Genomic DNA, 115,343 nt, shown 5'->3' on the forward strand with positions numbered 1-115,343 from the left:
CTGCTGCTGCTGGATAAAGCCGTGTTGCAGCCTTTTTTCAGAAAAAGATTTAACCGGGTTGTGAAATAAGCTTATTAACCCATTTTAAAACACATGCCACTGGATAAAAACTTTTTTACTGATGTATACGAGGTGGTACGGCTGGTACCCAAGGGCCGGGTTACCACCTATGGAGCCATTGCTGAATATTTAGGCACAAAAAGTTCTGCCCGCATGGTAGGCTGGGCCATGAATAGTGCCCATAGTACTTCGGATGTACCAGCCCACCGGGTGGTAAACCGGCAAGGCTTGCTTACCGGCAAACACCACTTTGCCACTCCCCAGGCCATGCAGCAATTATTGGAAGCAGAAGGCATTGTTGTAGAAAACGACCAGATTCAGAATTTCGATAAACTTGCCTGGTATCCGGCCAAAGAGTTGCTTTGAAGTTGTTTTACACAGAAATATTTCGCTTGTTTGTTCTTCTGTAACCCATATGTATTCAAGACAATAAATATTGATTGCTAAGTGGTTACATCACTTGGTATAACTACATAAAAAAAGCTTTCAGCCTTTATATGTAGTTATACAGTTCAATGAGAATTCTATACATCCTCTTTTTTCTATTCGTGTTCAGTAGTAGTCCTTTGCAGGCACAAACAAAGCCTGTTGGCAGAGATTCAAGCTCAGTAAATAAAGGCAAACTGCTACCCATTATTGCTACAGAAAGTGCACTGTATCTGGGCAGTATGTCTTATCTGCAATTTATCTGGTACAAAGATAGTGAACGGGTTCCCTTCCAATTCTATAACGATAATGCAGGCTATCTGCAAATAGATAAGTTCGGCCATATGTTCGGCTCGTATCTGGAAAGTTATACAGGCTACCACTTGTTGCGGGGTGCCGGAGTAAAGAAAAAACATGCCTTACTTTATGGAGCCACGCTGGGTATTGTATTGCAAACACCTATCGAAGTATTTGATGGCATGTACGAAGGCTGGGGATTTTCCTGGGGAGATATGATTGCTAATACAGCCGGATCTGCCTTAGTCATTGGGCAAGAACTGCTGTTTGATGAGCAGATAGCTAAAATGAAGTTCAGTTTCTGGCAGTCTCCGTATGCGAAGCAGGCCAATGGCTACTTAGGGAATACGTTCTTACAAAGTTTATTTTACGATTACAATGGACATACTTACTGGCTGAGTGTACCCATGAATAAGTTTATGCTGAAAAATAAATTACCTGACTGGGCCAGTATTTCCCTGGGGTATAGTGCGAATGGGATGTTTGGCGAGTTTGAAAATAAAACCTATTACCGGGGAGTAGACATTCCGCAAACAGCCCGCGAAAGGCAATTTATCCTCTCGCTGGATGTAGACTGGACAAAGATCAAAACCAATAGCCGGGTATTGAATAAAGTATTGAAAGGCATGTTTTTTATCAAGCTACCTTTTCCTGCATTAGAAATCACCTCCGGAGGAAAATTAAAAGGACATTTGCTGTATTTTTAACAAGAATTCGGCTACTTACTCGCCGGGTATTACTTCCGGTTCGGCTACCCGTTTCTTGGATAATAGCAGCAAACCCAGGAAAGTTAAAAATCCATTGAGAATCAGGATTTCGAAGCCAAAGCGGTATCCGTTTAGCCAGGCTTCAGAGTTTTTGTTGATGATGTAGCAAAGAATCGGTGAAATAACACATATCAAGGGAACAAAGCGGTCTCTCACCGGCAACCTGGTAAGCATACCAAACGCAAACAAGCCAAGCAGCGGCCCGTAAGTATAACCAGCAGCAGTAAACACAGCCGTTACTACACTTTCATCATTTAACGCCTCAAAAATCAGGATAATCAGGTAAAGTAAGACCGAAAAACCCACATGCACCCGGAATTTTATTTTCTTACGATCCTCTTCTGTACGCTTGTCAAAGTTCAGGAAATCTATACAAAAAGCCGTGGTGAGAGCAGCCAGGGCCGAGTCGGCGCTGGCATAGGATGAAGCCGTAATACCCAGCAAAAAAAACACAGCCGCCAGCAAACCAAATGATTTTAAGGCCAGCGTAGGATACAGGTAGTCGGTGCGCCCGGGTATGGCTATTCCGCGGCTTTCGGCAAATAAGTAAAGTAAGGCACCTAACGTAAGAAACAACAGGTTTACCACCACAAACACCGTACAGAAGGACAGCATATTTTTCTGGGCATCCTGCAGGTTTTTACACGTAAGGTTCTTCTGCATCAGATCCTGGTCCAGGCCAGTCATGGCTATGGCAATAAAGGCTCCGGCTATAAATTGCTTCCAGAAATATTTGCTGCTCTTGGGGTCCCAATGAAATATTTGCCCGTATTCACTTTCTCTCACCGTAGCCACCATTTGCCCCAGAGACAGGCCCAGTTCTTTAGAAATCAGGTACACACTAATAGCGACTGCCGAAACTAAAAAGAAGGTCTGAAAGGTATCCGTCCATACAATAGTTTTAATTCCCCCCTGAAAGGTATAGATCCAGATGAGGAAAATGGTAATCAGCACATTCACCGAAAAAGGAATTCCCCACTGTTGAAATACACCTATCTGCAACACCGCTGCCACCAGAAATAAGCGGAAAGCGGCCCCGATGGTGCGGGAAAGCAAAAAGAAAAAAGAACCTGTTTTGTATGACCAGAAACCAAAGCGCTGCTCCAGATAGGTATAAATGGAAACCAGATTCAAGCGGTAGTACAAAGGCATTAAAACAGTAGCGATCACCAGGTAGCCCACCAGGTTGCCTAATACAAACTGAAAGTAAGCAAACTGGGTATTGCCTACATTGCCAGGCACCGAAATAAACGTAACGCCAGACAGCGACGTGCCAATCATCCCGAAGGCAACCAGATACCAGGGCGATTTTTTATTTGCTGTAAAAAAAGTCTGCGTATCCGCATTGCGGCTGGTGAAGTAAGCAATAACCATCAACACGCCAAAATAGGCTACTAATATACTTACTATAACATAAGGATTGATTACCGTTGGATTCATAAACAAAAGTAACAAAATATTGCTTTCATACAGTAAGTATGCAAAAACTGCCGGTCTTGGTTGGGTTATCTGTAATGCAGAAACTAATTGTGGCTTTTCAATTACTAACAAACCACTCTTTTCTTACATTTATCTGGAAGCAATCAGGTTTTCGTGTAACATTACCGGCAAAGATTCAGTAAATTTTAGTAATTTTACAGGCTTCAAACCCAAAACGTTTATGCAAACAATTCAGGAAGAGGATGTAGAAATTCTGGAAGATGTTGTCACTACTGACCTGCATGACCTTGTTGTGTTTAATGATGAGGTCAACACCTTTGACCACGTAATTAATACCTTAATCAAAATCTGCAAACACACCCCAGAGCAAGCAGAACAATGTACATTTATTATCCACTTTAAAGGCAAATGTACAGTAAAAATAGGCTCCTTTGAGGAACTAGCCCCTATGCGCAATGCTATTTGCCAGAGAGGTATTTCAGCGGAAGTAATTTAATCCACGGCCTATCCTGTGTTGGCCGGTGAGGGCAACTTAGTTTAGCTGAACCTGATGCGTAAGGCAGCTCTTTTTGCTTATCAGGCATTGGCAAATTATTCAGCGTTTCATACAGGAGAAACTTGCTTTGTATGGATTTATATGCTGTTTATTTTTGTTGTATATTTCAGAACAGAATGCAGATTTTTGCCTTCTGAAGCCTGATAAATTAATTTAACAAAGTCCATAAACCCGGAGTAAGTTGACCATTAGCCTTACTCTTGTACCCAATGGACCGTGGACTATCGACTATATACACCTATATGAATTTTCCTTCTAAGCTGATAGAAAATGCAGTGAGCGAAATGGCCAAACTGCCCGGTATTGGTAAAAAAACGGCCTTGCGGCTAGTGTTGCACTTACTCAAAAAAGACGAAGAACATACCGTATCTCTGGCAGAAGCCATTACCAACATGCGGTTGCATGTTCAGTATTGCCGGCATTGCCACAATATTGCTGATACGGATACCTGTGCCATCTGCGCCAGTAGCTCCAGAGACAAATCTATTATCTGTGTGGTAGAAGATACCCGCGATGTACTGGCCATAGAAAATACCGCACAATACAAAGGCCTGTATCATGTGCTGGGTGGCATTATTTCTCCTATCGAAGGAGTGGGCCCGTCTGATCTGAATATAGAGTCACTAGTAAAACGTATTCCGGAGTCGGAAGTAAAAGAGATTATCCTGGCGCTGAGCCCTACCATGGAAGGCGATACCACGGCTTTTTACCTGACTAAAAAATTCAAACCTTATAACATCCGCATCAGCACTATTGCCCGCGGCATACCCGTTGGGGGCGAACTGGAATATGCCGACGAAATCACCCTTGGCCGCAGCATTGTCCGCCGTACAGCGTATGAGTTGTAGGTAGCTTCACATATTTCATCCTTGCAGATACAAGAAACGGCTTCTTAGAGGAATCTCTAGTGAGGCCGTTTCTTTTTACTTTCTTTCTGCCTGAAAGCTCGTAGAACTAATTATTCCCACTGTTCAACTATTTTATCAAAATAACTTGGCATGTTCCTGGGCAAATCCGTACTTTTGGAAGTTTAACTACCAAATCCATGTCCCTAACAAAAGACCTAACATTGTTGTCTGACAGAATTAACGCTTTGTCAGAGTCACAAACCCTGGCCATGTCCAAAAAAAGCCGTGAGCTAGCCGCCCAAGGACACCAGGTGATCAACCTCAGCATCGGCGAGCCTGACTTCCAAACTCCTCAGCATATAAAAGACGCCGCTAAGAAAGCCATTGACGAAGGATTTTCTTTTTATACACCAGTTTCTGGTATTGCTGAACTTCGCCAGGCTATTGCTGAGAAGCTGCGTAAGGAAAACAACATAGATTGGAAAGCAGAAAACATTGTAGTGTCTACCGGAGCCAAGCAATCCCTGGCCAATGCATTAATGTGCCTGGTAAACCCTGGGGATGAAGTAATTATATTTTCTCCGTACTGGGTGAGCTATAGCGAAATGGTAAAGCTGGCAGAAGGCGAAACAGTATTGCTGGAAGGTCCATTCGAGAATGATTTCAAAGTAACGGCCGATCAGCTGGAAAAAGCTATTACGCCGCGTACAAAGGTAATTATGTACTCTTCGCCCAGCAACCCAACCGGCTCTGTATTTACAGAACAAGAACTACGGGAAATAGCAGAAGTAGTAGCCAAGCACGATAATATCTTTGTAATAGCAGACGAGATTTACGAATACATCAATTATGAGCCAGATTATTTCAGCATAGGTTCTATTCCGGCTATTAAAGACCGGGTTATTACCATCAATGGCGTGTCTAAAGGATTTGCCATGACTGGCTGGCGTATTGGGTATATGGCGGCTGCCAAATGGATTGCCGACGCCTGCGACAAATTGCAAGGCCAGATAACTTCTGGTACCTGCTCTATTGCGCAGAAAGCCGCTGTAGCTGCTATCAAAGGTGATATGGCGCCTACCCGCGAAATGGCTCAGGCCTATTTGCGCCGCAGAGATCTGGTTTTGAGTCTGCTGAAAGAAATTCCGGGTATAAAAACCTTCACTCCGAAAGGCGCCTTTTATGTGTTTCCAGACGTGAGCGACTATTTTGGCAAAACCGATGGAAAAACCACCATCCAGACTGCCGATGATCTGTGTATGTATATTCTAAACAAAGTATATGTATCCTTAGTAACTGGCGATGCCTTTGGAGCCCCTAACTGTATCCGTATTTCGTATGCCGCGTCAGACGAAAGCCTGACAGAAGCTCTGCGCCGGGTAAAAGAGGCATTAGCCCAACTTAACTAATGTGCTGATAGGCTACCGGGTTAATGAGTAGGGTTGTTGCTGACTCATGGGCCCGGTAGCCTATTATATAATCAGCCAATTATATTCATGCAATTCCACTCTCTAGAAGACATATTTGAGGCCTTTAACCAGCTGAAAGTATTGATTATCGGCGATGTAATGGTAGACTCTTACCTTTGGGGAAAAGTAGACCGTATTTCTCCGGAAGCACCAGTTCCCATCGTACACGTTCAGCAACGTGAAAAAAGACTGGGTGGTGCATCCAACGTAGCGGTAAACGTGCAGGCAATGGGTGCCACTCCCCTGCTGTGCTCGGTTATTGGTACAGATGCTGATGGACAAGATCTATTGAATTTGCTTCAAAAAAACAATCTTTCTGCTGAGGGAATCATTCAAAGTAAAAGCCGCACCACCACCACCAAACACCGGATTATTTCCGGTTCGCAACACCTGCTCAGAATAGATTCTGAAGTAGATTATCCTATTCACGCAGACGAGCGGAAGGAACTAATCAATAGAATTAAACTCTTGGCGTTAGAATGCCAGGTTATTATTTTTGAAGATTATGACAAAGGGGTAATTAGCAAAGAACTGATAGAAGAAATAGTAACCTTTGCCAACAAGCACCACATCCCCACAGTAGTAGATCCTAAAAAACGTAATTTTCTCAATTACGCTGGTGTTACACTATTTAAACCTAACTTAAAAGAGTTACGAGAAGGGCTGAAAATAGATTTTGACAGTGCACATCCGGAAGAATTGCAACAAGCCGTACGCGTACTGAAAGAAAAACTACAATTAACGTCTGTCCTGGTTACCCTTTCAGAAAAAGGCGTGTATATCGATTTTGCTGAACAAAAACACTTGATTCCGGCGCACATTCGTCAAATTGCCGATGTGTCCGGAGCAGGCGATACCGTGGTGAGTATAGCCGCTATTTGTCTGGCGCTGCAACTTTCTCCTCTATTTATAGCCGGGCTTGCTAACCTAGGCGGAGGCTTGGTTTGTGAATACTTAGGAGCTGTACCTATTAACAAGCAAAGCCTGCTGGAAGAGGCGCTGGGCAATAATTTATTTGCAAAGTATGCAGCAACTAACTACTGAAAGGCTCAACCGGCTACTGTACAGTAGCAAAGACCGGGTCTATTTCCTGCTCAAGATAGTAACGTATATTAACTCTACGTTAGCTGCCTGCTTGCTGGTGTATGGCTACGGCTTCAACCTATCAACGGAGGAAACTTCCCGCATTTTTAAACTAATAGACCTAGTTTACCTGGTTTTTGTAATTATTTATGCCATAAGGCTGCTGTATTCGTTCCAACGGCGGGCATTCATTCAACGAACAAGCACAGAGGCCGTTATTATGTTTCTGCTGGTAATCAATGGCATTATTACAAATGTATTTGCTTTCAGTATTTTATATCAAACTTCTTTGTGGCTGGGCATAAAAAACTACAATGCTTTCCATGAAATTGTTTCCACCATTTTTCTCCTGACCCTTATTGGTCTGGAAGTGAGCAAAGCCAGTATCCGCTTACCCCTGAACCGGCTTAAACCCTCTACCTTGTTTATTGGTAGTTTTATTTTATTAATAGTAACCGGGGCAGGGTTGCTGATGCTGCCTGCCATGACCAATACTCCCAGTGGTATGCCTTTACTGGATGCGTTATTTACCGCTACAAGTGCAGCCTGCGTTACCGGATTAATTGTAGTAGATACGGCTACCTACTTTACAAACAAAGGACAGCTGATTATTCTTACCCTAATCCAGATTGGCGGGCTGGGTATGCTCACCTTCACTACTTTTTTTGCAACCATACTCAAACAAGGAGTAGGCATTAAACACCAGTCGGCGATACAGGATTTTTTGAGCAGCGAATCTTTGTTTTCTTCCAGAGGTCTGCTTCAGCAAATTATCTTGCTTACGTTGTTTATAGAAGGTATGGGCGCTTTAGCGGTTTTTGTCACCTGGGGGCCGGAAGTTCCATTCGAAAACCTGGGCGACAAGATTTTTTACTCAATATTTCATTCCATCTCTGCTTTTTGTAATGCCGGCTTTAGTTTATATACCAATGGCTTATACGAAGCTCCCGTCCGCCAGTCGTATATATTACATATTGTCATTGCAGGTGTTATCATTTTTGGCGGCTTAGGTTTTTCACCCATCATGGATGTTTTTTCTATCCGGGCCTTGCGTGAAAGGCTGGCTATGCCCTGGAAAGACTGGCGGTTAAACACCAAACTGGCCATTTATACGGCTATTGTGCTGAATATATTTGGCATGGTGCTCTATTTTTTCCTTGAGAAGGATAATACCCTGGCAGGCATGAACATCCTGGAATCCCTGATCACTTCTTTTTTCCAGTCAGTAACTACCCGTACAGCCGGATTTAACACCGTAGACTTCACCAAGCTGGAAAACCCTACCATGATCATGATGATGTTTCTGATGTTTATTGGTGCATCGCCTGGGTCTACCGGAGGTGGTATAAAAACAATTACCTTCTTGCTGATTGCAGTATCTGTACTATCCACCATTAAAGGGAAAAAAGTAATATCCATTGATAAGCGCACCATTCCCATGGAGACTTTATTTAAGGCCTATTCAGTAATTACGTTTGCTGCAGCCTACATTTTTCTGGGTGTGTTTATTCTCTCTATTACAGAGCCAGAGCAAGAAAGTATTGATCTGTTGTTTGAGCAAGTTTCTGCCTTTGCTACCGTGGGCTTAAGTACCGGAGTTACCCCACAGCTCTCTACTGTTGGCCGCATTGTTATTATTGCTACCATGTTTATTGGCCGGGTAGGTACAATTACCTTAGCTCTGGCATTGAGCCGCCCGGTTATCAGCAATGCTTACCGCTATCCGGACGCTCACCTGATGGTAGGATAATTCAGTTGCTGAGCTTATTCTACATGCAGCACCAGTCCCTTTAAGTATTCGCCTTCCGGATGAAAGATGTTTACCGGATGATCTACTGGCTGAGTCAGCTGATGCAGAATCCGTACGTTACGCCCGGCATCTGCCGCCGCTGAGAATACAATTTTTCTGAACAAGTCTTTGTCTATATTCTGAGAACAGGAAAAAGTAAAGAGTATTCCACCAGGCCGTATCTTTTTGAATGCCGTCATATTCAGGTCTTTGTAGCCACGGGCAGCATTGGGCACCGCTTTCGCATTTTTTGCAAAGGCCGGCGGATCTAACACCATTACATCATAGGCTTCGGTAGTATGGCGCAAATAATCAAAACAATCGGCTGTTATGGACTGGTGTGCAGCTGCAGGGCCGAAATTTAATGCTACGTTTGCATCGCAAATGCTGGTGGCATCTTTGGAAATATCTACCGAATGCACCAGAGTAGCTCTCCCGGCCAGGGCATATACACTAAACCCACCTGTGTAGCTGAAAGCATTTAATACCCTTTTTCCGGCAGTATACTTTCTCAGCAGGTCGCGGTTATCGCGTTGGTCTATAAAAAAACCTGTTTTCTGGCCCTTTTCAATGTCAATCGAAAATTGTAAGCCATTTTCCTGTATCACTACATGCAAGCCGGCCTCTTCACCTGTCAGAAATCCATTAGGGGTAACTACTTCTTCCCGGAAACCCGGACTGTGCTTATTTTTCAGGTAAATATGTTTAATTCCTAACGCTTGCAAGCCACTCATCAAATGGAGTAAAACTTTTTCTGTACCTTTTATTAATAACTGAACCACAGCTATATCCGTATATATATCAGCAATGATACCTGGCAGAAAATCACCTTCGGCATGTAAAAGACGGTAAGCATTGGTATGCGGGCCGGTAACCAGTGACTTTCTCAACTGATAAGCTTTTTCAATCTTTTGATGCCAGTACGGAGCGGCGCTAAAATCCATTTCCTGACTGGTAAACTCAAACATCCGGCAGGTGATCTGGCTTTGAGGCGAAAAGTAGCCGTAGCCTAGCAAGGTTTGCTGATTATCCCGTACGGCAACAATATCGCCATTTTCCGCGGAAGGCATTGTTTTGATAGCTCCCGAAAATACCCAGGGGTGGCGATTAAGAATAGAGCGGTCGCGGCCAGATTTTAGGATCAGGTTTTTGTACATAGCTTGCAAAGGTATCTAAAAAACTGAAACCCCGGAAAGCTTCCTACGTCTAGGAAAGATTACCAGGCAATCTAAGCTTAAAGTACGCCAGGATGAAAAATATAACCGGCCTCAGGCGAGAAAGGTAGCCCTTACGCTACTTCGGACAATATTAAATTTGCTTTATTCATGTTTACTCTTTACACTGTCACCAGTAATTATTAAATTTGATGGTATGCGCCAGACTCACTATCCAGATATATGGCTACGGATTATAGCAATACCTCTTACAGCCTTGTTTGTAAGGGATTTTGCTCTCTATAAACCTATTTCCGAATTGGTTGCCAGTAGCAATTTTTACCTGGAACTTAGCTGGAGTGTATTGATGGTACTGGTTTTATGGGAAACTAACCGGGCTATTATTCAACTGTTGGACCGTCGCTACTCCTGGGTTAAACAAGCAGGTTTGCGGCTGGTAATGCAACTGAGCCTGGTTACTGGTGTTTCAGTTATTTTGCTGCTGGCTATTACCTATGTGCATCACATACTTTCGTATGGGTACTCAGAAAATTTTCACCTCACGTCTTTACACACCCTCAATGTTCCCATTCTGGCAGGTTTTGTAGTGCTGCTAAATCTGGTGTATACAGGTATGTATCTGGCAAAATACCACCGGGCCTTGGTACACAGCTTAAAAATGCAACTGGAAGAGACCATCCGCGTAGCTGAAAAATTAAAACTGGATAAGTTATATAACGAGCACAGTGAGCTTTCTGCCACCTATTACCAGAAACACCTGATCGTCAATTTTGAAAATACCTCTGTGCCAGTTTTAGCAGAAGATGTGGCCTATATCTTTTTTCTGGAAGGTCAAAGCCATGTCATTCTCTTTGACGGAACCGCTTTTCATTCCCGATCATCTTTGGAAAATCTGGAATTATTTCTAGACCCAGCCTTATTTTTCCGCATCAACCAGCAAATACTGGCAAATATTCAGGCAATTAAACAATGCCGCCAGGATTTAAACGGAAAGCTCCGGGTTGAACTTTCCCCTGCCTTCCAGCACGATGTATTTGTAAACAAGCGGAAAGCGCACGAATTTAAAGAATGGCTAGGAAAAAAAATCTAATACCTGAATCTTTCAGCGCCCGGTGGAGGCGTTTATACCTGCTTTTTGATTAGCTATATCCATAAAAATTACCTCTCGTGCAGCTGGTATGTTTTCTCATGCCCTTCCAGTTGTACAACGTATAGCCGTGTAACCACTAAATTTATTTTTCCCGTTAACAGCATTACCTAAAGCTTAGTTATATTTAAGGTTTTTAGAAAAAATTCTATCCATTTAGAATATACTATGTATGTATTTCCTGATAGTTATCCCTTGCCACAAGTAAAGGCATATGCCCAGTTTCTGCTGGACCATTACTTGCCCCAGCTGGCAGATGAAAATCTGAGATTGGCAAAAAGAGATAAACTACCTTTATTAAATCTGTTCGGGCATCTGCCTGAAGCAGAACTATACAACCTTACGCTGGCAGGCCTGCAACAATTTCTGAAGGGAATAACAGAAGAACAGGCCTTGCAGCAAGCCTTTGAAGCTATACAACAGTGGCAGAAAAATGAATTGCCCGATGTGAGTAGAGAGCAGGTAAAAGGCGCTGACCTGGTTATTTCCTATAGTATTCAGAAAAAACTCCTCTATAGTTTCTTACCCCGCTACACCCGGGATGCCGATCAGATAATACTCATTACACTGGAACTGGAAGAATTTTACAGCCTGGTGCAGCAGGCAGCTTTCACTACCTTTATAGATATTCAGCAGAATGAACTGCTGGTGGCCAACGAAGAATTAAAAGCCCATCAGGAAGAATTGCAGACCTTGAACGAAGATCTGAAAGAAAGCCAGGAAGAATACGAAGCCGTTAATGAAGAACTGATTGAACAAATTTACCTGCGCAGAGATATAGAAGATGCCCTCAGGCAAAGTGAAGCAAAATTCCGGTTGATGGCCGAAAATGCCTCCGATGTTATCTCTACCCATTCGCCGGATGGTTGTTATGTGTACATTTCCCCTTCCTGCGAATCCGTGATGGGTTACCCCCCCAGAGAGATAATAGGTAAACATCCGTCTGATTTTATACATCCGGAAGACGTTGCTATAGTTGAGCAGAGTTTTGCAGCCTTACTGCAGCAATCAGGCGAACCCTACCTGACCATCGTATACCGGACGGGTACGAAACAAAAAACCTATAAGTGGATAGAATCTGTTTGCCATGCCGTGCGCGATGTAGCCGGCAAGCACATTACAGAGTTTCAGGTGGCCTCACGAGACATCAGCAAACGGAAAGAGATAGAAGCAAGCCTGGAAAGAGAACGGGAGTATTTTCAGGCCGTGCTTGAGAATATTTCGGATGGCATAGTTGCTTGTGACGAAAAAGGCATTCTTTCTTTTTTTAACAAAGCCACCAGATTATTTCATGGATTACCTGAGCAACCTATTCCCCCAGACCAGTGGGCCACGTATTACAGTTTGTATTATCCCGACGGCCTCACGCCTCTCAAACAAGAAGATATTCCCTTGTATAGAGCCTTGCAAGGAGAATCTGTTTCTAACCTGGAGATGAAAATAGTGCCTGCCGAAGGCAAACCAAAAATGGTGCTGTGCGATGGCACCAGAATTATTACTAGCAGCGGAAAAATACTGGGAGCCGTAGCCGTTATGCATGATATTACTGACCGCAAGGAAGCGCAGGCAAAGCTTATCAGAAGTGAAGCCATGTTGGTAGAATCGCAGGCCATTGCCCATGTAGGCAGCTGGGAGTGGGATATTGAAGCAGACCGGATAATATGGTCGACTGAACTGAAACGGATTTATGGCTATCCACTGGATATAGAAGGATTAACCTACGATGAATTTCTGGCTCATGTACATCCCGAAGACAGAGATTTTACCCATCAAACCATTAGCCGGACTTTTGAAACACACCAGCCATTTATTTTTCAACACCGGATAATTAGCAAAACCGGAAAAACACACTGGCTTCAGGCCAGAGGGAAAGCCATTGTTTCCCCGCAGGGAAAGCTGATAAAAATGACTGGTACGGGGCAGGACATTACGGAATTAAAAAAAACAGAAGAAGCTCTGCACGACAAAAACCTGAAACTCAGCCAGGCCCTGGAAGAACTGAAAGTAGCCGAGGAAACGCTGGTTAAAATAAATAGCCAGCTGGAAGCAAAGGTAAAAGAACGCACCTTGGAATTGCAGGTAAGCGAAGAAGAACTTCGCCATGCGCTGGAACAATCCATAGAACTTAACAAAAAACTGGCAGAAAGCGAGATTTTCTTATCTAGTATAATAGACCAGAGCCCTATTTCCACCTGGATATCCGATGCACAGGGAACGCAGATACGTGTAAATGAAGCATGTATGAAGCTTTTTGGTATTACAGATGCTACTTTGGGCATTGGTAAATACAATATTCTGAAAGATGATGTGCTCCAGAGCCAGCCTTTTTTCGAAGATATAGCGGCTGTTTTCACAGAAGGAAAAATGGCCAGGTTCAGTGGCAAATACAATATAAGCCAGGTTTCACATGTCAATATTCCTAACGGCAGGTCTATCCATCTGGTAGTGACTATCTTCCCAATCAAAAACTCCAAAGGAGAAGTAACCCATGCCGTTATACAACACGAAGATGTTACCCAGCAAATAGCCGCCCAGGAAGCCCTGCAGGTAAGCGAAGAACGCTACCGGTTTATGGCCGATTCCATTCCGCATATTGTATGGACAGCCACACCCGATGGATCGGTAGATTACTTCAACAAACAATGGACAGACTTTACCGGACTCCATTTTGACGCAGGCAAACCCAACGAATGGGCAACAGTTATACATCCGGAAGATCTGCCGCTGGTAGCCAACTCATGGGCCAAAACTGTGCGCATGGGTACTGAGTTTTTACTCAAATTCCGCATGCTGCGCAATACCGATGAGTACCGCTGGGTATTTATGAATGCTATTCCTTACAAAAATGAGCAAAATGAAATAATAAAATGGTTTGGTACCACCACAGATATTCATGAGCAACAACTTACCCTGGAAGCCTTAACCGAAGCCCGCCGGCAATTCCAGTTCCTGGCAGAGTTTATTCCACAGATTGTCTGGCGAACAGAAGCCAATGGTAACCACGATTATTTTAACCAGCGCTGGTACGACTATACTGGCTTAAGCTATGAGGAAAGCAAAAACAAAGGATGGTCATTGGTGCTGCACCCCGACGATTACGGCCGCACCCAGGAAGTCTGGAATCATTCTTTAGCTTCTGGCAACAGTTATGAGATGGAATACCGTTTCAGAAAACACGATGGTACCTACCGCTGGTTTCTGGCCAGAGCTTTGCCCATCCGCGATATAGAGGGTAATATTATTAAATGGTTTGGTACCTGCACAGATATACACGACCAGATTGAAGCTGTAGCCAGGCTGGAAAGTTCGCAGCAGGAATTGTCGCTGAAAAATCAGGAGCTCAACCGCATTAATAACGACCTGGACAACTTCATTTACACGGCCTCTCATGACCTGAAAGCGCCTATTTCCAACCTGGAAGGCCTGATTAACTTACTGGAGATGAAAATGGATACTAAGCTACAGGCTCCGGTAAAAAGAATTATTGAATTAATAGGTGTTTCAGTAGGCAAGCTCAAACGGACTATTGTCGATTTAACCGAGATTACCAAAGTACAAAAAGAACTGCATGCAGAAGCAGAGCCAGTAGACCTGGAGGTAGCCCTGCGGGATGTAAAAACAGATGTAGCCCAGCTCATTGCCGAATCGGATGCTTCTATTCAGGCCCATTTTGAAGTACCCACTATCCGGTTTGCGCGTAAAAACATCCGCAGTATCTTATACAATCTTTTAACCAATGCCCTAAAATACCGTTCACCAGACAGGCGGGTGCAAATTAATATCCGGACTATACAACAAGATTCTTATATTCTGCTTTCTTTTGCAGATAATGGACTCGGTATTCAGGCCGACCAGATAGAGAAGATATTCCTGATGTTTAAGCGGGTACATACCCATGTAGAAGGCTCCGGCATAGGTTTGTATATTGTAAAACGGATTATTGAAAACAACGGCGGAAAAATAGAAGTAGAAAGTGAACCTGGAAAGGGCACTACATTTAACATGTATTTTAAACTCTTATGAGAAAACTGAATAAGATTTTGCTGGTTGACGACGACTCGACAAGTAATTTTTTAACACAAATGATTCTGGAAGACCTTCAGGTAGCAGATGCCATTATTGTAAAGAAAAATGGACAGGAAGCCCTGGACTACATCAATGAACTATGTTTGCAACACAATGAAGACTGCCCGGAGCTGATTTTCTTAGATATTAACATGCCGATAATGGATGGGTTTGAACTGCTGGACGAACTACAACGGCTCAATAAGCTACATAACCCAGATAGCCCCATCACGGTTGTCTTGCTTACTACTTCCAACAACCCTAAAGATATTGAGAAGGCTAAGACCTATGATATAACCTATTACATTGAAAAACCATTAACAGAAGACAGCATACGGCATTTGCTCTCAAAAACCTATAATGTGTAACAAACGATTTTTTACAAGCCTGTTTATGTTGCAGAAGCTTTTTTAGGCTATTTGATGACTTAAGCAGGTTTGTTCGCGGATTATCCTTCCAGCCATGTTTTAAAAGGTCCGGCTTTGTCGCGGCTGACTACTACCTCGTCGGTAGCCTTGGGACTTAGTTCCAGTTTCAGTTTGCCATTAAAATAGGTATGTATCTCCTGTATAGCCGACAGATGCGCCAGAAACTGGCGGTTAAGGCGGAAAAAGCTTTCCGGGTTCAATAGTTTTTCTAGTTGCTCCAGGGTATAATCGATCAGGTACTTTTTGCCATCCCGTTTCACCAGAAGCACCAGTTCATTGCTTGTCTGGAAATAGGCTATCTGCTCTTCAAACACCGGAATAAGCTGCTCCCGGCTTTTAACCAGAAACCTGGTTTTAAACTTCTTCTGGCTCACTGGCAACACATCCAGTAAAGATTCCAGCTTTAATGCATGATCGGGTTTCCGTGACTCCTGCATAAGTTCTTTGTATTTCTGCAGGGCTTGTTCCAGTTCCTGTTGCTTAATGGGTTTCAGCAAATAGTCGATACTTTTTACTCTAAACGCTTTTATGGCATATTCATCGTAGGAGGTAGTAAAAATGATGGGGCTGCTGATAAGGGCTTTTTCAAATATCTCAAAACTTATTCCGTCAGATAGTTGAATGTCTGAGAAAATGAGGTCTGGTGCCGGGTTGGCAGCCAGCCATTTTAGTGAACCTTCTACACTGTCGAGTACGCCACAAATTTCAATATCTTTATCTGCTTTGGCAATTAACTTTTGCAGCCTTTCTGCTGCCGGGTATTCATCTTCAATAAGTAATGCTTTCATGGAAATTTTCAGAATCCAACTATAAACTAGCAAGCAAACGGCCTACCTTTAAGATTTGATCAAACAGGGCTTAGCCGGCAAGGTTTTGTTCAGACCTGGCCCAGCAGCGGTATTTTTACTGAGAAGATCTGATTGTTAGTAAGGATTTCTATCTTTTTTGGAGTCAGAAAATTATACCGGTTGATAATATTTTGCAGCCCAACTTTTGTCGACTTTTCAAAGGTTAATTTTTCCTGAATATTATTCTCAATACTCAGATACTCATTGTTGTCCGAAACAATCCGGATAGTAAGCGGTTTATCTTTAGAGATAATATTGTGTTTAATGGCATTTTCTACCAGCATCTGTAACGTTAAAGGAGGCACCATGTATTTGTGGTACTCAGCTGAAATCTGGTTATCTATCTGTACGTTTTCCCGGAAGCGGGCTTTAATCAGGTAACTATACGACTCCACAAACTTCATCTCTTCTTCCAGGGTTACAGTGTTTTTGTCTTTGCTCAGCAGCACATAGCGGTACACATCCGATAATTGCTCCAGGTATTTCTGGGCAGGTTCGTTGGTATCGTCTATCAGGGCCGCCAGCGTGTTGAGGCTATTAAATAAAAAATGCGGGTCTATCTGGCTTTTGAGTACTTCCAGCTGCGATTGAATATTCTCTCTGGCTAATGCTTCTGCCCGTTGAATATGTTTTTTCCATTGCTCAAAAAAGTACACACTTTCGTAGACACACGTGACCATTAACGTAGGAATAATACTGGTGATAATACCACCAATAATGTTTGCCTGATTAAACTCGCAATGCTTGATTGTTACGCTTAACAAGAACGTGAGTGTAGTGGAAGCAACGATGGTATATAAAAGACTTGCAATCGTTTGTACAATAATCCGGTTCCTAGTCTGCTGATACCCGGCATATTTTCGCCGCATGAGAATAAAAATAAACCGGTTCCCCTCCCACATAGCCGTTGTAAACACCAGGCAGGCAATAAAATGCTGCAGCGACACCTGGTTAAAGGCAAGCATTTCTTCAGAATCCTGTATCAGCGGAATTATCAGACTAATCAGCGGTATACCAATAAGTCTGGCCCATTTATCGTTCATCATACCTATATATGTTCGAGAAGTAAGTTACTAATTTTCAAAACGTTTCAAAAGCGGCTTGTTATAAGTAATGGCTGTTCAAGTTAAAACAGCAGCCGGTATTGTGGTATGGGAAAAAACCCAATCTGGTACTCAGTAGCAATTCTGTTGGTCCGGGCATTGTACTGCTGGGTAAACACATTTTTATTGTTGGTTAGGTTTTGCAAGTCCAGGGAAAATTCGTGCGTGGTTTTCTGACGGTTCATGCGGAAAGAGAATTTTACATCAGTGCGGAAGTAGTTGCTAAGCTGTGTAGAAAAAGCAACGTCTTGTCTATATACAGCCTCCCCGGCAAGTCTTGATTTTTCAAGATCTATGGGTGTTACATGGCGGCCACCGGCAGTGGTTAACTTCCAGTCAATATTAAATACATTATTTTTATTCCCTACTTTAAACTCCTTTCCTGCCAGCAGATTTACCACATATTGGCCATTGAAGGTTGTATTGCGTAATACCTGGTCGCTTCCTTTATATTTAGAATCGAAGAGCGAAGAGGTGAACAGAAAGTAATAGCCACTGCTATAAAATTTCTCCAGGGTAAGCTCTATTCCGTAATTACGGCCAGTGCCCCGGTTTACTAAACTGTCTTCCTCTGGCATAGAAAAATCGGCTCCGGCATTTAGCATAGAAAAGCTGCTAATCCGTTGCTCTACAGGCGCTTTGGTAATATATTGGTAGTAAGTCTCTACTTTCAGGCGCAAATTATCGCTGAGCATACGGTCATAACCCAGTACCAGATGCTGGCTGCGGGTAAAGTTCATGTTTTTATTGGTGAGCAACACCCTTCCATCAGCCAAGCGGGTCTGATTGAAGTAGGTAAGCAGCGGTTGCATCTGGCTGTGGTAGCCATAGCCAAAATTCAGCGATTGTTTAGGCGCAAACTGGTATTTCAGGCCAAGTCTGGGCTCTACTGCTAAACTGTTGCTCAGGGAAAAATGCTGTACGTTTACTCCACCGTTCAACGTAAGCAAGTCAGTAAAGCGGTGCTGCCCTTGTCCGTAAATTTGGGTGAGCAGGCTGTTTCCCTGGCTATTGCGTACATCGCGGAATTCGGTGGGAGTAACCAACGACCGCTCGGTAAGCACAAAGTCATACAAATCACTAATCAAGCCTAGAGTAGCACTGTTTCTGGCGTTAAACTTCTTATTAATTAAATAGTTAATTGAATATTTATTTTGTGTATAAGCGGCCTCTACCCGGCGAAAAGGGCTTCTGTCTTCCAGACTTAACGAATCTTCTTTATAGCTCTGCCAGTTAGTAGAGGCCGCAACAGCAATTTTAGAATAGGTAGAAGAATTATGGTAATAGGTATACGAAGCCCCTATTATCCCATTTCGGAAGTCAGAATAGGAATCCTGGCTTTCTTCCCCAAATAAGTTAGTAGAGGAGGTAGTATCTATATCGTCTCCCAGGAACTTAATCCGGCTGGTGCCCCCCAGACCAAACACGGTAAATCTTCCTGCCTTAGAGGTGGGTATATCTATTTTAAAGCTTAAGTCCTGATATTGTGGAGTGGCCGCACCGGTACCAAAGTCAATACCCAATGCCTGGAACACTCCTAAGGTAGAGTAGCGGTAGTTTACCAGATAAGAAGCCCGGCTGTTTTTGGAGAAAGGCCCTTCGATGCCCACCTCAAATCCATTGAAGCCAATCTGACCCAGGTATTCCCGTTTATCTTTGTTGCCATTGCGCAGTTGCAGGTCGAATACCCCGGCAATAGCATTACCATACTGGGCTGGGAAAGCGGCTGTCATAAAATCAGACCGGTCCAGCACATTGTTGTTGAGCATACTTACCGGTCCGCCAGTGGCACCTAAAGCTCCATAATGACTTGGATTGGGAATATTTATGCCATCCAGCCGCCATAGCAAACCAGAGGGAGAATTACCCCTGATCACTATATCATTCCGGGCATCATTTGCCCCACTTACCCCCGCAAAGTTGGCTGCCATCCGGGCTGGGTCATTGCGGCTGCCAGCATACCGGGAAGTTTCTTCAATATCGAACGAGCGGGCACTCAAGGTAGCAAACTCATTATTGGTTTCTGTTTTATAGCGTTTAGCCGTTACTGTTACTTCAGCGGTAGTTACTACTTGTTCTTCCAGCTCTACAGAAATTACCACTTCTTTGCCGGATGTTACCAGTATATTAGACAACACCCTGTCCTGATACCCTAAATAGGATACTTTAATGGCCTGCCTACCCAGTGGAACATTACTAAGCTTGAAATGGCCATTGACATCTGTTGACGACCCAATTAGAGGTTGGGTGCCTATAACAACAATGTTTGCCCCGATCAACGGATATTTCGATTGGGCATCGGTAAGTACACCTTTGATGGTTTGCGTGCCTGATTGGGCCATGGCTACATGGCAAAGCAGCGACAGGATGAGAAAGAAAACAAGTTTATTCATAGGTTTGTGGCGTTTACCAGATAAATATCATACATGCGGCTCATGAATAATATATTAAAGAGGGTGAACCGTAGTAGCCTTCCTACAAACCGTATGAACAAAAGGCCAAACCGTAGTATGGGCAGGGAAACAATGCGGTTATAATCGGAACAGCTGTATTCGTAACGCATAGCTACGGAATGGTAGAATTTGCTTTTCATCACAATTCGTTTGTCAATTCCCGGAGAAATGTATTATTTCACAGCTGAATCAATTATTATTGGGCATGGACGTTAACCAGATAGCCACTAAAATTAATCAGGAGATTGCTGCTTTGCAATACGGACAGCACCCGCCGGAACTATATGAACCTATCCGGTATATGATGTCTTTGGGCGGAAAAAGGCTTCGCCCGGTGCTTACCCTCCTGGCAACTTCTTTATATACAGATGATTGGCAACGGTATGCCAAGCCGGCGTTAGCCGTAGAAGTATTCCACAACTTCACCCTCATGCACGACGATATTATGGATGCCGCCCCTCTGCGGCGGGGTAAACCTACTGTGCATACCCAATGGAACAACAATGTGGCTATTCTCTCTGGTGATGTAATGCTGGTAAATGCGTATGAGTTGCTCCTTGAACTTCCTGCCCAGCAATTGGCACAGGTTATCCGGCGGTTTAACCGCTGTGCTGCCGAAGTTTGCGAAGGCCAACAGCTAGATATGAACTTTGAAAAACAACCCGGTGTAACAGAAGAAGATTACCTGGAAATGATCCGGCTGAAAACAGCGGCTTTGCTAGGTTTTAGCCTGGAACTAGGCGGGTTAATGGTGGGGGCAGATCATACAGATACCACGTTGCTTTACGAGCTGGGTGAAAGTATAGGCATTGGCTTTCAGCTAAAAGACGACCTGCTGGATGTATTTGGGGAGCAGGCCAAAGTAGGCAAACAGGTTGGCGGCGATATTATGGCTAACAAAAAAACTTTTCTGCTGATTAAAGCTCTGCAAGAAGCACAAGAGCAGGACTTAGAAGAGCTGACCTACTGGCTGAATCAGCCCTCTTTTGTTCCGGAAGAAAAAGTAAAAGCTATAACAGCTATTTACGAACGGCTGGATATCCGACAGATTGCTGAGAATAAAATGAATGAATATTTTGCTTTAGGAATGTTCTGTCTGGATAGACTTCATGCCAATACAGCCAAAAAAGAAGCATTAAAACAGTTTATTGAGCAAATTATTGCCCGTGAAAACTAAGCAACCCTGACTGCTTATGTGGCAGTAGCTGCGGTAATTTTCTAAAAATAGACGTAACTTTTAAGGCAAGCCTTTCTTTTACCTGCGTAATCTTGCGTATTTTGTGCTACTTTTGCGTACCTGTAACCGCAGCTTCATTTTCAATACATACTAATCTTCCCTTTGCTTCATGAGCATTACGCTTATTATTATAGGTATTACCGTTATTGCCAGCCTCTATGCCTGGAATAACCAGACCATTTTTCAGAAGTGGATACTTAATCCATATACCGTGCAACGCCGCAAGGAATACCATCGGCTACTTACCTCCGGGCTCATCCACAACGATTATATGCACTTGTTTTTCAATATGTTCGCCTTGTACTTTTTCGGCGAACTCATTGAGCAGACATATATCATGGCTTTTGGCCAACTAGGTGCTGTTTTGTATGTCGGGCTATACGTACTGGGCATTATTGCATCTGACATTCCTACCTACCTGAAGCACAGAAACCATCCGCATTACAACTCACTGGGTGCTTCCGGAGGCGTTGCTTCAGTGGTTTTCTCGTCTATTCTGTTTTATCCTACCGAAAAAATCTGCCTGTATTTTGTATTTTGCCTGCCCAGCTTCATTTTTGGTGCTATCTACATGTTGTATTCGTATATGCAGGCCAAGCGAGGCGGCGATTATATTAACCACGATGCCCACTTATTCGGTGCTATATTCGGCATTGTATTCAGTGTCATTACGATGCCATCTGTAGTTATGCATTTTTTCAACCAGGTAGCAGGCTGGCGCTTGATTGAGTAACTTGCATCCGATTTTAGCCTACCATGAAATATTTACTTACTATACTGTTTTTTTCTATTGGTGTTCCTGGAATTTTTGCCCAAACCAACGATCAGGATGAAGCCAGTCTGCTCTTGCATGAAACGGACGGAATAAATATTGCCAGTTTAGACAGTACCTATCAGATCAATTTCCGGTTCCGGATGCAAAACCGCTTTGAGCTTGGCTCGGATGCTTCGGGAAACATTAACCGGAAGACCTTTCTGGTGAGGCGGATGCGCCTGCGTTCATTTGGCTATCTGGGTAGAAAAAACTTAACCTATCAGTTCCAGCTGGGTTTTGCCCGGGGTGATGCCGACATAGAAAACTCCGGATTTTATAACGTGCTCCGCGATGCAGTAATATTCTATAAACCTACCCGTAACCTGGAGCTTGGCATGGGCTTAACTAAATTGCCTGGAAACCGGCAACGGGTTATTTCTTCAGGTGAACAACAATTCGCTGACCGGTCTCTGTCTAATGCCACCTTCAACCTGGACCGCGATGCCGGAGTTTTTGTGTATTACCGCAATAAATTCAAAGGTGGTGTAAGATATAACCTGATGGGTGCTATCTCTACAGGTAAAGGGCGGAATTTTGATGTGAGTAATGCAGGCCTGGCTTATACCGGTAAAGTTGAACTTCTGCCTTTCGGTGATTTTACCTTACGGGGCGACTATTTTGAAGGAGATTGGGTACGGGAAAAATCACCCAAACTTTCCATAGCCGCTGCTTATTCTTTCAATGAAGATGCTGTGCGGGCCGGCGGACAGATTGGCGAAAAACTTTATGGCATATCAGATATTAATACATTTATCAGCGATATTTTATTTAAATATAGTGGCTTTGCCTTGTATGCCGAATACATCAAGCGGGATGCCAGCAACCCACTCACCTATAACGCCGACAACGACCTACGGTATGTATATGAAGGCACTGGCTTAAATATACAAGCCAGCTATATGTTGCCTGTCTATTTAGAGTTTGCCGCCAGGTATACGGCTATTACTCCGGATAAAGAACTGGAAGTAGCTACTACGGCTACCCGGCAATATACACTGGCGGCCACCAGGTACGTTCGCTGGCACCGGGTAAAACTTCAGACTGATCTTACCTACCAGGATGTACTCCTAAAAAATGATATCTTAAACTCCAAAGATGGATGGCTGTTCCGCTTCCAGGTAGAAGTGGGGATATAATGAGTAAGGAAGAATGAGTAAGGAATACTTGCTTATGAACCAATAATTGAAGTGCAGGGTACATACAGCTACATGCAAAATGAGGCTGAATAACGAATTTGGAACAAGGAATACTGAATAAAGAAAGCGGGATTCTTTTCAATATTCAGTATTTCTTATCTTGCTGTTGGAGATGCTTATCTTTTAGATACTTGATCACTAATACTTTGGAATATCCGGGTCAATCTGATCAGAGTAGGCCAGGATACCGCCTTTTAAATTATACAGGTTGGTATAGCCAAACTTCTTTTCCAGTTGTTGAATAGCTGTTCCGCTGCGGGCTCCGCTGCGGCAATGCACCACTACTTTTTTATCTTTGGAGATTTTATCGGCATTTTGCAAGACAGAGCCCAAGGGAATAAGTTCGCCACCCAGGTTGGCAAAATCATATTCATTGGGTTCGCGTACATCTATCAGTTGAAAGTCTTCGCCGCGGTCCTGCATATCTTTTAGTTCCTGCACAGTAATTTCCTTCATAAGGCTAATTTTTTGATGTGAGTTATGTGTTAACAAAAGTAATAATTATTTTTAAACCTCTTTATATAGCCTAGCTACGTTTGCAAAAATAACAGGTATCAACTTTTTCGTAAATAATTCTGTTATAGCTGCAATTTCAGAACTTTATACCTTATGAAAATAAACATCAACAGAAAGAATGACCTGTTTCATATGCAGGCAGTAAACGATACAGGTAATACCATCGATATGGATGGCTCCCCAACTATTGGCGGCGAAAATAAGGGATTCCGGCCTATGCAACTATTACTGGCCGCTATTGGCGGATGCAGTACCATTGATATTGTAAACATTCTGCGAAAACAGCGGGAACCCCTGGAAGATATTAAAATTACGGTAGACGGCGAACGAGAACCAAACGTAGAACCCTCTCTCTTTCAGGATATTCATGTACATTTTGATTTGAAAGGCAATTTGTCTGAAGAGAAAGTTAAAAAAGCCGTTGACTTATCTATGCAGAAGTATTGTTCAGTAGCCAAAACCCTGGAAAAAACAGCTAAAGTCACTTACGATTTCTCTATAGAAAGATCGTAAGCATAGCAGCTTTCCGTACTAACCTCTACTGGCAAAATATATGGAGAATTAAAGGAATAATGAACAGGAGAACAAGGAATTATACATAATGAACAGATATTAGTAATAGTCAAAATTCCATGTTCTTTGTTCATTATTAACTTCTTAGTCATCTCTTGTGATTGATATACCTACTCATAACACCTCTTACCTATCTTATTTATGGTTATTACGGCAAAAGTTGAAAACAGCTTCAACCAACATGGCGACTGTTCAAACCAATGATACGGCTCAACAATTAGCTATTCCGGGAAAAGCAACTGGCTGGGGCTCGGCAGTAAATGGCGGCGAGTTGCTTTGCCTGGCGTTGGCTACCTGTTTTTGCAATGATATCTACCGGGAAGCTAAGAAAAAGAATATTCACGTGACGAAAGTAGTGGTGGAAGCATCTGCTGAATTTGCGGCCGAAGGTGAAGCAGGCTATCATCTACAATACAAAGCTCATGTAGAAGGCGATGCTTCGGATGAAGTATTAGCCCAGTTGATCAGAGACACCGATAAAGTAGCTGAAATTCAAAACACCCTCCGCAAGGGTGTACCCGTGTCTTTACTCGAATGAGAGTAAAGGCTTATCTACTGCTCTGCCAGCAAATAGGTTACATCTGCATTAGTCAACAGCCCAAAGTCTCAGGCAAATTCACCATTTTATCTTGCTTATATACTAAAGCTTTACTTTCCTGCAAATTAGCCGGCACTGGCTTCCTATATTCATAGTAAAATGCTCTACATTTGCACCTCAATAAATAGCTTTTCAGATCACTATGGCCGAACAAGAAGAACCGAAACATTTTGAGACACAAGCCGTACGCACCCAGGCAGAAAAAACATCGTACAGAGAACATTCTGTACCTTTGTATCTTACCTCCAGTTTTACCTTTGAAGATGCCGAGCAAGCCAGAGCTATGTTTGCCGATGAAATACCTGGCAATATTTACACCCGCTTCTCCAATCCGAATACCACTGAGTTTATAGATAAACTTTGCTTGCTGGAAGGCGCAGAAGATGGCATTGCCACGGCCTCTGGCATGTCGGCTATGTTTACCAGTATGGCTGCCCTGGTTAAATCCGGCGATCACATACTGGCTTCCCGGTCCTTGTTTGGTTCTACCCACCAGATTCTGAACACGATATTTCCCAAATGGGGCATTACTCACTCCTACGCCGATATAAATAAACCGGAAACCTGGGAAAAGCTAATTCAGCCCAACACCAAGATGATCTTTGTGGAAACTCCTTCCAATCCGGCCCTGGATATGATTGACCTGGAATGGCTGGGAAAACTGGCTGCCAAACACCGGTTGATCCTGAATGTAGATAATTGTTTTGCCACACCTTATTTGCAGCAGCCCATAAAATATGGTGCCCACCTAGTAACTCACTCGGCTACCAAATTCATTGACGGACAAGGCCGTGCCATTGGCGGAGCTATTGTAGGAAATAAAGAACTAATAAAAGAGATTCGTTTCTTTTCCCGGCATACCGGTCCATCTATGTCGCCGTTCAATGCCTGGATATTATCGAAAAGCCTGGAGACCCTGGCTGTACGCATGGAAAGGCACTGCGATAATGCCCATAAGATAGCTGCTTACCTGGAAAAACATCCCGAAGTGGAAAAAGTTATTTACCCGTTCCTTTCTTCCTATCCGCAATATGAACTAGCCAAAAAGCAAATGCGGCTGGGCGGTGCTATGGTTACCGTAATTGTAAAAGGGGGAATAGAACGAGGCCGCCGCTTCCTGAATTCCTTGCAACTGCTTTCGTTAACTGCTAACCTGGGCGATACCCGCAGCATTGCCACTCATCCGGCTTCTACCACCCATAGCAAACTAACCGATGAAGACCGTGCCGCGGTAGGCATATTACCCGGCCTTATCCGCATCTCCGCCGGCCTTGAGCATGTAGATGATATTATTGCCGATATCAGGCAAGCACTGGAAAAGTCGAAAATCTAAACCAGGATTTGCAGGATTGAACGATAAGTAGTTATGTGCAAGTTATTAATTGTGGTAAATCCATAATTCTGGGTTCAGGAACCTTTAAACTTCTTGCCTTTTACTTTGCTCTTAGTTTTAGCAGTTTTTGTGGTACGTGGCTGGTTTTTCAGTTTTTTCTCATGGAAAGCTCCCTGAAAATCAGGGTTTTCTTTTCTTTTTTGGGTATCTATCTCCATAGCTATTTCCTGTGCTTCTTCAAAAGGGGTAGGCAATACCTCTACACTGGCAGGTAAGGGTTTTCTGGGAATCTTCATGCGGATAAGTTCTTCTATTTTCTGCACATGATATTCTTCCGCTTCATTCATAAAGGTAATAGCCTCGCCACTATGGTTGGCACGGCCGGTGCGGCCAATGCGGTGCACATAATCTTCATAGATAATAGGCACGTCGAAGTTAATTACATGGCTTACCAGGCTAATGTCTATGCCACGGGCCGCTACATCGGTGGCCACTAATATGCGCACATTTCCCTCTCTAAAAGCTTCCATCGAATTAATGCGGGTATTCTGGCCTTTATTGGCATGAATTACTTTCACCTGCTCCCCATCTAACTTTCTGGCTAAATAACGGAACGTATTTTCAGCTGTTTTTTTGGTGCGGGTAAAAATAATCACCCGGTTAAACGATTCGTCTTCCAGCAACGCATTGAGCAAGTTTATTTTGGTTTTCAGGTTTGGCACCTCATACAATACCTGGTTTACGGTTTCTACCGGCGTAGCCTGCGGCGTAACTTCCACCTTGGTAGGAAACTCCAGAAATTCATCCGACAAGCGTTCCACTTTTTCAGGGAAAGTAGCCGAGAAAAGCAGGTTCTGCCGTTTATTGGGGATAATCTCTAACAACCTGCGGATTTGTGGCATAAAACCCATATCCATCATTTTATCGGCTTCATCCAATACCAGGGTTTTCAACTCTTTGAGCACCAATTCGCCTTTCAGGTAAATATCCATTAAGCGGCCTGGAGTAGCTACCAATATATCAACTCCCTTCTGTATAGTTTCTATCTGCGTTTTTGGTCCTATTCCTCCATACACAGCCACATGGCGCAAATCCGTATACTTGGCTAGCTGGCTGATGCTTTCATCTATCTGCATGGCTAATTCGCGTGTGGGTGCCAGGATCAAAGCTCGGGGATGCATACCTTGCGCATATTTTACTTTCATGAGGATGGGCAGCAGATAGGCAGCCGTTTTGCCGGTGCCAGTCTGGGCTATTCCTAATACATCATGTCCTCCCTGAATTACCGGAATTGCCTTTTGCTGTATCTCTGTGGGAACTTCATAGTTAAGTTCTTCCACCGCCGAAAGGAGTTGCTTATTTAAATTAAAATCCTGAAAACTGGCCATATACAAAACTGCAAATGTGAAGATGTGAAAATTAGTTGATAGGGAGTAGTATACATAAAATGCATCAACTACTTAAGTTCAGCTGGCGAAAGCTTTTTTTCTCACCAACTGTTTTATGCTCGTCTATCCCTGCAAAGCTGATAAAGTTTTTTCTATTATACGTTGATTGGCTCAATTCATTTTACTTTAATCCCGAATCTGCTATACTTGTGTTAGAATAAGGAAATTTATGATACAAAACGTTTCCCGGTGGTATAAGCAAATCTTAGGTAGCAGCTTGTTTCTACTTCTGGTAGCCTGTTCATACAACGAACAAACCACTGAAAGTAAAACGGATACCCTAACTGCAGCACAGAAAACCGTTACCCCTGCCCCAACCGACACAGCTACCAGGGTCGCTACACCAGATACCAGCAAGCAGTTACCTTCTACCTCCCCAGCTTTACTTACGCAGGCGCAACGGGATGCCTTACCAGATAGTGCTTTTGTAGACCTGCTCAGCCTGGATTCTACGTTTGTACTGGATATGCGCTATGCCACCGATAGTAATTTCCTGAAAGCCAAGGTATACGATTGTGACCAGTGTTTGTTAAGAGCCGTGGTAGCCAAAGCCCTGGTAAATGTACAGCAATCGTTGAAAGAGAAAGGCTACCGCATAAAACTCTATGATTGCTATCGGCCACTGGATATACAAAAGCGGATGTGGAAAATTATGCCCGACGACCGTTATGTAGGCAATCCGTATGGCAATGGCTCCATACACAACAAAGGTGCTGCGGTAGACCTTACCCTGGTAGATGCCCAGGGCCAGGAACTGGATATGGGTACAGGTTTTGACCATTTTGGAAGAGAAGCCCACCATGCCTATAAAAACCTGCCAGCCCAGGTACTGGAGAACCGCAAATTGTTGAAAGAAAGCATGGAGAATGCCGGATTTTTGCCCATTACCAGCGAATGGTGGCATTATTTCTATAAGAACAATGGCTATTCAGTAGCTAACTTTAAACCTTCCTGCTGACGTTCTAATCACCTTCTCCGGATAGGTTTTGCTTCTATCGAACTGAGTTTTTATTCTGCCATTGGCTTCCTGGCCGCACTCCCGGAAGGTTTTCCAACCATTTCTGCCATTACTCCACTCCCAGCAATGGGCTTCGGCATCTTTTATAAAATAGGTATTGTAGTTGAAGCGGTTATTACCCTTTTTCCAGAAGGTATCTGCTTCATAATCTGCCCAGGCACCGCTCCGCTTGTTGGTAGCAAAATACGTAATGGTATTGTGATGCACATAGTTATTGATGCCATAAATTGGAACACCATCTACCTCCCGTTTCGATTGCCTGACTATGATGCCATCGCCACTTTTTTGGTCTACCACTACCTCGTTATGATGAATTTCCACATCGCTGGAAGTGGAGAGAAATAACTGCGCTCCATGGACTGTAGCATTGCGGGCTACATAATTATGGCGGATAATGGCACTATAGCTGATCTCATGAAATATACCGGAGGCTAGGTTGTCAGTACAAATATTGCCTTCATACAACGCATCTTTGTTTTTAATATCCGTCCATAGGCCAGGGCCCCAGTTATGGTGTACATAATTATTACGGACAACTAAACTATCTGTATAGGCAAACTTAGTTCCACCGCCTTCGTGCTCCCAGTTGTAGCCAATTTCCTTCAGGGTGTTATAGGCAATTTCGTTGTTCTCCACCAAAATGTTCTTGCCATTTGCTGTCATTCCCATCTGTCCGTTATGGTGAATGTAATTTCCCCGGATAATGGCATTATGTGACGCAGATAAACCCTTTCCATGATTCAGCCGGATTTCGTTATTTTCGATAATCCATCCTTCGCCGGGATACTGGTCGCCAATGGCTCCCATATGGCCGGGAATGGCATATTTTTCCACAACCAGCCCCCGGATAGCTACCCCCTTCGCATTTCCGCCAAATGCCCTGCGCGACACACTAATCTCCATTTTATGCCTGGTAGGGTCCTCTAACAGGTATACTTTATCCTGGTCATAATCAAAAAACCACTCACCAGGCTCTACTAGGAGCAAGGCCGTATCTTGCCGGAGGGGGTAATCATTTTTGTAAATATCTTCCGGATACTGGCAGCCTGCATAGCCCTTTACGCAGGCCGCGTATCGCTGCCCCTGTTGTGTCTGCCCATCGTGTACCCAGTATTTTCCTTCTTTCTTCCAATCTTTGAGCAGGCGGCTTCCATTGAGGATAGCTCCTTTTTCCCCAATAAACTGATTTTTATCTTTGGGTTTTACATCCTGCATCCGGTATAGTCCCGGTTTTAAAATAAAGAGGGTTCCTTCCGGATGCGCATCTACCGCTTTTTGAATTTCATCTCCAGGCTTCAGCACAACTTTTGTCTGCGAAAAAGCAGCAGGACCTATAAAAAGAAGCAAAGAAACAACCAGCAGGCAGTAAAATGGCATTTTTAAAAACTCCAAATAAGGTTTGAAGCTTTTATAAGCAATCTGCTTTTCTAACTGGTCCCAAATGCTATTTACTCTATTCATTCTGTTCATCTTTTCCGGCTGAGAAAGGATTATGGTACTTGATCTATATCAAAGTGCCGCTTTGTATGGAATGCCAATAAAACTGTGCCGGGAACAACTGTTCTGCCTAATCGGATTTGAATTAATATTTTTTTTACTTTCTTTATTTTTTTATACTCTCTCTAAAATCAGGTGTTTGATCTTTTTGGCATCGCCTCTGGTAAATCCCTCAATTACAATTTCTGGCCTGGCTCTGGGAATAACCCGGATCGTAGCAAACAACAGCCCATTATCAATCTCTACCCCGGAAATATCCTGATAGAACACAAAATTTTCAGTTCCACCAATGACTTTGTTTACTTTAAACGTCACCCCTTTTTCATTAAAAACTACCTCATCCGGCGAAAGGGTATCTTTGAACCGGCTGGCTGTAAATACTTCGTTCATATATCTGTATATTTGCTGTTTGTTAAAATCAAAAATCTGCAAAAGCCGTTGGACTTACAAGTAAAGCTTCTTTATTCTATTCATTTATATACTTCGGTGTTTAACAACTAAAGTAACTTTCTTTAGCGTGCAGGTAAACAGAAGTAATTCTTCATAAAAAGTAGCTAAGTCATTATTTCCACATTTCAAACCCATGCCTGTTATTACGCAATCTACCTACAAAGCGCCTGCTTACTTATTTAACGACGGTATTTTTAACTGTATCATTTTTAGAGAATCAGTAAATTTATTCATAAAAGTGATTCACCTGTTGAAAAGATTGGCCATTGAAAATTTCTCTTTGTTTCAATAACTAATCGTACTTTTACTTCTTCTACGACATAAGACCTCATTTAATTTGTTAGTGACATACTATGGATAGTAAAAAAGAAATGGAAAAGGAACTGGAAAGCGAACTGGTGATCCGGTTTCAGGACTGCGACCCTTTTGGCCACTTGAATAATGCCAAGTACTTGGATTATTTTTTTAACGCCCGTGCCGATCAAACTTTATTATATTATGGCTGGAGCCCGCTGAAGCTGTCGCAGGAATTTAATGCCCATTGGGTAGTAACCAACCATCAGATATCCTATTTACGGCCAGCCATGTTTGGAGAGACGGTACTGGTAAAAACAGCGCTGATCTTTTTTGACCATAATTCCATTACTACCGAGTGCCAGATGCTGGATAAAGAGAAAACTCAACTAAAAGCCATGATCTGGACAACGTTACGGAATGTATCCATGCAAACAGGCAAAAGTGTAGATCATTCTGAAAAACTCAATGAGTTACTGTCTAACATGATTATTCCGGATACCCATTATACTCCACTTGGCTATTACGATCGTCTCCAAAAACTGAAAGACTATTATAAAAGTTTATCTGCTAAAGGCTAAGTACAAAAAAACACCTCACACGTTTTGAAGCCTGTGAGGTGTGATAAATTTTCCGTCCTTACATTGTTCCTTCTGCCAGAAGCTTATCTATAAACAAATTAAAGTCTTCCACATACGCATCGTAATATTTACCAGTACCTGGGCCACTAAAGCCTGTGTGTACCCGGCGGACTTTGCCCTCTTTATCTATGAAAATAGTGCTTGGGAAAGCCACTACCTTATCTAGCATTGGTAATGTCTGGGCTGCGGCTTGTTTGTCGTTTACCCCGGCTAAAGCTACTTCATAGGTCACATCAAAGCGGTCTTTCATCTTTTGCAGTTTTGGCGCAGATACTGCAAAGTCTGGAATCCGTTCGTAAGCTAGTGCAATTACCTCTACTCCGCGGTCTTTGTTTTTCTGATACCAGGGAGCCAGAAACTTAGTTTCGTCCATACAATTGGGGCACCAGGAACCCATCAGCTGTACGACTACTACCTTTCCTCTATACCGCTCGTCATCCAGGGAAAGAGGTTTGCCATCCTCCACATTTGGAAAGGTAAAAGCTAGTCGGTCGAACCCTTTTTTCAGAAAGGCAAGAGAGTTGGCATCTGGCAGGGTAGCCGTAGAATCACGATTGGCTGTCCAGGCTTCATAGCTAGCCATACTCGACCAGAATCCGCCTGTTAATGTATTTTTATCCTTTCCAATACTGGCTTTAAATAGGTATACGTGAGTTCCATCAAAACAAGAAAGATAGAGACTATCCCTTTGTACGGTTCCGGCCAGATACCGGTAATCGCCTGTAGTGGTAAGGAAAGTACCAGTAATGTTGTTCCCTTTTTGTTCAAATACCCCTACTGCCGGATACGAATTATTTTCTGAACGGAAAGTAACTGCCCATTTACCTGTCAGGTCAGCAACTGGCGTTTGTGTAGCAGCAGTAAACCGGTGGGTAAGACCCTGCTGCGCGGAAAATGGCATATTCACATTTCCTGTAGGGCTATATCTGGTAAAGCGGCCGGTAAGTTTATCGTCATTTACTTTTGCCACCAACTCAGATTCAAATAATTCCATTGGAATCCGGATAGAATCGCCTTCTATCTTTGCTTCGTCCAATGCCAGTTTTTCCTGCCCATTAATGGCATAAGCTGCGTACGTACTGTCCGTTTTCTTTTCAATCTCCAGGCTGAAAGGAAGTTCGCCGCCAGGGGATTGCAGTACAGCCCGCCAAATTCCTGTTTGTATTGAAGGTTGTTGTTTGGTGGTGTCCTTCCCGGCAGAGTTAGAACAGGCTGTATAAATTAGTAGCAAAATTCCGAATAAACTATAGCGCATAAAGGATTAGGTTAACAGATTTTGATGCGGGCAATCTTGCTTCATAACAGGTATTTTTGTTATTTAGATTCCTCAGCAAGGAGTAGCTACACCTTTTGTTTGGTTTTTGGTTTGTAAAGGTAAGACTTAAAAATAAAATTTCTAGACAATCCCTAGTATATTTATAGAGATTGCATATATTTGGATTTTATTTTGAACAGGCTGTACCAACCAAGCGCTAACATTAGATGAAATCTACTCACCTTCACCAACCCATAAACACCTTAACCTTGGAATCTAAAATTCAAGTACTGGACGAAACTTCAGAAGTGAAAGAAAAAGTTACCCAGCCCTTTTACAGCCGGAAATGGTTTATTTTAGTTGCCGCTAGTTTGGTAGTCCTTATTGCACTAACTATATTTTTGCCTACCGGAATAATAGCTGAAGCTCCTTCTTTGCTAGAAAGTGTATTTACTGAGCAGTTAGTATTTTTTATACTAGTTGGCTTTGTAGCACAGATGATCGATGGAGCCTTAGGTATGGCGTATGGCGTAAGCTCCACTTCCTTTTTGTTAGGGTTAGGCGTACCACCAGCCATGGCCAGCTCTAGTGTGCATGTAGCAGAAGTGTTTACTTCAGGTGTATCTGGCTTGTCTCACTTAAAGCTTGGTAATGTCAATAGAAAACTTTTTCAAAGCCTGGTTATCCCTGGTATGGTAGGTGTAATTTTGGGTGCCTATATTCTTACTTCCATTGATGGAAAGATAATCAAACCGTTTATAGCTGCTTATCTAATGATTATGGGTATAGTTATTATCCGGAAAGCCTTCAAAAAAGTAAACGCACCCAAAGAACCAAAAAGACTAGCTATTCTGGCGGTTTTCGGCGGATTTATGGATGCTGTTGGCGGCGGAGGCTGGGGACCGATTGTTGCTTCCACCCTCATTAGCAAAGGACACAACCCCCGGTACACCATTGGGTCAGTAAACCTGGCTGAATTTTTTATTGCTTTAGCCGGAGCTGGTACATTTATATACCTGATTGGGGTAGATAACTGGCAGATTGTAGCAGGTCTGGTAGTGGGCGGAACTTTTGCTGCTCCTTTTGCTGCGTACTTGTGCAAAAAATTTAAGCCAAAAACGTTGATGATCATGGTAGGTGTACTCATTATCTGTTTAAGTCTTCGGACGATTTATCTCACTGTAGTCTGAATTATATAAAATTTATAGGTCGCTTTTTTATAAATTAGTGAATACCCTGTAAATTCAGTAGAACAAACAATTATCTGTATAACCCTAAAATCTATAAAACTATGTCACTCAGATTAGGCGATGTTGCCCCAAATTTTACTGCAAAAACCACCGAAGGAGAAATTACCTTCCATGAATGGCTGGGAGATAAATGGGGAGTTTTATTCTCTCACCCCGCAGATTTTACTCCTGTATGCACCACCGAACTAGGCATGACGGCCAAACTGAAAGATGAATTTGACAAGCGGAATGTAAAAGTAATGGCAGTAAGTGTAGACCCGCTGGATTCGCATGTGGAGTGGGTAAAAGATATCAACGAAACACAAAATACGCTGGTAAACTTCCCGCTGATTGCGGATGAAAACCGGGAGGTAGCTAACCTGTATGATATGATTCATCCCAATGCCTCAGAAAAAGCTACCGTACGTTCGGTGTTTGTGATTGGCCCTGATAAAAAAATAAAACTTACCTTAACTTATCCTGCCTCTACCGGCCGTAATTTCAATGAAATTCTGCGGGTAATTGACTCGTTGCAGTTAACTGCTTACCACAGTGTGGCTACCCCGGCTAACTGGGAAGATGGAGGAGATTGTGTTATTGTGCCAGCTGTAAAAGATGAAGATATTCCGGCTAAATTCCCTAAAGGCCATACGGTGATAAAACCCTACCTGCGGATGACGCCTCAACCAAACAAATAAATCTAAGCTATATCCATAAAAAAGCCCTCCAGAAATTATTATCTGGAGGGCTTTTTTTAGGGTTTAGGTCTCACTTTTACCTACCATATTTTTACGCGTTGTTCAGGCGCCAGATATAAAGAGTCGCTTGGTTGCACATTGAAGGCTGTATAGAATTCAGGAATATTCCGCACTACCCCATTTACCCGGAACTTAGCCGGAGAATGCGGATCGGTATTAATTTGATTACGTAAAGCCTCATCCCTGGATTTGTTTAACCATGCCTGTGCCCAGCCAATAAATACCCGCTGATTGCCTGTAAAACCATCCAGTACAGGGGCTGGTTTTCCATTCAGGCTAGCATTATAGGCTTTTAAGGCAATGCTTAATCCACCAAGGTCACCAATGTTTTCACCCAAGGTAAATTCTCCATTTACATTCAAATCGTCGAATACTTTAAAGTTATTATATTGAGAGACTAACGCGGAGGTTCTGGTTTTAAATTCCTGTCCATCTTTTTCAGTCCACCAGTTACGCAGTACGCCATCGCCATCAAAGGTGCTGCCCTGGTCATCAAAGCCATGTCCGATTTCGTGGCCAATTACGCCACCAATCCCACCATAGTTTACGGCATCTTCTGCATTTAAATCGAAGAATGGGGGTTGTAAAATAGCTGCCGGGAACACAATCTCATTGAGTGGCGGATTATAATAGGCATTAACTGTTTGTGGCGTCATGCCCCACTCATCCCGGTCTACCGGCTTACCCAGCTTATTGATGTTGCGGTTGTACTCAAATAACGTAGACCGTTTCATATTTCCATACAAGTCGCCTTTGGCTACTTTCAGGTCAGAATAATCCCGCCACTTATCCGGATAGCCAATTTTAGGAGTAAACTTGCTTAGTTTATCTAACGCCTGTTTTTTGGTATCTTCACTCATCCATTCTAGCTCCTTAATACTGCTTTCATAGGCTTTCAGCAGGTTGTCTACCAGGGTCAGCATCCGCTCTTTTGCTTGCGGAGGAAAGTGTTTTTTTACATATACTTTGCCCACCATCTCGCCCAGGTTATTGTTTACCACATCTACTGCCCGGCGCCACTGTGGCCGCTGCTCTTTTACGCCATATAGGGTTTTATTATAGAACTCAAAATTCTCCTGATCCAAGGCTGTTGTCAGATAAGAGGCCGAACCATGAATCAAGCTCCACTGCAAATAGGTTTTCCAGGTATCAAGGGGTGTATTCTTAATAATAGCATTTAATGATTTGGTGTAATCCACCTGAGTAATGACAATGCTATCTTTCTTCTCGACACCGGCTTCTTTTAACAGAGGCTGCCAGGCAAAATCAGGCATCAGCTGAGTTAAGTCTTTTACCGCATATTTGTTATAAATAGCTACCATGTCTCTGGTTTGCTCTTTTTTCATATGCTTGGAAGCTAGTTGGGTTTCCAGCGCCATTATTTTTTTAGCCTTTTCTTTTCCATTCTCTATGCCAGATAGTTTAAGCATGTTCTCTATGTGAGCCACATATTTGTTGCGGATATCTGTAGATTTAGCATCTTTCAGGAAGTAATACTCCCGGTCGGGTAAGCCTAATCCGCCTTGCCAGGTATAGAGCATATACTGCTTAGGATCTTTAAAATCCGTTTCTACACCTATGTTAAAGGGAACCATGTTGCCCATTTTATTAGCATAGGCAAAGTAGGTAGCTAAATCTGTATAAGTTGCAATGTCGGCAATTTTTTTCAGTTCGGGTGCTAATGGAGCCAAGCCTATAGAGTCGCGCCGTTGCAGATTCATATATGCTTCATAGAAATCGCCCACTTTTTGTTCATCAGATCCGTCAGCAAATGTACCACTGGCCGATGCTTCAATAATTGCTTTTACATCATCTTGTGCTTTATCATTCAACATATGAAAAGCACCGAAAGCAGCTTTGTCTGCCGGAATTTCTGTATTTTTTACCCAGTTGCCATTTACATAGGCAGTAAAATTGTCTCCGGGTTTTACCAGCGTATCCATGTTTTGAATAGTGATTCCGGAAGTAAGAGGCTGGTCCGTTTTGTTTCCTGGTTGGGTTGTTTCTTGTACATTCTGGCTCGTACAGGAAGCCATAAGCCATACCGATGCAGCCAGGGCTAACATCTTCGGGCAGGAGGAAATACTAATCATAAATGAGGTTTTGTTTGTATGAAGATAAGGTATAATGCCCAGTCTTCCACAGGAGTTTTGTGGGTAGCTTACTGTAGGAAGACCGGGAAGAAAGATGCTGTATACAAGCAGAAATTAGGCGGTTATCTGGGCCACTAAGCCTTCCAAAATAGTCCGGCCATCGGTATTGCCCAAGGCTTCTTCCGCAGCCCGTTCCGGGTGAGGCATCATGCCAAATACATTTTTCCGCGCATTGCTGATGCCGGCAATATTTTCCAGAGAGCCATTTGGGTTAGAGGCTTCATCGATTATGCCCGTTTCGCTGCTGTACTTAAATAGTATCTGGTCGTTCGCATGCAATTCTTTTACTGTTTCCTGATCTGCATAGTAGCGGCCTTCGGCATGAGCAATAGGTATTTTATACGTCTTGTCCGGATCAAGTCCTTTGGTAAGAAGCGTAGAAGTAGATTGTGGCTTCAGGTATACATTGCGGCAAATGAACTTCTGGCCATTATTGCGAAGCAGAGCACCTGGCAGCAAACCAGCTTCCGTCAATATCTGGAAACCGTTGCAGATGCCGATTACATAGCCGCCTTGATTGGCATGCGCTACTACTTTTTCCATAATTGGCGAAAAACGGGCTATAGCTCCAGAGCGGAGATAATCGCCATACGAAAAGCCTCCGGGAAGCACAATGCATTCTGCCCCTTGCAGGTCGGTATCTTTATGCCAGAGCTTTACCACTTCTTGTCCCAGGGTATGTTGCAGGGTATAAATAATGTCTTCGTCGCAATTGGAACCAGGAAAAACAACGACACCAAATTTCATAAAGTAAGTTTAGAGTTTATGGAGAAAGGCCTAAAATGGAATGTATTTTAAGCTACACGATTCTGTAAAGATAGTTGTAAACAATGGAAAAGTGAAACCTCCTTTTAATTTATGCCTGATAATTTGTATGTTGCGAAATAGCATAATTTTGAACCACTATGATAAAATCTATGACCGGCTTCGGAAGCGCCAAACTGGCGAATGACAGACTAGAAGTTGTTGTTGAAATAAAGTCGTTAAACTCTAAATCGTTGGATACCAGCTTCCGGCTACCACGTAGTTTTTCTGATAAGGAACATGAAGTAAGGCATATATTGAGCCAGGTTCTGGAGCGGGGAAAGGTAAATGTAAGTATTGAACTGCAAAGTGTGGGTGAAAAAAAAAGTAGGTTAAATATTAACCGGACACTGGTAAAAGCCTATTTTGATGAACTAAATAGCCTTGCCGGGGAGATTGGCGCTTCTCAACAAGACATTTTCCGCTTAGTTTTACAAATGCCGGATATTTACAACCAGGAAGATAATAGCGAACAAAACGAACAGGACTGGCAACTTATCAGGCAGGCACTACAAGAAGCTATCCAGGCCTGCAATGAGTTTAGAATAACCGAAGGCAAAGAACTAGCGGGTAATCTGGCTTCCTATATTGAAAAAATCCGGTTGTTGCTGGGGCAGGTAGATACCTATGATCCGCAACGGCTGGAAAATATCCGCAACCGCATTACCTCTCACATAGCGGAAGTAGTAACGGATGAACATTTCGACAAAAACCGCTTTGAGCAGGAAATGATCTACTACATTGAGAAACTGGATATCAGTGAAGAAAAAGTGCGGCTACGGGTACATTTGGATTACTTTACAGAAGTACTTACCAAAGAAGATTCACCAGGTAAAAAACTTAACTTCATTTCACAGGAAATTGGCCGTGAAATCAACACTATTGGCTCCAAAGCCAACGATGCCCAGATTCAGCGGTATGTGATAGATATGAAAGAAGAACTGGAAAAGATCAAAGAGCAGTCCCTGAATATTTTGTAGCGAGTACTTATTTGTTAGTGCAAAGGTAAAAAAGACAAACACCAAAAATTCCCGGACTGGATGGACTCGCTTTCATATCTGATGATTTTTCGTTATACTATCGAAACGTTAAGAAGAAATTAAGCCTATGCTACTTGTAACATCCCAACTGCTTCCATCTACTGGCGAACTAGCAGAAGTTTTAAAAAGGGAATTACCCAGTCACTATTCCTATGAGTTGCTTTTAGAGAGGGAAAGTATTTTGGTGAGTAAATCCACTTCGGTTAAAGCACATATTTCCATCCACAAAAACAAAATACTGGTTGGGGCATTTGCTAACTCAATATTTGCTACACTACTAGTAAACCTTTGTACGAGTGAATTAGGGCTACTTCTTATTCCGCTTTTTTATTACAAGGGTAGCCAATTAATGTCACAAAGCGAAGAATTTGAGAAGGAACTAAGTCTTTTTCTAGAGCATAAATACAAGGCTTCCCAATTCAAGGATTGAGCAGTCAAAAAAGAAGTAGCTTTAAAAATATGAAGTGGAAACACCCTGCCGCTAACCCCAAGATTATACCGCAAACAGCCTTCCCTCACCACAGGTCCTTACCGCAGCGGCACTACTCCGTGGTTTTTTGATACGTTACAACTCCCCAATAAAATCAGTAAGCAAGCCAAATAACTCTTTAAACTTTGTCAGTGGTAGGGTTTCGGCCCGGTCGTATACATCGTGGTAGGCTTTAATGCCACCCAAGGTATAGATGAATATGGCTTTTACGCCTTTATTGGCAAAGAAATAATGATCTGAGTTAGGCGCATTGGTCCGTTTGTTTATTTTCGGTAGGTAGCCTTTCTGCTCATTTATTCTGGTAAGCAACGTATATTCATCCGTGAGAGCGGCACCATTCACTACCGTCATGCCCTCATCGCCGGTACCTACCAGATCCAGGTTAACCAGGAATTTAATATCCTTCAAGGGAAATAAAGGATGTTGTACATAGTACCTGGAACCAATGAGCCCTGCTTCTTCTGCGCCGAATCCGATAAACACCATGGAATACTCTGGCTGGTTTTGAGGCTGGGAATAATGCCGGGCCAGTTCCAGAAGCATAGTAGTACCACTGGCATTATCATTGGCCCCAGGAAAGTAGGTATTTTTCCCCATTCTGCCCAAGTGGTCGTAGTGGGCGGAAATGACAATAAATGAGTCCGGCTCTGCTTTGCCAGGAATATAACCTATTACATTCTGTGAGATGTAGTTGGAAATTAATTTTGCATCTACTCTATATTTTACCCTAGTTCCTGCCGGTGGACTATCTTTTTTTACCATCTCAAAAGCTGGGTGGCTCATTTGCTTCCCTGAAAGACTGGCCGTAAGCTTCTCTTTTTGCAATTCTATTAATGCTTTGGCTTCATGCATTTTATTCAGGTATTCAATGGGCATTTCTACTAACTTTCCGTAATGTACCGATTCATACACCATCACCTGTTTGCTAAAATTGCTCTGCAGAAACTTTTGCCGGGCTGATTCCTGTGTAAAAATCAACGTATCCAGATAAACTATTTTGCCTTGTCCGGCTCCTTGCTGCGATATGGGATTAACTATATACTGCTCTCCTGGAGTAAGCATTTTTTTCCCAACTGTTAACTTCAGCCGTTTAGGGAAGGTATTTATATCTAAGGGGAATTCTTGAAAATAAGAGGCATTGAATGTTTTTAATCCCATTTGTTGGAATTGTTCTGCAAGGTATTCGGCTGCTTTACGGTCGCCGGATTGTACATAGCCTCTGCCATGCATCTGGGGAGAAGTAAGCGTAGCAATGGTGGTTTTTACCCGGTTCATATCCTGAGCATTACTTACAAGATTCGTTGCAAGCAAAAGAAAAACAAAAGCCAGAATTCTATTCATCTGGTAAAAATAAGAAAGCCCACAGATATACGGGCTTTCTGGTGTAAAAATTCCACTTTTTAGTTATTGAAGTTTGAATATAATGGGTAAGGCCATACGTACTCTTACAGGTTTTCCGCGTTGCTTGGCTGGTGTCCATTTAGGTGCTTTTTGAAGTATGCGGATAGCTTCTTCATCCAGGCCAAATCCTAAACCTTTAATAACTTTCACTTCTGTAATGCTGCCATCTTTATCAATCACAAACTGCACAAATACTTTGCCCTCCACACCAGATTGCTGGGCTGCTTTAGGATATCTCAAATGCTTGCTGATGTATTCATAAAACTGGGCTCTGCCTTCCGGCTCTTTTTCCAGAACATATACATCTACCACCGCATCTTCTACTATCTCTTCAGGAATCACCTCTGGCAGAACGGAAACAGGTGCCGGAATAACATCCGGCACATCCGGAAGATCTGAGAGTAAATGATCATCTGGCGACAGGGCATCTTCTACAATAGTGGATAAATCTTCCGGAGGCTGAGGCAGTTTTTCTAAAGGCTTTTCAGGAGGTGGAATAACAGCCGGAATAGGCGGAATATCTACTAATTCAAAATCATCTGCAGGCTTATAGTCAATTTTCTCACCGTTGTCGCCGGATAATGCCGGATAGGTTTTCCACTCAAACGCCAGTAAACATAGGGACAGGCTAATGACTAAGCCCACATTCAGAAATAAGGTATATTTCTTGCCTAATTCCAGTTCAGGTTTCTTTTTATGTTCCATGCGAATATTTTTGAAAATTGTGGTAGCTGGAACAATTAACCCAGTTTAAAAACAACTGGAAGCGACATTTTTACTTTCACCGGACGGCCTCTTTGCTTACCGGGTGTCCACTTAGGCATGTTCTTGATTACCCGTACGGCTTCTTCGTCGCAGCCAGAACCAATCCCTTTCAATACGGTAATATCTGTGGGCGAACCGTCTTTGTCAATTACGAACTGTACGAATACTTTCCCTTCTACGTTCATGCGTCTGGCCTGCTCTGGGTATTTCAGGTTCTTTTGTAAGTACTTACCAAATCCGTCAAATCCACCTTCGGGCATCGGCGGGTTCTCAACAACAATGAATGTGCCTTCAGTATCTTCCTCTTGTATGGGTTCAGCAGCTTTTTCTATAGGTAGCGTAGGTGGAGCTATTATTGTTTCAGGAGTAATCTCTGTCTCGAAAATTGCTAACTCTTCCTCAATTTCTTCTTCTTTTACTTCAATAATTTCGGGCTGTACTTTTGGAGGGGGCGGCGGTGTAAGATCTGTAATGGGAATAACTAAGGTAACTTCTGGCTCAATTGTTTTAACACCTATATCCACCCCGGAAAGATCGTCATAGGTTTTCCATTCGAAGGCTGCCAGACAAAGGGCCAGACTGATTACCAATCCAATATTGAGAAATAAACTGTACTTGTTGGCTAATTCTACTTTTGGGTTCTTTTTGGCTTCCATATCATTAATGTTTAAGAAAGTGGATAACGAGTTTAAACTTTACTGATAGGATGCAGACACATTATTTATTCCATAAATTGTTGGAGATTTATCTTAAAAAATTCTTTCCTATATACAAAGCACAAAAAAAGCCCGGAATAACCGGGCTTTAAAAAAACATATTCTTGGTATATTAACCTAACTTAAATACAATAGGTAAAGACATACGTACTTTCACCGGACGGCCTCTTTGCTTACCGGGTGTCCACTTAGGCATGTTCTTGATTACCCGTACGGCTTCTTCGTCGCAGCCAGAACCAATCCCTTTCAATACGGTAATATCTGTGGGCGAACCGTCTTTGTCAATTACGAACTGTACGAATACTTTCCCTTCTACGTTCATGCGTCTGGCCTGCTCTGGATATTTCAGGTTCTTTTGCAGATACTGCATAAAGGCACCCATCCCTCCTACTGGCTCAGGCTGGTTTTCCACCACCTGGAAAATTTCATCTACTTCTTCTTCTTGTACAGGAGCGGCAACTTCGGCAGGTGGTGCTGGCGGAGCTACTACCGTTTCAGGAGTAATCTCTGTATCCAGGTTTACTAGTTCTTCTTCAATTTCTTCTTCATCAGGCACCTCTACGATTTCGGGTTGCTGTATAACTGGAGGAGGTGGAGGCGGCATTTCAGTAATTGGAATATCTATTAACTCTTCCGTCTGAACTTCAGCCGGGGCATAGTTCATGGCTGAAAGATCATCGTACGATTTCCATTCAAACGCAAGTAGGGTCAATCCCAGAGCCACTACCAGTCCGATGTTAAGAAACAGACCAGACTGGCGGGATAAGTCTACTTTCGGATTCTTTTTTAGTTCCATTGTATAAATTCGGTTTAGTTAGGTACGGATAAAACGCTATGTCAAAAATATGCTTTTTCTTTTAAAAATGCTAGTTAGGAAAGTTAAATTTATAAACGAAATAAAATAATAAACTTCCTAAGAAACATCCTATTGTATTAGCTAACATATCTACCAGATCAAAAGTTCTGTCTGGAACCAGGGACTGGCCTGTCTCCAACAGCAGGCTGTAACCTATACTGATGGCTAAGGCGCTTTTAATGGCATTGAATTTCAGCCAGATATACGTATGCTGCTTAGTAAACCCAATTACCAGCAGAAATACTAATACGGCAAATACAAAAAAGTGTGCAAACTTATCGAATGTCAAAACGCTCCAGATATTTGTGTCGGGCATGTTATTTCCTGGCATCAATATCAACATAAAGATGACGCAGGCCCAAACTATCGCAAACAAATTATATCTGAAAAACATACTCTACTGACGAATGATTAGTGACGAATGAACAGTGAATACAAGGACTTATTCCTCATCCATTACTACTCTCCTATCATAGCTGCATACGTATTGGCGCTTAATAAAGATTCAAGCTCCTGTGTATCAGCAATGTTCATTTTAATCATCCAGCCTTTTCCATAAGGATCTGAATTAACCAGTTCGGGGCTGGCATTCAGTAGCTCATTTACTTCTATGATGGTACCAGTAATGGGAAGAAATAGATCCGATACTGTTTTTACAGCTTCTACTGTACCAAATACATCACCCATTTGTAATTCTTTCCCTTTGGTATCAATCTCTACATATACTATATCGCCTAATTCTTTTTGTGCAAAATCAGTAATGCCTACGTAAGCTGTAGTGCCTTCAACGCGTAACCATTCATGCTCTTTGGTGTAGCGTAAGTCTTGAGGTAAGTTCATATAAGTTTAGGTTATAAGTATGTTTTTCAATAAATAAACAGCGTTACGCTGAGGAGTATATTTATCCTCAATTCTAACCGAAATTTTAGTTTTTTGCAAAATAATTATCAGCCTCCCGGCTATTTTATAGCTTTAAATACCAGATGTTCCAAGAAAGACCCCATCTGCGTATAATCATTATCGGTTACCCGTACTTCCGTTAAAGAAGGCAGATGCGCTGCGAAAAAAACCTGCTGATGGGCGGCCTCCAGCAACGTACTCACCAGTGCATGTGCATACGGATAACCAGGACTGATGGCTAATACCAATAAAGCTACTTTATGACACAAAGCTTTATAATTTTTAAACAATCCCTCTTTATTGTCTGCATCTACTGATTTGGTCAGGTATGCTTTAGAAGATTCGCAAATAACAATGCGGTGCAGGGCAGCTTTATTTACAGGCAAAAAGTCGAGGTTGTATCTGGTGGAATCGGTGATAATCTGAATAATGATCTTTAGTTTATGTTCCGGATCGGTTACATTATTGGTATGAAAATCAATTTGAAAATCGAGCCATGCCCAATACCAGGCAGTCAGGTATAGCAATAACTTGTGTTTGTTTTCGAAATACCGGTAAACCGATGCTTCGGTAGAATTAATTTCGGAAGCCAGTTTTTTAAATGTAAACTGCTCAAAACCCAGCTCATCTATTAACCGGACCCCTTCAGAAATAATACTCCGGCCTAACTCGGTTTGCTCAGGGTCCCTGACAAACACTTTATCATTCATCGCTATTCGTAATGTAGCATGCATAAACATAGATCTTTATTAAAACTTTCTGCTTACTAAAAAGTTAGGTATCAACAAGTACATAAAATTTTACAAATATAGTAATATTTTTACTATTTATAAAGATAGTATTACTATTATTTAAAATATTTTTACTACTTTTGTCTTAGAGTTTAAGTCTACTATAAAGATTTCTTTACAAAACCCATGAAAGCTTCTGTAATTCAGGATATTATTTATAAGGTTGGTGAACTTACCGGACCTCCGGGAGAGTTGGCAGGCTTTAGGAAAAAAGTAAAAACTGACTACGAATATACCCGGGAAGAGCTTAACAGCTTTATTTATGACTTAACAGATGAGGGTCGGCATATACACATTGCTTTTACAAATAATACCATTGCCGTAGCAAACCTGTCGGCTTTCTTGGATAGCATTACCTTTCCGGTTATTCTGTTTACGGAAACCTATCCTGGAGACATAGAACCGGCTCTTGTTTACCGGAATGAATCGGATGCCTTAGAAGTGATCAGCTATCCATCCGGAACTGTAAAAGTTTATCCGGGTGCTGCGTTGCTTTTGTCAAATGTTCAGCTTTACCTGCTTCCCGAAGAACAAACCAGCAGCCAGCAAACACAGCTCATTACCTCTTTTCCTATTAAATATTATTCTCAGACGCTGGGGCAGGAAAATCCGGAAAGTGAGAAAAAAAGTCCTCCCAGCCCCTTACAACGATTGCTCCGGCTGCTGAACACTGAAAAAAAAGATATATGGTATATCTATGTATATGCCATTGTAGTCGGGCTCATCAGTCTGGTATTGCCTTTAGGTACGCAGGCCATTATCGGAATGATTTCCGGAGGTATGTTTTTCAGCTCTGTGGTGGTTTTAATCTCCATAATCATAGTAGGTGTATTGGTTTCGGGCGGTTTGCAGATTATGCAGGTTACGCTGGTAGAAGTATTGCAACAACGTATTTTTGCAAGGGCAGCTTTTGAATTTGCCTTCCGGGTGCCAAAAATTAAACCGGAGGCTTTTGCATCCTATTATCCGCCTGAGTTGATGAACCGTTTTTTTGATGTGGTAGTCATTCAGAAATCATTGCCCAAAATTCTGGTAGATTTATCAGGCGCTGTATTACAAATATTCTTTGGTATTATTTTACTGGCTTTTTACCATCCGGCTTTTCTGGCATTCGGCATGCTGTTTCTAAGCTTCTTGTTTTTGATGTTCCGGTTTACAGGTCCTAAAGGATTAGAAACCAGCTTAAGCGAATCTAAATATAAATACAAAATAGCTGCCTGGCTGGAAGAAATAGCCCGTACTTTCCCTAGCTTCCGTCTGGCAGGCGACAGCAATCTGCACATTGACCGTATGGATGATTATGTCAACAATTATCTGTATTACCGCAAAAGCCATTTCAGCATACTCAAAAACCAGTATATCTATATTGTTATTTTCAAGACCCTAATTATAGGGGCTTTACTCATTCTGGGTTCTATCCTGGTGGTTGATAACCAGATAACCCTGGGCCAGTTTGTTGCGTCCGAAGTGGTAGTAGTATTAGTTGTAGGGGCCGTAGAAAAGATTATCTTCAATATGGAAAATGTATATGACCTGCTCACCGCTACTGAAAAAGTAGGCACCGTTACCGATCTACCCTTAGAGAAAGACAAAGGTTCTAAAATTAAATTCAATCAATACACCAAGGGGGTACATATCAAGCTTGACAATGTCCAGTATAAGTACCCGGAGAGCACGCGTTACGCCCTGCAGAATATCAATTTGGAAGTTAAACCAGGCGAACGTATAGGAATAGCCGGAACCTTTGCTGCCGGCAGACATACATTGGCCAATCTGCTGGCCGGCTCTATCAATACCGCTTTTGAGGGCAGCATAACGATTAATAGTATGTCTATGCGCGACATACAAGCCAGTGCCTGGCGGGTAGCCGTAGATAGTAATTTATTTTCGTATGATATTTTTGATGGGTCTATTCAGGAAAATATCTCTATGAACCGGGCCCGCATTAAGCAGGAAGATATCTGGTGGGCAATTGAACATACTGGCCTCAGCTCGTATGTTAATAAGTTACCAGAGGGGATTGATACAAAAGTAAGTGCGCTGGGCACAAAGCTAACCAGAAGCACCCGTCATAAACTGATACTGGCCAGATGCATAGCTTCCAGGCCTAAACTGCTGATTTTTAATGATGATATGCAGGATATGCAACGTGCCGAACGCTTACAACTAATCTCTTTTCTCATACAAAAAGATAATCCCTGGACCTTGCTGGCTATTACAAACGATACTTCCTTTCTGAGCCAGTGCGACAAAGTGGTATTGATGGACGAGAGCAGAATTGTGGAACAAGGCACCTATGCAGAACTAGCAGAGCATCCGGTACTGAAAGAAGTTACTATTACCAACATAGCCTGATCTGGTTTTGGGAAATGAAATGAATGTATCCAGGTTGATGAATAGTTTACCAGTAATTGAAAGAACATATGCTACAGATATCTAATGAAAAAATAAAAGAATACGAATTAGAAAAAAAACTCTATTCGTTAAAAACCCTCAATACACCACGCTCGGGCAAGATACTGGCCCGGTGGCTAATTGGTATTGGGCTTTTTGGGTTTGTAGTGCTTTTTCTGCCATGGCAGCAGAATATACAAGGTAACGGAACAGTAACAGCCTTAAATCCCCAGGACCGCCCGCAAACTATTCAAACGGCGATTCCGGGCAAAATAGAAAAGTGGCACATCCAGGAAGGCCAGTATGTAACCAAAGGCGATACTATTCTTACTATTTCCGAAATCAAAGACGAATATTTTGATCCTCAGTTATTAACCAGGCTGCAAGAGCAATTGCAGGCAAAGGAACAAAGCATACAGGCCACCAAAGAAAAAGTAAAAGCCCTGGATAATCAAATAGCCGCATTGCAACAAGGCTTAACGTATAGTTTGCAAAAAGCACAAAATAAGTTGAAGCAGGCGCAATACAAATTAATTAGTGACAGCACCGAATACCAGGCAGAAATCGTGCAGAATGATATAGCTCTCCGGCGGTTTGCCGGGGCGGAAAGCTTATATAAAAATGGCCTGATCTCGCTTACCGACTTTGAAACCAGAAAATTGAAACGCCAGGAAGTATCTGCTAAGCTAATTTCCTTAGAGAACAAAGTATTGGCTTCCAGGAATGAAGTATTAAATGCCAAAGTAGAACTTAGCTCTATTTCAGCAGAATATGCAGATAAAATAGCTAAATCCCAGTCAGATAAAAGCTCAGCGGTATCGTATCTGGCCGATGCAGACGCTGAATATTCCAAGTTACGGAACAAGTACGCCAGTGTAGAGGTACGTACCACCCAACGGTCTATTGTAGCGCCGCAATCCGGTTTTGTAGTAAAAGCCTTAAAAGCCGGTTTGGGAGAAACTATTAAGGAAAACGACCCGGTAGTAACTATTCAGCCAGATAAGCCCATGAAAGCGGTAGAACTATACGTAAAAGCCATGGATGTACCGCTGTTGTCTAAAGGCCGCACCGTACGGCTGGAGTTTGATGGGTGGCCTGCCTTACAGTTCTCCGGCTGGCCCAGTGTAGCAGTAGGTACGTTTGGCGGTAAAATAGCCGTAATAGATTATGTAAACAGCCAGGCAGGCACTTACCGGATATTAGTTACGCCAGATCCGAATGACCAACCCTGGCCAGAACAGTTGCGGATGGGCTCCGGTGTGTATGGCTGGGCAATGTTGAATGATGTGCCTATCTGGTATGAGATATGGCGGCAGTTGAATGGTTTCCCACCTAATCTGCAGTCTGCTCCTACGGAGGGAGAACAAAAGAGCAAATAAGCACAGGAAGTGTATAACCGGCTAAAATTTACCTATCAAAAAATGAGTCAGTTAAGTGGCAAATATCCCCTGATTTCCGAGTTACATAAGAATGTACGCTTACTCCTGTTTTCTATATCATTGCTGGGCAGCTACCTGGAAAGCCTTGCCCAGGAAACCCGCATCAGTACCGCTAAAACTACGCCAACAGAGCAGTTGCTGAAAGACAGGGATTCTTCCAAAGCCATGAAGCTAGAGGAATTTTACGAACGTATACTCGCCTACCATCCGGTAGCTAAACAAGCTGCTTTACTTAGCCAAGAAGCCAAGCAGGAACTGCGGATGGCCAGGGGCAATTTCGACCCTAAAATTGAAGCCATCTGGGACAGAAAAGAGTTTGGAAACACTGAATACTACAACACGCTGGACAATGTACTGAAACTGCCTGTATGGATAGGCGAACTGAAAGGGGGCTATGAATACAACCGGGGAAACTACCTGAATCCGGAAAACAGAACGCCAAGTACTGGTCTGGGCTATGCCGGTATTTCCGTTCCTCTGGGACAAGGACTTATTATTGATGCCCGCCGGGCTACTTTGCGCCAGGCACAGTATTTTCAGCAAATTGCCGAGGCCGACCGAGTAAAAGAAATAAATAAGTTATTGTTGAATGCAGCTAAAGACTACTGGAACTGGTATGTGGCTTACAATGAATTCCGGCTGATGGAAGATGCCGTTAATCTGGCTCAGCTACGGTTCAATGCTTCCAAAGAGCGGGTAATTAATGGCGACCTTGCCCCTATTGACTCTGTGGAAGCAAAAACCCTGTTACAGGAACGGAGCATACAATACCAGCAGACTATAATAAATCAACAAAATGCACAACTGCTTGTATCCAACTACTTATGGGGCGACAATAATACCCCGCTTGAGTTAGAAGCAGATATAGCTCCGGCAAGTTTCAACTGGCCTTTGCAGGCTGTTACCGAAGAAACGCTTTCTAGTTTAATGGATTATGCCCGGGCGCAACATCCGGAACTTGTAAAACTGGATTTTAAGTTAAAGCAGCTGAATGTAGAAGAACGGCTGCAGCGTGACCGTTTAAAGCCAGTATTAAACGTCAACTATAATTTTCTGACGGCTACCCCCTTAGCGATGGACGATATGAATATGGCCTTGCTGAGAAATAATTATAAGTTTGGCGCCCAGTTCTCTTTTCCACTCTTCCTCAGAAAAGAACGGGCTAAGCTGGGTCTAACTCAGATAAAGCAATCACAAACGTCTTTTGAGCGGCTACAGGTAAACCGGGAACTGATCAATACGATTCAGGCAAGCTATAACTCTTTAAAAAACCTAGAAGGCCTGATCCTGCTTCAACAAGACATGATTACCAACTATGAGCAACTTCGTAACGGGGAGGTGCAAAAATTTGAAGCCGGTGAAAGCTCCATATTCTTAATAAACTCCCGGGAAACCAAATTAATTGATGCGCAGGTGAAACTAATTGACTTGCACGGTAAATATGAAAAAGAAAAAGCTACATTAATCTGGGCAGCCGGGCGGTCCACCTTAGAGTAGTAGTAAGTGTGGTGTGAATAAAATCTAAATCGGGTAGGTGGCTTATTAAGCAATGAGGCAAGGTTTCACAGAAAATAGATAATATAGGTAATTCCAACATCCAGCCCGCCTATGATAAACCTATTCGCCCAGTTTCTTCGGCGGCTAAATACATCAGTTGGCACATCATTTCCATTAAACAACACTTCTGCCCTTTTATCCTTTAGGGCAATGCCATATCCGGCACTTAACAGGAACGCTTTGTTGGTTTTTAACCATCGAAAACCGGTCTTCAGATGCACCGCATGATTGGAAGGAATGTAAAACTGTGTGGTATACTCCTCATTAATCAGATTGCCGCTTTCATCATTCTCCCCTCCCATCCGGATAGTCATGCCGGAGCCCCAGGCATAATGGGCACCAAAAAATGGCTTGAACCTGGTACCGTAGTCCAATAAATAATAGCGCAACCCTGCCCCTGCTTTAAATCCGCTGGGGCCCACGCCTATGCCTCCGCTAACATCCCACCGGCTGCCTACATTCCGCACTAATTCTGCGCCAAACCAACCATAGGGCATACCCCAGCCAACGGAAAGGCCACCGCCCCATCTATTTTTTATCAGGCGTTCGCGCAACAAAACATATTTTTGCAAGGCTTGCTTCTCTGTATAGTTTCCTTCCCATATAGCCAGCCTGGACAAAAGCACTTCTGCAAATTGCGGATAAAGTGGCCGCATAGCCTGAGCCCGGGCATCACTAGATGTTAGTAGTATTTGACCAGCAGAAGCAATACGCATAGTTGCATCAAACAATTCATAGTGAATCTGATGCCTGGCACGGATAACCGGATTGTAATAAGCCGGCGGATTATTGCGGTAAATCAGGTAATAGTTCAGGGATAACAGATAATCGGCACCGTATTTCTGCATTAGATTTTTCATGGCCACGTCCTGCACAGTATCCGCATCCAGAGCCACATACGGCTCTTTGTATTCATTTTGCCAGTCTACATAGGTACTTCGGGCGTGGATACTAGCCATTTCAGCGGCATCGGCAGCTACAAAGCGGTACTTATTAGATGTATACCTGGTTAGGACCTCTACCAGTGCCTGGCTATAGAGTTCGGTTGCCTTGCTGCCGGAAGTATCATTGAGCCTGGCCAACTCATCAATATAATACACATTCGAATAAAACTGCGTAGGCTGTAGTCCTATAACCAGTATAGTGGATTTACCTGGCTCAGCAGGTGCATTTACCTGGGCTATGGAAGAGACATTGAAACAAAAGCAGAGCAGGACGAAAGTCCAGGGAACGTATTTCCAAACAGAAATTTTAGTTGGTTTTATAAGCGAGAAATACATTTCTATCAGCAATTCAAATAAATTAGTTGGGTTTATTTATACTATTCTCTAAATAGACTTGTTCTGTTATTTATAAATAAATATTTCTTACATCGCTCAGAAAGCGGATGAATACTTACTATTTTATCCTATAATTTCTAAAAAGAAGCATGTAATTTATCTTTTTTTGCAAATATTTCTTTAATTTAGCTATTGAAAGAATATAATTTAATATAGTTTCAGTAAAAACCCTCTTTTAGCTGCATATGTTTTCAACCTTCTCCGGGATTTCTCCTTTTTTTCGCTTACCAATATTTACAAATTCTTACATAGGGTTCATCTGAGGGCATTATTAAAGATGCCGTTTTTGAGTTACCTTTGTTTATTGCAAATCAGCAGGGTTTCCCTTGGTTTGTTCAGTCAGTAAACTCTTTATTAATTAGTATATATTCTAAACAGGTTTTAAAGTTTAAGTATCATGAAACGTGTTCGTTCAGGTTTAACAAAAGAAAATGTAACTGTAGGAGTAATCATTGTACTGGTTACTTTTATGATTGAATTCAGCAAATTCATTATTCATTCGTAGTCACTTATTTCTGCTCGTAAGCAGCCGGTGATTGTACTCTTTCTCATTACGTTTATTAGCCTGGTAAGTTATTGCTGCCGGCCAGAAGTAAAAAAGTCCCGACGATTCTTCGTACGCCGGGACTTTTTATTGTGCAATGGGTAGGAAACCTATTAATCTTTTTTAGAATTTTTCTTCTCTTTCTTTTCTGCCCGTTTTTCCTTTATTGACTTAGTAGGTTCTTTTTTCTTTTCTTTTCGGGAATCTTGTGACTTTGCCATATGGGTTCCAATTAATTATGTGCTACACAAATATATCAGATTTAGCTATGCCAAGTATACGGTATTTGCTAGTAATGTAGAAAAAATTCAGTAAAAATATTGCTTTGGTGCTTACCAGATTAGGTTTTATTCCTATAGTTAACCAATGCAGCAAACTTTCAACTTTATAGGTCGGATATTCGTACATGGTTTAAACAAAAAAACAAAAACCACCATGTCACAAGATAATCAGTTATTATTAGATGGTTATACAGACCAAGAAAAAACAGCCTACCTTTGTGCAATAGCCAGCATTGCTACGGCCGACAGGAAAGCTACGGAAGATGAAATTGAGCTTTTGGAAGCTTTTATGGACAGTGCAAATTTGTCTTCGGATGGCTCGCAATTAGTACTACAGGCCGCCCATGATCCTTCCAATGCACACTTAGCGCAAAATCTGGATACGCTAAAAAATAGCCAGCTGCGCTTTTCACTGATCACCGATATTATAAACTTTGCTAAATCAGATGGGCAGTATACAGCAGAGGAACAAGCCCGTATACAAGAAATTGCTGCGTATCTGAATGTAAACCAGTCTCAATACAATGCTTTGAACCAGTTCGTAGACACGGCTGACCAGGCACATAAGCAAGGCCAGGATGTTACTTCTCAAAACTTCTTACAATCTTCTGGCCTGGGAAACTCTTTCAATAGCCTGGGTATTTCGCCTAGCTTTATTAAGGGTGCTTTAGCTATAATGGCTCCTATAGTTATCAGCCGGATGATGGGCAGACGCAGTTCAGCAGGCACAGGTGGCATTGGTTTAGGCACCCCACGTAGCGGAGGGTTATTAGATGGATTACTGGGAGGTGCCGCAGGGGGTATGTTTGGCGGAAGAAGCAATACCGTACCTGGCTTAGGAGGTGGTTCGAACTTAGGTGGAACCCGCTTCGGTGGCCTGGGATCTATCTTTTCTACGTTTGGTAGTGGCAGAGGGTATGGAAATTATGGAGGAGTAGGCGGAGGTTTTTCTTCTATCTTAGGAGGATTGCTGGGCAGCCGCAGAGGCGGTGGAATGTTCCAGTAAGCCACGAATATAAAATAAAAAAGAGAGCTTTCTGTCAAGGTACGTTCCGGCGTGTCCTGGCAGAAGGCTCTTTTTCTATTTACATTTATTACTTTTGTTTCAAGGCTACAGTGTTTGCAGCTTTTTTCAATGGTTTAAATATTTGTAAAGGCATATTGTTTCTGGCTACTAAGAGTAATTCGCCCTCACTTGTTTTTAATGACCTTATTTCCCGTACTTCACCTTCCAGCAACAATCCACTTTCTACAGGTAACACGGATGTAAAATTTCCTTTTCCGTTCCCTTTCAATAGCAGGCCATAACTGGCATCATACCGGCCCTGATACATGCTGGAGCCATAGAAATTCCCTCCAAGTAATACATCTATATTTCCATCTTTATCTGCATCTGCTACATGGAAACTGAATATTTTGGAAACCTGGGCCTCAAAAGGCAAATGCTTCACGGTAAAACCACCTTTTCCATTATTTTGCAGATATACAGACTCAAACATTTGTACCTGTAATTGCTCTGCGCCTTTTAATTCTTCGGAAGTAAACAACTCATCTATGGTTTTGCCAGCATACGCGGCGTAGCTGGTAAACTTTTTATTAATCAGGGGTAATTGTTTCCCTAATTCATCTTTGGAAGCCACCGGGTACCATTTATCCCCGACATTATATGTCAGAATGTGCTCTGTTTTTTCGTTTTTATCTATATCCTTCATGAACATGCGTAACTTGGAATCTGGCCGCTTACGTAATTTAGTATTTGTACCCAGATTACCTGCCATTATATCCATGTCTCCATCGCCGTCTACATCTGCTGTTGCCAGGGCACTCCATAACCCATGTGTCTGCCCAAGTCCCGCCTGGCTGGTTACATCCTTGAATATACCTTTGGTATTCTCGTAAATTTTTATTGGCATCCAGTCGCCTGCTACAATCAGGTCGGGATCTCCATCTTGATTATAGTCTGTCCACTGGGCATCGGTAGTCATGCCGGCTTTGCGAAGTTCAGGTGCAAGCTTGTCTGTCTGGTCTGTAAAATTTCCTTTGCCATCATTCACCAGTAAATAAGAGTTCGGTAGCTGGCCATATTGGTAGGCTACTACTCTCCCTCCAACAAATAAATCCTGATCACCATCTTTATCAAAATCAAAAGCCCGGACACAGCTCGTATTTTCGTACATATCTGGTAGCTGTCCAGTGGATCTTGTTAGGTTTCCTTTGCCATCATTAATATACAACCGGTCTAACTGCTGAGCCATTTTGCCATAAAATTCATTTCCGGCACTTACTACATACAAGTCCTGGTCGCCATCGTTGTCCGCATCGAAGAAGAGTGCATCTACATCTTCATAAATGGAATCTGCTTGAAAAAGGCTTTCATTCAGGCAGATGAAGCTTTTCCCTTTTTGTACAAATAATTTTCCGGGTTTATGCTTGGCTCCTCCGACATAGAAATCATCTAACCCATCGCCATTTACATCGCCTACGCTTAAGGCCGGGCCCTCTGTAGAAACTCTAAATGGAATCAACCATTCACGGCTGAAATCATAGTACACATTTTCTTCATGTTTGTAATCTACGGGAATAGATTCCGTTACCTCCGTAAATAAGGGCTCCATTGGCTTTTTTACCGGCAACGAAGCAGGCAATGTAGCCGCAGATTGTTTTAAAGCAAGCGTGGTATTGACCGGAACGTTGGTGCGGATTTCCATCTTCTGATTGGGCCACAGCACATACAAGGTATCTATGTTCGTAGTTTTTCCTAAACCAAAAGTTAATACTGGGTCCATGGCGGATAAAAAACCTCTAGTTGGCATCTGGTGCTGGTAATGCAATTTGTTTCCAGCTTTCAGGAAAACCTTGGTACCAATACCATACGTATTGCCCTTTTCGCCTTCCAGTTTAATGCGGACAAAAGTATGCTTAAACAAACTATCCGCATTGTTGCGGTAAATACCTGCCGGGCTATTTGTATTATTCGTTATCAAGTCCAGGTCGCCATCGTTATCCAGGTCTGCATAGGCGGCTCCGTTAGAAAGGGTGGGCTGTTCAAATCCCCAGGCCATAGATTTGTCGATAAACCGCAAGCTGTCGGTTCCTTTATATAAATAATTATGTACTTTGGCTTCCGGCATCAAGCTAAGCACTTTCTCATCCAGGTTTTTGGATAAGTGCAGTTTGAGAGAAACAGAATCAGCCGAAATATACTTGGTATAATCCAGGTCGTTGGGGCGGCGTTGTACACCATTGCTGATAAAAATATCTTTTATTCCATCGTTGTCATAGTCAGCCATCAAAGGTGCCCAGCTCCAGTCGGTAGCGGCTACGCCTGCCATTAACCCTATATCCGAGAATTTTTTACCAAACTGACTGAGCTGCAATACATTCCGGCTGAATTGTGGCTGAAAACCGTAATTCAGTTTATAGACATAAATATCCAGAGGGTCTTCTCCTACAGAAGATTTTTCCACTTTCTCGTCTTCCGGATACATATCCAGGGTAAATACATCCAGGTAGCCATCGTGGTTAATATCGGCTACATCGTTGCCCATAGAATATCGGCTGGCATGAGTAAACGTATTTTTGAAGTTTTCTGTAAACGTGCCATCCCCATTGTTTACATAATAATAATCATCTTCGTGAAAATCGTTGCCAACATAAATATCATCCCAGCCATCGTTATTTAAATCCCCAATCGAGATGCCTAAGCCATAGGCCATAGCCGGGCCAAAAATGCCGGATCTTTCACTTACGTCGGTAAATCGTTGCCCATCATTGCGGTAGAGCCTGTCACCAGCAGAGTTGTCGCGGAGGCCTCTGGCAGATACTTTATTATATGACCTGGAGGTGTGTACGGCATGGTTAAGCAGGTACATATCCAGGTCGCCATCCCGGTCGTAATCGAAAAACGCGGCCTGCGTGGAAAATCCGGTGAAGTCAAGTCCGTAATCGGCTGCTTTTTCTGAAAAGGTTTGGTCTCCATTGTTTATATAGAGCTCGTTGGCACTTTCCAGGCCTTTGTAGTTTCCTACGGTGCTTACATAAATATCCAGTAATCCATCTCCGTTTACATCAGCCATAGTAACTCCGGTAGACCAGTCGGCAAACCCTTCAACGCCCGCTTTAGCAGTAATATCTTCAAACTGAAAATTGCCTTTGTTGAGGTATAACTTATTTTTTCCGTTGTTGGCGACAAAGAAAATATCTGGTAAACTGTCGTTATTTATATCGCCGGTAGCTACGCCTCCACCATTATAGAAGTAGAGATAATCCAGAATATTCAGTTTATCGGAATCTTTTACGGTGTTTATGAAACTGATACCCGTTATAGCAGAGTCCAGACTGGTAAACAGGGCAGGCTCCTTTTCAATTTCATTCGTTTTTTTGTCCTGGCAGGCATTCAATAACAGGGCAACTACCAGGCTGCTACTGAACCAGATGTTTTTTGTACGCGTAAACTTGAACTGAATCATTATTTTTAGCTAAAATGAGTAATTGTTGATTATTGGCTCCACGGATTTCGCGGATAGCCCGTACCTGGCCTTTCACAAAAAAGCCTGAATCTTTGGATAACACTGCTTCAAACTTTCCCTGGCCAGTGCCTTTCAGAATGAGGCCATAGTTTGCATCATAGCGGCCTATCTCTGGTAACACTTCATAAAAATTGCCTGTCAGCAGCAGATCCGTAATGCCATCCTCATTGTAATCCAGGGCTTGAATGCCATATACCGGAGAAAACTGTGCCTCCACGGGTAAAGGCTGAAGATCAAACGTTGCATTGCCTTTATTTACTAAAATAGATGTATGCGGATTATTTACTGTTTTGATGGTGGCCCCTTGCAATTCTTCTGTTGTAAAAACTTCTTTTATCCCTTTGCCCGCATAGTCGCTGAATTTGACAAATTTCTTTTTCACCATGGGTAAACGTTTTTGTAAGTCAGCTTTTAATACCATAGGATAGCTTTTGCCATCTTCCGCATAACAAGTAATAATTTGTTCAACTGACCCATTGGCATCATAATCATGTACATACAGTTCTGCTGGTTGTTCGGCACTTGCTTTTAAGCGGCTATTGATACCCAGGTTACCCAATACAAAATCAGTATCGCCATCCTGATCTACATCTGCCGGATAAATGCTGTTCCACCATCCGGAACTGGTAGCTAAAGCAGGATCGGTTATTTTATCGAGGCGGTTACCGCGCACATTTTTAAATATTGTTACCGGCATCCAGTCTCCCACAAGCAGCAACTCCGGAAAATTATCTTTGTCAATATCGGCCCATACTGCGCTGGTGACCATACCTAACTCGCGAATCTCAGGAATGTATCTTTTCGACATGTTCTTGAAATTGCCGGTACCATCGTTCACAAACAAGTAGTGATAGGGATTATACCCATACTGGCCAGGAATGAGACGGCTGCCGACAAACAAATCAATATCTCCATCTCCATCAAAATCGGCAGCAGCTACACAAGACCCGCTTTCGGTAATAGCCGGAAAACGCAAATCTTTGGTAAAGTTGCCCTTGCCATCGTTTACATATAAGCGGTCAATCAGGCGTTCATCATTTGGTGTAAACTCGTTGCTGCCAGTTACTACAAATAAGTCTAAGTCTTTATCTCCATCGGCATCAAAAAATGCAGCGGCAACATCTTCTGAAGCGCTATCAGCTTCAAACACCGGCATAGCAATTTCCCGGAACGTGCCTTGAAACGTTTGTGTATACAATACACTTTTTTTATCTCTGGCTCCCCCAAAAAACACATCTTCCAGGCCATCTCCATTGATGTCGCCAGTGGCTAAGGCGGGCCCCTGGGTAGAATACATCTGTTTTAATAAGGCATCGCGGTTGTAATCCACAAAATCGCTTTCCCGATGGCGGTAGGTTAAGGCTACTTGACTGGTTACGTCGGCCATGGGTTTTGCTGCCGGATTTACAGGAGACGCTGGCTTAAATTGTTTGTCAGCATTTTTATGCGCCAGAACCAGCTCCTGGTTGGCTTTTACATGGGGAAGTACTTGTTTCTGATCATCCGGCCAAATTACTTCCAGTGAATCTATCTGCGTTTGCTTGCCTAAACCAAATACCAACACATGATCTACCGAGGACTGGAACCCTCGGTTGGGCATTTGTTGCAAGTATTGCGTGCCCGTTTTTGTATGCACATATACTTTCGTACCAATGCCATTGATGTTGCCGGCAGGACCTTTTAGCTTTACCCGGATATAATGGGTACTGTCTTTTTCAATAGATGTATTTTTAAAAACACTCAGCGGGCTGTTTACATTATTTACAATCAGGTCCAGATCACCGTCGTTATCCAGGTCGCCATAGGCACTGCCGTTAGAAAAGCCTGGGTTACTTAACCCCCATTGCTGGGCAGCATTAGTAAATTGCAGATTGCCTTTGTTGCGGAAAGCATAATTGGGAATAGGCCTGGAAGGAATAATGCTGATAAATTCCTGGAAATTAAACTGCTTCTTCTCCATCAGCATCTCAATATTGCCTGCATCTCCCAGAAAACTAATATAGTCTTGATCGGTTAAATCGCGGTTAATGCCATTGGCCACAAAAATATCTTTCAGGCCATCGTTATCCATATCAAAAATCAAAGCCCCCCAACTCCAATCAGTAGCATGTACGCCTGCCAGCTGGCCTATTTCACTAAATGTTTCGTCGCCATTATTTAAATGGAGCATATTCCGCATATACTGGTGGTAATAGCCTTGCGAAAGTTTCAACTTCTGCAAATCATACCCTTCGTAGGTGGAAGTCATTTTGAGGTGATGGTCGTCGCCCGGAAGCATATCGGTGACGAATATATCTAGGTTTCCATCATTGTTAATATCGGCAATGTCTGCGCCCATAGAAGAAAGGCTAATATGGCCAAAGCAGTCTTCCAGCATTTCTTTATATGTGCCGTTTTTTTGGTTCACATACAGATAATCCCGCTCGTGAAAATCATTAGATATATAGATATCGGGCCAGTTGTCGTTGTTTACATCCCCAATCGTAATGCCCAGACCAAAACCAATCAGGCTGCCATAAATACCGGCATAGCCACTTACATCTGTAAACCATTTGCCATTGTCGTTCCGGAATAATTTATCGCCGCCAAGGTTATCGCGCTGGTTACGTAAATTCTGGTAACCTAACCGGCCAATGGGAGTAAAGCTGTTATTGAGTAAATATACATCCAGGTCGCCATCGCGGTCATAGTCAAAAAAGGCGGCATGGGTAGAAAACCCTCTGTCGTTCAAGCCAAACTGGGCTGCTTGCTCGGTAAATGTAAGATTGCCATTGTTGATAAATAACTCATTTTCACGCCCGTCTCCTTTTATATTTCCCGAATTACAAACATATATATCTATAAATCCGTCGCCATTAATATCTGCAAAGGTAACACCGGTAGACCAGGCTTGTTTTCCTCCTACACCAGCTTTATCGGTAATATCCTCGAACTGAAAATTGCCTTTGTTGAGGTATAAATGGTTTTTTTCCAGATTAGAGGTAACAAATACATCCGGTAGCCCATCGTTGTTAATATCGCCGATCGCTACGCCCCCGCCATTGTAAAAATTGCGGTAATTGAATATGTTGAATTCTTTATCGTCGGTAATTCGGTTGACAAACTCAATACCGGTGACACTGGAAGGTAAGGTCTCGAATAATACGGCTTTTTCCGGCTTATTTTTGCTGCATGCCAGACTTAGTATGAGTATAACACAGAGGAGAAAAGAAGAATAAATTCGCATGGGTAACAAGGTTTACTACAATCAGGCAACGTATAAAGAGCTTGATTAGGATGGGGTCTGCCAGGTTCAGGTAATGCTTTCTACGAAACAGAAACAGGTAAATAATTGAAATAAAAAGAGAACAAGTTTACCTAAACTTGCTCTCTTTTAAAAGGTTCATTGCCAGAATTTTAGTATCCAGGATTCTGTGACAGGTTTGGATTCAGATCCAGCTGTGTACGGGGAATTGGATATAGCTCTCTGGTTTCAGCAGAAGCGGGTTTAAACTGCCATGCTTGAGTAAATTTATCAAACCGGATCAGGTCTTGTCTTCTATGAAATTCCCAGGCAAGTTCCCGTCCACGCTCCGCCAGTATTTCATCTAACGTAATAGTAGTTAATGCAACGTAATTTGCCCCATATGCACGTTCTCTTACGCGGTTAATATCTGTCAGCGCAGCAGCCGTATTACCCAGTCTGAATTGAGCTTCGGCTCTCATCAACAGTGCATCAGCCAAACGGAAAATTACAAAGTCGTTGCTCTGGTCGTTATTCTTGTTATTTACTTGAATCTCATATTTCTTGAAACGAGCACCTGCCCGGCGTGCTGCAGGTCCGGCAGGCATTACCAGGGCCGGAATTTCTGGTGAAAATATCAAAGGCTGCCCATCATCTACCAAAGGTTCACCTTTAGCGTTGAACTGCTGACCCACAATCCAGCCATCCTTTCTTTGGTCAGTATCTTCATAAGAGTTATAGAACTCAGCCATGGTAGCAAACCCGTTCCAGGGAGCAGCACCCAGGTTATAGGTCGTCTGGTTCAGGTAGTGCAGGGTTCTCATATGCGGATTAAATCCACCACGTTTGGTAGCATCCATGGGGGTAGCTAATATAATCTCGGGAGAGTTCTGGTTCTGAACGGCAAAGGTTGAGAAGAAGTCTGCCGGTAATGAATACTTGTTTGAGTTAATAATAGCATCCATTTGCTCGATTACCTTTGCCCATTGTGGGGTACCAGTATATACCTGTGCATTCAGATATAATTTACCCAAAATCATATGGGCTACGTATTTGTTCATACGTCCATAATTTACGCCGCCTGTTTCTTCAGACAGATTTGGTATAGCTGCTACTAGCTCTTGCTCTACCCAGGTATATACTTCAGTCCTGGTCTTCTGTGCGGGAGAATCGCCACCTACCCTATCAGCAATAATTACATTGCCAAACATATCCGTGGCTATATAATGATAGAACGCGCGTAAGGTTCTCAGCTCAGCAATAGTCTGCTCATTGGTAAGATTTTCGTCGGCCAGCTGAAAATTGATCCTGGTAATATTGTTATAGATCCAGTTCCAGATACCATTGAAGGTGCCATCATCCAGGGTTACATCCCAAGTATGCTGATGGAAACGCCGCCAACGGCCGCCATCTTCCCAGTCTCCACCTCTGGTAGGTACAATTTGCTCGTCCGTTACGGTGTTTATTTCTGCCATATTTCCATAATAGTCTCCAAGTCCACTATACAAGGGGCCTATTAAAGCATTCAACTGCCCTGGTGTCTGTCCAAAGCTATCAGGAGTTGTCTGATCATATACTTCCTCTTCCAAATCTGTACACGCATGACCCATAAAGAGGCCAATGGTACAACCGGTAAGAATCAGTCCTTTTTTAATATATTTATTCATGATGATTATTTTTAGCTTAATAATACAATTACTAAAGTTGTTAGAATGTTAGATTCACTCCAAGCTGGAACGAACGGGTTTTAGGATACACACTGGCAGCATCTATACCAATGTTGTTTGGTGTCTGGCTTCTGCCATTATCTGCTAAATCACCACGTACTTCTAACTCAGGGTCAATGCCTTTGTATTTAGTAATGACAAACAGGTTATTTCCTCCCAGGTAAATACGGGCCGCTTGTACAATTCTTCCTTCAGCCATTGGCAGGTTGTAGCCCAACTGCCAGTTGTCTAAGCGGACAAAAGCGCCACTTTCCAGCCAGAAATCAGACAACTGATTGGTGCTGAAATTGGCAGGCAAGTCTTGCACATCTTTCAACATATTGGTTTCCAGAATACTACCGGGAATAGACAGGTTAGAACGAAGGTTGTTCAGAATTTTATTACCGGCTACACCTCTAAGCTGGAAGTTCAAGTCAAAGTTGCCATACCGTAGGGTGTTGATTAACGCACCTGTGTATCTAGGCAAGGCTACTCCTGATTCTACTAATTTAGCTTTTGAATTATCGGTAGTAGGTTCGCCTCCATCTGCAGCTACAAACAGCATGTTGCCATTCTGGTCAAACCCTGCATGCTGCGGAATATAAAACTCACCTAATGAACGGCCTGGACGTAACTCAGAAGCAAACACGTTAGACAAGCCTCTTCCACCAAAGGAGTTGTACCGGATGATCCCTACGTTAAAGTCGCCACTATTTAACGACATAATGGTGTTCTCATTGTAAGCACCTACTACTCTAGCATTCCAGGTAAAGTTTTCTTTGTTGATGATATCTGCTCCGATAGATAATTCAATACCGCGGTTACGCATTGTACCAGCGTTAGCCACAATAGAATTGGTTACAAAACGGCCACCGGTTGCTGCTACTGTAAATGGATAGAGCATGTCGCGGGTCATTTTGTTATACACGTCCAAAGTACCGGTAATTCTATCAAACAAAGTAAAGTCTAAGCCAACGTTAGTCTGCTCTAACACTTCCCATTTCAAGTCAGGGTTGTCGTTCTGGGTGTATCCATATCCTGGAACAAAGTCTCCAGCTACACCGGCTGTAGCATCATAATAGTTTTGTACAGGTCCCAGCAAACGAAGGGTATTATATGGGCGGATACCTTCAGAGTTACCTGTTTGTCCCCAACCTGCCCTTAATTTCAAATAGCTCAGTACTCGGTTATCTTGCAGGAATGGTTCGTTAGAAATAGTCCAGCCTGCTGCAAAGGAAGGGAATATACCCCATCTGTTATTCACCCCAAACTTGGAACTACCATCTCTACGAAGCGTAGCGGTTACGTTATATTTATCTACAAAGTTGAACGTTGCCCGGCCAAAGAATGAAATCAGTTTCCAAGAGTTTTTGTAGGAAGAAACATAGTCGGACCTACCGAAAAGCAAGGTTCCGTTTCCACGGCCAAGGTTATCATACCCAAATAAATCGTAGCCACCGTCGATGTAGTTATTATTGTTGGCGCCAAAACCATCATCCACATTCTCCTGGTAAGAATAACCACCTAAAAGATTGAAGTTACTATTGGCACCTATGTTTCTGGTGTAGGTAGCAGTTAAATCTAATAAGGTGTTGTTGGTTTGATACAAGTTACGGGCGGTTCTACCCTGGTTGCCCTGGAATTGTTTTATTACACCATTAAAAGCCTGGCTTTCGATCGTACTCTCATTTCTGAAAGCACCATTTGCGCCTAATACCAGGCCATCTAATACTTCAAAGCTCATATTCACCCCGCCAATCAGGTTTCTTCTCACCCGGTCGTTCAGGAAGTTGTTCTGGATAGCTACCGGGTTAAATAAGTCGAAACTTCCATCTACTTCGTAATAGCCACCAAAGTCTGAGCGTCCACCTGGGTCTTTAATCGGTAATGTAGGCAGGAACGTTACTGCTCTGGAGATAACGCCATCTTCTCTAAGTTGAGCATTTGTATTAGCAATAGAGAGGTTATATTGAATTTTTAAGCGGTCGTTAATGGCCCGCTGATCTATATTTACACGGCCGGTTAAGCGGTTGAATCCGGTATTTTTTAAGATACCCTGCTGCTGGATGTAGTTCAGTGAACCGCGGTAACTAAAGCTGCTACCTCCGCCCATGATAGACAAATCGTGATTGTTGGTATAAGCAACACGTGTAATTTCATCTATCCAGTCGGTGCTAAAATTACCATCCGGAAATCTCAGATTATCATCCAATGAGGCAGGGCCTTTAATTCTGTTTACTTCCTGGCGGTATTCTTCGCCATTTAGTAACTCTAATCTGTTAGAGATTATTTCAGTACCAACGTAGTTGTTAAAACCAACGGTTGTTTTTCCTTCGCGTCCTCTTTTAGTAGTAACAATAATAACCCCATTGGCAGCACGGGCACCATAAATAGCCGCAGCCGAAGCATCTTTCAACACGTCCATACTTTCGATATCTTCCGGAGACACACTATTGATTGGCACGCCAATAATACCATCTACTACATATAGAGGCTCGCTGCCACCGGCTAAGGAAGTATAGCCCCGCAGACGTACCGTAGGAGCCTGGTTAGGATCACCAGAAGGACGGGTAATATTCAAACCAGCTACTTTCCCCTGAATGGCCTGTAAAGGATTGGGGTTGATACCGGCATTGAAATCTTTAGCAGATACCTGGGCAATAGAACCAGTTACATCTTTTTTCTTTTGTTCGCCATACCCAATTACTACTACTTCGGATAAGGCTTGTACGTCGCCTGCCAAAGCCACATCTATTGTAGAACGGTTGTTCACTGGAATTTCCTGGGTAGTATACCCGATAAAGCTATATACCAGGGTTGAATTTCCCGGAACAGATATAGAATAAGCACCAGTACCATCTGTAACGGTACCTGTGGTAGTGCCTTTTACTGTGATATTTACACCAGGTAGCGGGCTGTTATCAGCAGGATCTGTTACTTTACCTGAAACGGTTACATCTTGTGCAAACGTTTGCAGTGTACAAATAAACACTAAAATAAGCGTTAATGCAGCAGATACTATACTACGCTTAATCAGGTGTGGTGTTGGTTTACCAAAATGGGCATAATCAGAATCATTCCTTTGATGGAATAAAGGTTGATGGGTAGTTTTCATCATAGTTAAATAAATAAATGTGTTATTACTTTTTCATTAAAAAATACAATTTTGCTTTTAATAAAAAGCTACGGCGGCAAATTGACTTTAATAAAGAGGGTTTCCGTAAAGAAATTCTGCATAAAATAATTGGTTTTGGGTTATAGGCTTATAATTATTTAACCGAAAAAACTTTTGTTTAAGAATTCTATGCCTGAAAGACTAAAACATTAAACATAGAATTAAACAATAAATATGTTTCCCCGATATTACGCTATGTAAACCAGAAAAGCTAGTCTAAGTTATAAATTTTACTGGAAAAATGTAAAATATATTCAGAAATACAGGGCATACAGAAGGCTAGTTTGTATTTTTTTAAGTCGTAAGATTTTATAAACCCAAATTCCAACCAAAGACAAATTACTCTTAAATTTATATTTGCTTCAATTTTCATCCTATCTTGTCCCGAAAACCTATCCCTAGCATAGCATAAGCAATAGTAGTGAATAACATAAAAAAACCACCAGAGACTACCCGCCCGTTGGTTTTTACTTTTTGCAAAAATCATATAGATACCTGAACAACAGGATACTTTATGCGTGATACTTCGTGCAGATTATTTCCAACCTCCTCCTAAACGTGTGTATAAATTAATCAGTGAAAAAAACTGTTGTTTGCGCACCTGTGTAAAGCCTAGTTCTGCTTCCAGGACACTCTTTTGCGCTGTAACCACTTCCAGATAGGTAGCAAAACCACTCAGAAACAAATCATTAGAGGTAGCCACGGCATCGTATAGCACCTCTACTTCCTGCTGCTTTAATGCCGATACCTTTCCGTAATTCTCAATACTCTTTAAGGAAGTAAGTACTTCCTGGTATCCATTTAGTATTGCCTTCTGATAGGCATGGTAAGCTGCCAGACTTTCGGCTTCCGATTGTTTATAATGAGCTTTTTTTGTTTTTTTGGCGCCTCTACAATTATATAATACTACAGAAGAATGATTTGAGTTTAAAACATTCTAGACAGGCAATCTTCCTACATTGTTTTTTAGCTTGAAGCTCTGGTTATTGTCTCATAGCTGTTTGAAACAACAGATATAAGGCAATATCATATTTTCAAAGAGAATAAAACAAAAGAACCTCCTTTCAAAGTTGAAAGAAGGTTCTTGTTATATACTACAATAAGAAACAGGTACCTTACTTATTGTAGCTTTCTTCACCTAGCCCGGGTTGCGGATATGCCAATTAACCGGGTTTGCTTTTCTGCTTAGTTAAATCCGGGATTTTGCACCAGACTTTTGTTGTTATCAATTTCGCGTTGTGGAATTGGGAACAGCAGCTGGCTTTCCGTAAATGTTTTCCCATAAACGGTGGTATGTCCAACAAAATTCTCCCACTGTTTGGTAATATCATTGCGCACCATACGGGTTCTTAACATATCGAACCACATCTTATTCTCGTACGCAAGTTCAAAATACCGTTCCGTCCACACAGCTTTTTCAAATTCATCTTGCGTAACAGCTGTTGTAGGAAGCAACTTTGCACGTTCACGGATCATATTCAGGTACATTCTGGCATTCGGGTTTGGGCCGCCTTCTGCCCGGTTAGAAGCCTCAGCATACATCAGCATTACATCGGCTAAGCGGTAAACCGTGAAGTTCAGGCTTGCTTTAGCATCTACATCTACGGCTTGTTTATCAAAATATTTATAGATATAGTAGCCACCCAGATCTAACCGATCTCTCCTGGGGTCACCTACCGGATAGTCGTTAGGATGCCCTTTATAGAAGGTATAATAAAACTGCTTCTCCTCAGTCCGTTTATCTCCAGGTTCATAACTTTGAATAAACTCTCTGCGGGGGGTAATGCCACCGTACTCATCGGCGTAGGCCGCAATTCCCCTCAGGGTGGGCAGAGTTTGCGGTGTCAGGTAATTATGCCGGATATCTTTGGCATGCTGCACCTGGAAAACAAATTCGCCTTTATTGTTGTTGGCCGGGTTAATCATGTCGTTGTATTCCGGAAATAAGCTGAATACTCCGCTGTTGATCACTTCCAGTGACCGTTTAGCAGACTCTGCGTAAGCTGTCTGGCCGCCCTGTACTGGATAGCCAGCATACGTTAAATACACATCTGCCAGAAGAGATTTTATAAATCCCATAGAAACTTTACCGGTTTCGTCGCGCCAGGGTAAGGTAGACTTCTCAGCCTCCAGCAGGTCAGGGATAATAATCTCATCATAGATCTCTTTCACTGGAGAACGGGGAGTTTCAACTTCATTCAGGGAAGTTGCCAATTCGGTAATTTTAGGCACATCGCCAAACATACGCACCAGATAGAAATAATATAAGGCCCGCATCGTTCTAACCTCTGCCAGCATATTGGTTTTTTCAACATCTGTAATGGAGTTAAATTCACCGATCTTGCTTAAGGCTAAATTACATTTAGCTATGCCAGCATACATGCCCTGCCACCAGTTATCAATATAAAAAGCCCGGGCATCATAGGTAAGTTCAGTAAACTTAAATGCTTCTGACTGCGCATTGCCATCTCCCTTACCAGTCATATATTCTAATAATCCAGGATTTGAACCACCCCAGCCCCCACCGGAGTTATTTAGGGTACCTATGTTGCCATACGCAGAATTAGCAAAGGCACGGGCAATATCTGGGCTACTTACCGGAGAATCAGTAGTAAGCGCATTCGTTGGCTTTTCTTCCAGAAAGTCTTTACAGGAAGTAGCCATAAATAAAAGGCTACAAAGTGTTATATATTTTAAATTGACCATAATCGTAGGGTTTAGGTAAAATTAGAAGGTTACGTTTACACCAAGGTTAAATGTCCGCGGTTTTGGGTACTGGAAGAATTCAATGTTCTGAATTAACTGTCCGCCAAACGTTTCGGCTTCCGGATCGTAGCCTGAGTAATCAGAGATCAGGAATAGGTTCTGGGCACTCGCATAGAAACGCAATCGTTGCATTTTAAGCCTTTCAATCAGGGTAGCTGGTAAAGAATACCCCAATACAAAGTTCTGGCCGCGGATAAAGGAACCATCTTCCAGCCACCAGTCATCCATGTGGGTATCGTAGCCAGCATTGTAGTGTCTGATCTGTGCAATATGCGTGTTCTGATTTTCAGGGGTCCAGGCATTTAACACAGTAGCCATACTATTGGCAATTGCCTGGCGGTCTTCTACAGAGTGCTTGGTAGCATTTACTATATCTGCCCCCATAACAAACCGGATGTCGAAGGTAAAGTCAAAACCTTTCCAGTTCAGGGTGTTGGCAATGTTCATGGTCCATTTAGGGTACATGCGGCCAATAGTGGTTTCATCTTTTCCGTCAATTACACCATCATTGTTTAAGTCAGCCCATTTTAAATCACCAGGTAAGCGGTCGTATTTGGCTGCTTCATCCGCTTCAGCAGTGCCCCAGGTGCCTAAACGTTTATACCCCCAGAAGGTACCAATTGGCAAGCCTACACGCAAGATATTTGTTTGACCTAAGAACCATGGACCAGGAAAGATATCATCATTATTCACGCCCAGTTTCAAGATTTTATTCTGGAAGGTAGACCAGTTGATATTGGTATTCCAGCTAAAATTCGGGCTTTGAATATTGAAGGTGTTTAGGGAAAATTCTAATCCTCTGTTTTCTACAGAACCAATATTCTGGGTAACATTGCTCAATCCGGTAGACCATGGAATGGGTGCAGCCAGCAGTAAATCGTTCGTACGTTTGTAGTAGGCATCAGCGGTTAATTCTACGCGGTTCTGGAATAAACCAATTTCCAAACCAATATCATACTGGTTAGTTACTTCCCATTTCAGGTCGGGGTTACCAAAACTTGTTCTGGAAATGGCTGTCTGGCGGTTGCCATCCAATAATATTTCTTGTGTTCCCAAGAACTGCAATGACTGGAACAAGCTAATTTCCTGATTACCTGTAGCTCCGGCACTAGCCCGTAGTTTAAGATTACTTAAGGTAGGATTACCTTTTAAGAAACTTTCTTCAGAAATACGCCAGGCTACCCCTGCAGATGGGAAAAAGGCATACTTATTATTCGCACCAAATCTGGAAGAGCCATCTACACGTCCGGTTAATGTTAGCAAATATTTATCGTTCAATGTATAATTAATACGGGCAAAGTAAGAATTTAAAGCCCATCTGTCATCATAAGAACCAATCCCGGAACGTACTGTGCCTACTCCTAAATTATGATAACCAAAAAAGTCATCAATGAAGTTTTGAGTCTGGGCAGAATATTCTTCCGTATTTTGCTCTTGCCACGATAAACCGGCCATAGCGGTGAAGCGATGACTTTCGTTAATGTCTTTATTCCAGGTCAGGTAGTTTTCACTTTGCCAATAGGTACGCTGACGTGACCATATATCAGCAATCCCTTTCTGGTCAGCAGACATCTGAGCCAGGTCACGGCCAGAATAAAAATTTCTTTTCTCGTTGATCAGGTTATACCCAAACGTAGAACGGAATTCCAGGCCAGGAGCAATTTTGAATAAAGCATACACATCGCCCAACGTCTCTGTACGATGATTGGTACGCTGGCGCTCTGTAGCCAAACGTACAGGATTTTCCCCTCCTTCCATTCCTGGCCAGTCTCTATTCCGACCCCAGGTGCCATTTGGATATTTAATAGGAAGAATAGGAACTGCTTCGAACACCATCCGGGGCACATTTAATCCACCATTGGCATCGTCTACTTCTAGTTGCCGTGTCCTGGTGATAGAGATACTACCTCCCATAGTTAACCATTTCTTTACATCACTATCTAAGGTAAATCTGCCAGAATACCGTTTCAAGCCAGAATTCAGCATAATACCATTCTGGTCAGTCATCCCTAATGATAAGCCATAAGCTGATTTTTCAGCACCTCCCTGCAAGTTCAACTGATGGTTTTGTGCCCAGGCCGGTTTATATACCTCTTTTTCCCAGTTTGTATCATACAGTGGGTTACCATTGGCATCAAACAAATTCGGGAAATCAGCCGGATTGTTCGGCACATATTTTCCATCGGCAAATCCTTGTGGATCGTATTTGGCTGCATTAGCAAATGCTGTATTGTATACTTGCATAAATTCCTGTGCATTCAGGCGGTCTACACTGCTGGCAGGTACGGCATACGAACCCCAGCCTTCATAGGATACTGAGCTTCTATTGCGGGTACCCCGTTTGGTGGTAATCATAATTACCCCATTAGCGCCTCTAGCTCCATAAATAGCCGTAGCCGAAGCATCTTTCAGTACTTCCAAGGATTCAATATCATTTGGATTTAAGGCATTGGCATTTACCCCTACTACTCCATCTACTACATACAGCGGATCTACACTGGAGTTAATGGAGTTGATACCCCGGATACGTACCTTTGGAAATTTACCTGGCGCCGCTGTGTTCATAGCTACATCTACGCCGGCGATACGGCCCTGCAAGGCCTGGCCAACGCTGGTTACGTTCCGCTCTAATAGTTTATCAGCTTTAATAGTAGCAACAGAACCAGTTAAGTCAGATTTTTTTACCGTTCCATAGCCCACTACTACCACTTCGTTCAATGATTGCACATCAGAAACTAAGGATACATTAAGGGTAGCACGGTTGTTAATTGGCACTTCCTGGGTAACATACCCTATATAAGAAAATACCAAAGTACTATTGCCATCCGGAGCACTCAGCGAGTAGCTTCCATCAGCCGCACTGGTAGTACCATTAGTAGTGCCTTTTACCAGTACGTTCACACCTGGCAAACCTTCACCGTTTTCATCGGTTATTCTGCCTGATACAGCAAACGCTTTCTGCGAATAAATCAATGATAGAGAAGTAGACGCTAGCAAAGGAGCCTGCGAAACCTGAAGAAAATTCTGATTTTTTTGTAATAGGCCAGTTTCTACCTTCTTAATTTCTTTAGCTTCCTGTTCCTCTCTGGGAATAATTACATAAAAGGCCTCACCGGCTTTTTTATGTACCAGGTTATGTTTAGCTAGCAAACTCCGCAGATCTTCATCCAAACTTTGGGTGGTTTTTCTACGGCTGGCGTCTATGCTCAAGCCTTCAATAAGACCTGTTTTATAGAAAAAAGTCACTTTATACGTAGCTTCCAGCGACTGAAGAGCACTTTTAAGGGATTGTGTGCCCTTTTGTTCGTCTGAATCTTTGTCGGCCACATACATTGCCGAAGAGGCAAGTGTCTGGCTGTAGACTGGCGAAATCAGGCAAGATGCCAAAAATAGCATACTTCCATGAGTTAATTTTCGAATCATAGCAAATGGAGTTTAGGTGAAGACATAGAAATTCCGGGAGCTTTTTTCAAGCTCATTTTTAAGGTTAAAAAAGAATAAATTATTTTATTTGGAACTTTACTTTATTGCCTGTCTTTTGAAAGTTTAGGTTGAACGAGAGAGAAAGAGCTTTTAACAACATATCTGCGTTTCCGCAGGGAACAATACCCGAAAACCGTTCTTCGTAAAAAGACCGGTCAGGTACTACCACAGACAAACCATACGTTTCTTCCAGCAGTAAGGCTATTTCCTGAAAGCTGGTGTTTTCCAGAATTAGTTTTTTGTTGATCCAGGAAGAATATACTTCGGCATTAACTCCTTTTTTTACATAGGTTGACGGATTGTTTTTAAATTCTACCAGTTCGCCGGGCTGCATAGTAATCTGATTTTGTTGATCGGATGCCTGCATATTCAGGGTTACTTTTCCTGAATTAAGCACTACCCGTGTTTTGGCACTCCGGTTATATACATTAAACTCGGTACCTAACACTTCTACATTAAACTTATCGGATGTATTTACTCTAAATTTCTGCTGGGCCTGCGTATGCTTCACCGAGAAAAAAGCCTCTCCGGTAAGCCATACTTCCCGGTCATCGGTAGGCAGCCAGTTTTGTGCATACCGGATAGAGGAATTGCCATTTAGTGTTACCTGAGAACTATCGGGCAGCAAAACGGACATTGTCTGACCATAGGCAGTGGCATGTTCAACAAAAGTATTTTTCTTATGTAACGCGTAGTAGGCGACTACAGCACTCAACACTGCTCCGGTTAAAACAGCTGCCATCCGCCAGGGAAAAGTAAACCAGGACCGGCCAGTCCGTTTCGCCTGATCCGGTGTTTCTCTGCGCTGGATCTTCTGCTCTATGGCCGGATACATGCTTTCGGCTAGGGCATTATCTGTTTTTTCAGGAGCTTGTATGGTTTCTGTTATTTCAGCATTAAGCATGGCATGCAGCTGGGCATCGGCTTGTGGGCTCTGCAAATAGTCAAATACCAGCTCGAGTTCTTCCGGGCTGCATTCGTTAGCCAGGTATTTCCGTAAAAGCTCTTCTTTGCTGAGGTTATTTTTCACAATAGGTGCAGAGTTAGCCGCTATATCTGTATATACAATTGAAACAGCAGGCAGGTCTGCTCCACTTAAATTTTTTTTCGAATTAGTAATACGATAGCTTAAGGACGGCTAGCAAAGCCTCAACCAGGAAAGAGAGTGGACTTAATATGCCTTACAGGAACCAGGCCATCAGGCATACCAGGAAAGTTGTTTGTGTATGTGCCTGCAAGTAATCTTTTATAAATTTTATGGCCTTCACCATGTGGTCGCGGACCGTACTTTTGGATATACCCAGCGTATAGGAGACCTCTTCGTAGCTTTTACCTTCGTTGCGGCAAAGCTTAAAAATAAGTTTTCGTTGGGGAGGTAACTGTTCAATGGCATCTATGGCCAGTGTTTCATATTCGGCAGAAAGCACTTCGTTTTCGGTATAATTACTGGCTGTTTCGGCAGCTGCCAGTATTTCATTTTTGATTGCTGCCTCTTTAGATGCCCGTTTTAATAAATTAAATATATGATTATGGGCTATTCTGAAAAGAAAGGCTGAGAAAGAAAGGCTAGTATTGATCTGACTGCGGTTTTCCCAGATTTTGACAAATACATCCTGTACAATCTCTTTAGCTAGTTCTTCGGATTTGACAAATTTCAGTGCCATCCGGTACAGGCTACCATGATAGTTGAGATAAATCTTTTTGAAGGCAGTTTCGCTACCTTTCATCAATTCTTCCAGTAACTGTATTTCATCTAAATTTGGGTGCATTCCGAAAATTGTATCTGAAAAAAGTGGTTCCTCGAAAAGAAAAGCTTCTTTAAAGATATAGCTTTTGCCTATTAAAACAAAGCAATAAAATATATTAATAGTGCAAATATTTGAAATGATTCAGACTATCAAAAGTTTTTCCTAATAAATTATCATTCTTCCATAACAAAAACTTAACAAACAGATACATACGAAATAGCTGCCTTTGCTGCCTGCATTTATTCTTAAAATATGTTTTTAAAGCATCTTACCGGAATGCTTAATGTCCGCAAATTGACAAAGGCCGGTTTATCTCCTTATATTTACCACGTACCAAACAAACCATTATGAAAGTTATTCAACTTAGTCAGTACGGAGGCCCGGAAGTACTACAGTATGCAGAAGTAGAAATACCTCAGCCCAAGGCTGGAGAAGCCCTGGTAAGAATAAAAGCCATAGGCGTAAACTTTATTGACGTGTACCACCGGACCGGCCGTTATCCTGGCGCTTTACCCTTTACTCCCGGTTCGGAAGCAGCCGGCGTGGTAGAAGCAATAGGCGAAGGTGTTACAGAAATAAAAAAAGGAGACCGGGTTGCCTATGCCATGCATGTAGGAAGCTATGGAGAATATGCCCTGGTGCCAGCGGCCAAACTAGTGCCCATACCTGCACAGGTAGACGATAAATCGGCAGCAGCTTGTATGCTGCAAGGGATGACCGCCCATTACCTGAGTTACAGCACTTATTCTATAAAGAAGGGAAACCGGGTGCTCATACATGCTGGGGCCGGCGGGGTAGGCTTATTGCTTACTCAACTGGCTCACAAGCTTGGCGCTTATGTGCTTACAACGGTGTCAACAGAAGAAAAAGCCCAACTATCCCGGGAAGCAGGTGCCGATGAAGTAATTCTTTATACCCAGAAAGATTTTGAGAAAGAAGTAAAACGCCTGACGGATGGCAAAGGAGTACACGTGGTGTACGACTCTGTTGGAAAAACTACGTTTGACAAAAGCCTCAACTGCCTGCAGCCCAGAGGATACCTGGCATTATTTGGCGCCTCCAGCGGCCCGGTTCCTCCGGTAGATCCCTTAGTGCTGAGTTCCAAAGGTTCGCTATATTTAACCCGTCCTACTTTAGGACATTATGTACTAAACCGGGAGGAGTTATTGAGCCGGGCCAATGAGGTATTAAATTGGGTAGCTACCGGGGAGTTGAAATTACGTGTGGAGCATACCTATCCGCTATCGCAAGCCTCACAGGCACACACGGATCTGGAAAGCCGCTCGACTACCGGCAAATTGTTACTTTTACCAGAAGAATAATTTTACTTATCCAGAGGCATATATTGTTGGTCAGTATATGCCTCATTTTTGATAATTAGCCGTTTTTTTAAGTCAGCTGTATTTACACCGGAAATCCTGCCATAAAAACTTAGCCTTTTGTTGAAAAGGGGCGTAAAAGGTAATATACCCACCTTTCAACCGCCATGAAAAAGACTACAACTTTGCTAGCCGTATTGTTGCTTACCTGGCAGGTAGCCACGGCTCAACTCATGGGAAATATGTTTTCCTCCCCTATGAATGGCACGCCTATAGACATTACTTCGCATGAAGGCGATGGATTTAAAGCAGAATACTACAATGGCCCGAATTTCAATAAAAAAGTATTTACCAGAGTAGATAAGAAAATTGAGTTTTACCTGATCCACCGGAGCCCGGCAGAAGGGATTGACCCGGATTACTTTTCTGTGCGCTGGACAGGAAAATTTTATGCGCCAAAAACTGGCATCTATGTATTTAACTTTATAGCAGACGATGGTGTACGGGTGTGGGTAAATAACCAGCTGGTGATTGATCAATGGCGGCTAAATCGGGCTACTAAGTTTTCAGGAAAAGTTTCGTTGAAAGGAGAGCAGTTGTATGATTTAAAAATTGAATACTCGCAGATGAAGCCCAGTGCTGCCGTTGCCCGGGCTTCCTGGAATTTTGAGAATGGCCCCGAACTGGAGTTTAATCCCAAATATATTTTTAGTAACCCGCCGAAAATTGTGCCTGTTGTGGCAAAAAAACAGACAACGCCCAAGCCAAGTACCACGGTAGCTCAAAAAACACCTTCTACCAAACCTGCGGTAAAAAAAACGGAGCCTGCAAAACCCACACAAGTTGCCAGCGTAGTGCCTAAGGAAAAACCGGCTAGCAAACCCGCTGAAATACCTAAACCAGTAGCCAAAACTCCCGCTCCCGAAAATGATGCCAATGACGAAGACTTATCCAGAGAAACGTTTGATAACCTGGAGAAAGGAAAAGCCATTGTGCTCAACCATATTTTCTTTGACCAGAGCATGAGTGAACTGAAGCCTGAATCGTATGATGAATTACATAAGCTGATCAATACGCTTAAAAAATACCCTGGAATGAAAATTACGATTACCGGCCATACGGATAACGTAGGAGATTTTTACCTGAATGTACAACTCTCCAAGGACCGGGCTAAAGCAGTGGCAGATTATCTGGTGGAAAAAGGAATTGAAGAAACCCGCATCGACTCAAAAGGAATGGGTAGCTTATATCCGTTAGCCCCCAATACGAATGAGGAGAATAAAGTTAAAAACCGCCGGGTAGAGTTTGCCGTGCGATAAGCTGCAAACAAAAACCACCTGAAAAGCCAATTAGCTGTATCCAGGTGGTTTTACGATGGTCATATGCTAAATGGCATCTACCAGATAGCTTCTATTGCATTTTTTTATCACTATCCTTACGCTTCCTGTAGTTGCAGGAACGGGTAATCGGTATATCCTTTTTCATTTCCGCCATAGAATGTAGTCCTGTCAGGTACATTCAATGAAGCTCCGGTTTCAAACCGTTGCGGCAGATCAGGATTAGCCAGAAATAAGCTGCCATAGGCTATTAAATCGGCTACTCCATCTTGCAGAGCTTTCTCTCCGGTTTCCTGTGTGTAGCCACCATTAGATATAATAGTACCTTTGTATATATTCCGGTAACGGGCAGCTACTTCACCTATATAGTGTGGCAAGTGATCAATAGAGGCTAATGGCTCCATTAGATGAATATAGGCTAGTGGATAGTTGTTGAGTTCGTTAATTAGGTAGTCGTATTGTGCCGCCGGGTTAGAATGATGAATGCTGTTAAAGTAATTGCTTGGAGATAGACGGATGCCTACTTTTCCGGCTCCCCACACGCCTACTACGGCCTCTACTACTTCCAAAGCAAAACGTGCGCGGTTTTCTACCGAACCTCCGTATTCATCTGTCCGTTGGTTGGACCCGTCTGCCAGAAATTGCTCTACCAAGTAGCCAAACGCCCCATGAATTTCTACCCCATCGAAACCTGCTTCTTTGGCATTTATTGCCCCTTTCAGGAATTGCTCTACCACCTCTTTTACTTCATGGATTTCCAAAGCTCTAGGTGTTTCAAAATCCTGTAACCCCTGGGCTGTATATACTTTGCCTTCGATTTTAAGAGCAGACGGGGCCACTGGTAACGCACCGTTGTGGAAGCTTGAATGTGAAACCCTGCCTACATGCCAGAGTTGCAGAAAAATTTTACCTCCTTCTTTATGAACAGATTCAGTTACTTTGCGCCAGCCTGCTATCTGTTCGGCGGTATGGATACCTGGCGTATTGGCATACCCCACTCCTTGGGGCGATACTTGCGAAGCTTCGGTAATAATGAGGCCCGCTGAAGCCCGCTGTGTATAGTATACTACATTTAAATCGGTAGGTACATTATTTTCTCCGGCACGGTTACGCGTCATTGGCGCCATTACTAATCTGTTAGCTAACAAACTGGGGCCTAATTGGAATGAACTTAAAATATTTTGTGATGTGTTCATAAGATTTAATTTTGTTTGTTTAAACAATATTTGTATATACAATTATTAGTGTAAATTTTTTTCTTATTGTTCTACAGAAGCCTCATTGATAAGTGCGGCTATAGGCAGATTACCCTTCTCCAAATAAGAAAAGGGATTTATTTCATATACTTTATAAGATCCTCTTTTACCTTTTATTTCAATAGTATACTCTTTTTCTGGCTGAACGAAGTGTCTTACCTGCTGGTAGGCATCTTCAGAAACTAAAAAGCTGGTTCCTAATTCTTTATTTTTGTTCTCTATTCGGCTGGCCATGTTTACTGCATCGCCGACAGCGGCAAGCTTACTCATCGCATCTATGCCTACATGGCCAATTACAACTTTTCCATAATGGATACCTATTCTGATCTGGAATTGCCGGTTAAACATTTGCTGTAAGTACTCATTTAATTTGGGCAGCACCTTAAACATCTCTGAAGCAGCTTTTACAGCATCTTCTACCACCGCCGAAGATTTATTTACTCCAAATAATGCCATTATCCCATCTCCTACATAATCACTGATTTGCCCATGATGTTGCTGAATGACCTCTCCCATCATCCGGAAATACCGGTTGAGTACATGTATCGTATCATAGGGCGATACGGCTTCTGCAAAAGGAGTGTAAGCTACAATATCAGAGAACAGAATGGCAAGGTTCTTCTCTTCTCCAATACTATTTTCAGCCAGAACCTGGGTTTGCACAATCTGACGGTCTATGGCATCTATAATAGGTCTGCGCATCAGTACATTCCCCTTAACAAAGGTCTGGCAAGCTAACCGGATGGTATCTGGCAGGTGAAGTTTTTGAGCCAGAACTTGTTCACATGCATTTCTGGGAAAGATATTTTCTAGCCCTGCCATAATTTCTATCCGGCAAGTAGAGCATTGTGCTTTGCCCCCACAAACATGCATATGCGGAATGCCAGCGGCGAGTGTAGCCTCTAAAACAGATTCCTGCTCCGAAACATTTATAATCTTATTATCCGGAAGGCACGTTACCTGGGCTTGCATATACATACCAAAGAAAATAAACAAATAAAAATCAACTATGAAGAAAGGCATCCGTAGATGCCTTTCTTGGTTTATATTAGCTTAGTTACTAGCTAATTTAATTTGTTGCAACTGAATTTTACCAACTAGTTCTACCTCATCGCCAACTACTGCGCCACCTGCCTCTGTTAAGGTATTCCAGGTTAATCCATACTCTTTGCGGCTTATTTTACCATTAACTTTGAAACCTGCTTTCGTATTTCCGTACGGATCTTTTGCTGTACCGCCGTATACAACATCTAAGGTTACTGGTTTGGTTACACCTTTTATCGTAAGGTCGCCGGTAAGTTTATACTCATTGCCACTTACTTTTTTAAAAGTCTTGCTTACAAATTTGATCTTATCGTGGTTGGCTGCATCAAAAAAATCAGCAGATTTTAAATGTTTGTCGCGGTCTTCGTTTTCTGTATCAATGCTGTTTACATCGGCACTGAACTCAATCTGGCTGTCGGTAAAATCTGGCTTGGTACTTACCATTTTGGCATCTACTTTCTTGAAGCTGCCTTCTACTTCTGAAATAACCAGGTGAGTGACAGTGAAACCAATTTTAGAATGAGCAGGGTCAATTTGCCAGCTTGTTTTCTGGGCAACTACGGACAGGCTCATAGCCATAACAAAAGCGAATAAGAAAGTTACTTTTTTCATTGAATGGAATTGTTTAGAATTAATTGAATAGAATATGAAGGTTATTTAAAATGATGTTTAAACATTATATGTATATACATGTAATTGAGCAAAAAAATTTATCCCCGTAATTTGTCCAACAAAAAATTAAGGTGTTGCGCTTCTTCACAACAAAGGCCCAGACTCTTTTCTAGATTTAACATGAGGGGAGCTATTTCTTCTAACACGTGTAACCCTTTTTCTGTAATACGAATATCTACCGCCCGCCTATTTGCCGGACACTGTTTGCGGTCTACCATTCCTTTGGTTATCAGTTTATCTACCAGCCTGGTGGCATTAGACATTTTTTCTAGCATCCGCTCCTGCACCACACCTAGCGTAGCCGGGTTTGGGTATTGGCCTTTTAAAATACGAAGCACATTGTATTGCTCCACTGAAATTCCAAAAGGCTTTAGAAGCTGATTGACTTTATTTGTTAACCAACTACTTGTAAACAGGATATTCACCACCGCTTTGGCATTATCGCTACGGAACTTCTGCTGACATATTTCTTCCTCTATCTTCATAACATTACAAAGATAGAACAAATATTTGTATATACAAATATTGTATGAACATTTTTTTAAAACTTACTTCCTACTACAACCGTTTCTTTAAAAGCTTGCTTTTTACCCTGCATATCAAACACAGTCAGATACACTATATACCTGCCCATGGTTACCTTTTCGCCTCGTTGGTTTGTACCATCCCAGCTAAAAAATCCTTCTGTGGAGAGTAGTACATTGTTGGCTAATTCGCGTACCTCCCGCCCCTGTGCATCGTAAATGAATAAAGATGCCATTGTGCCAGGCTGATTAAAGAGATACGAAAATGTAGTAAAATCCTGCTGCCCATCGTCGTCAGGAGTGAATACTTGCGGATAAATAGAAAATGCTTTTTTAGTTTGAAGGGCTTCTAATAGCTGTGAATTGCGGTATCCGGGAGTGGCATATCCTTCTGTACTGGCAGCCGAATGCCAGCTGGCTACATTGTTGGTTGGAGCATCCGGGCTGATTCGCTCTAAAGAAACCCCGGAAACATCATCAAGTAAGCTGAAGTGCATCTTCTCAGTATAATCAAACCTGTCTGATATTTTTTGCAGATTAGTAAGCAGAATAACATTTCCTGCCTCATCAGGAAAACTGGGCATCGATTTCATCAGGCTACTATTCTCTAATCTGGCCTTGGGATAATGCTCTTTAAGTAGGGCCATATTGGTAGTTAGTACTTTATAACTGTCCGGAGCCAATATATCATCTTCAGCCGTAACTATTTTCAGGTTAGCTATGCTGTCATTACTAATATTGGCTAATTGCCAGTTTTTTAAATTGATGTATTTATCCGTCCGGTTGTATAGTTCTACAAAATCTGCACCGCCAGTTCTGCTATTGAAGAGTACTTCATTTATAATAATATCTGCTGAATCTGCTTGTTCGGGTAACGCAAAGGGCTGGGAAATAAACTTCCCACCTATATTCCCACTACAATCCTGTAGCTGATTACCAGTTACTTTGTATAACTTTTTGGGCAACAAGGGTTCTGCAAGAGTTAATTGAACTTTGGTAAATTGCGGTGACAAACATTTGGCTGCACGTATAGGATGGCCTGCAATGGTATATAGAGTAGGTATGGAGGCATTGGCACTATCTAATTTTTCGTTGAACAGCAAAGTAATAATAAAGGGATTTTCTACAGAAACCTTCAGTAGTTCCGGTGCTTTTAGGTCAGGTTTGTTGGCCAGTACAGAATTAGCTTTGCCGGGTGTGCCTCCGGCCGGACTATCTGAAGCCAGCCAGTTACCTGACTCCACGCAGGCATAGCTCAGATCAACCATTTCCAGAGACCATCCGCCATCGGCTTTTTCTTTGCTCACGTACCAGTCTGGCGAGTATTTTACCGCATGTATTACGTGTCCCAGGCTATTTCGCAGCATCAGTTGCTCGCCAGAGTTATTAAGTGAAAATGAGGAAACACTCATCGTATTCCCATATGGAGCAAGCTTTTCTACTGCAGCAGAGGCACACAAAAGCAGGTATTGTTTCGGATAAATCAATTTTTCAGTCAGCTTCACTGTAGCATTATCATCGGTAAAGGTTACGCCTGCCAGAGAAAGCAACTGATCGGTAGGATTATAAACTTCTATAAACTCAGCTTCTGGTAAACCCACCTTTGGGCTTTCATCTGCCAGTATCTCTGTTATGAGCAATTGATGACATCCCGGCGTTTTGCCTGTACCGAACACAGCCTTACTTACCGGAAGGGGGTTGCCAGGACAATCAGCTAACCCGGAAATAGTAATTGTATATAGTTTACCAGCTTCTATGGGTGCAGATAAAATTAGTTTTACCGAAGTATATTCTGGCGCAACAGCATACACCTGAGCAACAGTTAAGGAAGGATCTATTGTATAGGTTCCATTCTTTACTAATACACTATCCATGGTTTCAGTAAATTGAACTTCCAGCTGGGTAGTAGAAATAACTTTTACAGCTTGTAACGCAGGTGGACTCTGGTCAACTACTGGGCTGTATAAAGCATTTTGTTTACCTGGCGTGCCACCGGCTACATCGCTGGAGGCCTGCCAGTTAGAAGAATTGTTGCAGGGTGCAAGGGGGTTAATCTGTTCCAGTGTCCATCCGCCATCGTCTTTTACTGCATCTTTGTACCAAGAAAGGGAATACGTTATTTTATCCAGTAGCTTTCCTGCAGGATTCTTCAGCATAAGGGTTTCTCCACTGTTATTCAGGGAAGGGAAATTACTAAGCCCAGCCACTTTGCCAAAAGGTGTAAACAAATTAGCATAAGTAGTACTGCAAACAATCAGAAAACTATACGGGGCCATTAAGGTATTACCAAATTTTGCTGTACTGCTTCCATCGGTAAGGGTATAGCCATTTAAATTAATCTCCTGGCTGGTAGAGTTGTATAGCTCAATAAATTCTGCTTCTGGCAAATCTACTACCGGAGTTGGATCAGCCATGAGTTCATTAATAACAATATCGCGGTATTGTGGCGTGAAAGGGGCTTTATATTGGAATGGCAATGCTTGCGGCAGCATCTGGTTTTTATTAAGATCTTCCACATGACGAATGCTGAGGGAATAAGGAAGCTCACTGATAAACTCATTGGCAAATGTAAGAATCAGCCTACTCGCATCTGTACCGCTGGCAGTCGTAGCAAAAGCAACGGATGCAGGATTTCCGGCAGCCTGATCGGCTAAGTAATTAGCTACATTCTTTGCCGTTGCTTCGGTGACAGATTTAGAAAACAATACCTCTACATGCGTTGCATCCAATACATGTATAGCTTTAACCAGGGGAGGCTCCCGGTCTATAGGCGTTATTTTAATATCATCAAAAAAGTGTTTAGTATGAAAACTGGAGGTAGACTGTTGAACAACTATACCAAAATAAGTACTGGTAGTAAAAGAGGCATCTGCTTTAGTGCCTTCGGTAACAAAACTATTCCCGGTGCCGGTAATATCTCTTTCCAATATCCAGGTAAATTCTGGCGTGCTGGTTACTTTAATCTTCAAGGTACTGCTGGAAACATTGGTTATCCCATCGGCCCCATCAATCAGGAGGGTATTTGTTCCGGCAACCCGTTTGTATAAACTTATTTCATCTCTAGTGCCCCCTATACGTACAAAGTACCCATTGTTATTGCTTTTAAGGTCCTCCTTATCAGACGTAAGGAAAATATCTACATAGTTGGTACCCGACGTGTTGAATGCCAGTTTTACATATACTTCCCATTGAGTATCAGCCACCAAGCTGGAAGGAGTACTTAGGTAAAAAGAAGAGCTGGCTATAGCTGAATTAGAACGGAGCTGCCCGTTTACAACAGTCCAGGCAGTAGTATTTCCCGTCCAAATAGGATTATTACTAAAATCGCCGTCTGCAAAATCTTCCTGTACTTGAGCAAAGGAACTGAAATAGCATATTGTAAAGAATAAGCAAAGTAAATAACAGAATTTCATACATTGAAAATAAAATTTCCTTTACTTTGCAGACTGTTAAGAAGATATAAATCATTACATGGTAGGTAAATCAAACTAATTACCTGCGTGTTTTGTAATATCGGGTAACACTGTATGCAAAAAGCTTCAATTAAATTATATCAATAAATACGTTTGTTATGAAAGTAGCTGTTGTAGGCGCCACCGGTCTGGTAGGCGGCGAAATGTTAAAAGTGCTAGAAGAAAGGAATTTCCCTGTTACAGAATTAATCCCTGTAGCTAGCGAAAAATCTGTTGGAAAAAAAGTTAGCTGGAAGGGTAAACAATATACGGTGCATAGCATGCAGCAAGCCATAGATGCCCGGCCTGCCATTGCTATTTTCTCTGCCGGCGGCTCTACCTCCCTGGAATGGGCGCCTAAATTTGCAGAAGTAGGCACAGTCGTAATAGATAATTCGTCTGCCTGGCGCATGAATCCGGCAAACAAACTGGTAGTACCAGAAGTAAATGCACATGTATTAACGGCTGAAGATAAAGTAATAGCCAACCCCAATTGCTCTACTATTCAAATGGTGGTGGCGCTGGCACCTTTGCACAAAAAATATAAAGTAAAACGCATTGTTGTATCTACTTATCAGTCCGTAACTGGTACTGGCAAAAATGCGGTAGATCAATTGATGAATGAACGTAATGGAAAAGAAGGCGCTAAAGTATATCCTCACCAGATAGACCTGAATGTATTGCCGCACATTGATGTATTCCTGGATAATGGGTATACAAAAGAAGAAATGAAAATGGTTAATGAGACCAAGAAGATCATGGGAGACGACAGCATCCGGGTAACAGCTACCACTGTACGTATACCTGTAATTGGCGGACATTCAGAGTCAGTAAATATAGAATTTGAGCAGGAGTTTGACTTAGCGGAAGTGCGTAGTTTACTGGAGCAGGCGCCCGGCGTAATTGTTCAGGATGATGTAAAAGCATTTAAATATCCTATGCCTTTGCTAGCACATGGCAAAGACGAGGTATTTGTAGGCCGCCTGAGAAGAGATGAAACGCAACCCAAAACATTAAATATGTGGATTGTGGCAGATAATCTCCGCAAAGGGGCAGCAACCAATGCTGTACAAATTGCAGAGTACCTGATGGCTAATAAGATTATCCGTTCTGAAGCTGCTGTAACCTTTTAGAGTATTCACTAACTTTCTATACATCACCTCATAGGTTTTAAACTTGTGAGGTGTTTTTATTTTCTCCCCTCTCATTCATCTGCCTGCTATTTTACCTTCTATAAGCACTGAGCATTAATGGTATGTTTTTTAATATTTCACCTATTGGTTTTTTGCCAAAATCATCCCGCAAAACATATGCAGAATTAATATTTTTTTCAACACTGCATTACTTTCCGGTTTTCTCCTCATTAAACATATATTAACCAATTTCCTTAAGAAGATGAAAAAAATCTATCGTATACTATTGCCGGCCATGGCATGTTTGAGTGTAACTTCCTGCGCTTTCGAAAGAATAGATGCAGGCCATGTAGGAATACGGGTAAACCAGTTTGGCGATGATAAAGGAGTGGACGATGTGGTAGTAGTGACTGGTACCGTGTTTTATAATCCGTTTACGGCTTCCATTTTTGAATTCCCTACCTATACACAGCATAAGGAATATGAGCCATTTGTGGTTAACAGCAAAGATGCTTCTGAGTTTACGGTAGCTCCGGCTATTAACTATTATGTTAATTCTGAGAAAGTACCTGCTCTTTTCAAACAGTACCGGAAGGAATTACCACAAATAGAAGATGGCTTTTTAAAAACAGCAACGCTGGAAGCTTACCGCATTGCTACGAATAAATATACGGCTGACTCTTTAATGTCGCACCGGGAAGAGTATGAATCGTTGGCTAAAAAATTACTTAATCAGCAATTGGAGTCGCAAGGCTTTATTTTACAGCAATTAACCACATCTCTCACGCCGCCTGCCTCATTAAAGGCGGCTATTGATGCAAAAAACACAGCTATTCAAGTAGCTATGCAGGCAGAAAACAAAATTAAGCAGGCAGAAGCAGAAGCAAAAATTAAAAGAGCCCAGGCGGAAGGCAATGCAGAATCGTTAAAAATTCAGGCGGAGGCAGAAGCGTATGCTAACATGAAACGCCAGCAAACCTTAACTCCTCTGCTAATTCAGCAACAATTTTTAGAGAAGTGGAATGGACAATTGCCTCAATATGGGGTTGTACCACAGATTTTCAAAGATATCAGCAAGGAATAATCACTTGTTATTTACTTAACCATAAACACCTCATAGAATTTGGAAACCTATGAGGTGTTTTTTATAGTTTTGCATCTATATTTTTGGAGGCTTTTACTGCAGGGAAATAGGAAGCGACAAATACAATGACAATAATCGTAAGCCCAACTCTGGCAAAATCTTCTATCCGCATTTGTACCGGATAGGCATCTACCACTGATGTTTGCATACCCATAGAGACAAAGCCGAAAGTTTGTTGCAGCCAGCAAATAACAAATCCCAGTACGATACCTGTTGCAGCGCCAGTAAAAGCAATAATAGCTCCTTCGGTAATAAATAATCTTTTAATAAATCCGGCAGAAGCTCCCATGGCAGAAAGTACGGCAACGTCTTTTTGCTTATCTAAAGCAAGCATCGTCAGCGAAAAGAATATATTGAAGGAAGCAATAGCCAGAATGAAGGAAAACGTGATATAGACGAATAATTTTTCAAATTGAATAGCCCGTAACAGGTTTGCATGCTGCTCATCCCGGTTTTGAACCGTGTACTGATTACCTAGTTTAGTTTTAAGTGCATTCTGCACCTTCCTTATATCGATACCAGAGGCGGTTTTTATCTCCAGAGAGGTACGGTTATTCCCTGCTTGTACCAGGTCGCGGGCAAAAGAGAGAGGCACAAAGATATAATTGTTATCGTATTGTTGTTCTATGGCAAATACAGCCCCCGGCCGGATAGGCTTCCGGAATATAGCATTGGGAGAATTAAGATCAATGGTCTTCTTGGTGTTATTTGGATACCATATTTGCAGGGGATATAAGTCATCTTTCAGCGAAACAGAAAGCATAAACTGTACGCCACTGCCCATAATAGCATAATCTACGCCATCTTCCTGTAGCACAAGTTTACCAGCTACGATCACCGAATCCAGACCATTTTGCTTTAAAAAATTATTGCTGACACCACGCATTTTTACAATACTCTGCGCCTCCCGGTACGTGAGTACTACATTATCTTCAATAACTTCGGCAACAGATTCTACACCTTCTACACTGTTTATGGAGCTAAGCAGTTCCGGAGTTAACTCAAAAAATTTACCCTCGGCTGCTTTTACCTGAATCTGCGAGTTGAATGTTCCATACAGGCTGCGAAAAAGGTCTTCTAAGCCATTAAATACAGATAATACAATCACCAGTGCCATGGTACCCACGCATACCCCAATCATGGATATGTTGGAAATGATATTTATAAAATTCTTCTTCTTGCGGGAGAAGAAGTACCTTCTGGCTATAAAAAGAGCTAGATTCAAATTTTGACTGAAAAAACAATGGATTGCAAAGTTACAATTCTACCATCCATAATTCATAATTATTTATAGGCTTTCACTAAAATACTGGTACCCGTCTTGTGCTCATGGGTTACATCCAGGTAGTTGAGCAGGTAGCAGACCGGAAATATCAGTAAATAGTAGAAGGGTAACATAGTAAACATATACTTGGAAGTACCCACCATCAGCATCGGATACTTTAACGAAAGCCGCCATGACCGGTTCCCAGGTGTACCATACGTATATTTGATGTCTACTTTGCTGAAGCCAGCTTTTTTCAGCTTTTGCTTCATTTCAGCGGTGCTGTATCCATTCCGGATATGCTCTTCAATAAAAGACTTATCGCCGGGCTTGTACACGTCTGAGCCACCTTTGTCGGAAGGCACCGTAAGCAACAGCAATCCATCTTCTTTCAATGAATGATAAAAGTTTTTCAGCACTTTACAATCTTCCTTAATATATTCCATCACATCTACCGATAAAATCAAATCAAATGTATCGGGTTGCTGAAATTTAGTAAGGTCTTCAGTTCTGAAAAGCACATTATTCTTTTCGGTACGGTGAAAGAAATGATTGCATTCACACACATCATCTTGCTTTACATCTACAGCTAGTACGCTCCATTTGGGGCTCATATTTGCCAGAAAATACGTATGTTGCCCAAAACCAGCACCCGCATCCAGAATATGTATGTGTTTGTCTAGCTTGTCCTTCGCCCATGCCTTTAACTCTTTGTGGATGTGCCAGGCACGCAAAAGCAACAAATCCAATAACTTATAAAAAACTTTTCGTAATAAGGAAGATTTTCCAAAAAAACCGCCTAAGCGTTTTTTAACAGGTTCGTATCGCATAATCAGTCACACATAAAATTATACACCATCTCAATAAATAGAATGGTTCATAGGGGTTAGGATCAACAACAGATAATGTTGGTTTATGGGTTAACTCCGTTGTCTTTATCCTCTTCGGAGGCAGGTGGAATGTGCAGGTTTGCTATAAGTGCATCCATTCTAGATGCATGTTCAATAGTATCGTCTAAATAAAAGGCCAGTTCGGGAATTACCCGTACCTGGTTCCTTATCTTAGAAGCAAGCATTTGCCGAATTGATTTACTTTTTTCTTTTATCGTATCTAATAATCCGCTTTTGTCTTTTGAAAGCATAAAACTTAAATATACTTTCGCTAACCCCAAATCAGGGCTCACCTTTACATCCGTCACAGTTATAAAAGCTCCTCCAAACAAACTTTTCGCATCTCTCTGAAAAATTTCGCTCAGGTCTTTCTGTATTAACCGTGCAAATTTTTGTTGTCTCTTACTTTCCATGTTTTCCCTGCAAATATCTACACTTTTTTCGTAATAATTTTCAATATTGCTATAATTTTGATAGAAGCATATTTGTATTTATACGATATAAATAATATTTAGTAACATTCTTATTTAAACCCAACAGCTTTGATTAATTTTTTTAAAATTTCTCAACTCATCACAGTAATTATTGCATTTTTACTATTGATAGTCATTCATTTACCTATACTAACAAATAGCGTTCCCTTAATTGTTCCTGAGTTAAAATGGATGCTGGTTGGCGAGCGGATGGGCGAAGGATTTATGATGTACAAACAAATCTGGAGCGATGTAAGTCCCCTTTCCGGCTTTGTTTACTGGCTGCTTGACCTATTCGTTGGAAGATCTCAACTTTCTTACCAGATTCTTGCATTGATGCTGGTAATCTTACAAGGATTATATTTTAATCATTCCTTACAAAAACATCAGCAGTACCCGGAAAAGTCAAACCTGCCCTTGTTGCTGTATGTACTCTGCATGGGTCTCTTTTTCGATTTTTTCACCCTGTCGCCTATGCTCATGAGTATCACTTTTCTGCTGCTGGCCCTGGATGGACTTTTTTCCCACATTAATGATGAAGCGTCCAACGATGAGGTGTTCTCTATTGGATTTTATATAGGTGTCGCTACGTTGTTTTACTTTCCTCTGGCTTTGTTTGCCGCATACGCCTTTATTTGTTTTCTGCTGCTGGCTGCTACCAATGCTAGAAAATACTTTTTAATGCTGTTTGGCTTTATATTTACTCTCGGATTGGCTGCTTTGTTTTTCTACATGATTAACGGGCTGGAAGATCTTTATTATAACTCCATTCTGCGTCTGCTGGAATTCCATAAAACCTACTATGTATCTTTCCAGGATATGCTTTTGCTGGCTTCTCCTTTTATAGCGATTCTGGCACTTTCTGCTTTTCAGCTATTCGGAGGAGACACCCGTTTTATTCATTACCAGATCCGGTGCCAGCAAGCCTTGTTTATGTGGGCTATTACCGCCGGCTTGTGTTTATTGGTAGTTCCTTCGGTAGCTCCTTATCAATTAATTGTATTTGTGCCTGTGGTTGTTTTCTTCGGAACACACTTATTACTAACCATCCGTAAAAAAATACTAGCCGACCTGATTTTTATGTGTTTGTTGCTGGCTGTGGTGTTCATCAACTTTAGTACTGCTTTTTCTTTATTCAGCTGGGTAGACCTGAATAAATTAGTCGTAAATGAAACGCAGAACACTAAGATAACAAACAAAAAATTGCTTGTTGCCGGCGATAACCTGGAAGGCTATTTATATAACAAACTGGCCACCCCCTACCTGGAATGGTCATTGGCAGAGAGGCATTTTAATTACCTGGAAGATTATGTAAACGTAGTGGAGATATATGAAAACTTCAGAAAAGATATGCCCGATGTAATTATCGACCAGAATGGAAAAATTGCAGAATTGTTTACACGGATTCCGGCACTGGCTCAGTATTATGCAAAAGAACAAAACTCTAATGTGTATATCCGGAAAGGGCAGCCCTCTTCTGCCAATCGTATAGAAAATTAATTCAGTTAACAGGAATAGAATCTTCTACTCCTGTTAACTGAATACAGGTATTTATTTTTACTGAATTTGCACCGGCAACTCAGCCTCAATATCGGTTTCTCCTTTGGTTACCGGATCGTTGGCTGCTTTACTTCCTGGCTTATGCTTTAGAATAACTGTTAGGGTACCCGTGCTGGCCGCAGCACTAGCAAAGTTAGCACTTGTCCCTAAAGGCAGCCCATTTGCATCAGTATTTCTGTTAGTAACAGTCAGATTAGCCCCAGAGACCTCATAAAAAATTTCATGGTCTGCTCCTTCTTCTTCTACTTCTTCGGTTATATCTTCAGGACTATTTGCATTGGATTCATCCAGAAATTCGATCCGGCCGGTATAGGTAACATTGGGCCTTAACGTAAGTCCTGTAATGACTGGGTCTGCACCACCAGGGCCATCTATATCCCGCCAGGTAGCAGTAACTGTTTCTGTAGAGTTAGTTACATTGGTTAACGTTAGTTGGATAGTTGTAATTAGCTCTTGCTCATCCTCAGGTATTACATCGTCATCCTTTTTACAGCCGGCTGTTACAAGCGCGAACAGAGTTAATCCAAGAATTAGTTTTTGTGGTTTTAACATAGTTTAGAAGGTTTGGTTAATAGGTAAAATTGATTGAGACTAATTTTTCTTGCTAAGAATCACCCTTGTCGTTTGCTCTTCACTCAAAAGCTGTATTTTATTCTGAAATTGACATTTCTTCCAACTTCATCTGCATAGTAGCGGAAGCGGTTCAGGTAATTCCTATAGCTGGTATTTAGCAGGTTACTCACTGTAACCCCAACATCCATATTTTTAACCCCTGGCACTGAAAAGCCTACTTCCGCATCAAACAGCATATAGGCACTTGGTGGAGGCGCATAATCACTATTAGGCAGTAACCTCCATTGTTTGGCTACATATACATTACCTAGAGAAATATAAATGTTATCCATTCCCAGCCAGTGATGAACATGGTACCGTAGGGTGCTTTGCAGTCTGTCTGGGGATATAAAGGGCAGAGGATCACCGGTTGTGCGGCTGGTGGCCCTAACTATAGAGTATTTTGCACGAAGAGAAAAATGATGAGAAAAGGCATACGTTGCTGCCAGATCTATTCCACTTAGATTAGCATCTGTTTGCCGGAAAACAAATAGGGGAAAATATCCACGGATAGTCAGTACGCCAGGAAACTCCGGTTGTTGATAAATGTAGTTATTATAAAAATAATGATACCCATCTAGCTCCGCCTGAAATTTAGGGCTGGTATACGTCAGATTTGCCGTGATATTATAAGCTGTTTCATCTTGTAAAGTATAATCCCCTTTGATATAACTGCCTTCACCATGGTGAATGCCATCGCTGTATAATTCATTAACGGAAGGTGGACGCCAGCCCATGCCCGCGTTCAGCTTTGTTGAAAGGCTAGGTGAGAATTTATAGGTAGCGCCTAATGTTCCGGAAACCTGGCTAAAAGTACGGGACGGATCTGACTTCTCCCGTATCCTTGCCATATCTACATCTAACCGACGAACATCGTAGCGGGCTCCCGCCTCTAGTTCCCACCGGCTCTTAATCAGCCGTTCTACTAAAAATATACCCAGGTTACTACCGGTAAAATCAGGAATGAGGAACCGACCCTGCATATCGTTCTGCTGATACATCCCGTTTATTCCAACCATGCCATTCAGCAGCCCTTTTATAGGCTTATGTTCCCAGGTAAAATCTGTAGTATACGTATTAAGCAGAAAACGCATCTGTGGGCCATCAAACTCACTCCCCAAAGGCTTATGGCTGTCATATTCCGCCCGGTAATTAAACTGATGCCCCAAAGCCAGCGAGAACTTCCCTAGTTTATCTGATAAGTAATAGGCATTTCCCTTTAGCAGATAATGATTAATATCCTGAAACGGCCTGCCAATGGTATAAGAAAATCCTGAACGGTGCTCGGGCAAGGGCCCATCGCTGGCAAGCGCTGTTTCAAAGTCTGTCCGGTTACCAATATGTGCTCCAGAGAAAATACCAATCTTTGTATTAAACTGACTATAAAAGAACTCTGCTCCGAATTTTTCTTTCCGGTAACCTACAGCCGACGAAAAGTTCAGCTCACTTACCCCTGTATTCTTTAAATAGTACCCGGGTGCATGGGAATTGCCGGCTCGTTTAGCAGTGCCTTGTACACGCCAGCTAAAAGCATCGTTCTTAGGAAATCCGCCTTGTACTATACCTGAAAGTACCCCTTGCCGGTTATTTGTAGAAGCTACTGCATTTACCTCGCCTGACAAACCAACCCCAAAGGGCAAAGAGGCAGGTTCCAGTAATACCACACCTCCAATCGCATCAGCTCCATAGCGTACACCTGCTGCCCCTTTTACTACATTTATCTTTTTGGCAATAAAAGGATCTATTTCTGGCGCATGCTCCGACCCCCACTGCTGTCCTTCCTGGCGTATGCCATTGTTCATCACTAACACCCTGTTGCTATGCAGCCCATGAATGACAGGCTTAGAAATCGAAGGCCCTGTTTGTATCGTTGTAACGCCTGGAATTTCCTTCAATGACTCACCTAAGGTTAGTCCTCTGGTCCGGTCGAGGTCTATTCCTTGCAGCGTTACTTGTGGCTGCATGGCCGGCGGAGCAATTTTTTGTTCGGTAATAATTACTTCTCCCAACTCAATGCCTGTTTCCTGTAATTTAAAGTTCTGTTCGACTACTAACCTTCCGGCAGCAATAGAAACTATTGCAGTATCAGTTTCATAACCTACGTAGCTGCATATTAAGGTATAACTGCCTATACACAGATCATCAATCGTAAAGTCTCCTAATTCATTAGTTACGTTGCCTTTAGCCAGTTCTTTTACATAAATAGCCGCACCCAACACCGGCTTCCGGTTCTGGTCATATACAATGCCATGAATATGATAGCGGCAGTCTATGGTAGAAATCGGAGCTTGTGCATACCCGCCAATACTGGCTACTAGTCCTGCAAACAAGACTGTTAAAAATCCCCTATATCTTTTAAAGATTACCCTAAACATTAATTCTGAGAAACAATAGCGAAGCACTCGACTAACTTGCAATATTGTTGCAAATATACTCAACTTACGGTTTTAAATGCAACGTTGTTGCTTTTAAAGAGCAGAAAAATTTTATGCAAGAGTTTTTAGAAAGCTAATAACTATATCCTTTGAAGGTTTGCTGGAAACTTTTCCAACGGCCAAGTCCATAGCAGGCGCCAAAAACAAAGGCCGCAGGTAAAATACTTAACGGGCGGACTATATAGTTATTAACAAAAAAATCGGCTAGTGAGATGTCTTCTGTAATAAAAATGCTCAGGATAATTGCCAGGGTGCCGCTCAGCGACAGGGCTATTCCGGCTATGAGAGAAAAGTTAAGCATGCTTCTTCTGCGGATGTAGCGCCAGAAGGTGAATTTATGTTGAATTGGAATTATTACCTCCTGACCTATGGCGCCAAGTAAGGTAGCCGTAAGAATGCTTACTACTTTAGCCTGGAAAAAAGTGGAAGTCAGTACAGACCAGGTCCAGGTGCCAGAATACAGAAAATCGCTCACCAGCTCATATACAATAATTCCTAGAAAACTACCGATTACACAAGCAGAAGTAATAATAAACGTAGAGAGAACATTTTTCATAAACCGGCTGTAGTTTAGCGTACAGGCTCGGCATACAGATCAAATTCTTCTGCTTCTAGTATTTTTACAGTGGTAAAATCGCCTAACCTGACAAAGTGTTGTGTTGCATCTAACAGTACTTCGTTATCTACTTCAGGAGAATCAAATTCCGTGCGGCCAATAAAGTAGCCGCCCTCTTTTCGATCGAATAGTACTTTATATGTATTACCGATTTTACATTGGTTTAGTTCAAAAGAAATGCCCTCTTGTAAAGCCATTATAGCATCGGCCCGTTCCTGCTTTATTTCCTGAGGAACACTATCTATCATGGAATGTGAATGGGTGTTCTCTTCATGTGAATAGGTAAAAATACCCAGGCGGTCGAAGCGCATTTTTTCTACGAAGTTGTACATTTCATCAAAATGGGCTTCTGTTTCGCCAGGATGTCCGGAGATAAGGGTGGTCCGCAAAGCAATGCCCGGTACTTTTTCGCGGATAGTATCTATCAGCGCTTCTGTTTTCTCACGGGTAATCCCCCGGCGCATCAGTTTTAACAGTTCTGAAGATCCGTGTTGTAAGGGCATATCCAGGTATTTACAGATGTTGCTATGTTCCCGCATGACATCGAGCACATCCAAGGGGAAACCTGCCGGATAAGCATATTGTAAGCGTATCCATTCTATACCTTCTACATCGGCAAGTCTGGCAAGCAGTTCGGAAAGATTTCTTCTTTTATACAGATCCAGGCCATAATAGGTTAGATCCTGAGCTATTAATATCAGTTCTTTCGTACCTTTTTTTGCCATATTCTGTGCTTGATGTACCAATACTTCCATAGGCTGAGAAATATGGCTACCTCGCATCAATGGAATAGCACAGAATGAACAAGGCCGGTCGCAGCCTTCGGCTATTTTGAGATAAGCGTAATGGGTAGGTGTAGTTATGAGACGCTCGCCAATTAATTCATGTTTGTAATCGGCTTTTAGTGTTTTCAGTAAGCGGGGTAATTCATTGGTACCAAAATACGCATCTACAGTGGGTATTTCTTTTTCCAGATCGTCTTTATAGCGGTGCGATAAACAGCCGGTTACATATAACTTATCTATCAGGCCGTTTTCTTTGGCATCTGCATAGCGCAAAATAGTATCAATAGACTCTTGCTTGGCATTATCTATAAAACCACATGTATTAACGATTACAATACTGGCATCATCTTTTGCCGACTCATGGGTAACATTGAATTTGTTAGCTTTCAGCTGCGTGTAAATTGTTTCTGAATCTACCAGGTTCTTGGAACAACCTAGTGTAACAATATTTACTTTATTTTTCTTTGATCCTTTGGTTTTCATTCGTTAGTTAAACACCTCTTCCTTTAAATTAGCTCCTTAACAGGTGCCTAAATTTTTACTTCTTCTTAAACAGAGAATCTACAAAAGCCTGACGGTTAAAGATCTGCAAATCGTCTACTTTTTCGCCTACACCAATGTATTTCACTGGTATCTTAAACTGGTCGGATATACCAATTACTACGCCGCCTTTAGCTGTACCATCTAATTTTGTAATGGCTAGTGCATTTACTTCGGTAGCCCGTGTAAATTCTTTTGCCTGGATAAATGCATTTTGTCCGGTACTGCCATCTAATACAAGCAATATTTCATGAGGTGCATCCGGAATTACTTTTTGCATAACCCGTTTGATCTTAGATAATTCATTCATCAGGTTCACCTTGGTGTGCAAACGGCCGGCTGTATCAATAATGACAATGTCTGCTCCACTATCTACCCCTTGTTTTACGGCATCGTACGCCACAGAAGCCGGGTCTGTATTCATGCCATGCGATACGATAGGAACATTTACCCGTTCTGCCCATAATTTTAACTGGTCTACAGCAGCTGCCCGGAAGGTATCAGCTGCGCCTAATACCACTTTATTGCCTGCCCGGTGGAATTTAGAAGCTAGCTTACCTATGGTAGTTGTCTTACCTACGCCATTTACGCCCACTACCATAATTACATAGGGTTTAGCAGCCGTATTGGTGAAGAAGGACTTTATATCCTGGGCATTGTTTTCGGCTAATAGTTTAGTAATTTCTTCTTTCAGCAGTTTATCCAGTTCTGAAGCAGTTGTATATTTATCCCGGCTTACCCGTTCTTCAATCCGCTTAATTATTTTCAGAGTGGTTTCTACTCCTACATCAGAGGTAATAAGTATGTCTTCCAGTTCATCCAGTACTTCGTCGTCCACCTTGGATTTCCCCATGACGGCTTTCCCTAACTTGGAAAAGAAACTGTCTTTGGTTTTTTCCAGTCCTTTGTCTAAAGATTCTTTGCTTTCTTTATTCTCCTTTGTTTCTTTGGAGAAAAAATCGAATAAGCCCATGGCTGATGCAGGTTATAAGGTTTTATTGAATAAGGTGATAATATAATAAAAAAGTCCCTGGTAGGGGACTTTTTTATTATAAGTATATAAAATAACACTAGCTATTGGATTTCAATGCACTTTGTACCTGGTCCAAAGGAACCATCTCTTCCTTAAAGGTGTATGCTCCGGTTTTGTCTGATTTTACAGCTTTAATAATTTTAGCGAAATTTTTACCGCCACCTTCTTTTTTTAATGTTGCAACTACTTTCTTTGCCATTTTTTTGTAGAGTTTAATGTCTGAAAAGCAGCATTCTGGTAGTGTTTACACAGCCTATGCTGACTATTCACACAAGTTATTTAATTTCTTTATGAACAGTAACTTTTCTTAAGTAAGGATTAAACTTCTTCAATTCCAAACGTGCTGTTGTGTTTTTTCTGTTCTTGGTAGTAATGTATCTGGACATGCCTGGTACGTCAGTAGTTTTCTGTTCGGTACATTCCAGAATCACTTGAATTCTGTTTCCTTTTTTAGCCATTATCTTCAGTGAATAGTATTAGTTTCCGCTAAATTGAATTAAGAGCGCAAAGATAAGTTTTTTTTCTGAAAATTCATATTGGGTATTTATTTTTTTGTTGCAAACTGCTAAGTGTATTCACCCCTCCAGCAAATACCTATGGAAAGCACCGGCGTGAATAGTCAAAGAAAATACAAGGCCAACTTGAACTCATTGATATATTATTTCAAATCAATCTAGTACATTTGTCCGTTCCTGTACGCAAGCTTGTAAACAGTTTTATGAAAATACTATTTCCTATTTGTCTGCTCTTAGTATACCTATGCATTGCCTGCAGCGAACAAAAGCCGGAAGAACAGACTGAGGTTGCTATTTCTGCTGACACTACTGAAAACAGAACAGCTTTTGCCAGTTATAGCTCTAAGTTTCAGAAAATTATAAAATCCGAAGAGGGCATTATCCGGGGTGTTAATTTTGGCGATGCCTTAGAAGATGTAATTACCAGAGAAGACACCATTCCGCTGGAAGACAGCACTAACTTTGTGAGTTTTACTGTTGCCCTGGATGACCAGGAAGATGAGATCACGGATGTATTCTATTACTTTGATAAACAAAAGCGGATAAGTGGCTTCCGCCTGGACGTGTACCTGGACGACAAAGCAGCAGTAGATAGTTTGTACAGAGAGTTTACTACCTATTTTACCGAAAAGTATGGCAGTCCGGTAATTAAGGAGATAAAAACCATTGCCTGGAACAGTGCAGACAACACAAAGATTGTAATGAAAGATGTAGGAATAAAAGAATCTCCAGGATTGCAGCTTCAAATTGCCCGGCCAAAATAACCTGAAAGCAGTCCCAAACAAAAACCATATAACAAACAAACAGCCCTCGCAAGTTTTGAACACTTGCGAGGGCTGTTTGTTTGTTTAAGTAAGTCAATTATACTTTATAGATCCAGTTATGAGGGTCTGCAGCTTTGCCAACTTTTATATCATCCAGGGTTTTTAGTACTTTGTTCGAGAACTTCCGTTCAGTTACGGCTGGCAGCGTATAATCTTTGCCTTCATACCCAATTACCGCTATATGGGCAATAGTAGCTGCTGTGCCAGCTCCAAAAGCTTCCTGCAAGGTGCCGTTATTAACAGCATCCATTACCTCTTTCACTGCCACTGGGCGTTCTTCTACTTTCATTCCCCAATCTCTGGCCAATCGCAGCACACTATCCCGGGTAATCCCTTTCAGTATAGTATCTGCAGCCGGCGGTGTTATTAAGGTGTCATTTATCACAAACATCACATTCATGGTGCCAGACTCTTCAAAATACGCATGTTCTTTAGCATCTGTCCAGAGCAGTTGGTCGTAGCCATCTTTGTGTGCCAGCTGGGCAGGCAACATAGAGGAAGCATAATTGCCGGCAGCTTTGGCAAAACCCATTCCTCCGGCAGCTGCACGGGTATAATGTGTTTCCACACGTACTTTTACCGGAGCAGAGTAGTAAGCTCCTACCGGAGAAGTAAAAATGATAAAAGTATACGTATTAGACGGACGTACGCCAATATATTCGTCGGCAGCAAACATATAAGGCCGGATGTAGAGAGAATAGCCTGGTTTTGCCGGAATCCAGTTCTTATCTAAGGCCAGTAATTGGGTAAGTCCACCCATAAAAACCTCTTCTGGCAACGTAGGCATGCACAAACGCTCGGCAGATTTATTCATCCGCTTCCAGTTTTCCATGGGACGGAATACAAGTACTTCTCCCTTTTCATTCTTATAGGCTTTTAGTCCTTCAAAAATGGCTTGTCCGTAATGCAAGGCTGATAGGGCCGGGCTGATAGTAATATCGCCGTAGGGAACAATTTTAAGATCCTGCCAGGTATTGTTTGCATAGGTGGCTACAAACATATGGTCAGAAAAAGTTTTGCCAAACACCAGATTATCAAAATCGCACTGACTCACTTTTGATGTCTTTACCTGGCTGGTCTGGATGTTCAGAACATCTATCATAGGTATATAAATTAGGTTTTGTAAAAGTAGCAAATATTCAGCTAACCCTGTTCGGGCAAGGAGCAATAATTATTCGTGTTCAACCTTGGCACGGGTGTATTAGTCAGGTTTATACCCTGGGTTTCCAGGGAATCTCCTCCGCTTGTAACTCCTGAGTCATCTTCCGGCACAGCACAAAGAGATAATCTGATAGCCTGTTCAGATAGACAATAACCAACTCTGCTACAAACGATTGCTGGCGCAGGCTGATTGCCAGCCGCTCCGCCCGGCGGCATACACAACGGGCTACATGGCAAAATGAAACGGACTGGTGCCCGCCGGGAAGTATAAAATACCGCAATTCAGGTAAGCTGGTACTCATATCGTCTATGGCATCTTCCAGCAATTTTACATCAGCCTCCAGTAAGTCGGGTAGTTTTTTCGTTGTTTTGTCCGGATCAGCCGCTAAAGAAGCGCCAATAGTAAACAGGCGGTCTTGTATCTCTTTCAGAATTTCTCTTCTGCTGGCATTCACTTCCTGGTCTCTGACCAGGCCAATGTAGGAGTTTAATTCATCTACCGTGCCATATACTTCTATCCGGTCATGCGATTTCAGCACCCGTGTGCCTCCTAATAACGAAGTTTGTCCCTGGTCTCCTGTTTTAGTATATATTTTCATGCGCTAATCATTTGTTAACTATACGGTTTAAACCTGCTTGAATGCTGATTACTCATACCGCAAACTGTTTTCCTGCCTTTTGTATTTTCCGGGCGCAAAAGTTATACATTTTTGAGTTATTTCTATATAGCTCACCGGAATTTATCTACGCTATGGCCAATGTTTGGCAGTAATGGGTTAATAACTTGCTGGCCTGCCAAATGTTTCACTAGCAACGCCAAAATAACCCGATAACAAGTACCTATTTTAACTTCACAAAGCTCTATTTTATAAGTGAGTACGTCAAACTCAGGAAGATATATTGTGGCTGTTAAAAAAACTTGTATATTCATCGGCAGAATTATTAATTTATAATAAATAGTTCTAGAATAGACTACTCTTTTCAAACTACCCAACCTATGGAGAATAGAATACTTGGCTTACACCATGTTACAGCTATTGCCGGCAGTGCCCAAAGGAACCTTGATTTTTATACCCGCATACTTGGGCTACGGTTTATTAAGAAAACAGTAAATTTTGACGACCCCCATACCTATCATTTCTATTATGGTGATTATTACGGAACCCCAGGCACCATTCTTACTTTTTTCCCCTGGGAAGGGGCAGCAAGCGGCCGGCGAGGAACAGGCCAGGCTACCGAGGTAGGTTTTTCTGTGCCTGCCGGAAGCCTGGATTTCTGGCTTAACCGCTTTACAGAGCAGGGTATTATTTACAACAAACCTGCTAAAAAGTTTGAGGAAGAATACTTAACGGTTCTTGATCCGGACGGCCTTAAACTGGAGCTGGTAGTTTCGTCTACTCCAGACAACCGGATAGGCCATACCACCGATCAGATTACAGATAGGCAGGCCATCAAAGGATTTCATCATGTAACGCTTACCCTGAGCTCGATTAAACCAACAGCTGATGTTCTTACCGAAATTTTTGGATACAAATTAGTAGCTGAGCATGTAAACCGCTACCGTTTTGCCACCGATGCTATTGAAGGCGCTGCTATTATTGACCTGGTAGAAGCCGTGGGAGAAAACAGAGGGCAAGTAGCGGTGGGTTCGGTACACCATATTGCCTTCCGGGTAAAAGATGATGCTACTGAAATGAAATTCCGGGAAATTATTGAGAGGAAAGGTTTTCAGATTACCCCGCAAATAGACCGGAATTACTTTCACTCGCTGTATTTCCGGGAACCAGGAGGCGTTTTGTTTGAAATTGCTACCGATAACCCCGGTTTTACGGCCGATGAACCCTTGGAAAAACTAGGTACTGAACTAAAATTACCACCACAATACGAACCTCGCAGAAAAGAAATAGAACAGGCATTGGTTCCACTGACGTAACGTAAACTTCTGCATATAAACCCTGAACCTACGAATGAACAAAATTAACATGGATTACCTACCTTTAAAACACCGTTTTATTGCTGCTGAAAAACCAGATGGGTATACACTACTGCTGCTGCACGGCACCGGAGGAAACGAAAATGATCTGATTCCGCTATCCGAACTGTTTGGAAAAAATGTAAATATCCTGAGTGTGCGGGGCAATGTACTAGAAAATGGGATGCCCAGGTTTTTCCGGCGGGTGGCACTGGGTGTGTTTGATGAAAAAGATGTAGAATTCCGTACTCATGAATTAGTACACTTTGTAAGATCAACCGCTGTAGAGCAGCAATTTGATGCCCAAAAAGTAATTGCTTTAGGATTTTCTAATGGAGCCAATATAGCTGGTGCCTGCCTGATGCTTTATCCCGACCTGCTGGCAGGGGCTATGTTATTGCGGCCAACCAAACCTCTTTCGCATATACAAGAATTTAAAACAAACCACCAAACACCAGTATTTATCAGCTCTGGTGCCACTGACCCCACCATCCGGGCAGCTGACACAAAAAAATATGAAGAACTGTTGCTTGCTAACGGATTTGATGTAACACACGCGTCTATTCCTGCCGGGCATCACCTTACCCAGAAAGATGTGATTCTGGCTGTGGAATGGTTCAATAAATATTTTACTACCTAAAAATAAAGCATTATAAAACCCGCAGCAAATGAAAGCTAGCGGGTTTTATAATGCTTTTATGCGAAAGATTCTGAATGATGCGCTACGCATTCACTATTTCGCCGCCATTCGGATGTAGTATTTGCCCGGTCATGTAAGAGGCGTCGTCTGAAGCTAAGAACACAAAACTTGGCCCTACTTCGGACGGCTGCCCTGGCCTCCCTAAGGGTACGTCTTGTCCGAACTTTGCTACTTGTTCAGCAGTAAAGGTAGCCGGAATCAGCGGAGTCCAGATGGGACCTGGGGCTACAGCATTTACACGTATATTTTTCTCTGCCAGGTTTTTAGACAAAGACCGGGTAAATGAATTAATCGCTCCTTTGGTAGAAGAATAATCTATCAAGTGCTCACTGCCTCGGTAAGCCGTAACAGAGGTAGTATTAATAATGCTGTCACCGGCCTGTAGATGAGGCATAGCAGCCTTTACAATATGAAACATCGACAGAATATTCGTCCGGAATGTGCTTTCCAGATTTTCAGTAGTAATGTCTTCTATATTGTCTTTGGGGTGCTGCTCAGCTGCGTTGTTCACAACAATATTTAACTTACCAAAGCTGGCTACTGTTTGCCGTACTATTTCCTGGCAGAAGTCTTCCCGGCCTATGTCACCGGCAATAATGGTACACCTTCTGCCTTCTTTTTCAACCATAGCCTTTGTTTCCTGGGCATCTTCGTTTTCTTCTTTATACACAATAACTACATCTGCTCCTTCACGGGCAAAATGCACAGCCACTGATCGCCCAATGCCACTATCGCCTCCGGTAATAAGTGCTACCTTATTCAATAACTTATCGCTACCTTTATAATTAGGCCGGATTACTTCCGGTTTAGGACTCATTTGCTGCTCTATACCTGGTTGCTGGTCCTGCTTTTGTGCCGGTACAGCGTCTGGTTTGTTACCTGCTGTTGATTGATTTGCCATATTTCTTCTGTATTTAATTTTCTACTTCCCTTCTCAACGTATCTGTGTAAAAGGAGTTGAGTATTACTGTAGAAAAATAGAAGAAATACCAGTTGCCGGTTAAGTTACTAGCCGGTCTGCTTGCTTATTCCGGACATAGATCAGTTTATATTTGCCCTTGTAATTTTCCCGCTGTTCTATTTCAAACTTGCCGACAGAATTAATTAAAGGCGTTAATTTTTCAAACCCGTAGTTACGGGAATCGAAGTTGGGTTGCTTTTTCTGTAGCAGGCTTCCTACATCACCCAGAAATGCCCAGCCATCTTCATCAGCCAGGTCCTCTATGGTAGAAGCAATGAGTTTGATCACTTTAGGTGTAATCCGTTCTACTTCTTCCTTTTTAGTTGTTTTGGGTTTACCGGGTGCGGAATCTGTTTCTTTGGACTGGTTTCTTAGTATTTCTATATAGATAAATTTATCGCAAGCCACAATAAATGGCTCAGGGGTTTTCTTCTCACCTAACCCGTAAACTTTCATGCCTGCCTCTCTCAGCCTTGTGGCCAGCCTGGTAAAATCGCTGTCGCTGGACACTAAGCAAAAGCCATCTACTTTGCCGGAATATAAAATATCCATTGCATCTATAATCATAGCGGAATCTGTTGCGTTCTTCCCGGAGGTATATCCGTATTGCTGCATAGGGATAATTGCATTTTCCAGTAGCACATTTTTCCATTGAGCCAGATGGGGCCGGGTCCAGTCGCCATAAATGCGCTTGATTGTGGGATTCCCGTATTTAGCTATCTCTTCCATCATCTCTTTTATATAAGCTGAAGGAATGTTATCGCCATCAATTAAGACAGCTAGTTTTATATCTTGTTCCATGTAAATATCCCCATAAGGGCGTTGTGTAGGTTAGTTTGTCGCTTTTTCGAAAAATAATAAATGCTGTTGTGGTAATACATCTGAAGTGTTTTTTAATTTTAAGCCTACAGCTTCCATTTCTTTGGCGGCCTGGGCTATAGTCATTTTGTGGCGTGGGCGAATGGGCACATCCGGATCTTCGGCCCGGTATTCTACCAGAGCTACCCGGCCACCAGGCTTTAGTGACTTTGCTATTGCTTGCATCATTTCTCTGGGATGCGAAAACTCATGGTAAGCGTCTACAAACAAAACAAGGTCTACACTAGCAGGCGGAAGGTTTGGATCTTGAATTGTGCCTAATACGGCTTCTACATTTGTGGCCTTTTGTTTGGCCTTATTTGTATTCAGGTAGTCAATCATTTCCTGTTGAATGTCTACGGCCATAACTTTGCCTTGCGGAACCAATGGGCTGATGCGGAAAGTAAAATAGCCAGTGCCTGCCCCAATATCAGCTACTACATCTGTGGATTTTAGTTGCAATGCTTGCAGGAGTACATCTGTCCGCTCTTCTTTTTCACGCCCGGGCCGTTCCAGCCAGCTGGCTCCCTGATGGCCCATGACCTGGGCAATTTCACGGCCCATATAATATTTACCGGTACCATCCGGGCTTTGGGAAGCTTTATACTGGTAAATACTATCTGCCTGGTTAGCCTTACCTTTTTCCGCTCTTTTCTGCGCACAAGCTCCCTGACTGCAAAGAAGCAAGAAGAAAAGAAAAACATGAATAGATTTTACATAGTTGTACATAGTAGCGTAAGCGGTATCCTTTCTAAATTGTTTAGGATCTATCGCAGAATTTGCACCATACCTTTGCGATAGGTGGCAAGTTGCTTTGTAGAGAATTCATAAAAATATATGCCGTTTTGCATGCCTTCTGCCTGCCAGTTTCCTTCATAATTCTGTTTCCGGTATATTTCTCTTCCCCACCGGTTATAAATCACTAATTCATTTTCCGGGTACAGGTGTATATTTTTTATTTCAAATGTATCATTGGTGCCATCTCCATTGGGTGTAAATACATTAGGAATACCTAAGGCGTGCAAAAACTCCAGTGTAGCTGTTGTAGACCATGATTCATAGCCTGTAGTATGTTCAACGGCTTTTATCCGGTAATGGTGTATAAATCCATCCGTTATATCAGCTGATGTATAGGTTAGCACATCTGCTGGCAAGGTTGCCCATACTGTATAATCTGTTTCTTCATCCACACGACGCCATACCTGGTAGACTGCCAGCCTGTTTCCCCATCCTTCATACGCATTCCAGGAAAGGTGGATCTGATTCATGGCTTCTGTTACCGTAGCCGATAAACGGATTGTTTGATGTATCGTACTCTCAACAGGTTCATTGCACATAGTTAAACCAGCCAGTTTATAGGCATAGGGGTTGTTTTCGCTGGTAATTTCTTCATCTACATAGGTAAACAGCGTATCTGTTGGTCGTATGCTTGCTACCTTCATCCAGTTAACTGCTCCTTGCTGACGCCTGTAAATACGAACAGAATCAGTAAAATCAAAAAATCCGGATATTTGCCCTTGCACCTGCACCTGATTATTTTTTTCTGTAGGGATACTAACAAAGTTTAAATTCAATGAAAATGGAGTGGCCTCTACAGTTACTGTTAATGTATCGGATGTCCCATAGCAGCTTGCTTTTGCAGTCCTGTTGTCTTCTTGCAGCCAAAGCTGATGTATGCCTTCACTGTCCCAGTTTACTGTAACCTGAGCTGTACCCTGCCCGGATAGTAGCACACCTCCCTTTATTCCCCAGGTATATAGGGAGCCATTTGTATAAGGCACGTTGTATACTTGCCCATCTTTATTGCTTAAGCAGAGTTGCGTAGCACCCTGGGGTATACCTGGCTTTAATCGCTCGGTTACACGTACCTGAAGTAATGTCTGGCTGGTACAGCCGGCTGCATTGGTAGCTATTACCTCAATAGAAGCATCTACGCGGATTGAATCCCAGTTTACCAGAATACCCTGGGTCCCCTGCCCTGCTAGGATAGTGCCCCTTTGTATATTCCACTTATACGTACTTTCTGGAGTAGCATTCTCCACCTGGTAACTCACACCTTGTGTACCAGGACATACCACCAGATTGCCTATGATTTGAGGTGGGTTAGGCAAAGGGTGCACCGTTACATGTACCACATCAGACCGTGGACAGATTCCATCATTCACAGTAACCTGGTAAGTGAGCACAACTACTGTATCTGTTGGATTTGTGTATTGAAAAGTAGGGTTGGCACTAGTAGCATCTGTCAGAAAGTTGGCAGGCTCCCATCGGTATGTTGTATTGGCTTGAGAAACATTTCCTAGCCGGATACTTTCATTGACACAAAGTATTTTGTCCTCACCTGCTAAAGCCCTGTTGACTGGACTATTATACAATAAATTTGAGGCAAAAGAAGGCAAATAATACGGAGCATCGGTACCCAAAGGTAAGCCTCCGGGTGTATACATACATTCCTCTCCTGGTTGTTCAGGCTTTTCTATGACAGATAATGCTTTGGTATTGGCCCGGGATATATAAATTTTGCCATCGGGAGCCAGTTGTAATCCACCAATATAGGAGCCACTGTTGCTGATAACATTTCTTGAGTTTAGTATAGCATTTTGGTCTCCATTCCGCATGTCGAACTGCAATAAGGTAGAATCCTGACTAAGATAGAGCATTGTTCCATTACTGGAAAATTCGGCTACATGTGCACAACATGAAGCAATTCTCCGGAGGTTAGTAACTTTTCCGGTAAGCTGATCAAAATCGGCAATAACCGTAGCCGATGGGCCAGTTCCTTCATAGCTGAAAACCAATTTATCGGAAGTGGGGGAAAACTTATAACCACCAGAACTACTCATACGAATGGGAGATGAGATAATAGGCGACTCAGAAACACCATTAGCATCAATCCGGTAAGCATATATGCGGTCAGTGGCAATACCTGATACTACACTTTCGTTAGTCTCGCCTACCAGCCAATAAATATCATTGGCACATTTGGCAGATATCGTGAAACTTCCATGAAGATTTTTATAGAGAATTTTATTTTTCTCCAATACGGCTCCTGCTCCGTTGTTAGCTTCCACATCTACTAAAGCATATACCAGGTGCTGATCAATAAAATAATCGCCCACAGCATTTATAAAACCAAGGGTAAAAATGTAGTACTTTCCTGCTTTACCTGGCGCTGGAATAATAATTACCTTTCGTAGCCTTTCGCCCCCAATGTTGGTACCATTCGCCATTACCTGGTTTTGCTTGTTCCATACCGTCTGGCTATCTGTATAGAACAGCAGGTTGCCTTCGTTATCACAGATAGAGGCTAGTTGCTGGCTGAATACCTGCGGTGCCTGCGGATCAATTGTTACCTGGGGAGGGCTCTGGTTGAAATCCACTGTTATTTTGTTACCCAGCAGCCACTTGGTTGTTTCCCGCTGGGCATAAGTACAAGTAAGGCAAAAGAGGCTATAGCAGATAAAGCAACCTATACACTTCATCAGATATATGTAAGTAAGAAGGGTGAGAGCCTCAATACAACTATCAATTCATATTGCGGGTTTCTTTGAAGCTTTTATAACAATCGTTGATGGCTACTACTATTTCGTATTCATTTTGTGCATTCACTACCTGAGCTTCAGAAAGTTTACAATACTTCATGAACTCTTCCAGATCTTTATCTTTTAACCCAGTGACCCGCTGTACAAGCTGTGCATTGAATTTGGAGTCGTATACTTTTTTGCGGGCTTCGGCGCTAAAGAGGCTATTTGCTTTTTTGATTTCCTTTGCTTCCCGGCTTAGTTTATTATAGAAGAAACTGAACGGACCGGAAATAGCTATACCTCCTGTCGGGATAGTATAAATGCCGTCTGCCAGCTTTTGACCTCTTATTTGGGGCAAACCCAACTGTGGCTGGTCAGGTAATTCCAATGCCAGAAAATCCTTTTTGAACCTCTCCTCCGTCGGAATTGCCCGTACATCTACCTCCTGTAACTGATAGGTTTTGGGACTTAACCTAATTTCAACCAAGGGATTAATTGTATTCGTAGAAGCATCCAGTATAAGGGTATGCGTTTCATAGCCAATAGCTGAAAAAAGGATGGTATCTGCCTGGTTCATAGCAATACTAAAGTATCCTTTATCGTCACTGATAGCACCTATTTTACTCTTATTATTCAGAACGTGTACGCCTGGTATGGGAGCAGCATCTTCTTTATTCAGAATATAGCCGGAAAGCTGAATTTTATTGGCAGGCTGTTGCTGGGCATTTACTTGTATAGCGGCAAGGATGAAGAGAATAAATAGAACTGATTGAATGAACAATTTCATATACGTAGGTTTTAAGTTAGGCCAGTAACTGCTGTTTCTGCACATGCCTTTTACAATATACGACAATAATTGCACCAGTGGTGTAGCCAGCCTATAATTTCTGCCAAAGGCTTTAGTTAGCATATCTGTCTGATGCAGAAGTCGAAAGCCCTCACTTGTTGGTAAAACAGTGAGGGCCGTTAAAATTACACAAAGTATGTTTATCTGGAACGGATGATGAACGTAATAGTTCCGGAAGATATAGGTGCGGGTACCGTATTGTCAGCGGTTGGGCTGAAAGTAAGCTTTTCTACCTCTCTTTTATAGAAGGCCACTACTGCCGGACTCACCGTTTTTTCTACAGGCACAACAGAGATTATTCTCCCTTCATCATCTATTTTTACCTGAAATACAATTTTGCCGCTTTCGTCTGAACCATCATTTACGTTTGGCCGGGTATCTGGTGCCCAACCCCGTATATTGTAGGCTGGTCCTGTTCCACCTCCTCCACCACCTGGCGTACCATATAAGGCTTTCGCATCCAGCTTTCCTTCCGGATTCCCTTGATCTCCTACTTTCCCTGTTTTATCACCATTATTGTTGCCAGCTACTTTGTCGCTGGTACCACCTTCTTTTCCACCTGCCCCGTCACTTTTTGTCATTAACGCATCGTTGTTAACGACGGGTTTAGGTGTTTCAGGTTTTTTTTCAGGCTCTGGTTTTTCTTCTGGTTCTGTTTTAGCTATTACTGGCTCAGGTTTTTTCTCTGGCTCTTTTTTTACAACAGGTTCCTCTTTTTTCTTTTCCGGCTTCTTTTCAACCACCACCGGGCTTTCTGTTTCAACCGGTACTACATCTGGTACATCTGGTACATCTGCCTCTGGCAAAGTTTCTGCCGGAGGGGCTGGAGAAGTTTTTACAGGTTCTGGCTGTGAAGCAGGTGGGTTGGGTTTGGCAGCCTCATTTGGCGGATTTGTATTGGCCGGTGCAAGCGACTGTACGTTACCACTTCCAGCTTCATCGGTACCAAAGTTGAGTTCAATGCCATATTCTGGCAGGGGCGGATCGGGAGCACGCCAGGCCATAATGAAGAAAAACAGCAGCAGTAATCCGGCATGCAAAGCTACGCTTATGGCCATGGCTGTTTTTCTCTGCTTTTCTTCTTTTCTATCTGGTGCCATAAAAACTAATTAATGAGTAAATGAGCTTATTCCTTCTTTAACACCACAAAAGCTATTCCGGTTTCGTTGCTATGGAAACCTTAGCTTTTAAAGAAGTGGCTATTCCTCCGATTTTGGTTACATACTTTACCGGAACTGATTCATCTACATGCAGAATAACGGCGCCTTCTTCCCCGCCAGCCAATGCCTGACGCAAATCACTTTCTATACCTGCTTCCGTAGTTTTTTTGTCGTTCACATAAAATTGCAAGTCTTTGGTAACCGTAACGCTCACTTTCTGAATTTCAATATTGGAAGCTTTACTGCTAGGCAAACTTACCGGCAAACCAGAAGGCGTAACGAAAGAAGAGGTGAGCATGAAAAAAATCAGCAACAGAAACACCATGTCTGTCATGGAGGATAAGCTGAAGCTGGGATCTACTTTATTTTTTGATTGAAGCGCCATACCTTAATTTGAACATTAGAGAATTTGAAAATGTAAAAAATGATAGTGTTAGATTAACGAAGAAATTTTCAAATTATCATATTCCCACATTTTCAAATGGATTACCGTACCTTATCGGGTTCCTGAAGCAGGTCTATAAACTCTACCGAAGAATACTCCATACTGAAAATCAGTTTTTGTACACGTGCCACCAGATAATTATACGCCAGATACGCAATAATACCCACAATTAGACCGGCAGCTGTCGTAATCATGGCCTCGTAGATACCTCCGGAGAGTAACTTAGGGCTTACTGTGCCTTCTTCCTGGGCAATGGCAATAAACGCTTGAATCATCCCGGTAACCGTACCCAAGAAACCCACCATCGGAGCAGCACCGGCTACAGTAGCCAGCAACGATAAGTTTTTTTCCAGGTTATAAATCTCTATTTTACCCACATTCTCTATAGAAGCCTCTATATTTTTAAGCGGGCTGCCTATTCTGGATATACCTTTCTCCAGCATGCGGGCAATGGGAGTATCTGTTTGATTGCAAAGCAGCCGGGCACTAACCATATCGCCATTCAGCACCAAACTTTTTACCCGTTCCATCAGTCCGGTGGGTGTTTTGGATGCTTTCTGGATAATTAATAATCTCTCTATAAAGATGTATACAGCAACAATAGAAAGAATAAAAAGAGGAATCATCATGAGTCCTCCGCTTAATGTCAAATCTAACAGTGACACGCCGTTATCGGCTGTAGCTGTACTTAGAGAATCTGTTGTGGTAATCTGTAAAAAATGCATTGTTAATATTTAAAAACCCAAACTGAATTACCATATTCTGCTTTCAACTCTTGTGCCTTTTCTGCAGCAGCATTAAATGTATCAAAATCTGTATAAGATACTTTCATTAAGTTACCAGCCATTTTAGGCATAATAACTCTTGCTCCAGTATTACCTTTCGCTACCAGCTGATTACGTAACTTATAGGCATTCTTTTCTACAGAGAATCCACCAATAATAACATAATACCGGGCTGGTGTACTGGGAGTAGCAACACTTTCGTTGCTTTCAGCAGTTTTTTCAACAATTACCGGGCTCTCGGCGATTTCTTTTTTTGCAGGTTTGCTGATTTCTCTCACTTCCGTAGGAGCAGGCTCTGGTGATGCAGATGCTGTGCTCCATTCTTCAGTTGTTACGTCAGTAGCTGTTGTTGCCTCTGGTTCCGAAGTAGTTACATCTTCAGAAAGGGGTTCAGTAAGTGCAGTGGCTTCCTGGCTTTGTGCTAAAGTAGTATCTGCATATAGGAAAGAATCATCTATGGGTTCTTCTGTAGTAGCTGGTTTTTCTGCCTCAATATTGGTTTTCAAAGCTAGAAAAGGATCGAAACTACTAAGGGCATTGCGGCCATCACCTAAGAACAAGAAGTACCCGGCACCACCGGCAAGCAGCAACAACCCGGGAACAACAATAGCTAACAACAATCTGGTACGCGATCTTCTGGGTTGCTCCGGATAAAAAACTCCCTCTTCTTCGTCGCTGTAGTTTTCATCATGTACCATGGCAGCACGGTCTTTGGTTTTAAATTTATTATGGGTAGCCACCCGTTCAATGGGTTTGTACTCAAGCTTGGGTAACCCAAAGCTGCCACTCAGATAATTGATAGTGGTATCTGGCTCAAACTGTAGCTTCTGCTCATGATTGAGATACAGGGTACCTATTTCATTAAAAACATATTTATCCTTCTGCCCGATTTCCGTTTTTACCTGGTTTATAAAATCACGGATCACCTGTAAGGCATCTTCCCGGCTCATGTTCTCACTGCTGGCAATCTGACTGGTTAACAGGCCGTCGTTAAGCTTCAGCATCTCGTTGAAGGCGATGTGCTTGGAAGGCGGCAAAAAGGTATGAGTTACGGGATGAATTTCGGCACTCACATAATTGGCAATGAACCCGCCAAATTCAGGGATCACTACACAATCATATTCAAATAATAAGTTTTTTATATGTTTCTCCACCATATGATTAGAAGGTATATGTCAAACCGGCAAGTATATTCAAACCTCTGCTTGGATAGTATAAGTACCTCTGGTACTTTGAGGAAAGCAAATTGTTGAAAGACAAAAATGCAGAAAATTTATCAAAGAATAAATAATCGGCCTTGATATTCAGGTCCAGAATGGGATCTAAATCAACGGTTTCATTACTTACGAAATTTTTCGCTTTAATTCCGCCAAGGTAATAGATTTCTGAATTTAAAAACAGTTTATTATTAAAATTATAACTTCCTAACAATGTGGTGGTAAGCAAAGGGCGGTGCCAGGCTTCCTGCTTACTCTGCCGGCCATAGTTAGCAATATCTGCTTTTAAGTTAAGCTTGAATTTTTCCGCATAGGTATAGCTAAGCTCTCCTATAAAGTTCAATACATTGGTAAAATCGCGCTCGTACTGAATATCGAACCTGGAGGTATCGGGGTTACCATTTACAAAGAAGTATAAGTTTTTATAACTGGCGAAGCCAACACGGGTAGCAAAAGCCAGTCCCCCGCCTAAATCACCTTTAATACCTGCATACAAATCCCTTGATTTATTGGTATGGAACAGCGGAATGTTTTGGCCAAGGAACGGATTTTCTTTGACAAACTGGCGTAAGGTAGTCCGCTGCATATCGCCTTCAAATCCGGCAAACAACGTAAAGGCTTCAAACAATACATATTCGCCCTGTAAAGCCGGGTAAACATGCACATTCGACTGGTCAACAGTCGTATCATTTTCATAGACCAGGTTCAGCCCGGCAGTTAAAGTAAGGGCATCTGCTTTGTATTGAACAGCTGGTTTTACCCTAAAAAAATTGCGGGTGATAGCTGCCGAATCAGTACGGCGGGTAAAAAACAGATCGGTGTTGAGCAGCGCAGAGATGTTATCGGTTACTTTATAACTGCCTTTAAACTGGCCGCCTATCTCAAATTCTTTGGCACTATAGGCATCACTTAAATTAAACAGGTTTACGTCCAGCCGGTAATCCAGAGGAGACTTGGTATTGCTATTGACAAAATTGGTTTTTATGGCTATGGTATTGTATACTTGTTTGATATCATCCCGGTCTACTTCTTTACTCTGGTTATAGCCATAATAGTTATACCGTTCACGGGTATATTCGAGGGCTGCGCCTGCCGTAAGGGCATCGGTAAAATACCGTCCATGCACGCCAATCATATTTTCACTGCTACCAGAATTTTGTTTATCTACTGGTCCATAGCCAGAGGCCAGGTGTTTAACACGCAACCCATAGCTATAGTCAGAGTTACGGGTAGAATTAAAATAGCCATCCAGATACGTAGTTAGGTAATTGCCTATACCAGCTTTTATATAATTGCCTGTCAGTTTTTTGGGAGGTTCCACAGGCATTTGCAACACCCGGAACTTAGGATTTAGGTCGGGTAAACGTACGTTCCGGTCTATGTACTGGTAGTCTTGCAGCACCGGATCTGGCTGGCGGACTGGCGCCGTAATTTTTTCAAAGTTCCGGTTTGCTTCGGGGAGTTCTAAAGATTTGTTTTTTTCAATAACAATTTCTGCATCTTCAATTTCACCGCGGTCGTCACGGGTAACCTGCGCAACAGCAGCAGAACTTATGGATAGGGCAACAATAAGTAAACTTACTTTCTTGAATGTATTCATTTTAATGGGAAACCCGGCTATTTCTTTTTAAAAATTTCTTGTGTACACCTTGCGATATACCTGCCTGTTTGGTAGGCAAAGCATATAAAGCCTGCTAACCTACTGGCAGACGTTACCTTTATTTATTTACCTGATCTTCGTCAGAATCATCTTCCTCTGTTTCATCATCTAACAGAAATTCAGAAGTATCAGGCGTGGCTGTTTGCTGTGGTCTGGAGTCTAGTTCCTTTAATTTAGCTTTAGCAGCAGCTACCAGTTCCTGATCCGGCGCATTTTCTATAATAGAATTTAAAGTAGCTTTCGCCTGGAACACTTCATTCAGGGCAGCGTAGTTATCGGCCATCAGTAAAAATCCTTTGCCCCGCCATTTTTCATAGGCTGCAAAATTTTTGTTCAGCTGAAACATTGTTTCTAAGGATTGCTTATACTGCTTCTGTTTGTATTGAGCCTCTCCCATCAGATACTGGGCTTCCGCACCGTTTTCATCTTGTGCTGAATTTAAGGTTTTCAGAAACTCATCTATGGCCCTGTCATAATTCCCTTGTGCATAGGCGGCTTTACCCCGGTACAGCAGGGCTTTATTCTGGGCACTTAGGGTAGCATTGCCAGTATTAACAATCTGATCCGCAAAATACACGACTGAATCGTATTTATTTTGTCCGAAATAGGCATCCATCAAACCCGTCCAGGCAGAAAACTGGTCCCGCTTGTTGCGGGCATTGGCCAGCGATTGCAAGTAAAAGTTCACAGCCTGTGGATAGTTCTTCGCAGTCAATTCCAATTCAGCCATCCGGGAAACGGCTCTGGGTACAAACTGGCTTTTTCTTTCACTCAACACCTGGCCGTAATATTGCCTGGCATTACTCAAGTCATTTAACCGCAAATATGATTCAGCTATATAATATTTCGCATCAAAGCTTAATACATTGCCAGGATACTGGCCCAGATAGGCATTAAAGCTGTCGATGGCTTTCTGGTATTTTTCTGAAAAATAGAGGGTTTTGGCCGCCTCAAATTCAATATTTTCTACAGCATCGTTCTGTGGATTGGCTTTTTTGTATTTAGCCAGATAGGTCCCAAATTCTTCTCCTCTTCCGGCATTCGCCAGTGCTTCCTGTAAACCCAGCAAAGCATCGGTTGAAGTTTTGTGCGCTGTATACTGATTGAGAATTACCTGATAATCGGCTATGGCTTTATCGTAATTTTTTAAATTGCTGTACGATAAGGCTCTCCGTAAATAGGCATAGGGTAATACCGGGCTATTGGGCTGCTTTTCTATCAGGCTGGAATACCCTTGAATGGCCGCTTCATACGAACCTTTTTCAAAATCAGCATCAGCTTTCTGGTAAGAAGCCGTTTCGGCATAGCGGGACTTGGGATGCTGGGATACTACCTGGTCATAGGCTTTTTTAGCATCATCTGGGCGGTTCAGGGCTGTAAGCACAATTCCTTTCTGATACAAGGCATAATCTTTATCCGTTGTATTTTGCGCGATAGCCTGGTCGTAAAAGCGCACAGCCTCGTTGTAGTTTTTCGTTACATAATAGCTGTCTGCCAGGCGCAGTAAGGCATCTGTATAGTTTTGTTTATAAGCCGGCTGGCTGGAAGCCCGGTTTACATATTCCCGGAAGTGTTCCAGGGCTTTGTGATAATCTTTGGTATTGTAATACGCATAGCCAATACCGTAACGGCTCTTCAGATGATACTCCGTAGCTGGTGCTCTAGGTTCGCGGAAAACGGCGGCATATTGATTAATGGCTTCAGGAAATTTTCTGGCGGCTGAGTATGCTTCTCCGCTCCAGAAATAAGCAGCAATTTTCAGATCAGGATCTTCTGGCGTTTTCAGCGAACGGGCAAACATATCTACTGCTTCATCGAAACGTTCGTTATTGAATAATTCTACGCCTCTGTTAAATGTTAGCCGTTGGTAAGCCCGGTTAATGCGCGGCGTTTTCCGCTGAATACTTTCCATGTGGGCAATGGCTTCGGCATAGTTATTTGAATTCAGATACGCCTCACCCAGCAATTCATTTACTTCCGAAATATGTTTGCTGCCAGGATAGGTTTTTGTAAATTCTTTTAAAGCCACAATAGCCTCCGAATTGTTGCCGGCATCGTAACTTACTTTGGCATGGTAAAAGGCGGCATCTTCAGCTATTTCTTTGCTGTATTTTCCTTTCCGGGCTGCATCAAAGGCAGTAATGGCAAAAGGCTTATTTTCCCCTTTCAGGTAAGACAAGCCTAAATGGTACGAAGCATATTGAGATAAGGTATCTTTGGTGGCTGCGGCTACCGGTTTGAAATTATCAATGGCTTTAGGGTAATTACCGGTTTTGTATTGAGAAAAAGCCAGGCGGTAGGCCACATCAGTAGAAGGCCGGGTACGGGTGCCAGCGGCATATTGCTCAAAATACTCGGCTGCTTTGGCATAGTTCCCTTTGCGGTAGTAGGCTTCCCCTGCCAGTAAGGAAATATCTTCGCGGCTACGGATTGTTTTGTCTTTACCTACTTGCTCTACATAGGCAATCAGTTCATCGTACCGCTGCTGCTTGTAATAAATATTGGCAATCATATACGGCACTAAGGGCTTGTATTCTTCGCTGTTTGTTGCTTTGCGCAGATCTATCAGGGCTTCATCATACTTGCCATCCCGGAATTCGATATATCCGGCATAATAACTGGCGGCATATGTGTATTTGTGTTGAGTCCGTTTCAGGGTATTAAATAGCTTGCCTGCCTCGGCAAACTGCTGCTTGCTGAAATGGGCATAGGCTAGCTTAAACTCTACTTCAATCTGCTGTTCACTGTTGAGCCGCTGGGCATTTACTTTTTTAAAATAATCAATGGATTTGTCGTACTTCTTCTGATTGAAATAAAAATTTCCCAGTTCATAATAGGCCACCAGTGCCTTGGGATGGTTAGGATAATCGGCAATAAACCGCTCAATCATCGGTTCGGCATCGGCATTGGACAGGTTCAAAGCACTAATAGCAATATAATACTTGGCCTCTATGGACTTAAGGTCATTTTTACCTAGGTTAATATATTCCTGAAAGGCTTTTTGGGCCGCACTGTATTTTTCCCGGTCCATTAACTCAAGTCCGGTGCGGTAAGCCTGATCATCGGCCGTGTAGGCAAGTGTAGTCTGGGCAGTAGTAGGGGTATGACTGGCTAACAGAAGAAAGGCAATAAAAACAATGCCAAGCCTCAGCGGCTTTATTGTCTGAAGAATCATGAAAAATGGACTATGTGGATTTAGCTATTTAACTCAAAAATAGAAAATAATATTGTAACCGCTACACAAACAGTGAACCAAATCCATGAAATTTAAGGAAGTTACCTGTTAAAAATCACTATATTTTTTGCATATGCTCAGCCTGCTGTAATTGCTTTGGTTTACCGACAGAGAGCATGGGTGTTTTATCTATCTTTTATACCTGTTATAGCTTTTATACCTGGTATATTTTGGTAGGAAAGCCTAACTAACTGGAAGAGATTTGTAGATCAACCATTTGAGTACTGTTAATTATCTAATAGCTTGGCCAGGTTTATAAAAGTCTCGTATGGTCCTTTGGTCACAAAAAGATTTACCACCCCGGCAGGTAAACTTCCTCCCGGATTTAAATCCAGTATATATTCTATGTTGATTTTACCGTCTGCTACTTCTTTCACCTGCCAAATACCTTTTAGCTGTGGTACCCGGATTTTTCCGCTTTTAGCTGGAATGGCTTCTGGCTCGCCTATAGTGGTTATGATTACCTTCTTGTCAGCAG

General features: G+C 42.3%; 92 protein-coding genes and 1 pseudogene (2 of these 93 only partly in view). 35 read left to right on the forward strand and 58 right to left on the reverse strand.

Translation table 11 applies throughout. From position 1 onward, the window contains the following. The 3 genes from Q0590_RS00690 to Q0590_RS00700 form a co-directional block, all read left to right on the forward strand. Window positions 1–69 carry the final stretch of an anti-sigma factor family protein gene (locus tag Q0590_RS00690; protein WP_302035544.1) on the forward strand. It extends 453 nt beyond the left edge of the window, so 69 of the gene's 522 nt are visible here — the last part of the coding sequence; its start codon lies off the left edge, out of view; its stop codon occupies window positions 67–69. A gap of 24 nt (window positions 70–93) precedes the next feature. Beyond that, window positions 94–426, forward strand: coding sequence for an MGMT family protein (locus tag Q0590_RS00695; RefSeq protein WP_302035545.1), 333 nt, complete (start codon window positions 94–96; stop codon window positions 424–426). A 149-nt stretch (window positions 427–575) separates the two neighbouring features. Then, a complete protein-coding gene (locus Q0590_RS00700; RefSeq protein ID WP_302035546.1) occupies window positions 576–1,490 on the forward strand; it encodes a DUF2279 domain-containing protein in 915 nt (304 codons plus the stop codon). 15 nt (window positions 1,491–1,505) lie between these two features. On the opposite strand, the gene Q0590_RS00705 is transcribed toward Q0590_RS00700, so the two are convergent. After that, the gene (locus tag Q0590_RS00705; RefSeq protein WP_302036273.1) at window positions 1,506–2,975 is read right to left on the reverse strand and encodes a sodium:solute symporter; all 1,470 of its coding nucleotides are present in this window, start codon (window positions 2,973–2,975) and stop codon (window positions 1,506–1,508) included. A 235-nt stretch (window positions 2,976–3,210) separates the two neighbouring features. On the opposite strand from Q0590_RS00705, the gene Q0590_RS00710 reads away from it, so the two are divergent. The 5 genes from Q0590_RS00710 to Q0590_RS00730 all read left to right on the forward strand — a co-directional run bounded on the left by Q0590_RS00710 (window position 3,211) and on the right by Q0590_RS00730 (window position 8,696). Further along, the gene (locus tag Q0590_RS00710) at window positions 3,211–3,486 is read left to right on the forward strand and encodes an ATP-dependent Clp protease adaptor ClpS (RefSeq protein ID WP_302035547.1); all 276 of its coding nucleotides are present in this window, start codon (window positions 3,211–3,213) and stop codon (window positions 3,484–3,486) included. A 302-nt stretch (window positions 3,487–3,788) separates the two neighbouring features. Then, window positions 3,789–4,394, forward strand: coding sequence for a recombination mediator RecR (gene recR, locus Q0590_RS00715; protein ID WP_302035548.1), 606 nt, complete (start codon window positions 3,789–3,791; stop codon window positions 4,392–4,394). Window positions 4,395–4,591: 197 nt separating this feature from the next. Next, complete coding sequence (locus Q0590_RS00720) at window positions 4,592–5,803, forward strand: pyridoxal phosphate-dependent aminotransferase (RefSeq protein WP_302035549.1); 1,212 nt, start codon at window positions 4,592–4,594, stop codon at window positions 5,801–5,803. Between the two features lie 87 nt (window positions 5,804–5,890). Further along, window positions 5,891–6,907: a bifunctional heptose 7-phosphate kinase/heptose 1-phosphate adenyltransferase gene (locus Q0590_RS00725; protein WP_302035550.1), complete on the forward strand. Its 1,017-nt coding sequence runs from the start codon at window positions 5,891–5,893 to the stop codon at window positions 6,905–6,907. Next, entirely contained in the window at window positions 6,888–8,696 is a 1,809-nt protein-coding gene (locus tag Q0590_RS00730; protein WP_302035551.1) for a TrkH family potassium uptake protein, read from the forward strand. Before Q0590_RS00725 ends, Q0590_RS00730 begins: the two co-directional genes overlap by 20 nt. 14 nt (window positions 8,697–8,710) lie before the next feature. Here Q0590_RS00730 and Q0590_RS00735 read toward each other — a convergent pair whose 3' ends face one another. Further along, entirely contained in the window at window positions 8,711–9,892 is a 1,182-nt protein-coding gene (locus tag Q0590_RS00735; RefSeq protein ID WP_302035552.1) for a class I SAM-dependent rRNA methyltransferase, read from the reverse strand. A gap of 214 nt (window positions 9,893–10,106) precedes the next feature. Between Q0590_RS00735 and Q0590_RS00740 the strand changes: the two genes are divergently transcribed. The 3 genes from Q0590_RS00740 to Q0590_RS00750 all read left to right on the forward strand — a co-directional run bounded on the left by Q0590_RS00740 (window position 10,107) and on the right by Q0590_RS00750 (window position 15,490). After that, complete coding sequence (locus Q0590_RS00740) at window positions 10,107–11,000, forward strand: LytTR family DNA-binding domain-containing protein (protein ID WP_302035553.1); 894 nt, start codon at window positions 10,107–10,109, stop codon at window positions 10,998–11,000. 225 nt (window positions 11,001–11,225) lie between these two features. Further along, window positions 11,226–15,080 (forward strand): PAS domain S-box protein, encoded by a 3,855-nt coding sequence (locus tag Q0590_RS00745; RefSeq protein WP_302035554.1) that lies wholly within the window; start codon window positions 11,226–11,228, stop codon window positions 15,078–15,080. Next, on the forward strand, window positions 15,077–15,490 hold the full coding sequence (locus tag Q0590_RS00750; protein WP_302035555.1) for a response regulator: 414 nt from the start codon (window positions 15,077–15,079) through the stop codon (window positions 15,488–15,490). The genes Q0590_RS00745 and Q0590_RS00750 overlap by 4 nt, the downstream gene beginning before the upstream one ends. 80 nt (window positions 15,491–15,570) lie before the next feature. Here Q0590_RS00750 and Q0590_RS00755 read toward each other — a convergent pair whose 3' ends face one another. The 3 genes from Q0590_RS00755 to Q0590_RS00765 all read right to left on the reverse strand — a co-directional run bounded on the left by Q0590_RS00755 (window position 15,571) and on the right by Q0590_RS00765 (window position 19,894). Then, entirely contained in the window at window positions 15,571–16,338 is a 768-nt protein-coding gene (locus Q0590_RS00755) for a LytR/AlgR family response regulator transcription factor (RefSeq protein WP_302035556.1), read from the reverse strand. 89 nt (window positions 16,339–16,427) lie between these two features. Beyond that, window positions 16,428–17,444 (reverse strand): sensor histidine kinase, encoded by a 1,017-nt coding sequence (locus tag Q0590_RS00760; protein ID WP_302035557.1) that lies wholly within the window; start codon window positions 17,442–17,444, stop codon window positions 16,428–16,430. 80 nt (window positions 17,445–17,524) lie between these two features. After that, a complete protein-coding gene (locus Q0590_RS00765) occupies window positions 17,525–19,894 on the reverse strand; it encodes a TonB-dependent receptor (RefSeq protein WP_302035558.1) in 2,370 nt (789 codons plus the stop codon). A gap of 265 nt (window positions 19,895–20,159) precedes the next feature. Here Q0590_RS00765 and Q0590_RS00770 point away from each other — a divergent pair, with 265 nt between their 5' ends. The 3 genes from Q0590_RS00770 (at window position 20,160) to Q0590_RS00780 (ending at window position 23,141) form a co-directional block, all read left to right on the forward strand. After that, window positions 20,160–21,131, forward strand: a complete 972-nt coding sequence (locus Q0590_RS00770) for a polyprenyl synthetase family protein (protein ID WP_302035559.1) — start codon at window positions 20,160–20,162, stop codon at window positions 21,129–21,131. A 169-nt stretch (window positions 21,132–21,300) separates the two neighbouring features. Continuing rightward, complete coding sequence (locus tag Q0590_RS00775) at window positions 21,301–21,924, forward strand: rhomboid family intramembrane serine protease (RefSeq protein ID WP_302035560.1); 624 nt, start codon at window positions 21,301–21,303, stop codon at window positions 21,922–21,924. 23 nt (window positions 21,925–21,947) lie between these two features. Then, a complete protein-coding gene (locus tag Q0590_RS00780) occupies window positions 21,948–23,141 on the forward strand; it encodes a porin (RefSeq protein WP_302035561.1) in 1,194 nt (397 codons plus the stop codon). A gap of 198 nt (window positions 23,142–23,339) precedes the next feature. On the opposite strand, the gene Q0590_RS00785 is transcribed toward Q0590_RS00780, so the two are convergent. Next, the gene (locus tag Q0590_RS00785; protein WP_302035562.1) at window positions 23,340–23,657 is read right to left on the reverse strand and encodes a rhodanese-like domain-containing protein; all 318 of its coding nucleotides are present in this window, start codon (window positions 23,655–23,657) and stop codon (window positions 23,340–23,342) included. A 153-nt stretch (window positions 23,658–23,810) separates the two neighbouring features. On the opposite strand from Q0590_RS00785, the gene Q0590_RS00790 reads away from it, so the two are divergent. From Q0590_RS00790 to Q0590_RS00800, 3 genes are all read left to right on the forward strand, one after another. Next, a complete protein-coding gene (locus Q0590_RS00790; protein WP_302035563.1) occupies window positions 23,811–24,230 on the forward strand; it encodes an OsmC family protein in 420 nt (139 codons plus the stop codon). Window positions 24,231–24,471: 241 nt separating this feature from the next. Beyond that, window positions 24,472–24,828, forward strand: coding sequence for an OsmC family protein (locus tag Q0590_RS00795; protein WP_302035564.1), 357 nt, complete (start codon window positions 24,472–24,474; stop codon window positions 24,826–24,828). Between the two features lie 202 nt (window positions 24,829–25,030). Continuing rightward, window positions 25,031–26,221, forward strand: coding sequence for a trans-sulfuration enzyme family protein (locus Q0590_RS00800; RefSeq protein WP_302035565.1), 1,191 nt, complete (start codon window positions 25,031–25,033; stop codon window positions 26,219–26,221). Between the two features lie 74 nt (window positions 26,222–26,295). Here Q0590_RS00800 and Q0590_RS00805 read toward each other — a convergent pair whose 3' ends face one another. Continuing rightward, window positions 26,296–27,615, reverse strand: a complete 1,320-nt coding sequence (locus Q0590_RS00805; RefSeq protein WP_302035566.1) for a DEAD/DEAH box helicase — start codon at window positions 27,613–27,615, stop codon at window positions 26,296–26,298. 223 nt (window positions 27,616–27,838) lie between these two features. On the opposite strand from Q0590_RS00805, the gene Q0590_RS00810 reads away from it, so the two are divergent. Continuing rightward, window positions 27,839–28,627, forward strand: coding sequence for a M15 family metallopeptidase (locus Q0590_RS00810; RefSeq protein WP_302035567.1), 789 nt, complete (start codon window positions 27,839–27,841; stop codon window positions 28,625–28,627). Here Q0590_RS00810 and Q0590_RS00815 read toward each other — a convergent pair. Both Q0590_RS00815 and Q0590_RS00820 read right to left on the reverse strand, forming a co-directional pair. Then, the gene (locus tag Q0590_RS00815) at window positions 28,598–30,148 is read right to left on the reverse strand and encodes a right-handed parallel beta-helix repeat-containing protein (protein WP_302035568.1); all 1,551 of its coding nucleotides are present in this window, start codon (window positions 30,146–30,148) and stop codon (window positions 28,598–28,600) included. The genes Q0590_RS00810 and Q0590_RS00815 overlap by 30 nt on opposite strands. A gap of 150 nt (window positions 30,149–30,298) precedes the next feature. Then, window positions 30,299–30,574 carry a hypothetical protein gene (locus tag Q0590_RS00820; protein ID WP_302035569.1) on the reverse strand — a complete coding sequence of 92 codons (276 nt, stop codon included), beginning with the start codon at window positions 30,572–30,574 and terminating at the stop codon, window positions 30,299–30,301. 413 nt (window positions 30,575–30,987) lie between these two features. On the opposite strand from Q0590_RS00820, the gene Q0590_RS00825 reads away from it, so the two are divergent. After that, complete coding sequence (locus tag Q0590_RS00825; protein ID WP_302035570.1) at window positions 30,988–31,509, forward strand: acyl-CoA thioesterase; 522 nt, start codon at window positions 30,988–30,990, stop codon at window positions 31,507–31,509. A 58-nt stretch (window positions 31,510–31,567) separates the two neighbouring features. On the opposite strand, the gene Q0590_RS00830 is transcribed toward Q0590_RS00825, so the two are convergent. After that, on the reverse strand, window positions 31,568–32,824 hold the full coding sequence (locus tag Q0590_RS00830; RefSeq protein ID WP_302035571.1) for a peroxiredoxin family protein: 1,257 nt from the start codon (window positions 32,822–32,824) through the stop codon (window positions 31,568–31,570). Between the two features lie 227 nt (window positions 32,825–33,051). Between Q0590_RS00830 and Q0590_RS00835 the strand changes: the two genes are divergently transcribed. After that, window positions 33,052–34,014, forward strand: a complete 963-nt coding sequence (locus Q0590_RS00835) for a sulfite exporter TauE/SafE family protein (protein WP_302035572.1) — start codon at window positions 33,052–33,054, stop codon at window positions 34,012–34,014. Window positions 34,015–34,115: 101 nt separating this feature from the next. Next, window positions 34,116–34,751, forward strand: coding sequence for a peroxiredoxin (locus tag Q0590_RS00840; protein ID WP_302035573.1), 636 nt, complete (start codon window positions 34,116–34,118; stop codon window positions 34,749–34,751). Window positions 34,752–34,831: 80 nt separating this feature from the next. Here Q0590_RS00840 and Q0590_RS00845 read toward each other — a convergent pair whose 3' ends face one another. Next, window positions 34,832–36,904 (reverse strand): M13 family metallopeptidase, encoded by a 2,073-nt coding sequence (locus Q0590_RS00845; protein ID WP_302035574.1) that lies wholly within the window; start codon window positions 36,902–36,904, stop codon window positions 34,832–34,834. A 114-nt stretch (window positions 36,905–37,018) separates the two neighbouring features. Next, window positions 37,019–37,711, reverse strand: coding sequence for a phosphoribosylformylglycinamidine synthase subunit PurQ (gene purQ, locus Q0590_RS00850; protein WP_302035575.1), 693 nt, complete (start codon window positions 37,709–37,711; stop codon window positions 37,019–37,021). 158 nt (window positions 37,712–37,869) lie between these two features. Between purQ and Q0590_RS00855 the strand changes: the two genes are divergently transcribed. Together Q0590_RS00855 and Q0590_RS00860 are read left to right on the forward strand one after the other, a co-directional pair. Then, a complete protein-coding gene (locus tag Q0590_RS00855; protein ID WP_302035576.1) occupies window positions 37,870–38,748 on the forward strand; it encodes a YicC/YloC family endoribonuclease in 879 nt (292 codons plus the stop codon). A gap of 127 nt (window positions 38,749–38,875) precedes the next feature. Next, entirely contained in the window at window positions 38,876–39,238 is a 363-nt protein-coding gene (locus Q0590_RS00860; RefSeq protein ID WP_302035577.1) for a hypothetical protein, read from the forward strand. A gap of 135 nt (window positions 39,239–39,373) precedes the next feature. On the opposite strand, the gene Q0590_RS00865 is transcribed toward Q0590_RS00860, so the two are convergent. From Q0590_RS00865 to Q0590_RS00895, 7 genes are all read right to left on the reverse strand, one after another. Continuing rightward, the gene (locus tag Q0590_RS00865) at window positions 39,374–40,639 is read right to left on the reverse strand and encodes a M28 family metallopeptidase (protein ID WP_302035578.1); all 1,266 of its coding nucleotides are present in this window, start codon (window positions 40,637–40,639) and stop codon (window positions 39,374–39,376) included. A 63-nt stretch (window positions 40,640–40,702) separates the two neighbouring features. Further along, window positions 40,703–41,404 carry an energy transducer TonB gene (locus Q0590_RS00870; RefSeq protein WP_302035579.1) on the reverse strand — a complete coding sequence of 234 codons (702 nt, stop codon included), beginning with the start codon at window positions 41,402–41,404 and terminating at the stop codon, window positions 40,703–40,705. A 35-nt stretch (window positions 41,405–41,439) separates the two neighbouring features. Beyond that, on the reverse strand, window positions 41,440–42,120 hold the full coding sequence (locus tag Q0590_RS00875) for an energy transducer TonB (RefSeq protein WP_302035580.1): 681 nt from the start codon (window positions 42,118–42,120) through the stop codon (window positions 41,440–41,442). Window positions 42,121–42,292: 172 nt separating this feature from the next. Further along, window positions 42,293–42,976, reverse strand: coding sequence for an energy transducer TonB (locus Q0590_RS00880; RefSeq protein ID WP_302035581.1), 684 nt, complete (start codon window positions 42,974–42,976; stop codon window positions 42,293–42,295). 70 nt (window positions 42,977–43,046) lie between these two features. Then, the gene (locus Q0590_RS00885) at window positions 43,047–43,352 is read right to left on the reverse strand and encodes a VanZ family protein (protein ID WP_366970277.1); all 306 of its coding nucleotides are present in this window, start codon (window positions 43,350–43,352) and stop codon (window positions 43,047–43,049) included. 143 nt (window positions 43,353–43,495) lie between these two features. Further along, the gene (gene gcvH / locus Q0590_RS00890; RefSeq protein ID WP_302035583.1) at window positions 43,496–43,876 is read right to left on the reverse strand and encodes a glycine cleavage system protein GcvH; all 381 of its coding nucleotides are present in this window, start codon (window positions 43,874–43,876) and stop codon (window positions 43,496–43,498) included. Window positions 43,877–43,995: 119 nt separating this feature from the next. Continuing rightward, window positions 43,996–44,670: a TetR/AcrR family transcriptional regulator gene (locus Q0590_RS00895; protein WP_302035584.1), complete on the reverse strand. Its 675-nt coding sequence runs from the start codon at window positions 44,668–44,670 to the stop codon at window positions 43,996–43,998. A gap of 183 nt (window positions 44,671–44,853) precedes the next feature. Here Q0590_RS00895 and Q0590_RS00900 point away from each other — a divergent pair, with 183 nt between their 5' ends. The 3 genes from Q0590_RS00900 (at window position 44,854) to Q0590_RS00910 (ending at window position 50,057) form a co-directional block, all read left to right on the forward strand. Further along, window positions 44,854–47,082, forward strand: coding sequence for a peptidase domain-containing ABC transporter (locus Q0590_RS00900; protein WP_302035585.1), 2,229 nt, complete (start codon window positions 44,854–44,856; stop codon window positions 47,080–47,082). A gap of 68 nt (window positions 47,083–47,150) precedes the next feature. After that, window positions 47,151–48,500, forward strand: a complete 1,350-nt coding sequence (locus tag Q0590_RS00905; protein ID WP_302035586.1) for an HlyD family secretion protein — start codon at window positions 47,151–47,153, stop codon at window positions 48,498–48,500. Window positions 48,501–48,542: 42 nt separating this feature from the next. Further along, complete coding sequence (locus Q0590_RS00910; protein WP_302035587.1) at window positions 48,543–50,057, forward strand: TolC family protein; 1,515 nt, start codon at window positions 48,543–48,545, stop codon at window positions 50,055–50,057. Window positions 50,058–50,122: 65 nt separating this feature from the next. Here Q0590_RS00910 and Q0590_RS00915 read toward each other — a convergent pair whose 3' ends face one another. Then, window positions 50,123–51,397 (reverse strand): hypothetical protein, encoded by a 1,275-nt coding sequence (locus Q0590_RS00915; protein WP_302035588.1) that lies wholly within the window; start codon window positions 51,395–51,397, stop codon window positions 50,123–50,125. 1,039 nt (window positions 51,398–52,436) lie between these two features. Here Q0590_RS00915 and Q0590_RS00920 point away from each other — a divergent pair. Then, window positions 52,437–53,288, forward strand: coding sequence for a tellurite resistance TerB family protein (locus Q0590_RS00920; protein WP_302035589.1), 852 nt, complete (start codon window positions 52,437–52,439; stop codon window positions 53,286–53,288). 88 nt (window positions 53,289–53,376) lie between these two features. Here the strand turns inward: Q0590_RS00920 and Q0590_RS00925 are convergent, their stop codons facing one another. The 9 genes and pseudogenes from Q0590_RS00925 to Q0590_RS00965 all read right to left on the reverse strand — a co-directional run bounded on the left by Q0590_RS00925 (window position 53,377) and on the right by Q0590_RS00965 (window position 72,933). Further along, the gene (locus Q0590_RS00925) at window positions 53,377–56,751 is read right to left on the reverse strand and encodes a VCBS repeat-containing protein (RefSeq protein WP_302035590.1); all 3,375 of its coding nucleotides are present in this window, start codon (window positions 56,749–56,751) and stop codon (window positions 53,377–53,379) included. Continuing rightward, entirely contained in the window at window positions 56,705–60,037 is a 3,333-nt protein-coding gene (locus Q0590_RS00930; protein ID WP_302035591.1) for a VCBS repeat-containing protein, read from the reverse strand. Before Q0590_RS00930 ends, Q0590_RS00925 begins: the two co-directional genes overlap by 47 nt. A gap of 170 nt (window positions 60,038–60,207) precedes the next feature. Next, a complete protein-coding gene (locus Q0590_RS00935) occupies window positions 60,208–61,701 on the reverse strand; it encodes a RagB/SusD family nutrient uptake outer membrane protein (RefSeq protein ID WP_302035592.1) in 1,494 nt (497 codons plus the stop codon). A 40-nt stretch (window positions 61,702–61,741) separates the two neighbouring features. Continuing rightward, window positions 61,742–64,858: a SusC/RagA family TonB-linked outer membrane protein gene (locus Q0590_RS00940; protein ID WP_302035593.1), complete on the reverse strand. Its 3,117-nt coding sequence runs from the start codon at window positions 64,856–64,858 to the stop codon at window positions 61,742–61,744. Between the two features lie 592 nt (window positions 64,859–65,450). Further along, window positions 65,451–65,774 (reverse strand): annotated as a pseudogene (locus Q0590_RS00945) (TolC family protein); the annotation flags it as partial. Window positions 65,775–66,100: 326 nt separating this feature from the next. After that, window positions 66,101–67,579, reverse strand: coding sequence for a RagB/SusD family nutrient uptake outer membrane protein (locus Q0590_RS00950; RefSeq protein WP_302035594.1), 1,479 nt, complete (start codon window positions 67,577–67,579; stop codon window positions 66,101–66,103). A 63-nt stretch (window positions 67,580–67,642) separates the two neighbouring features. After that, a complete protein-coding gene (locus Q0590_RS00955; protein WP_302035595.1) occupies window positions 67,643–71,104 on the reverse strand; it encodes a SusC/RagA family TonB-linked outer membrane protein in 3,462 nt (1,153 codons plus the stop codon). 79 nt (window positions 71,105–71,183) lie between these two features. Next, window positions 71,184–72,194, reverse strand: coding sequence for a FecR family protein (locus Q0590_RS00960; RefSeq protein ID WP_302035596.1), 1,011 nt, complete (start codon window positions 72,192–72,194; stop codon window positions 71,184–71,186). A 151-nt stretch (window positions 72,195–72,345) separates the two neighbouring features. After that, window positions 72,346–72,933 (reverse strand): RNA polymerase sigma-70 factor, encoded by a 588-nt coding sequence (locus Q0590_RS00965; RefSeq protein WP_302035597.1) that lies wholly within the window; start codon window positions 72,931–72,933, stop codon window positions 72,346–72,348. Window positions 72,934–73,259: 326 nt separating this feature from the next. Here Q0590_RS00965 and Q0590_RS00970 point away from each other — a divergent pair, with 326 nt between their 5' ends. Together Q0590_RS00970 and Q0590_RS00975 are read left to right on the forward strand one after the other, a co-directional pair. Further along, the gene (locus Q0590_RS00970; RefSeq protein WP_302035598.1) at window positions 73,260–74,234 is read left to right on the forward strand and encodes a quinone oxidoreductase family protein; all 975 of its coding nucleotides are present in this window, start codon (window positions 73,260–73,262) and stop codon (window positions 74,232–74,234) included. A gap of 164 nt (window positions 74,235–74,398) precedes the next feature. Beyond that, a complete protein-coding gene (locus Q0590_RS00975; RefSeq protein WP_302035599.1) occupies window positions 74,399–75,550 on the forward strand; it encodes a PA14 domain-containing protein in 1,152 nt (383 codons plus the stop codon). 116 nt (window positions 75,551–75,666) lie between these two features. On the opposite strand, the gene Q0590_RS00980 is transcribed toward Q0590_RS00975, so the two are convergent. The 5 genes from Q0590_RS00980 to Q0590_RS01000 all read right to left on the reverse strand — a co-directional run bounded on the left by Q0590_RS00980 (window position 75,667) and on the right by Q0590_RS01000 (window position 82,477). Next, on the reverse strand, window positions 75,667–76,764 hold the full coding sequence (locus tag Q0590_RS00980) for an alkene reductase (RefSeq protein WP_302035600.1): 1,098 nt from the start codon (window positions 76,762–76,764) through the stop codon (window positions 75,667–75,669). 63 nt (window positions 76,765–76,827) lie between these two features. Next, complete coding sequence (locus Q0590_RS00985) at window positions 76,828–77,847, reverse strand: adenylate/guanylate cyclase domain-containing protein (protein ID WP_302035601.1); 1,020 nt, start codon at window positions 77,845–77,847, stop codon at window positions 76,828–76,830. A 30-nt stretch (window positions 77,848–77,877) separates the two neighbouring features. Next, window positions 77,878–78,480, reverse strand: coding sequence for a YceI family protein (locus Q0590_RS00990; RefSeq protein ID WP_302035602.1), 603 nt, complete (start codon window positions 78,478–78,480; stop codon window positions 77,878–77,880). 98 nt (window positions 78,481–78,578) lie between these two features. Then, entirely contained in the window at window positions 78,579–79,025 is a 447-nt protein-coding gene (locus Q0590_RS00995; protein ID WP_302035603.1) for a MarR family winged helix-turn-helix transcriptional regulator, read from the reverse strand. A 56-nt stretch (window positions 79,026–79,081) separates the two neighbouring features. Beyond that, window positions 79,082–82,477 (reverse strand): lamin tail domain-containing protein, encoded by a 3,396-nt coding sequence (locus tag Q0590_RS01000; protein ID WP_302035604.1) that lies wholly within the window; start codon window positions 82,475–82,477, stop codon window positions 79,082–79,084. Window positions 82,478–82,635: 158 nt separating this feature from the next. Here Q0590_RS01000 and Q0590_RS01005 point away from each other — a divergent pair, with 158 nt between their 5' ends. Both Q0590_RS01005 and Q0590_RS01010 read left to right on the forward strand, forming a co-directional pair. Continuing rightward, complete coding sequence (locus tag Q0590_RS01005; RefSeq protein WP_302035605.1) at window positions 82,636–83,649, forward strand: aspartate-semialdehyde dehydrogenase; 1,014 nt, start codon at window positions 82,636–82,638, stop codon at window positions 83,647–83,649. Between the two features lie 262 nt (window positions 83,650–83,911). Next, entirely contained in the window at window positions 83,912–84,733 is an 822-nt protein-coding gene (locus Q0590_RS01010; protein WP_302035606.1) for an SPFH domain-containing protein, read from the forward strand. Between the two features lie 61 nt (window positions 84,734–84,794). Here the strand turns inward: Q0590_RS01010 and Q0590_RS01015 are convergent, their stop codons facing one another. The 3 genes from Q0590_RS01015 to rbfA form a co-directional block, all read right to left on the reverse strand. Continuing rightward, window positions 84,795–86,018, reverse strand: coding sequence for an FtsX-like permease family protein (locus Q0590_RS01015; RefSeq protein WP_302035607.1), 1,224 nt, complete (start codon window positions 86,016–86,018; stop codon window positions 84,795–84,797). A 59-nt stretch (window positions 86,019–86,077) separates the two neighbouring features. Beyond that, window positions 86,078–86,887: a class I SAM-dependent methyltransferase gene (locus tag Q0590_RS01020; RefSeq protein WP_302035608.1), complete on the reverse strand. Its 810-nt coding sequence runs from the start codon at window positions 86,885–86,887 to the stop codon at window positions 86,078–86,080. A gap of 83 nt (window positions 86,888–86,970) precedes the next feature. Beyond that, window positions 86,971–87,360, reverse strand: a complete 390-nt coding sequence (gene rbfA, locus Q0590_RS01025; RefSeq protein WP_302035609.1) for a 30S ribosome-binding factor RbfA — start codon at window positions 87,358–87,360, stop codon at window positions 86,971–86,973. A 129-nt stretch (window positions 87,361–87,489) separates the two neighbouring features. Between rbfA and Q0590_RS01030 the strand changes: the two genes are divergently transcribed. Next, window positions 87,490–88,920 carry a hypothetical protein gene (locus Q0590_RS01030; RefSeq protein WP_302035610.1) on the forward strand — a complete coding sequence of 477 codons (1,431 nt, stop codon included), beginning with the start codon at window positions 87,490–87,492 and terminating at the stop codon, window positions 88,918–88,920. 57 nt (window positions 88,921–88,977) lie between these two features. Here Q0590_RS01030 and Q0590_RS01035 read toward each other — a convergent pair whose 3' ends face one another. From Q0590_RS01035 to rpmG, 7 genes are all read right to left on the reverse strand, one after another. After that, complete coding sequence (locus tag Q0590_RS01035; RefSeq protein ID WP_302035611.1) at window positions 88,978–89,532, reverse strand: hypothetical protein; 555 nt, start codon at window positions 89,530–89,532, stop codon at window positions 88,978–88,980. 83 nt (window positions 89,533–89,615) lie between these two features. After that, window positions 89,616–91,922: a TonB-dependent receptor gene (locus Q0590_RS01040; RefSeq protein WP_302035612.1), complete on the reverse strand. Its 2,307-nt coding sequence runs from the start codon at window positions 91,920–91,922 to the stop codon at window positions 89,616–89,618. A 178-nt stretch (window positions 91,923–92,100) separates the two neighbouring features. Next, the gene (locus Q0590_RS01045) at window positions 92,101–92,583 is read right to left on the reverse strand and encodes a hypothetical protein (RefSeq protein WP_302035613.1); all 483 of its coding nucleotides are present in this window, start codon (window positions 92,581–92,583) and stop codon (window positions 92,101–92,103) included. A 14-nt stretch (window positions 92,584–92,597) separates the two neighbouring features. Then, on the reverse strand, window positions 92,598–93,911 hold the full coding sequence (gene rimO / locus Q0590_RS01050; protein WP_302035614.1) for a 30S ribosomal protein S12 methylthiotransferase RimO: 1,314 nt from the start codon (window positions 93,909–93,911) through the stop codon (window positions 92,598–92,600). A 55-nt stretch (window positions 93,912–93,966) separates the two neighbouring features. Further along, complete coding sequence (ftsY, locus tag Q0590_RS01055; protein ID WP_302035615.1) at window positions 93,967–94,941, reverse strand: signal recognition particle-docking protein FtsY; 975 nt, start codon at window positions 94,939–94,941, stop codon at window positions 93,967–93,969. 97 nt (window positions 94,942–95,038) lie between these two features. Further along, window positions 95,039–95,200: a DUF4295 domain-containing protein gene (locus Q0590_RS01060; protein ID WP_302035616.1), complete on the reverse strand. Its 162-nt coding sequence runs from the start codon at window positions 95,198–95,200 to the stop codon at window positions 95,039–95,041. A gap of 76 nt (window positions 95,201–95,276) precedes the next feature. Beyond that, on the reverse strand, window positions 95,277–95,459 hold the full coding sequence (gene rpmG / locus Q0590_RS01065) for a 50S ribosomal protein L33 (RefSeq protein WP_302035617.1): 183 nt from the start codon (window positions 95,457–95,459) through the stop codon (window positions 95,277–95,279). Window positions 95,460–95,719: 260 nt separating this feature from the next. Between rpmG and Q0590_RS01070 the strand changes: the two genes are divergently transcribed. Continuing rightward, window positions 95,720–96,280, forward strand: a complete 561-nt coding sequence (locus Q0590_RS01070) for a hypothetical protein (RefSeq protein ID WP_302035618.1) — start codon at window positions 95,720–95,722, stop codon at window positions 96,278–96,280. A 97-nt stretch (window positions 96,281–96,377) separates the two neighbouring features. Here the strand turns inward: Q0590_RS01070 and Q0590_RS01075 are convergent, their stop codons facing one another. Next, window positions 96,378–97,442, reverse strand: a complete 1,065-nt coding sequence (locus Q0590_RS01075) for a branched-chain amino acid aminotransferase (protein WP_302035619.1) — start codon at window positions 97,440–97,442, stop codon at window positions 96,378–96,380. A 109-nt stretch (window positions 97,443–97,551) separates the two neighbouring features. Beyond that, a complete protein-coding gene (locus Q0590_RS01080; protein WP_302035620.1) occupies window positions 97,552–98,100 on the reverse strand; it encodes a cob(I)yrinic acid a,c-diamide adenosyltransferase in 549 nt (182 codons plus the stop codon). A 398-nt stretch (window positions 98,101–98,498) separates the two neighbouring features. Between Q0590_RS01080 and Q0590_RS01085 the strand changes: the two genes are divergently transcribed. Together Q0590_RS01085 and Q0590_RS01090 are read left to right on the forward strand one after the other, a co-directional pair. After that, complete coding sequence (locus Q0590_RS01085) at window positions 98,499–99,434, forward strand: ring-cleaving dioxygenase (protein ID WP_302035621.1); 936 nt, start codon at window positions 98,499–98,501, stop codon at window positions 99,432–99,434. 34 nt (window positions 99,435–99,468) lie between these two features. Beyond that, the gene (locus Q0590_RS01090; RefSeq protein ID WP_302035622.1) at window positions 99,469–100,113 is read left to right on the forward strand and encodes an alpha/beta hydrolase; all 645 of its coding nucleotides are present in this window, start codon (window positions 99,469–99,471) and stop codon (window positions 100,111–100,113) included. A gap of 82 nt (window positions 100,114–100,195) precedes the next feature. Here the strand turns inward: Q0590_RS01090 and Q0590_RS01095 are convergent, their stop codons facing one another. The 12 genes from Q0590_RS01095 to Q0590_RS01150 form a co-directional block, all read right to left on the reverse strand. After that, the gene (locus Q0590_RS01095) at window positions 100,196–101,074 is read right to left on the reverse strand and encodes an SDR family oxidoreductase (protein WP_302035623.1); all 879 of its coding nucleotides are present in this window, start codon (window positions 101,072–101,074) and stop codon (window positions 100,196–100,198) included. A gap of 99 nt (window positions 101,075–101,173) precedes the next feature. Beyond that, the gene (locus Q0590_RS01100) at window positions 101,174–101,935 is read right to left on the reverse strand and encodes an NYN domain-containing protein (protein ID WP_302035624.1); all 762 of its coding nucleotides are present in this window, start codon (window positions 101,933–101,935) and stop codon (window positions 101,174–101,176) included. A 30-nt stretch (window positions 101,936–101,965) separates the two neighbouring features. Next, on the reverse strand, window positions 101,966–102,721 hold the full coding sequence (locus Q0590_RS01105; RefSeq protein ID WP_302035625.1) for a class I SAM-dependent methyltransferase: 756 nt from the start codon (window positions 102,719–102,721) through the stop codon (window positions 101,966–101,968). 38 nt (window positions 102,722–102,759) lie between these two features. Beyond that, entirely contained in the window at window positions 102,760–105,372 is a 2,613-nt protein-coding gene (locus tag Q0590_RS01110) for a T9SS type B sorting domain-containing protein (RefSeq protein ID WP_302035626.1), read from the reverse strand. 145 nt (window positions 105,373–105,517) lie between these two features. Continuing rightward, window positions 105,518–106,303 (reverse strand): carboxypeptidase-like regulatory domain-containing protein, encoded by a 786-nt coding sequence (locus tag Q0590_RS01115; protein ID WP_302035627.1) that lies wholly within the window; start codon window positions 106,301–106,303, stop codon window positions 105,518–105,520. A gap of 200 nt (window positions 106,304–106,503) precedes the next feature. Then, a complete protein-coding gene (locus Q0590_RS01120; RefSeq protein WP_302035628.1) occupies window positions 106,504–107,463 on the reverse strand; it encodes a hypothetical protein in 960 nt (319 codons plus the stop codon). Between the two features lie 52 nt (window positions 107,464–107,515). Then, window positions 107,516–107,908: an ExbD/TolR family protein gene (locus tag Q0590_RS01125; protein WP_302035629.1), complete on the reverse strand. Its 393-nt coding sequence runs from the start codon at window positions 107,906–107,908 to the stop codon at window positions 107,516–107,518. 101 nt (window positions 107,909–108,009) lie between these two features. Then, window positions 108,010–108,693 (reverse strand): MotA/TolQ/ExbB proton channel family protein, encoded by a 684-nt coding sequence (locus tag Q0590_RS01130; RefSeq protein WP_302035630.1) that lies wholly within the window; start codon window positions 108,691–108,693, stop codon window positions 108,010–108,012. Between the two features lie 2 nt (window positions 108,694–108,695). Continuing rightward, entirely contained in the window at window positions 108,696–109,910 is a 1,215-nt protein-coding gene (locus Q0590_RS01135; protein WP_302035631.1) for an HU domain-containing protein, read from the reverse strand. Window positions 109,911–109,914: 4 nt separating this feature from the next. After that, the gene (locus Q0590_RS01140; RefSeq protein ID WP_302035632.1) at window positions 109,915–111,570 is read right to left on the reverse strand and encodes a TonB-dependent receptor; all 1,656 of its coding nucleotides are present in this window, start codon (window positions 111,568–111,570) and stop codon (window positions 109,915–109,917) included. A 118-nt stretch (window positions 111,571–111,688) separates the two neighbouring features. Then, window positions 111,689–114,805 carry a tetratricopeptide repeat protein gene (locus tag Q0590_RS01145; RefSeq protein WP_302035633.1) on the reverse strand — a complete coding sequence of 1,039 codons (3,117 nt, stop codon included), beginning with the start codon at window positions 114,803–114,805 and terminating at the stop codon, window positions 111,689–111,691. Window positions 114,806–115,092: 287 nt separating this feature from the next. Further along, a protein-coding gene (locus Q0590_RS01150) for an START domain-containing protein (protein ID WP_302035634.1) crosses the window boundary here: on the reverse strand, window positions 115,093–115,343 show its 3' portion. It continues 370 nt past the right edge of the window; 251 of the gene's 621 nt are visible here — the last part of the coding sequence; its start codon lies off the right edge, out of view — the gene reads right to left on this strand; it ends in the stop codon at window positions 115,093–115,095.

Origin of the sequence: Rhodocytophaga aerolata (assembly GCF_030503435.1) — a bacterium.
GTDB classification, from domain to species: Bacteria; Bacteroidota; Bacteroidia; order Cytophagales; family 172606-1; genus Rhodocytophaga; species Rhodocytophaga aerolata.

Coding starts and splice junctions, on each gene's coding strand:
- Q0590_RS01085 (WP_302035621.1), top strand. CDS start 98,499: ATGGAGAATAGAATACTTGGCTTACACCATGTTACAGCTATTGCCGGC.
- Q0590_RS00885 (WP_366970277.1), bottom strand. CDS start 43,352: ATGCCCGACACAAATATCTGGAGCGTTTTGACATTCGATAAGTTTGCA.
- recR (WP_302035548.1), top strand. CDS start 3,789: ATGAATTTTCCTTCTAAGCTGATAGAAAATGCAGTGAGCGAAATGGCC.
- Q0590_RS00800 (WP_302035565.1), top strand. CDS start 25,031: ATGGCCGAACAAGAAGAACCGAAACATTTTGAGACACAAGCCGTACGC.
- Q0590_RS01145 (WP_302035633.1), bottom strand. CDS start 114,805: ATGATTCTTCAGACAATAAAGCCGCTGAGGCTTGGCATTGTTTTTATT.
- Q0590_RS00865 (WP_302035578.1), bottom strand. CDS start 40,639: ATGAATAGAATTCTGGCTTTTGTTTTTCTTTTGCTTGCAACGAATCTT.
- Q0590_RS00995 (WP_302035603.1), bottom strand. CDS start 79,025: ATGAAGATAGAGGAAGAAATATGTCAGCAGAAGTTCCGTAGCGATAAT.
- Q0590_RS00740 (WP_302035553.1), top strand. CDS start 10,107: ATGCGCCAGACTCACTATCCAGATATATGGCTACGGATTATAGCAATA.
- Q0590_RS00760 (WP_302035557.1), bottom strand. CDS start 17,444: ATGATGAACGATAAATGGGCCAGACTTATTGGTATACCGCTGATTAGT.
- Q0590_RS00770 (WP_302035559.1), top strand. CDS start 20,160: ATGGACGTTAACCAGATAGCCACTAAAATTAATCAGGAGATTGCTGCT.
- Q0590_RS00950 (WP_302035594.1), bottom strand. CDS start 67,579: ATGGCTACTTCCTGTAAAGACTTTCTGGAAGAAAAGCCAACGAATGCG.
- Q0590_RS00720 (WP_302035549.1), top strand. CDS start 4,592: ATGTCCCTAACAAAAGACCTAACATTGTTGTCTGACAGAATTAACGCT.
- Q0590_RS00835 (WP_302035572.1), top strand. CDS start 33,052: ATGAAATCTACTCACCTTCACCAACCCATAAACACCTTAACCTTGGAA.
- Q0590_RS01140 (WP_302035632.1), bottom strand. CDS start 111,570: ATGAATACATTCAAGAAAGTAAGTTTACTTATTGTTGCCCTATCCATA.
- Q0590_RS01075 (WP_302035619.1), bottom strand. CDS start 97,442: ATGATAGATGTTCTGAACATCCAGACCAGCCAGGTAAAGACATCAAAA.
- Q0590_RS01000 (WP_302035604.1), bottom strand. CDS start 82,477: ATGAAATTCTGTTATTTACTTTGCTTATTCTTTACAATATGCTATTTC.
- Q0590_RS01060 (WP_302035616.1), bottom strand. CDS start 95,200: ATGGCAAAGAAAGTAGTTGCAACATTAAAAAAAGAAGGTGGCGGTAAA.
- Q0590_RS00940 (WP_302035593.1), bottom strand. CDS start 64,858: ATGATGAAAACTACCCATCAACCTTTATTCCATCAAAGGAATGATTCT.
- Q0590_RS00915 (WP_302035588.1), bottom strand. CDS start 51,397: ATGTATTTCTCGCTTATAAAACCAACTAAAATTTCTGTTTGGAAATAC.
- Q0590_RS00910 (WP_302035587.1), top strand. CDS start 48,543: ATGAGTCAGTTAAGTGGCAAATATCCCCTGATTTCCGAGTTACATAAG.
- Q0590_RS00810 (WP_302035567.1), top strand. CDS start 27,839: ATGATACAAAACGTTTCCCGGTGGTATAAGCAAATCTTAGGTAGCAGC.
- Q0590_RS01020 (WP_302035608.1), bottom strand. CDS start 86,887: ATGCGATACGAACCTGTTAAAAAACGCTTAGGCGGTTTTTTTGGAAAA.
- Q0590_RS01095 (WP_302035623.1), bottom strand. CDS start 101,074: ATGGCAAATCAATCAACAGCAGGTAACAAACCAGACGCTGTACCGGCA.
- Q0590_RS00845 (WP_302035574.1), bottom strand. CDS start 36,904: ATGATTAGTATTTCCTCCTGCCCGAAGATGTTAGCCCTGGCTGCATCG.
- Q0590_RS00830 (WP_302035571.1), bottom strand. CDS start 32,824: ATGCGCTATAGTTTATTCGGAATTTTGCTACTAATTTATACAGCCTGT.
- Q0590_RS00860 (WP_302035577.1), top strand. CDS start 38,876: ATGCTACTTGTAACATCCCAACTGCTTCCATCTACTGGCGAACTAGCA.
- Q0590_RS00905 (WP_302035586.1), top strand. CDS start 47,151: ATGCTACAGATATCTAATGAAAAAATAAAAGAATACGAATTAGAAAAA.
- Q0590_RS01115 (WP_302035627.1), bottom strand. CDS start 106,303: ATGAAATTGTTCATTCAATCAGTTCTATTTATTCTCTTCATCCTTGCC.
- Q0590_RS00750 (WP_302035555.1), top strand. CDS start 15,077: ATGAGAAAACTGAATAAGATTTTGCTGGTTGACGACGACTCGACAAGT.
- Q0590_RS00875 (WP_302035580.1), bottom strand. CDS start 42,120: ATGGAAGCCAAAAAGAACCCAAAAGTAGAATTAGCCAACAAGTACAGT.
- Q0590_RS00730 (WP_302035551.1), top strand. CDS start 6,888: ATGCAGCAACTAACTACTGAAAGGCTCAACCGGCTACTGTACAGTAGC.
- Q0590_RS00925 (WP_302035590.1), bottom strand. CDS start 56,751: ATGATTCAGTTCAAGTTTACGCGTACAAAAAACATCTGGTTCAGTAGC.
- Q0590_RS01120 (WP_302035628.1), bottom strand. CDS start 107,463: ATGGCACCAGATAGAAAAGAAGAAAAGCAGAGAAAAACAGCCATGGCC.
- Q0590_RS00710 (WP_302035547.1), top strand. CDS start 3,211: ATGCAAACAATTCAGGAAGAGGATGTAGAAATTCTGGAAGATGTTGTC.
- Q0590_RS00980 (WP_302035600.1), bottom strand. CDS start 76,764: ATGAACACATCACAAAATATTTTAAGTTCATTCCAATTAGGCCCCAGT.
- Q0590_RS00880 (WP_302035581.1), bottom strand. CDS start 42,976: ATGGAACTAAAAAAGAATCCGAAAGTAGACTTATCCCGCCAGTCTGGT.
- rbfA (WP_302035609.1), bottom strand. CDS start 87,360: ATGGAAAGTAAGAGACAACAAAAATTTGCACGGTTAATACAGAAAGAC.
- Q0590_RS00695 (WP_302035545.1), top strand. CDS start 94: ATGCCACTGGATAAAAACTTTTTTACTGATGTATACGAGGTGGTACGG.
- Q0590_RS00840 (WP_302035573.1), top strand. CDS start 34,116: ATGTCACTCAGATTAGGCGATGTTGCCCCAAATTTTACTGCAAAAACC.
- Q0590_RS01125 (WP_302035629.1), bottom strand. CDS start 107,908: ATGGCGCTTCAATCAAAAAATAAAGTAGATCCCAGCTTCAGCTTATCC.
- Q0590_RS00930 (WP_302035591.1), bottom strand. CDS start 60,037: ATGCGAATTTATTCTTCTTTTCTCCTCTGTGTTATACTCATACTAAGT.
- Q0590_RS01010 (WP_302035606.1), top strand. CDS start 83,912: ATGAAAAAAATCTATCGTATACTATTGCCGGCCATGGCATGTTTGAGT.
- Q0590_RS01070 (WP_302035618.1), top strand. CDS start 95,720: ATGAAAATACTATTTCCTATTTGTCTGCTCTTAGTATACCTATGCATT.
- Q0590_RS00795 (WP_302035564.1), top strand. CDS start 24,472: ATGGCGACTGTTCAAACCAATGATACGGCTCAACAATTAGCTATTCCG.
- Q0590_RS00785 (WP_302035562.1), bottom strand. CDS start 23,657: ATGAAGGAAATTACTGTGCAGGAACTAAAAGATATGCAGGACCGCGGC.
- rimO (WP_302035614.1), bottom strand. CDS start 93,911: ATGAAAACCAAAGGATCAAAGAAAAATAAAGTAAATATTGTTACACTA.
- Q0590_RS01045 (WP_302035613.1), bottom strand. CDS start 92,583: ATGAAAAATGTTCTCTCTACGTTTATTATTACTTCTGCTTGTGTAATC.
- Q0590_RS00965 (WP_302035597.1), bottom strand. CDS start 72,933: ATGCACCCAAATTTAGATGAAATACAGTTACTGGAAGAATTGATGAAA.
- Q0590_RS00815 (WP_302035568.1), bottom strand. CDS start 30,148: ATGAATAGAGTAAATAGCATTTGGGACCAGTTAGAAAAGCAGATTGCT.
- Q0590_RS00935 (WP_302035592.1), bottom strand. CDS start 61,701: ATGAATAAATATATTAAAAAAGGACTGATTCTTACCGGTTGTACCATT.
- Q0590_RS00975 (WP_302035599.1), top strand. CDS start 74,399: ATGAAAAAGACTACAACTTTGCTAGCCGTATTGTTGCTTACCTGGCAG.
- Q0590_RS01135 (WP_302035631.1), bottom strand. CDS start 109,910: ATGGTGGAGAAACATATAAAAAACTTATTATTTGAATATGATTGTGTA.
- Q0590_RS00745 (WP_302035554.1), top strand. CDS start 11,226: ATGTATGTATTTCCTGATAGTTATCCCTTGCCACAAGTAAAGGCATAT.
- rpmG (WP_302035617.1), bottom strand. CDS start 95,459: ATGGCTAAAAAAGGAAACAGAATTCAAGTGATTCTGGAATGTACCGAA.
- Q0590_RS00780 (WP_302035561.1), top strand. CDS start 21,948: ATGAAATATTTACTTACTATACTGTTTTTTTCTATTGGTGTTCCTGGA.
- Q0590_RS00895 (WP_302035584.1), bottom strand. CDS start 44,670: ATGCATGCTACATTACGAATAGCGATGAATGATAAAGTGTTTGTCAGG.
- Q0590_RS01130 (WP_302035630.1), bottom strand. CDS start 108,693: ATGCATTTTTTACAGATTACCACAACAGATTCTCTAAGTACAGCTACA.
- Q0590_RS01080 (WP_302035620.1), bottom strand. CDS start 98,100: ATGAAAATATATACTAAAACAGGAGACCAGGGACAAACTTCGTTATTA.
- Q0590_RS00955 (WP_302035595.1), bottom strand. CDS start 71,104: ATGATTCGAAAATTAACTCATGGAAGTATGCTATTTTTGGCATCTTGC.
- Q0590_RS00920 (WP_302035589.1), top strand. CDS start 52,437: ATGTCACAAGATAATCAGTTATTATTAGATGGTTATACAGACCAAGAA.
- Q0590_RS00765 (WP_302035558.1), bottom strand. CDS start 19,894: ATGAATAAACTTGTTTTCTTTCTCATCCTGTCGCTGCTTTGCCATGTA.
- Q0590_RS01090 (WP_302035622.1), top strand. CDS start 99,469: ATGAACAAAATTAACATGGATTACCTACCTTTAAAACACCGTTTTATT.
- Q0590_RS00870 (WP_302035579.1), bottom strand. CDS start 41,404: ATGGAACATAAAAAGAAACCTGAACTGGAATTAGGCAAGAAATATACC.
- Q0590_RS00775 (WP_302035560.1), top strand. CDS start 21,301: ATGAGCATTACGCTTATTATTATAGGTATTACCGTTATTGCCAGCCTC.
- Q0590_RS00985 (WP_302035601.1), bottom strand. CDS start 77,847: ATGCCTTTCTTCATAGTTGATTTTTATTTGTTTATTTTCTTTGGTATG.
- Q0590_RS00755 (WP_302035556.1), bottom strand. CDS start 16,338: ATGAAAGCATTACTTATTGAAGATGAATACCCGGCAGCAGAAAGGCTG.
- Q0590_RS00855 (WP_302035576.1), top strand. CDS start 37,870: ATGATAAAATCTATGACCGGCTTCGGAAGCGCCAAACTGGCGAATGAC.
- Q0590_RS01105 (WP_302035625.1), bottom strand. CDS start 102,721: ATGTACAACTATGTAAAATCTATTCATGTTTTTCTTTTCTTCTTGCTT.
- Q0590_RS00735 (WP_302035552.1), bottom strand. CDS start 9,892: ATGTACAAAAACCTGATCCTAAAATCTGGCCGCGACCGCTCTATTCTT.
- purQ (WP_302035575.1), bottom strand. CDS start 37,711: ATGAAATTTGGTGTCGTTGTTTTTCCTGGTTCCAATTGCGACGAAGAC.
- Q0590_RS00820 (WP_302035569.1), bottom strand. CDS start 30,574: ATGAACGAAGTATTTACAGCCAGCCGGTTCAAAGATACCCTTTCGCCG.
- Q0590_RS00970 (WP_302035598.1), top strand. CDS start 73,260: ATGAAAGTTATTCAACTTAGTCAGTACGGAGGCCCGGAAGTACTACAG.
- Q0590_RS00700 (WP_302035546.1), top strand. CDS start 576: ATGAGAATTCTATACATCCTCTTTTTTCTATTCGTGTTCAGTAGTAGT.
- Q0590_RS00990 (WP_302035602.1), bottom strand. CDS start 78,480: ATGAAAAAAGTAACTTTCTTATTCGCTTTTGTTATGGCTATGAGCCTG.
- Q0590_RS01035 (WP_302035611.1), bottom strand. CDS start 89,532: ATGTTAAAACCACAAAAACTAATTCTTGGATTAACTCTGTTCGCGCTT.
- Q0590_RS01005 (WP_302035605.1), top strand. CDS start 82,636: ATGAAAGTAGCTGTTGTAGGCGCCACCGGTCTGGTAGGCGGCGAAATG.
- Q0590_RS00900 (WP_302035585.1), top strand. CDS start 44,854: ATGAAAGCTTCTGTAATTCAGGATATTATTTATAAGGTTGGTGAACTT.
- gcvH (WP_302035583.1), bottom strand. CDS start 43,876: ATGAACTTACCTCAAGACTTACGCTACACCAAAGAGCATGAATGGTTA.
- Q0590_RS01100 (WP_302035624.1), bottom strand. CDS start 101,935: ATGGAACAAGATATAAAACTAGCTGTCTTAATTGATGGCGATAACATT.
- Q0590_RS00790 (WP_302035563.1), top strand. CDS start 23,811: ATGAAAATAAACATCAACAGAAAGAATGACCTGTTTCATATGCAGGCA.
- Q0590_RS00825 (WP_302035570.1), top strand. CDS start 30,988: ATGGATAGTAAAAAAGAAATGGAAAAGGAACTGGAAAGCGAACTGGTG.
- Q0590_RS00725 (WP_302035550.1), top strand. CDS start 5,891: ATGCAATTCCACTCTCTAGAAGACATATTTGAGGCCTTTAACCAGCTG.
- ftsY (WP_302035615.1), bottom strand. CDS start 94,941: ATGGGCTTATTCGATTTTTTCTCCAAAGAAACAAAGGAGAATAAAGAA.